Origin of the sequence: Pseudomonas sp. NPDC089752 (genome assembly GCF_044748725.1) — a bacterium.
GTDB lineage: Bacteria > Pseudomonadota > Gammaproteobacteria > Pseudomonadales > Pseudomonadaceae > Aquipseudomonas.
Window position 1 is genome coordinate 1 of record NZ_JBIVGP010000016.1, and the last position, 108,468, is coordinate 108,468.

Annotated in this window: 94 protein-coding genes and 2 pseudogenes; 44 read left to right on the forward strand and 52 right to left on the reverse strand. The window is 62.7% G+C overall.

The genetic code is table 11. The features are described from left to right. Nucleotides 1-205 precede the first annotated feature (205 nt). Nucleotides 206-1,123, reverse strand: coding sequence for a LysR family transcriptional regulator (locus tag ACIPZF_RS22300; protein WP_400803306.1), 918 nt, complete (start codon nucleotides 1,121-1,123; stop codon nucleotides 206-208). Nucleotides 1,124-1,242: 119 nt separating this feature from the next. On the opposite strand from ACIPZF_RS22300, the gene ACIPZF_RS22305 reads away from it, so the two are divergent. The 3 genes from ACIPZF_RS22305 (at nucleotide 1,243) to ACIPZF_RS22315 (ending at nucleotide 3,950) form a co-directional block, all read left to right on the forward strand. Beyond that, nucleotides 1,243-2,001: a 5-oxoprolinase subunit PxpA gene (locus ACIPZF_RS22305; protein WP_400803309.1), complete on the forward strand. Its 759-nt coding sequence runs from the start codon at nucleotides 1,243-1,245 to the stop codon at nucleotides 1,999-2,001. A 93-nt stretch (nucleotides 2,002-2,094) separates the two neighbouring features. Beyond that, nucleotides 2,095-2,982, forward strand: a complete 888-nt coding sequence (locus tag ACIPZF_RS22310; protein WP_400803311.1) for an allophanate hydrolase subunit 1 — start codon at nucleotides 2,095-2,097, stop codon at nucleotides 2,980-2,982. Continuing rightward, nucleotides 2,979-3,950, forward strand: a complete 972-nt coding sequence (locus tag ACIPZF_RS22315) for a biotin-dependent carboxyltransferase family protein (protein ID WP_400803312.1) — start codon at nucleotides 2,979-2,981, stop codon at nucleotides 3,948-3,950. Before ACIPZF_RS22310 ends, ACIPZF_RS22315 begins: the two co-directional genes overlap by 4 nt. A 113-nt stretch (nucleotides 3,951-4,063) precedes the next feature. On the opposite strand, the gene ACIPZF_RS22320 is transcribed toward ACIPZF_RS22315, so the two are convergent. From ACIPZF_RS22320 to ACIPZF_RS22345, 6 genes and pseudogenes are all read right to left on the reverse strand, one after another. Continuing rightward, a complete protein-coding gene (locus ACIPZF_RS22320) occupies nucleotides 4,064-4,726 on the reverse strand; it encodes a peptidylprolyl isomerase (protein WP_400803315.1) in 663 nt (220 codons plus the stop codon). A gap of 132 nt (nucleotides 4,727-4,858) precedes the next feature. After that, nucleotides 4,859-5,281: a respiratory nitrate reductase subunit gamma gene (locus ACIPZF_RS22325; RefSeq protein ID WP_400803511.1), complete on the reverse strand. Its 423-nt coding sequence runs from the start codon at nucleotides 5,279-5,281 to the stop codon at nucleotides 4,859-4,861. Beyond that, nucleotides 5,184-6,467 (reverse strand): annotated as a pseudogene (locus ACIPZF_RS22330) (nitrate/nitrite transporter); the annotation flags it as partial. The pseudogene ACIPZF_RS22330 and the gene ACIPZF_RS22325, both read right to left, overlap by 98 nt. A 323-nt stretch (nucleotides 6,468-6,790) precedes the next feature. Then, entirely contained in the window at nucleotides 6,791-8,959 is a 2,169-nt protein-coding gene (locus ACIPZF_RS22335; protein WP_400803318.1) for a TonB-dependent siderophore receptor, read from the reverse strand. A gap of 273 nt (nucleotides 8,960-9,232) precedes the next feature. Further along, entirely contained in the window at nucleotides 9,233-10,075 is an 843-nt protein-coding gene (locus ACIPZF_RS22340; RefSeq protein WP_400803319.1) for a TIGR03915 family putative DNA repair protein, read from the reverse strand. Beyond that, complete coding sequence (locus ACIPZF_RS22345; protein ID WP_400803321.1) at nucleotides 10,066-11,286, reverse strand: putative DNA modification/repair radical SAM protein; 1,221 nt, start codon at nucleotides 11,284-11,286, stop codon at nucleotides 10,066-10,068. The genes ACIPZF_RS22340 and ACIPZF_RS22345 overlap by 10 nt, the downstream gene beginning before the upstream one ends. Nucleotides 11,287-11,427: 141 nt before the next feature. Between ACIPZF_RS22345 and mqo the strand changes: the two genes are divergently transcribed. Both mqo and ACIPZF_RS22355 read left to right on the forward strand, forming a co-directional pair. After that, nucleotides 11,428-13,005, forward strand: coding sequence for a malate dehydrogenase (quinone) (gene mqo / locus ACIPZF_RS22350; protein WP_400803323.1), 1,578 nt, complete (start codon nucleotides 11,428-11,430; stop codon nucleotides 13,003-13,005). Nucleotides 13,006-13,452: 447 nt separating this feature from the next. After that, nucleotides 13,453-14,499, forward strand: a complete 1,047-nt coding sequence (locus ACIPZF_RS22355; RefSeq protein WP_400803326.1) for a class I SAM-dependent methyltransferase — start codon at nucleotides 13,453-13,455, stop codon at nucleotides 14,497-14,499. Nucleotides 14,500-14,661: 162 nt separating this feature from the next. On the opposite strand, the gene ACIPZF_RS22360 is transcribed toward ACIPZF_RS22355, so the two are convergent. The 9 genes from ACIPZF_RS22360 to ACIPZF_RS22400 form a co-directional block, all read right to left on the reverse strand. Next, on the reverse strand, nucleotides 14,662-15,906 hold the full coding sequence (locus ACIPZF_RS22360; protein ID WP_400803328.1) for a saccharopine dehydrogenase family protein: 1,245 nt from the start codon (nucleotides 15,904-15,906) through the stop codon (nucleotides 14,662-14,664). A gap of 33 nt (nucleotides 15,907-15,939) precedes the next feature. After that, the gene (locus ACIPZF_RS22365; protein ID WP_400803331.1) at nucleotides 15,940-17,037 is read right to left on the reverse strand and encodes a carboxynorspermidine decarboxylase; all 1,098 of its coding nucleotides are present in this window, start codon (nucleotides 17,035-17,037) and stop codon (nucleotides 15,940-15,942) included. A gap of 268 nt (nucleotides 17,038-17,305) precedes the next feature. Next, entirely contained in the window at nucleotides 17,306-18,223 is a 918-nt protein-coding gene (locus ACIPZF_RS22370; protein ID WP_400803334.1) for a pyridoxal-phosphate dependent enzyme, read from the reverse strand. A gap of 87 nt (nucleotides 18,224-18,310) precedes the next feature. Then, on the reverse strand, nucleotides 18,311-20,014 hold the full coding sequence (locus ACIPZF_RS22375) for an amidase (protein ID WP_400803337.1): 1,704 nt from the start codon (nucleotides 20,012-20,014) through the stop codon (nucleotides 18,311-18,313). 137 nt (nucleotides 20,015-20,151) lie between these two features. Continuing rightward, a complete protein-coding gene (yghU, locus tag ACIPZF_RS22380) occupies nucleotides 20,152-20,991 on the reverse strand; it encodes a glutathione-dependent disulfide-bond oxidoreductase (RefSeq protein WP_400803339.1) in 840 nt (279 codons plus the stop codon). Nucleotides 20,992-21,216: 225 nt separating this feature from the next. After that, complete coding sequence (locus ACIPZF_RS22385; RefSeq protein WP_400803342.1) at nucleotides 21,217-22,422, reverse strand: NAD(P)/FAD-dependent oxidoreductase; 1,206 nt, start codon at nucleotides 22,420-22,422, stop codon at nucleotides 21,217-21,219. Between the two features lie 83 nt (nucleotides 22,423-22,505). Continuing rightward, entirely contained in the window at nucleotides 22,506-23,561 is a 1,056-nt protein-coding gene (locus ACIPZF_RS22390; RefSeq protein ID WP_400803343.1) for a GlxA family transcriptional regulator, read from the reverse strand. A gap of 69 nt (nucleotides 23,562-23,630) precedes the next feature. Then, a complete protein-coding gene (locus ACIPZF_RS22395; RefSeq protein ID WP_400803345.1) occupies nucleotides 23,631-24,224 on the reverse strand; it encodes a sugar O-acetyltransferase in 594 nt (197 codons plus the stop codon). Between the two features lie 62 nt (nucleotides 24,225-24,286). After that, complete coding sequence (locus ACIPZF_RS22400; RefSeq protein WP_400803346.1) at nucleotides 24,287-25,684, reverse strand: purine-cytosine permease family protein; 1,398 nt, start codon at nucleotides 25,682-25,684, stop codon at nucleotides 24,287-24,289. 235 nt (nucleotides 25,685-25,919) lie between these two features. On the opposite strand from ACIPZF_RS22400, the gene ACIPZF_RS22405 reads away from it, so the two are divergent. From ACIPZF_RS22405 to ACIPZF_RS22420, 4 genes are all read left to right on the forward strand, one after another. Continuing rightward, on the forward strand, nucleotides 25,920-26,807 hold the full coding sequence (locus ACIPZF_RS22405) for an EamA family transporter (protein WP_400803347.1): 888 nt from the start codon (nucleotides 25,920-25,922) through the stop codon (nucleotides 26,805-26,807). A gap of 51 nt (nucleotides 26,808-26,858) precedes the next feature. Next, the gene (locus ACIPZF_RS22410; RefSeq protein ID WP_400803349.1) at nucleotides 26,859-27,179 is read left to right on the forward strand and encodes a YbjQ family protein; all 321 of its coding nucleotides are present in this window, start codon (nucleotides 26,859-26,861) and stop codon (nucleotides 27,177-27,179) included. 140 nt (nucleotides 27,180-27,319) lie between these two features. Next, nucleotides 27,320-27,508: a hypothetical protein gene (locus tag ACIPZF_RS22415; protein ID WP_400803352.1), complete on the forward strand. Its 189-nt coding sequence runs from the start codon at nucleotides 27,320-27,322 to the stop codon at nucleotides 27,506-27,508. A 142-nt stretch (nucleotides 27,509-27,650) separates the two neighbouring features. Further along, on the forward strand, nucleotides 27,651-27,950 hold the full coding sequence (locus tag ACIPZF_RS22420; RefSeq protein WP_400803354.1) for a hypothetical protein: 300 nt from the start codon (nucleotides 27,651-27,653) through the stop codon (nucleotides 27,948-27,950). Nucleotides 27,951-28,007: 57 nt separating this feature from the next. Here the strand turns inward: ACIPZF_RS22420 and ACIPZF_RS22425 are convergent, their stop codons facing one another. Continuing rightward, complete coding sequence (locus tag ACIPZF_RS22425; RefSeq protein ID WP_400803356.1) at nucleotides 28,008-28,340, reverse strand: hypothetical protein; 333 nt, start codon at nucleotides 28,338-28,340, stop codon at nucleotides 28,008-28,010. Between the two features lie 299 nt (nucleotides 28,341-28,639). Next, complete coding sequence (gene ampC / locus ACIPZF_RS22430; RefSeq protein ID WP_400803359.1) at nucleotides 28,640-29,788, reverse strand: class C beta-lactamase; 1,149 nt, start codon at nucleotides 29,786-29,788, stop codon at nucleotides 28,640-28,642. Between the two features lie 119 nt (nucleotides 29,789-29,907). Between ampC and ACIPZF_RS22435 the strand changes: the two genes are divergently transcribed. Next, the gene (locus ACIPZF_RS22435) at nucleotides 29,908-30,900 is read left to right on the forward strand and encodes a bile acid:sodium symporter family protein (RefSeq protein WP_400803361.1); all 993 of its coding nucleotides are present in this window, start codon (nucleotides 29,908-29,910) and stop codon (nucleotides 30,898-30,900) included. A 122-nt stretch (nucleotides 30,901-31,022) separates the two neighbouring features. Here the strand turns inward: ACIPZF_RS22435 and ACIPZF_RS22440 are convergent, their stop codons facing one another. Then, complete coding sequence (locus ACIPZF_RS22440; RefSeq protein WP_400803363.1) at nucleotides 31,023-31,616, reverse strand: DUF4157 domain-containing protein; 594 nt, start codon at nucleotides 31,614-31,616, stop codon at nucleotides 31,023-31,025. After that, the gene (locus tag ACIPZF_RS22445; RefSeq protein ID WP_400803364.1) at nucleotides 31,603-32,166 is read right to left on the reverse strand and encodes a TetR/AcrR family transcriptional regulator; all 564 of its coding nucleotides are present in this window, start codon (nucleotides 32,164-32,166) and stop codon (nucleotides 31,603-31,605) included. Before ACIPZF_RS22445 ends, ACIPZF_RS22440 begins: the two co-directional genes overlap by 14 nt. A gap of 88 nt (nucleotides 32,167-32,254) precedes the next feature. On the opposite strand from ACIPZF_RS22445, the gene ACIPZF_RS22450 reads away from it, so the two are divergent. Next, nucleotides 32,255-32,986 (forward strand): SDR family oxidoreductase, encoded by a 732-nt coding sequence (locus tag ACIPZF_RS22450; RefSeq protein ID WP_400803366.1) that lies wholly within the window; start codon nucleotides 32,255-32,257, stop codon nucleotides 32,984-32,986. A gap of 28 nt (nucleotides 32,987-33,014) precedes the next feature. After that, nucleotides 33,015-33,608 (forward strand): 2-hydroxychromene-2-carboxylate isomerase, encoded by a 594-nt coding sequence (locus ACIPZF_RS22455; RefSeq protein ID WP_400803369.1) that lies wholly within the window; start codon nucleotides 33,015-33,017, stop codon nucleotides 33,606-33,608. Between the two features lie 55 nt (nucleotides 33,609-33,663). Here the strand turns inward: ACIPZF_RS22455 and ACIPZF_RS22460 are convergent, their stop codons facing one another. From ACIPZF_RS22460 to ACIPZF_RS22475, 4 genes are all read right to left on the reverse strand, one after another. Then, nucleotides 33,664-34,209, reverse strand: coding sequence for a cupin domain-containing protein (locus ACIPZF_RS22460; protein ID WP_346613135.1), 546 nt, complete (start codon nucleotides 34,207-34,209; stop codon nucleotides 33,664-33,666). A gap of 79 nt (nucleotides 34,210-34,288) precedes the next feature. Then, nucleotides 34,289-35,494: an MFS transporter gene (locus tag ACIPZF_RS22465; protein ID WP_400803371.1), complete on the reverse strand. Its 1,206-nt coding sequence runs from the start codon at nucleotides 35,492-35,494 to the stop codon at nucleotides 34,289-34,291. An 81-nt stretch (nucleotides 35,495-35,575) separates the two neighbouring features. Continuing rightward, nucleotides 35,576-36,109 carry a cytochrome b gene (locus ACIPZF_RS22470; RefSeq protein ID WP_400803373.1) on the reverse strand — a complete coding sequence of 178 codons (534 nt, stop codon included), beginning with the start codon at nucleotides 36,107-36,109 and terminating at the stop codon, nucleotides 35,576-35,578. After that, nucleotides 36,106-37,152 carry a catalase family peroxidase gene (locus tag ACIPZF_RS22475; RefSeq protein WP_400803375.1) on the reverse strand — a complete coding sequence of 349 codons (1,047 nt, stop codon included), beginning with the start codon at nucleotides 37,150-37,152 and terminating at the stop codon, nucleotides 36,106-36,108. Before ACIPZF_RS22475 ends, ACIPZF_RS22470 begins: the two co-directional genes overlap by 4 nt. 132 nt (nucleotides 37,153-37,284) lie before the next feature. On the opposite strand from ACIPZF_RS22475, the gene ACIPZF_RS22480 reads away from it, so the two are divergent. Then, nucleotides 37,285-37,806: a sigma-70 family RNA polymerase sigma factor gene (locus ACIPZF_RS22480; protein ID WP_400803377.1), complete on the forward strand. Its 522-nt coding sequence runs from the start codon at nucleotides 37,285-37,287 to the stop codon at nucleotides 37,804-37,806. Further along, nucleotides 37,803-38,555: an anti-sigma factor family protein gene (locus ACIPZF_RS22485; protein ID WP_400803378.1), complete on the forward strand. Its 753-nt coding sequence runs from the start codon at nucleotides 37,803-37,805 to the stop codon at nucleotides 38,553-38,555. Before ACIPZF_RS22480 ends, ACIPZF_RS22485 begins: the two co-directional genes overlap by 4 nt. Nucleotides 38,556-38,897: 342 nt before the next feature. On the opposite strand, the gene xthA is transcribed toward ACIPZF_RS22485, so the two are convergent. Beyond that, nucleotides 38,898-39,710, reverse strand: a complete 813-nt coding sequence (xthA, locus tag ACIPZF_RS22490; protein ID WP_400803381.1) for an exodeoxyribonuclease III — start codon at nucleotides 39,708-39,710, stop codon at nucleotides 38,898-38,900. 162 nt (nucleotides 39,711-39,872) lie between these two features. Between xthA and ACIPZF_RS22495 the strand changes: the two genes are divergently transcribed. From ACIPZF_RS22495 to ACIPZF_RS22505, 3 genes are read left to right on the forward strand one after another with little or no spacing between them, the layout of a single operon-like run. Continuing rightward, entirely contained in the window at nucleotides 39,873-40,523 is a 651-nt protein-coding gene (locus tag ACIPZF_RS22495) for a GNAT family N-acetyltransferase (RefSeq protein ID WP_400803383.1), read from the forward strand. A 43-nt stretch (nucleotides 40,524-40,566) separates the two neighbouring features. Beyond that, the gene (locus tag ACIPZF_RS22500; RefSeq protein WP_400803385.1) at nucleotides 40,567-42,309 is read left to right on the forward strand and encodes an autotransporter assembly complex family protein; all 1,743 of its coding nucleotides are present in this window, start codon (nucleotides 40,567-40,569) and stop codon (nucleotides 42,307-42,309) included. Continuing rightward, the gene (locus tag ACIPZF_RS22505; protein WP_400803387.1) at nucleotides 42,306-45,980 is read left to right on the forward strand and encodes a translocation/assembly module TamB domain-containing protein; all 3,675 of its coding nucleotides are present in this window, start codon (nucleotides 42,306-42,308) and stop codon (nucleotides 45,978-45,980) included. The genes ACIPZF_RS22500 and ACIPZF_RS22505 overlap by 4 nt, the downstream gene beginning before the upstream one ends. Before the next feature lie 44 nt (nucleotides 45,981-46,024). Here the strand turns inward: ACIPZF_RS22505 and ACIPZF_RS22510 are convergent, their stop codons facing one another. Next, complete coding sequence (locus tag ACIPZF_RS22510; protein WP_400803390.1) at nucleotides 46,025-46,405, reverse strand: Mor transcription activator family protein; 381 nt, start codon at nucleotides 46,403-46,405, stop codon at nucleotides 46,025-46,027. A gap of 452 nt (nucleotides 46,406-46,857) precedes the next feature. On the opposite strand from ACIPZF_RS22510, the gene ACIPZF_RS22515 reads away from it, so the two are divergent. Further along, nucleotides 46,858-47,046 (forward strand): hypothetical protein, encoded by a 189-nt coding sequence (locus ACIPZF_RS22515; RefSeq protein WP_400803392.1) that lies wholly within the window; start codon nucleotides 46,858-46,860, stop codon nucleotides 47,044-47,046. A gap of 36 nt (nucleotides 47,047-47,082) precedes the next feature. On the opposite strand, the gene ACIPZF_RS22520 is transcribed toward ACIPZF_RS22515, so the two are convergent. Then, entirely contained in the window at nucleotides 47,083-47,457 is a 375-nt protein-coding gene (locus ACIPZF_RS22520) for a fe2+ zn2+ uptake regulation protein (protein ID WP_400803394.1), read from the reverse strand. A gap of 193 nt (nucleotides 47,458-47,650) precedes the next feature. Here ACIPZF_RS22520 and ACIPZF_RS22525 point away from each other — a divergent pair, with 193 nt between their 5' ends. Beyond that, nucleotides 47,651-49,969 (forward strand): acylase, encoded by a 2,319-nt coding sequence (locus ACIPZF_RS22525; RefSeq protein WP_400803397.1) that lies wholly within the window; start codon nucleotides 47,651-47,653, stop codon nucleotides 49,967-49,969. A gap of 130 nt (nucleotides 49,970-50,099) precedes the next feature. Here ACIPZF_RS22525 and ACIPZF_RS22530 read toward each other — a convergent pair whose 3' ends face one another. Both ACIPZF_RS22530 and ACIPZF_RS22535 read right to left on the reverse strand, forming a co-directional pair. After that, a complete protein-coding gene (locus ACIPZF_RS22530; protein WP_400803398.1) occupies nucleotides 50,100-50,822 on the reverse strand; it encodes a UDP-2,3-diacylglucosamine diphosphatase in 723 nt (240 codons plus the stop codon). After that, a complete protein-coding gene (locus ACIPZF_RS22535) occupies nucleotides 50,819-51,322 on the reverse strand; it encodes a peptidylprolyl isomerase (RefSeq protein ID WP_400803399.1) in 504 nt (167 codons plus the stop codon). The genes ACIPZF_RS22530 and ACIPZF_RS22535 overlap by 4 nt, the downstream gene beginning before the upstream one ends. A gap of 249 nt (nucleotides 51,323-51,571) precedes the next feature. Here ACIPZF_RS22535 and ACIPZF_RS22540 point away from each other — a divergent pair, with 249 nt between their 5' ends. Both ACIPZF_RS22540 and cysS read left to right on the forward strand, forming a co-directional pair. Beyond that, nucleotides 51,572-53,275 (forward strand): glutamine--tRNA ligase/YqeY domain fusion protein, encoded by a 1,704-nt coding sequence (locus tag ACIPZF_RS22540; protein WP_400803402.1) that lies wholly within the window; start codon nucleotides 51,572-51,574, stop codon nucleotides 53,273-53,275. 9 nt (nucleotides 53,276-53,284) lie between these two features. Further along, nucleotides 53,285-54,667, forward strand: a complete 1,383-nt coding sequence (gene cysS / locus ACIPZF_RS22545; RefSeq protein ID WP_400803404.1) for a cysteine--tRNA ligase — start codon at nucleotides 53,285-53,287, stop codon at nucleotides 54,665-54,667. A 132-nt stretch (nucleotides 54,668-54,799) separates the two neighbouring features. On the opposite strand, the gene ACIPZF_RS22550 is transcribed toward cysS, so the two are convergent. The 4 genes from ACIPZF_RS22550 to ACIPZF_RS22565 form a co-directional block, all read right to left on the reverse strand. After that, on the reverse strand, nucleotides 54,800-56,173 hold the full coding sequence (locus tag ACIPZF_RS22550) for a sensor histidine kinase (protein ID WP_400803405.1): 1,374 nt from the start codon (nucleotides 56,171-56,173) through the stop codon (nucleotides 54,800-54,802). Beyond that, a complete protein-coding gene (locus ACIPZF_RS22555) occupies nucleotides 56,151-56,831 on the reverse strand; it encodes a response regulator transcription factor (protein WP_400803408.1) in 681 nt (226 codons plus the stop codon). The genes ACIPZF_RS22550 and ACIPZF_RS22555 overlap by 23 nt, the downstream gene beginning before the upstream one ends. 146 nt (nucleotides 56,832-56,977) lie before the next feature. Next, nucleotides 56,978-57,997 carry a branched-chain amino acid aminotransferase gene (locus tag ACIPZF_RS22560; RefSeq protein WP_400803410.1) on the reverse strand — a complete coding sequence of 340 codons (1,020 nt, stop codon included), beginning with the start codon at nucleotides 57,995-57,997 and terminating at the stop codon, nucleotides 56,978-56,980. 215 nt (nucleotides 57,998-58,212) lie between these two features. Then, on the reverse strand, nucleotides 58,213-58,578 hold the full coding sequence (locus tag ACIPZF_RS22565) for a glyoxalase superfamily protein (RefSeq protein ID WP_400803412.1): 366 nt from the start codon (nucleotides 58,576-58,578) through the stop codon (nucleotides 58,213-58,215). Between the two features lie 269 nt (nucleotides 58,579-58,847). On the opposite strand from ACIPZF_RS22565, the gene ACIPZF_RS22570 reads away from it, so the two are divergent. The 8 genes from ACIPZF_RS22570 to ureG are packed head-to-tail and all read left to right on the forward strand — an operon-like array spanning nucleotide 58,848 to nucleotide 64,400. After that, nucleotides 58,848-59,681 (forward strand): urease accessory protein UreD, encoded by an 834-nt coding sequence (locus ACIPZF_RS22570; RefSeq protein ID WP_400803415.1) that lies wholly within the window; start codon nucleotides 58,848-58,850, stop codon nucleotides 59,679-59,681. A 9-nt stretch (nucleotides 59,682-59,690) separates the two neighbouring features. Continuing rightward, the gene (locus tag ACIPZF_RS22575) at nucleotides 59,691-59,993 is read left to right on the forward strand and encodes an urease subunit gamma (RefSeq protein ID WP_016394926.1); all 303 of its coding nucleotides are present in this window, start codon (nucleotides 59,691-59,693) and stop codon (nucleotides 59,991-59,993) included. 19 nt (nucleotides 59,994-60,012) lie between these two features. Further along, a complete protein-coding gene (locus tag ACIPZF_RS22580) occupies nucleotides 60,013-60,330 on the forward strand; it encodes an urease subunit beta (protein WP_400803513.1) in 318 nt (105 codons plus the stop codon). After that, nucleotides 60,327-62,030, forward strand: a complete 1,704-nt coding sequence (gene ureC / locus ACIPZF_RS22585; protein WP_400803418.1) for an urease subunit alpha — start codon at nucleotides 60,327-60,329, stop codon at nucleotides 62,028-62,030. The genes ACIPZF_RS22580 and ureC overlap by 4 nt, the downstream gene beginning before the upstream one ends. Before the next feature lie 10 nt (nucleotides 62,031-62,040). Next, the gene (gene ureE / locus ACIPZF_RS22590) at nucleotides 62,041-62,526 is read left to right on the forward strand and encodes an urease accessory protein UreE (RefSeq protein ID WP_400803420.1); all 486 of its coding nucleotides are present in this window, start codon (nucleotides 62,041-62,043) and stop codon (nucleotides 62,524-62,526) included. Nucleotides 62,527-62,545: 19 nt separating this feature from the next. Next, on the forward strand, nucleotides 62,546-63,091 hold the full coding sequence (locus ACIPZF_RS22595) for a HupE/UreJ family protein (RefSeq protein ID WP_400803423.1): 546 nt from the start codon (nucleotides 62,546-62,548) through the stop codon (nucleotides 63,089-63,091). Then, the gene (locus ACIPZF_RS22600) at nucleotides 63,091-63,765 is read left to right on the forward strand and encodes an urease accessory protein UreF (RefSeq protein WP_400803425.1); all 675 of its coding nucleotides are present in this window, start codon (nucleotides 63,091-63,093) and stop codon (nucleotides 63,763-63,765) included. The genes ACIPZF_RS22595 and ACIPZF_RS22600 overlap by 1 nt, the downstream gene beginning before the upstream one ends. A gap of 11 nt (nucleotides 63,766-63,776) precedes the next feature. Beyond that, nucleotides 63,777-64,400 carry an urease accessory protein UreG gene (ureG, locus tag ACIPZF_RS22605; RefSeq protein ID WP_400803428.1) on the forward strand — a complete coding sequence of 208 codons (624 nt, stop codon included), beginning with the start codon at nucleotides 63,777-63,779 and terminating at the stop codon, nucleotides 64,398-64,400. Nucleotides 64,401-64,405: 5 nt separating this feature from the next. On the opposite strand, the gene ACIPZF_RS22610 is transcribed toward ureG, so the two are convergent. The 4 genes from ACIPZF_RS22610 to ACIPZF_RS22625 all read right to left on the reverse strand — a co-directional run bounded on the left by ACIPZF_RS22610 (nucleotide 64,406) and on the right by ACIPZF_RS22625 (nucleotide 68,753). Further along, a complete protein-coding gene (locus ACIPZF_RS22610; protein ID WP_400803430.1) occupies nucleotides 64,406-65,128 on the reverse strand; it encodes a DUF899 domain-containing protein in 723 nt (240 codons plus the stop codon). A 313-nt stretch (nucleotides 65,129-65,441) separates the two neighbouring features. Then, entirely contained in the window at nucleotides 65,442-66,101 is a 660-nt protein-coding gene (locus ACIPZF_RS22615) for an HAD family hydrolase (RefSeq protein ID WP_400803432.1), read from the reverse strand. Nucleotides 66,102-66,257: 156 nt separating this feature from the next. Then, nucleotides 66,258-67,169: a magnesium transporter CorA family protein gene (locus ACIPZF_RS22620; RefSeq protein ID WP_400803435.1), complete on the reverse strand. Its 912-nt coding sequence runs from the start codon at nucleotides 67,167-67,169 to the stop codon at nucleotides 66,258-66,260. A 3-nt stretch (nucleotides 67,170-67,172) separates the two neighbouring features. Further along, nucleotides 67,173-68,753, reverse strand: coding sequence for a RimK family protein (locus ACIPZF_RS22625; protein WP_400803437.1), 1,581 nt, complete (start codon nucleotides 68,751-68,753; stop codon nucleotides 67,173-67,175). Between the two features lie 94 nt (nucleotides 68,754-68,847). Between ACIPZF_RS22625 and ACIPZF_RS22630 the strand changes: the two genes are divergently transcribed. The 5 genes from ACIPZF_RS22630 to ACIPZF_RS22650 all read left to right on the forward strand — a co-directional run bounded on the left by ACIPZF_RS22630 (nucleotide 68,848) and on the right by ACIPZF_RS22650 (nucleotide 75,791). Continuing rightward, nucleotides 68,848-69,942, forward strand: a complete 1,095-nt coding sequence (locus tag ACIPZF_RS22630; protein WP_400803440.1) for a peptidase C39 family protein — start codon at nucleotides 68,848-68,850, stop codon at nucleotides 69,940-69,942. 112 nt (nucleotides 69,943-70,054) lie between these two features. Further along, nucleotides 70,055-70,672 carry a transcriptional repressor LexA gene (gene lexA / locus ACIPZF_RS22635; RefSeq protein ID WP_400803443.1) on the forward strand — a complete coding sequence of 206 codons (618 nt, stop codon included), beginning with the start codon at nucleotides 70,055-70,057 and terminating at the stop codon, nucleotides 70,670-70,672. Beyond that, nucleotides 70,672-71,292, forward strand: a complete 621-nt coding sequence (gene imuA, locus ACIPZF_RS22640; protein ID WP_400803446.1) for a translesion DNA synthesis-associated protein ImuA — start codon at nucleotides 70,672-70,674, stop codon at nucleotides 71,290-71,292. The genes lexA and imuA overlap by 1 nt, the downstream gene beginning before the upstream one ends. A 3-nt stretch (nucleotides 71,293-71,295) precedes the next feature. After that, on the forward strand, nucleotides 71,296-72,714 hold the full coding sequence (locus tag ACIPZF_RS22645) for a Y-family DNA polymerase (protein ID WP_400803449.1): 1,419 nt from the start codon (nucleotides 71,296-71,298) through the stop codon (nucleotides 72,712-72,714). Then, the gene (locus ACIPZF_RS22650; protein ID WP_400803450.1) at nucleotides 72,711-75,791 is read left to right on the forward strand and encodes an error-prone DNA polymerase; all 3,081 of its coding nucleotides are present in this window, start codon (nucleotides 72,711-72,713) and stop codon (nucleotides 75,789-75,791) included. The genes ACIPZF_RS22645 and ACIPZF_RS22650 overlap by 4 nt, the downstream gene beginning before the upstream one ends. A 109-nt stretch (nucleotides 75,792-75,900) precedes the next feature. On the opposite strand, the gene ACIPZF_RS22655 is transcribed toward ACIPZF_RS22650, so the two are convergent. Both ACIPZF_RS22655 and ACIPZF_RS22660 read right to left on the reverse strand, forming a co-directional pair. Next, on the reverse strand, nucleotides 75,901-76,722 hold the full coding sequence (locus ACIPZF_RS22655) for an aldo/keto reductase (protein ID WP_400803453.1): 822 nt from the start codon (nucleotides 76,720-76,722) through the stop codon (nucleotides 75,901-75,903). Further along, a complete protein-coding gene (locus ACIPZF_RS22660; RefSeq protein WP_400803456.1) occupies nucleotides 76,710-77,615 on the reverse strand; it encodes a LysR family transcriptional regulator in 906 nt (301 codons plus the stop codon). The genes ACIPZF_RS22655 and ACIPZF_RS22660 overlap by 13 nt, the downstream gene beginning before the upstream one ends. Nucleotides 77,616-77,753: 138 nt before the next feature. Between ACIPZF_RS22660 and ACIPZF_RS22665 the strand changes: the two genes are divergently transcribed. From ACIPZF_RS22665 to ACIPZF_RS22680, 4 genes are all read left to right on the forward strand, one after another. Beyond that, the gene (locus ACIPZF_RS22665; RefSeq protein ID WP_400803458.1) at nucleotides 77,754-78,452 is read left to right on the forward strand and encodes a CoA transferase subunit A; all 699 of its coding nucleotides are present in this window, start codon (nucleotides 77,754-77,756) and stop codon (nucleotides 78,450-78,452) included. A gap of 35 nt (nucleotides 78,453-78,487) precedes the next feature. Then, nucleotides 78,488-79,144: a CoA transferase subunit B gene (locus ACIPZF_RS22670; protein ID WP_400803461.1), complete on the forward strand. Its 657-nt coding sequence runs from the start codon at nucleotides 78,488-78,490 to the stop codon at nucleotides 79,142-79,144. Nucleotides 79,145-79,286: 142 nt separating this feature from the next. Further along, nucleotides 79,287-80,705, forward strand: coding sequence for a short-chain fatty acid transporter (locus ACIPZF_RS22675; protein WP_400803464.1), 1,419 nt, complete (start codon nucleotides 79,287-79,289; stop codon nucleotides 80,703-80,705). 318 nt (nucleotides 80,706-81,023) lie between these two features. Continuing rightward, on the forward strand, nucleotides 81,024-83,231 hold the full coding sequence (locus tag ACIPZF_RS22680; protein ID WP_400803465.1) for a TonB-dependent siderophore receptor: 2,208 nt from the start codon (nucleotides 81,024-81,026) through the stop codon (nucleotides 83,229-83,231). Nucleotides 83,232-83,280: 49 nt separating this feature from the next. On the opposite strand, the gene ACIPZF_RS22685 is transcribed toward ACIPZF_RS22680, so the two are convergent. Both ACIPZF_RS22685 and ACIPZF_RS22690 read right to left on the reverse strand, forming a co-directional pair. Continuing rightward, nucleotides 83,281-84,174, reverse strand: a complete 894-nt coding sequence (locus ACIPZF_RS22685) for a dihydrodipicolinate synthase family protein (RefSeq protein ID WP_400803468.1) — start codon at nucleotides 84,172-84,174, stop codon at nucleotides 83,281-83,283. 33 nt (nucleotides 84,175-84,207) lie between these two features. Further along, entirely contained in the window at nucleotides 84,208-84,990 is a 783-nt protein-coding gene (locus ACIPZF_RS22690; protein ID WP_400803471.1) for an aldolase, read from the reverse strand. A 151-nt stretch (nucleotides 84,991-85,141) separates the two neighbouring features. Here ACIPZF_RS22690 and ACIPZF_RS22695 point away from each other — a divergent pair, with 151 nt between their 5' ends. Both ACIPZF_RS22695 and ACIPZF_RS22700 read left to right on the forward strand, forming a co-directional pair. Next, on the forward strand, nucleotides 85,142-85,684 hold the full coding sequence (locus ACIPZF_RS22695; protein WP_400803474.1) for a helix-turn-helix domain-containing protein: 543 nt from the start codon (nucleotides 85,142-85,144) through the stop codon (nucleotides 85,682-85,684). Nucleotides 85,685-85,694: 10 nt separating this feature from the next. Continuing rightward, nucleotides 85,695-86,492 carry an AraC family transcriptional regulator gene (locus ACIPZF_RS22700; RefSeq protein WP_400803476.1) on the forward strand — a complete coding sequence of 266 codons (798 nt, stop codon included), beginning with the start codon at nucleotides 85,695-85,697 and terminating at the stop codon, nucleotides 86,490-86,492. Here ACIPZF_RS22700 and ACIPZF_RS22705 read toward each other — a convergent pair. Beyond that, on the reverse strand, nucleotides 86,481-87,062 hold the full coding sequence (locus tag ACIPZF_RS22705) for a LysE family translocator (protein ID WP_400803479.1): 582 nt from the start codon (nucleotides 87,060-87,062) through the stop codon (nucleotides 86,481-86,483). The two genes, ACIPZF_RS22700 and ACIPZF_RS22705, sit on opposite strands and share 12 nt — an antisense overlap. Nucleotides 87,063-87,321: 259 nt before the next feature. On the opposite strand from ACIPZF_RS22705, the gene ACIPZF_RS22710 reads away from it, so the two are divergent. Beyond that, nucleotides 87,322-88,893, forward strand: a complete 1,572-nt coding sequence (locus ACIPZF_RS22710) for a TerC family protein (protein ID WP_400803481.1) — start codon at nucleotides 87,322-87,324, stop codon at nucleotides 88,891-88,893. On the opposite strand, the gene rarD is transcribed toward ACIPZF_RS22710, so the two are convergent. Together rarD and ACIPZF_RS22720 are read right to left on the reverse strand one after the other, a co-directional pair. After that, nucleotides 88,856-89,743 carry an EamA family transporter RarD gene (gene rarD, locus ACIPZF_RS22715; RefSeq protein WP_400803482.1) on the reverse strand — a complete coding sequence of 296 codons (888 nt, stop codon included), beginning with the start codon at nucleotides 89,741-89,743 and terminating at the stop codon, nucleotides 88,856-88,858. The two genes, ACIPZF_RS22710 and rarD, sit on opposite strands and share 38 nt — an antisense overlap. A gap of 35 nt (nucleotides 89,744-89,778) precedes the next feature. Beyond that, nucleotides 89,779-91,365: an EAL domain-containing protein gene (locus ACIPZF_RS22720; protein ID WP_400803483.1), complete on the reverse strand. Its 1,587-nt coding sequence runs from the start codon at nucleotides 91,363-91,365 to the stop codon at nucleotides 89,779-89,781. 300 nt (nucleotides 91,366-91,665) lie between these two features. Between ACIPZF_RS22720 and hppD the strand changes: the two genes are divergently transcribed. Further along, on the forward strand, nucleotides 91,666-92,742 hold the full coding sequence (gene hppD, locus ACIPZF_RS22725; protein WP_400803485.1) for a 4-hydroxyphenylpyruvate dioxygenase: 1,077 nt from the start codon (nucleotides 91,666-91,668) through the stop codon (nucleotides 92,740-92,742). 16 nt (nucleotides 92,743-92,758) lie between these two features. On the opposite strand, the gene ACIPZF_RS22730 is transcribed toward hppD, so the two are convergent. Both ACIPZF_RS22730 and ACIPZF_RS22735 read right to left on the reverse strand, forming a co-directional pair. Continuing rightward, nucleotides 92,759-93,565, reverse strand: a complete 807-nt coding sequence (locus ACIPZF_RS22730) for a CSS-motif domain-containing protein (protein ID WP_400803487.1) — start codon at nucleotides 93,563-93,565, stop codon at nucleotides 92,759-92,761. 113 nt (nucleotides 93,566-93,678) lie between these two features. After that, entirely contained in the window at nucleotides 93,679-94,380 is a 702-nt protein-coding gene (locus tag ACIPZF_RS22735; protein WP_400803490.1) for a type 1 glutamine amidotransferase domain-containing protein, read from the reverse strand. A 327-nt stretch (nucleotides 94,381-94,707) separates the two neighbouring features. On the opposite strand from ACIPZF_RS22735, the gene ACIPZF_RS22740 reads away from it, so the two are divergent. Continuing rightward, on the forward strand, nucleotides 94,708-96,696 hold the full coding sequence (locus ACIPZF_RS22740; RefSeq protein WP_400803493.1) for an ATP-binding protein: 1,989 nt from the start codon (nucleotides 94,708-94,710) through the stop codon (nucleotides 96,694-96,696). On the opposite strand, the gene ACIPZF_RS22745 is transcribed toward ACIPZF_RS22740, so the two are convergent. The 5 genes from ACIPZF_RS22745 to mexE all read right to left on the reverse strand — a co-directional run bounded on the left by ACIPZF_RS22745 (nucleotide 96,680) and on the right by mexE (nucleotide 105,453). Beyond that, nucleotides 96,680-98,311 (reverse strand): response regulator, encoded by a 1,632-nt coding sequence (locus tag ACIPZF_RS22745; RefSeq protein ID WP_400803496.1) that lies wholly within the window; start codon nucleotides 98,309-98,311, stop codon nucleotides 96,680-96,682. The two genes, ACIPZF_RS22740 and ACIPZF_RS22745, sit on opposite strands and share 17 nt — an antisense overlap. Before the next feature lie 95 nt (nucleotides 98,312-98,406). Continuing rightward, nucleotides 98,407-99,462, reverse strand: a complete 1,056-nt coding sequence (locus tag ACIPZF_RS22750) for a tetratricopeptide repeat protein (RefSeq protein ID WP_400803498.1) — start codon at nucleotides 99,460-99,462, stop codon at nucleotides 98,407-98,409. Nucleotides 99,463-99,607: 145 nt separating this feature from the next. Next, nucleotides 99,608-101,023, reverse strand: coding sequence for an efflux transporter outer membrane subunit (locus tag ACIPZF_RS22755; protein WP_400803500.1), 1,416 nt, complete (start codon nucleotides 101,021-101,023; stop codon nucleotides 99,608-99,610). Beyond that, nucleotides 101,020-104,199, reverse strand: coding sequence for an efflux RND transporter permease subunit (locus ACIPZF_RS22760; protein WP_400803503.1), 3,180 nt, complete (start codon nucleotides 104,197-104,199; stop codon nucleotides 101,020-101,022). Before ACIPZF_RS22760 ends, ACIPZF_RS22755 begins: the two co-directional genes overlap by 4 nt. Before the next feature lie 12 nt (nucleotides 104,200-104,211). After that, nucleotides 104,212-105,453 (reverse strand): multidrug efflux RND transporter periplasmic adaptor subunit MexE, encoded by a 1,242-nt coding sequence (mexE, locus tag ACIPZF_RS22765; protein WP_400803505.1) that lies wholly within the window; start codon nucleotides 105,451-105,453, stop codon nucleotides 104,212-104,214. 328 nt (nucleotides 105,454-105,781) lie between these two features. Here mexE and ACIPZF_RS22770 point away from each other — a divergent pair. Continuing rightward, nucleotides 105,782-106,266 (forward strand): annotated as a pseudogene (locus tag ACIPZF_RS22770) (MFS transporter); the annotation flags it as partial. 181 nt (nucleotides 106,267-106,447) lie between these two features. On the opposite strand, the gene ACIPZF_RS22775 reads toward ACIPZF_RS22770, so the two are convergent. Further along, nucleotides 106,448-108,468, reverse strand: a 2,021-nt coding sequence (locus ACIPZF_RS22775; RefSeq protein ID WP_400803508.1) for an RHS repeat-associated core domain-containing protein, incomplete at its 5' end; no start/stop codon positions are given.

A 108,468-nucleotide genomic window follows, 5' to 3' on the forward strand; every position in this document is an offset into this window, starting at 1 on the left:
TGCTCCCACTCGTGCTCGTGGCACCTGCGGCACTCAGCTTGTCATTCACCGCTCTCACTCCAGATTCTAATCCCCCTTCAAGACACAAGCGGCTTTAGCCGCGAAGCAGACGACGCGGTGGATGGCACCGGCTCCGCCGGTGTTCGCGGCTAAAGCCGCTCCCACAGGTTGTATACAAGGCTTTAGTTCATCGCCAGGCCAGGTATCAACGCCGCGCTGAAAGCTGCTGCGGCGCCAGGAAGGCATCGTGAAAGTAGTTGCGCAGCGCCTGCATCGCCGGGCTGAAGGCCCGTTCGCGGTGCCAGGCCAGGCCAACGCTCATGGGCGTCACCGGGTCGCTGATGGTAACGGTTTCGATGCGTTTGCCTTCCAGCGACCAGGGCCGATGCACCAGGTCTGACAGGATCGCCACGCCGCTGCCGTTGGCAACCATGCTGCGCACCGCTTCCACCGAGCTGGTGCGCACGCGCACGCTGGGCCGCTGGCCGGCCTGTTCCCAGTAACGCATGGCGCTTTGTTCGGCTTCGTCCACGGTCAGCAAAATGAACGGCTCGCGGGCGACGTCGGCCAGGCTCACGGCAGAGCGCTCGCACAGCGGATGGTGGCTGGGCAGCCACAACCGGCGCTCGGAATTGAACAGGGTTTCCGAGACGATATCCGGGTGGGTGAGGTTGGCGGTAAGTACCACGGCCATGTCGAAACGGCCCTCCAGCAGACCCTGCTCGATGGCGCTGCGCTCCTGCTCGTGCACCTCCAGCGTCACATCCGGGTGCCAGTGTTCAAGGCGCTGCAGGTGGTGCGGCAGAAAGTAACCGATCACGGTGTAGCTCGCGGCAAGGCGCAGCAGGCCGCTGGCGCGCACGTCCGGTAACGGGCTGTTCAGCGCATCGTCGACACTGCGCAGGATCACATAGGCGCGGTTGAGAAAGTGCCGGCCCGCGTCGGTCAAGCTCATGCCCTGGGGCGAGCGCTGGAACAACAGCGCCCCGAGCATCGCCTCCAGCTCCTTGATCGCAGTGGTCACCGCCGACTGGGAAATATTCAGGTGGATCGCCGCCTGGGAGATCTGGCCGATCTCGGCGGTGGCGACAAAATAGCGGACCTGGCGCAGGGTCAACGACACAAAGCACTCCTGGGGTATCTGATTTTCAGAAGACACCCTATCTGTTTATAAATCTTCCCAAGGGGTGGCGGAGAATCTAACGTGGCCTGCACGCAGTCACAAGCACCAGGAGCGCAGGCATGCAGGCAGTAGACTTCAACTCTGACATGGGCGAGGGCTTCGGCCCGTGGACCATCGGCGACGGTGTCGACAACGAATTGATGGCCTTCATCAGCTCGGCCAACATCGCCACCGGGTTCCACGCTGGCGATCCCGGCACCATGCGTCGCACGGTGGAGCGGGCCAAGGCGCTGGGCGTGGCGGTGGGCGCGCATCCGGGCTTTCGTGACCTGGTCGGTTTCGGCCGCCGGCACATCAACGCGCCGGCCCAGGAACTGGTCGACGACATGCTTTACCAGCTGGGTGCGTTGCGTGAGATTGCCCGTGCGCAGAGTGTTCGCCTGCAGCACATCAAACCGCATGGTGCGTTGTACATGCACCTGGCCCGCGACGAAGAGGCCGCGCGGCTGCTGGTGCAGAACCTGCGAGTGATCGAGCCCGAGTTGCTGTTGTATTGCATGCCTGGCTCGGTGATCTGCCGAGTCGCACAGGAACTCGGCCAGCCGGTGGTGCGCGAGTTCTATGCCGACCGCGAGTACGACCTGAGCGGCTCCATCGTCTTTACCCGCAATGTGCGCGGCTATGAGCCGCAAGCGGTCGCCAAGCGCGTGCTGCGCGCCTGCCAGGAGGGTGTGGTGCGCACCGTCGAAGGGCAGGACCTGACCATCGAATTCGACTCCATCTGCCTGCACAGCGACACCCCTGGCGCACTGTGCCTGGTCGAGGCCACGCGTGCGGCACTGGACGCCGCCGGCATCGAGGTGCGCACGCCGCGTTGAGTTCCCAGTGCACCCGGTGCACAGACACCGGTGCCGCTGTACAGCATTGTTTTTGCCTGCCTTACGATAAAGATTCCAAGAAAAGGAGCAGACATGGCCGAGCCGCTTGCCAGTACCCCGATCCGCTACAGCTTCGGTGCCGACGAGCACCTGTTTGCCGAGGTCAGCGACAGCATGTCGCTGGAAGCCTTCTTCAAGGGCATGGCCGTGACCCGCGCGGTGGAGCGCCTTGGGCTGGAGGGCGTGCTCGACATCTGCCTGGCCAACGCCTCGTTCCAGATTCGCTTCGACCCCGACCGCATCGCGCCTGACGCGCTGCTCGAAGCCGTGCGCGCCGCCGAAGCCGAGGCGGTGGCCGAGCGCTCGCTGCACACCCGCATCATCGAAATCCCGGTGCTGTACAACGACCCCTGGACCCACGAAACCCTGATGCGTTTTCGCGACCGCCACCAGGACCCACACAGCACCGACCTGGAATACGCGGCGCGGATCAACGGCCTGGCCGATGTCGAGGCGTTCATCGCTGCGCACAGCGGCGCGCCGTGGTTCGTGTCGATGGTCGGCTTCGTCGCCGGGTTGCCGTTCATGTTCCAGATGGTCGAGCGCGAGCGCCAGTTGCAGGTGCCCAAGTACCTGCGGCCACGCACCGACACGCCAAAACTGACCCTCGGCCACGGCGGCTGTTTCGGGTGTATCTACTCGGTGCGCGGGGCAGGGGGCTACCAGATGTTCGGCATCACCCCGGCACCGATCTACGACCCCCAGCAGACCCTGAACTACCTGAAGGAACACATGGTGTTCTTCCGCCCCGGCGACATCGTGCAGTTCAAACCCATTGACCGCCAGGCCTACGATCAGGCGGTGGCGGATGTCGATGACGGCCATTTCGACCTGCGCATTCGCCAGGTGGAATTTTCCCTGGATGCATTTCTCGCCGACCCGGTCGGCTATCCCAAGACGTTGCAGGAGGCGCTGGCATGATCAAGGTACGCAAACCTGGCCTGGCGACTTCGGTGCAGGACCTCGGTCGCGAAGGCTATTACCACCTGGGCATCCCGCCCTCCGGCGCGCTCGATCAGTATGCGTTGCGTGCGGCCAATCAGCTGGTCGGCAACCCGGCGAGCGCTGCCGGCCTCGAGTGCGCGCTGGTGGGGCCGGAGCTGGAGTTTCTGCAGGATGCCCTGGTGGCGGTGTGCGGCGCGCAGATGCCGGCGCTGCTCGATGAGCGTGAGCAGCGGCCCGATACTGCGTTTGCGGTCAGGGCCGGGCAGGTGCTGCGGTTCGGCTTCCCTACGGCGGGGGCGCGTGCCTACATTGCCGTAGCGGGAGGCATTGATGTGCCTGAAGTGCTGGGCAGTCGGTCCACGTATGCATTGGGGGCGCTGGGCGGATTCAATGGCCGCAAGCTGGTGGCCGGTGATGTGTTGCCGGTCGGCGTCCCCAGCGGCAAGAGCCACGCCGGCGCCAGTTTGCCCATGGCCCTGCGCCAGGCGCTGGGCGGCGAGGTGGTGTTGCGGGTGGTGCCGGGTTTGTACTTCCATCGCCTGACCGAGGCAGCGGCGAAAAGCTTCTTCACCGATGCCTGGACCGTCGGTTCCGAGGCAGACCGCATCGGTTACCGCTACCGGGGCGGCAGCGCGCTTAGTTTCCAGCCGCGTGAGCAGCCGTTTGGCGCCGGCTCTGATCCTTCCAATATCGTCGACAGCTGCTACCCGATCGGCTCGATCCAGGTACCGGCGGGGCTGGAGCCGATCATCCTGCACCGCGATGCGGTGTCGGGTGGGGGGTATGCGATGATCGGCACGGTGATCAGTGCGGACCTGGATCTGATCGGGCAGATGCAGCCGAATCAGCAGGCGCGGTTCTTGCCGGTGAGCATGGAGCAGGCGCTGGAGGCGCGGCGGTCGTACAAGAAGAAGCTGGGGTATTTGGGCAAGTTGTTGGGTTGACGGGGCCTTACCGGCCTCTTCGCGGGCAAGCCCGCTCCCACAGGATCACCAAAAATCTCCAGGCTGTGGTGCTCCTGTGGGAGCGGGCTTGCCCGCGAAGAGGCCGTTACAGGCTATGAAGAAGCGGGATCCTCAAGCCTGAATCCCTCAACCCCAAATTCCGCCTCCAGCGCCAACAGATACTCGCGCAACGCCCGTCGCGTCGCCTCTTCGCGCAAACACTGGCGCACCCGCTCCGCCACCTGCTCATAAGGCAGCGGCATCCGCTCCACCCGCTCATCCACACTCACTACATGCCAGCCATAACGCGACGCCAGCGGTCGATCATGCAAACCCACCGGCAAGCGCTGCAGCACCTGATCCAGCTCCGCCACGGTCTGCCCTGAACTTACCCAGCCCAGCTCGCCGCCCTGGTCCTTGGAAGGGCAGGCCGAATGGCGCTGCGCCAGTTCGGTAAACCGCTCGGGATGCTCAACCAGTTCCGCCCGTAACTGCTCCCCCAACCGGTAATGCGCATCCCGCGCCCGAGCATCCTCGGGCGCGGCGGGCAGCAAGATATGCCGCACCTTGATCCGCGCCGGTTGGCAAAAGCGCTCACGGTGGCTGTCGAAATACCGCTGGCTGTCGGCCTCGGTCGCCTCCGGCACGTTCAGCTCACTGTCCAGCAACTGCGCCACGGTTTCATCACCCGGCTGCAACCCCAACACCGCGGCCCGCTGGTTCAGCAGCTCGCGCACCACCAGCGCACGGGCGGCACTGCGCTGCGCGTCGAGCAATGACGCCGCCGGATGAAACGGAGTCTCCTTGGCGATATCCGCTTCGCTGAGCAACGTGTCGCCCACCCGGATCACCATGGCCGGGCTGTCCGGCAGCGTCTCGACTGCAATCATCTCCATGCTCGTCTCTCCTCAACGCCGGCGAACGATCTGGTAATTGCGCCCCAGGTATCCCAGCGGGATGCTCCACACATGCACCAGGCGGGTGAAGGGGAACAGCAGGATGATGGTCAGGCCCAGGAAGATATGCAGCCTGAAGATCAGCGGCGTGTCGTTCAGGTAGGTGGCCGCGTCGCCGTTGAACAGCACGATGGCCTGCGCCCAGTTGGCCAGGGTCAGCAAAGCCCAGCAGCAGGTTGGGGATCGAGATCCACAGGTTGCGGGTGGCGATGCGTTTGCCGGTCGCCTCCCAGAAGGCGGGGTCTTCCGGGTGCCACTCACGCAGGACAAAACTGCTGGGCGTGGACAGCTCCGGCAAATCGCGGGATTCGCTGCGCGCGGCCCATTCCACGCGCTCGGCCATGCGAATGGCGTAATGCATCCAGGCCAGCGCACCGGCAGCGATCAGGAACAGCAGCATGAAGCAGCTTTGCCAGATGCCGACCACGTCGTTGAGCATGCCGAAGGTCAGCGGCAGCAGGAAGCCGCCGAGGCCGCCCATCATGCCGACCAACCCGCCGACCACGCCGACGTGTTGCGGGTAGTAACTGGGAATGTGCTTGAACACCGCCGCCTTGCCCAGCGACATGAAGAAGCCCAGCACCATGATGATCAGGGTGAAACCGACCAGGCCCAAATGCATGGCGAAGTCGATCTCGCCGCGCACGCCGGTGATGCTGTAGCGGGTCGGCGGGTAGCTGAGCAGGAAGGTGCACAGCACCGACATGCCGAGGGTCCAGTACATCACCATGCGTGCGCCATGGCGGTCCGACAGCCAGCCGCCGAGGATGCGGAACAGCGACGCCGGCACGGTGTACAGCGCCGCCACCACACCGGCGGCGGCCAGGCCCAGGCCGTAGACCTGCATCAGGTAGTGCGGCAACCACAAGGCCAGGGCGACGAAGGCGCCGAAGACGAAGAAGTAGTACAGCGAAAAACGCCACACGCGCAGTTCGGCCAGCGGTGCCAGTTGCTCGCTCAGCGGTACCGGGTGGGCCTGGCGTGAGTCGCTTTGCGGGTCGTTTTTGGCCAGCAGGATGAACAGCACGCCCATGATCGCCAGCACGCTGGCATACACCAGCGCCGCTCCACGCCAACCCAAGGCCAGCATCAGCAGCGGCGCGGCGAGGTTGGTCAAGCCGGCGCCGACGTTACCGGCACCGAAGATGCCGAGCGCCGTGCCCTGGCGGCCGGGCTCGAACCAGGTGGCGGTGTAGGCGGTGCCGACGATGAACCCGCCGCCGGCCAGGCCGACGCCGAGCGCGGCCACCAGCAACAGGGCGAAACTGTCGGCGAATGTCAGCAGGTAGACGCACAGCGCCGACGCCAGCATCAGCAGGCCGAAGACCCAGCGGCCGCCATAACGGTCAGTCCACAGGCCGAGGAATATTCGTGAGATGGAACCGGTGAGCACCGGCGTGGCCATCAGCAGGCCCAGTTGGGTTTCGGAGAGGGCGAACTCGTCCTTGATCTGCAGGCCGAGGATGGAAAACAGCGTCCACACGGCGAAGCACAAGGTGAAGGCCAGGGTGGAAAGGCCTAGGGCGCGGTACTGGTCTCGGGCTGGAACATTCGTGGCCATGCAAGCACTTCCCTATGGGGTGCAAGAGCGACGGATGTGCATCAGCCGAGAGCGTACCCGGGACAGATCAAGCCGGTTCCTGGAAAACGCCACTCGCCAGCTGAATCACGGTTGGTACTGCACTTTCTATTTTTGTGGGTGCTGCTATCTGCGGATACAGGCTAGATGGCAATGTTGCGGATCGCCAATTTACCGTGCCATTGCAGTGCGCCGTGGAGGGATGTTGCGGGAATAGCGGCGGGTTTGATACTGGCAAATCTACCAGGTTGGCAGGCATCGAGAATGCCCGGAAGAGATAGCGCGTCCCTGCGCCAGGTGAACGATCAGAAGCTGTATTTGGCCGTCAGCATCATGTTGCGAGGGGTGCCCCAGGTGTCGCCGGCATAGTCAACGGAACCGGCAACGGCGGAGTAGAACTTGCGGTCGAACACGTTGTTTGCATTGAGTTGCAGGTCGAGGTTCTTGTTGACCTGGTAGCCAGCCATCAGGTCGGTGACGGCGTAGGAGCCTTGGATCAGGCGGTATTCGCTGCCATCGGCCACCGTGAAATCGTTGTAGATCCGGCTCTGCCAGGCGATGTTGCCACCGACGCGCAGTTTCTCCAGCGGGCCTTCGAAGCGGTAGGTAGTGGTCAGCTTGAACATGTGCTCCGGCGTATCGGTGTCGAAGCGCTGGTTCACGTTGGCCGGGTTGGCGGCATCCTTGATGGTGTGGGCGCGGGCGTAGGTGTAGCCGGCACCGACCTGCCAGTTGCGGGTCAGCGCACCTTGCAGCTCCATGTCGATACCTTGGCTGCGCACTTCGCCGGAGGCGACGTAGCAGTTGGTCGGGTCGTTACAGCCGGTCAGGTCGGTCTGCGCGACGGCACGGTTTTCCTGGTCGATGCGGAACAGCGCAATGCTGGCGTTCAACGCGCCGTCGAAGTATTCGCCCTTCACGCCGATCTCGTAGTTCTTGCCCTCGATCGGCTTGACCGGGCTGCCCGAGGCGTCCTTGGAGCTTTGCGGGTTGAAGATGTCGCTGTAGCTGACATACACCGAGTGATAATCGTCCAGATCGTAGATCAGGCCGGCAAAGCGGGTAACGTTGCGGGTGACCTTGTAGTCGGCGGTGCTGCTTTCCTTGTTGTCGTAGTCGTACCAGTCCAGGCGGCCACCGAGAATCAGCTTCAGCGGGTCGGCCAGGCTCAGGCGGGTGGTCATGTACACGCCTTCCTGGGTGGTGACTTCGCGGGTATTGCCAGTGTGCACGAAGTCGGGCTTGCCGCCATTGAGCGGGTAGTTCAACTCGTAGGGGCTGTAGTTGCGCGTGTCCATGTCGTAGATACGCTTGCTGGCACCGACCACCAGTTCATGGCTGCGGCCGAAGGCTTCGAACGGGCCGCTGACGAAGCCGTCGACGCCGGCCTGGTTTTCCTGGTGCTTGGACTGGTAGACCGTGCGCGACAACGGTTGATCCAACCCAGCCCAGCGCGACTGGTAGGAACCGGTGAAGGTGGCGTCCTGCTGGGAATAGTTGGTGTTGACCTGCAGCTTCCAGTCATTGGCCAGGCGGTGGCGGACTTCGGCGAAGACGGTATTGATCTCCTGGTCCTTGTTCTCCCAGTCGGTACCGGGGTTGTAGGAGCGCGAGAAGCCCATGTGGTGGCCGTCCAGCGCCGTGGGCATGGCGCCCCAGAAGTAATTGGTCTTGTCCTTCTGGTGTGAGAAACCGAGGGTCAGCGTGGTGTCTTCGGACAGGTCGGCTTCGGTGATGCCATAGAACAGGCCGTGGTCTTCTTCCACATCATCGATGAAGCTGTTGGCATCACGGTACGACGCCACCACGCGGCCGCGCAGCGTGCCGCTGTCGTTGAGCGGGCTGGAGGCATCGATTTCGCCGCGGTAGTTGTCCCAGCTGCCGGCGGCGCCGGTCAGGGTGACCTTCTGTTTGGCCAGTGGGCGTTTGCGTACCAGGTTGATCGCCGCCGACGGGTTGCCCGAGCCGGTGACCAGGCCGGTTGCACCGCGTACGACTTCCACCCGGTCGAACATGGCCAGGTTGGGTTGTGCGCCAACGGTCCAGCCTTGATAGCCGCTGGGGATGCCGTCGTACATCAGGTTGTCGATATCGAAGCCGCGCGCCGAGTAGGTCTGCCGACCCGGGCCGCTGGAATAATCCAGGTACAGCCCCGGCGTGGCCTTGACCACGTCGTTGATGCTGGTCATCGCCTGGTCGTCCATGCGCTGGCGAGTGATCACGGTGACTGCTTGCGGCGTTTCACGCAGGCTCAACGGCAGCTTGGTGGCGGTGGACATGCTGCCGGTTGTGTAGGAATTCGAACCTTCGGTGGTGCTGCCCAGTTGGTTGGAGCTGATCTCGGTGGCGCCCAGTTCCAGCGTTGCCGGCTGGTCATCTTCAGCCAAGGCCGAAGAGGCGATGGCCATGCACACGGCCATGGCGAGGAGATTACGGGCTGGAAAAGGGCGCGTGGGCGCGAAGGACGACTGCATGGGGGACAAATTCCTATAGCGTGTTAAGCGTTATTGATAGTGCGTATGAGAACGATTAACAATAAGTGTGTCAGGATTTGTCGCAGCGTGAAAGTCTGGTATGCCAGATTTTTTACATTTTTTTCACATTTGCGGTGGGGGCTAGAGCAGGTTGTGCCTTTGCCGGCCTCTTCGCGGGGCAAGCCCGCTCCCACAGGCACTCCACTGCTTTTGGATTCGGTAAGTTACCTGTGGGAGCGGGCTTGCCCCGCGAAGAGGCCCGGAAAGGCACCCTCAATCGTTGGGCTGGTTAATCTGCTTGCCGCGCTGGCTGGCCACTTCAATCGCCTGCCCATCCCGCTGCTTGCCCTGACGCGCTAATCCCTCAAGCTGAGGAATCAGCATCCCTTCGGGCAAATGCCGCCAGAACCGCCCAGGCATGTGCAGACGCAAAGCATCCGGGTTGAGACGCGCGGGGTTGAAAATGTGCCGGTAATAGGTAAGCCACAACTCAGCGCCGGGATCATCGGCGTGGCGTGCCCACTGCCGCCAATCATCTGGGCAACTGCGTCGATAATCGAATTGCTCGCCGTCAAAGCGAATGCCATCCTGTGGCGTTGCGATCAACCAGCGTTGGCGCCCCAAACGATCGGCGAAATGCGCGCTGGCACTGTGCAAAATGTCATGAGCCGGTTCGTGATAAGCCACCAGATCCAGTTGCAGCTGATCGGCAAGCGCCTGTGGTAATGGCACGAAACGCACGAACGCATGCAGATGATGCGCTTCGCGGCTGACCTGCTTGATGCGTCGGTGCAGTTCGCTGCCCAACCGGTCCCCCGCGAGCATCGCCGTACGGTCGCCATGGGCCACTCGCCAGAGTACTTCGTACAGCAGATTCCAACGTTGCTCGCCCCGGTAGCGCGCGGCTTGCTCCAGCAGGCTCAATAGCGCTGCCGGTACCTTGGCACGAAAAGGCCCGGGGCCGTCGGGCAGCGGTTGCGGCACCGCCAGCAGGTCATCGATCGGCCCCTGCGCCCAGCTCACCTCACTCGGGTCGACGCCATGGCCGAGCAACGTGCGCGCCTGGTCGCGCCAAGTGGCAAACAGGTCATCGCAATCGAGCGCGATCACCCCCACAGCCCCATCTGCACGGGTGCCTGCGGCTCACGCAGGCGCGCTCGCAACAGTTCGCTGCGCAGCTCGCCCTGGGCCGGGCGGTAGTCACTGGTGATGATAAAGGGCCGCGCCTTGTCGAGCACGCAGCGCAGCTGGATCAGATCGTCGTAGCGCACCCGCCGTTCGCGACGTAACGCCACCAGCCGTTGCACGCTGCGCAGGCCGATACCGGGGATGCGGGCCAACAGCGCAGGTTCTGCGCGGTTCACATCCAGTGGGAACACCTCGCGGTTGGCCAGCGCCCAGGCAAGCTTCGGGTCGATGTCCAAGGCCAGGTTGCCTTCCTGGCCAAGCAGCTCTCCGGCCTTGTAGCCATAACCGCGCAGCAGGAAGTCCGCCTGGTACAGCCGGTGCTCGCGCAACAGCGGTGGCGCTGCCAGCGGCACGCTGTTGGGGCTGTCGGGGATCGGGCTGAACGCCGAGTAATACACGCGCTTGAGGCCGTAGCCCTGATACAGCGACTCGGCATTACGCAGGAGGGTGCTGTCGTCGGTGGCATCGGCGCCGACAATCACCTGGGTGCTCTGCCCAGCCGGGGTGAAGCGCGGTGCTTTCGGCTCGTTCGCCACGGCTTGCTGGCCTTGGTGAATGATGCCCATGGCCTGGCGAATGGTGTGCGCGTGCTTTTCCGGAGCCAGGCGCTTGAGGCTGGCATCGGTGGGCAGTTCGATATTGACGCTCAGACGATCGGCCAGGCGCCCGGCTTCCTCGATCAGCAGCGGGTCGGCGTCGGGGATGGTCTTCAGGTGAATATAGCCACGGAAGTTGTGCTCCTCACGCAGCAGGCGGGCGACGCGGATCAGTTGCTCCATGGTGTAGTCGGCCGAGCGAATGATGCCGGAGCTGAGGAACAAGCCACTGATGCAGTTGCGCCGGTAGAAATCCAGGGTCAGGCGCACCACCTCTTCAGGGGTGAAGCGCGCCCGTGGCACGTTGCTGGAGCGGCGGTTGACGCAGTACTGGCAGTCGTACAGGCAGAAGTTGGTCAGCAACACCTTGAGCAGCGATACGCAGCGACCGTCCGGGGTGTAGCTGTGGCAGATGCCCATGCCATCGGTCGCGCCCAGGCCTTCGCTACCGCGCGAGGTGCGCTTGGGCGCGCCGCTGCTGGCGCAGGAAGCGTCGTATTTGGCGGCGTCGGCGAGGATGCCGAGCTTGGCGATGAGCTGCATGGGCCTGTCTCATGGTACTGAATATTCATACAGTATTTTGAGAATGGCTTTATTGCAAGAGGCGGTGATCGACGGCGCTCGATATCCGACCAAATCCGTCAGCTAAGCTTGTGCTGGACTTTACGGATAGCGGGAGACGTCATGAACATCACGCACAAGTCGAAGCTTGCCCTGGCCGGGCTTACGCTGGCCTTCGGCATGCTCAATGCCCAGGCCGCCGAGAGCAAGAAGGTCGATGTGCTGCTGGTGGGCGGGGGCATCATGAGTTCGACCTTGGCGGTCTGGCTCAACGAGCTGGAACCCGGCTGGTCGATGCAGATGGTCGAGCGCCTGGACAAGGTCGCCGAGGAAAGCTCCAACGGCTGGAACAATGCCGGTACCGGTCACTCGGCCTTGGCGGAGCTCAACTACACCCCGGAAAAGAACGGCAAGATCGATATCAGCAAGGCGGTGGAGATCAACGAATCGTTCCAGATCACCCGCCAGTTCCTCGCCTGGCAAGTGAAGCAGGGCGTGTTGAAGAACCCGCATTCCTTCATCAATACCACCCCGCACATGAGTTTTGTCTGGGGCGACGACAACATCAAGTTCCTGAAGAAGCGCTATGAGGCGCTGCAAGCCAGCCCACTGTTCAAGCCCATGCAGTACTCCGAAGACCATGAGCAGATCCGCAAGTGGGTGCCGCTGATGATGGAAGGCCGTGACCCCAACCAGAAGCTGGCCGTGACCTGGACGCCGATCGGCACCGACGTCAACTTCGGTGAGATCACTCGCCAATACGTGGGTTACCTGAAAACCCGGCCGAACTTCGATTTGAAGCTATCCAGCGAGGTCGAACACATCACCCGCAACGATGATGGCTCCTGGCACGTCGAGTACAAGAACCTCAAGGACGGCAACACCGCCAGCACCGATGCCAAGTTCCTGTTCATCGGCGCCGGCGGCGCGGCGCTGCCACTGCTGCAGAAGTCGGGTATCGACGAGGCCAAGGACTACGCCGGCTTCCCGGTCGGTGGCTCGTTCCTGGTCACCGACAACCCGACCCTCGCCCAGCGCCACATGGCCAAAGCCTACGGCATCGCCGCAACCGGCGCGCCGCCGATGTCGGTCCCGCACCTGGATACCCGCGTGCTCGACGGCAAGCGGATGATCCTGTTCGGGCCGTTCGCGACCTTCTCGACCAAGTTCCTCAAGCAGGGCTCGTTGCTCGACCTGTTCGCCAGCGTCAGCGTGCACAACACCTGGCCGATGGTGCGCGTGGGTGTGCGCGAGTTCGACCTGGTGCAGTACCTGATCGGCCAGGTGCTGCAGTCGGATGATGATCGTTTCGAAGCTCTGCGCACCTACTTCCCAGAGGCGAGGAAAGAAGACTGGCGCCTGTGGCAGGCCGGCCAGCGGGTGCAGATCATCAAGAAGGACGACAACCAGGGCGGAGTACTCAAGCTGGGCACTGAGGTGGTGACGTCCAAGGACGGCAGCATCGCCGGCCTGCTCGGTGCTTCGCCGGGCGCTTCGACGGCGCCGCCGATCATGCTGGACCTGATGGGCAAGGTGTTCAAGGACAAGCTGGCTTCGCCGCAGTGGCAGGCCAAGATCAAGCAGATCATCCCTTCCTATGGCATGCGCCTGAACGATCATCCGGATGAGGTGCAGAAGGAGTGGGCGTATACCAATGAGGTGTTGCAGTTGAATCCACCTGGGGCGGGTGGGGCGCAGTGATTTGGGCCGTTAGATGCTTGTCGGCACATTTTTGGCGGCCATGAGATCGAGCGCCGCCCGCGCGGCGCATCGCGGATGAAGCGGATCGCCGCACCGCCGCTCCTACATTTGTTGCAACGTGCCACAGCCTGTCAGGCCATGGTTGTCAGCCTTTGGCGCCCGTCGAAAAATCGCGTCATGCCATCAAGGCGGGCAACCATGTCATATCAGGCAAACAAACTGTAGGAGCGGATTCATCCGCGATGCGCCGCGCGGGCGGCGCTCGATCCAAAAGGCGATGAAAAAACCTCGCCATGCGATCTCACCCCGATCGAACAGGACATCTAAACTTACAACCAGCCCGCCGCTGCTCCCCCAGCGGCGAGCCCACACCATCCATCCGACCATCGCCTCACCGGACAGGACATCCCTTGCTGACGGTGGCCTTCTTGCAGAGGAGGGCAGGTCATGGAGGAGGCAAGGCTTCACGATTTCATGGGCAAGCTGGTCGGCGACATGGGCGCTGCGGCGACCCTGGCCAATGTGATTCTCGGCGACGAGCTGGGGTTGTATCGGGCCATGGCCGACAGCCAGCCGCTGACCCCTGAGGCGCTGGCAGCGAAGACCGGCTGCCATCCACGTTTAGTGCGCGAATGGCTCAACGCCCAAGCTGCATCGGGCTATATGCTTCATGAAAAAGGCAGCTTCGTGCTGCCCGAAGAACAGGCGATGGTGCTGGCGTCGGAAGACTCACCGGCCTATATGGCCGGCGGCGCGGCAGTGGTGGCCGCGCTGTTCCACGACAAGGACAAGCTGGTGGCGGCCATGCGTGGTGACGGCGGGCTGGCCTGGGGCGACCATCATCCGTGCATGTTCAGCGGCACCGAGCGGTTCTTCCGGCCTGGTTACCGCACTTTCCTGGTGGCGGACTGGTTGCCAGCGCTCGATGGCGTGGTCGACAAGCTGCAGGCGGGGGCGAAGGTGGCGGATGTCGGCTGTGGGCATGGCGCTTCGACGCTGGTGATGGCCCAGGCGTTTCCAGCCTCCACGTTCACAGGATACGACTACCACGCACCGTCGATCACCACGGCCCGAGCGCGCGCTCGCGAGGCTGGCGTATCGGAACGGGTAAGCTTCCAGCAGGCCTCGGCCAAGGACTATCCAGGTCATGACCACGACCTGGTGTGCTTCTTCGACTGCCTGCACGACATGGGCGACCCGGTTGGCGCGGCGCGGCATGCCTACAAGGCGTTGAAGGCCGACGGTACGGTGATGTTGGTCGAGCCTTATGCCGAGGATTCGCTGGATGGCAACCTGACACCGGTGGGGCGCTTGTTCTATGCGGCTTCGACGTTCATCTGCACCCCGAATTCGCTGTCTCAGGAAGTGGGACTGGGGTTGGGCGCGCAGGCGGGAGAAGCGCGCTTGCGGGCGGTGTTCGAGGAGGCGGGGTTCAGCCAGTTTCGGCGGGCGACGCAGACGCCATTCAATCTGATCCTGGAAGCCAGGAAATAACAGAGCGCCTGTGCCGGCCCTTTCGCGGGGCAAGCCCGCTCCCACACAGTCAAGGTCTGTGGGGGACTTGTGGGAGCGGGCTTGCCGAGACGTCGGACCGCCCGCGAAAGGGCCAATGCAGACAAACAGAAGGGGCGCCGTGTTGGCGCCCCTTCGTGTTGCTTAGGCTTCAGCGTCCCAAGGACGATCGCCTTTTTCATCTTTCACGCGGGTCGGCAGGCCCATGACGTCCAGCGCCTTGAGGAACGGCTCGGCCGGCAGTTCCTCGACGTTGACCATGCGCTTGGCATCCCACTCGCCACGGGCGACCAGCAGGGCCGCAGCCACTGGCGGTACACCGGCGGTGTAGGAAATGCCCTGGCTGTCGGTCTCGGCAAAGGCTTCTTCGTGGTCGGCCACGTTGTAGATGAACACTTCACGCGGCTGGCCATTCTTGGTGCCCTTGACCAGGTCACCGATGCAGGTCTTGCCGGTGTAGCCGGGGGCCAGCGAAGCGGGGTCAGGCAGCACGGCCTTGACCACTTTCAGCGGCACCACTTCCAGGCCTTCAGCAGTCTTGACCGGCTGCTCGGAGAGCAGGCCGAGGTTCTTCAGCACGGTGAACACATTGATGTAGTGCTCGCCAAAGCTCATCCAGAAGCGCACGTTCGGCACGTTCAGGTTCTTCGAGATCGAGTGGACCTCGTCGTGACCGGTCAGGTACAGGTTCTGCGAACCCACCACCGGCAGGTCGTCGGTACGCTTGACTTCGAACATGGTGTTGCTGGTCCACTGGCTGTTCTGCCAGCTCCAGACTTGCCCGGTGAACTCGCGGAAGTTGATTTCCGGGTCGAAGTTGGTGGCGAAGTACTTGCCATGGGACCCAGCATTGACGTCGAGAATATCGATCGAATCAATGCTGTCGAAATACTGTTGCTGCGCCAGTTTTGCGTAGCTGTTCACCACACCCGGGTCGAAACCGACACCAAGAATGGCGGTGATGTTCTTCTCTTGGCATTCTTCGAGGTGTTTCCACTCGTAGTTGCCATACCAGGGCGGCGTCTCGCAGATCTTGCCCGGTTCTTCGTGAATCGCGGTGTCCAGGTAGGCGACACCGGTATCGATGCAGGCACGCAGCACCGACATGTTGAGGAAGGCGGAGCCGACGTTGATCACGATCTGCGATTCGGTCTCGCGGATCAGTGCCTTGGTCGCCTCGACATCGAGGGCATTGAGCGAGAAGGCCTGGATGTCGGCGGGTACCTTGAGGCTACCCTTGGCCTTGACGCTGTCGATGATGGCCTGGCATTTGGAGATGTTCCGTGACGCGATAGCGATACGACCGAGTTCGTCGTTGTGCTGCGCGCACTTGTGGGCCACCACCTTGGCGACACCTCCTGCACCAATGATAAGAACGTTCTTCTTCAATTTACCTTTAGCTCCTTACTTTAAAGGCCTGTCTTACGACAGGCTGGAAACGTAGTCATCGAACCCGAACTCGCGCACCACTTCGACGCTGCCGTCGAGTTGCTTGACCGCGATGGACGGCATCTTCAAACCGTTGAACCAGTTTTTCTTGACCATGGTGTAGCCCGCCGTGTCGATGAACGACAGGCGATCGCCGATGGCCAGCGGACGATCGAATTGGTACTCGCCGAAGATGTCACCGGCCAGGCACGATTTGCCGCAGACCATGTAGGTGTGCTCGCCATCGTTGGGGGCCATCTTGGCGTTGAGGCGGTAGATCAGCAGGTCGAGCAGGTGAGCTTCGATGGAGCTGTCGACCACGGCCAGGTGTTTGCCGTTGTACAGGGTGTCGAGCACGGTCACTTCCAGCGAGGCGCTGTTGGTGATGGCCGCTTCGCCCGGCTCCAGATACACCTGTACGCCGTACGTTTGCGAGAAGGCTTTCAGGCGTGCGCAGAAGGCATCGACTGCGTAGTCTTCGCCGGTGAAGTGGATGCCGCCACCCAGGCTGACCCACTCGACCTTGTGCAGCAGGTGACCGAAGCGTTCTTCGATGTGCGTGAGCATCTTGTCGAACAGGCCGAAGTCACCGTTCTCGCAATTGTTGTGGAACATGAAGCCGGAGATCTGCCCAATGACCTTCTCGATCTTCTCCGGGTCCCACTCACCGAGGCGGCTGAACGGGCGGGCCGGGTCGGCCAGCAGGTAATCGGAGCTGCTCACCTGCGGGTTGACACGCAGGCCGCGGACCTTGCCTTCGGACTGTTCGGCAAAGCGCTGCAACTGGCCGATCGAGTTGAAGATGATCTTGTCGCAGTTTTCGAGCATTTCCTCGACCTCGTCGTCGGCCCAGGCCACGCTGTAGGCGTGCGTCTCGCCGGCGAACTTCTGGCGGCCAAGCTTGAGCTCATACAGCGACGAAGAAGTGGTGCCGTCCATGTACTGCTGCATCAGGTCGAATACCGACCAGGTGGCGAAGCACTTGAGGGCGAGCAGCGCCTTGGCACCGGAGTGTTCACGCACGTAGGCGATCTTCTCCATGTTGCTCAGCAGCTTGGTTTTATCGATGAGGTAGTACGGCGTCTTGATCATTTAAAGGCCCCCGGCCAGGCCGGCCAAAAAAAGGACACGCATTGTGCCTTCACTTGCTGCAGATCGAAAGGGCGAGATAGGCATTTCGTCGTAGTCGTTACCGTTGGGCGGGATTTTTTCCCAGTGCAGCGGGTTCATTGGAACAGGCCTGTGTGACGATCCTGCTGTCCCGGCCCTTTCGCGGGGCAAGCCCGCTCCCACAGGGCGGGTTGCGCCTCAATTTTTGTGGGAGCGGGCTTGCCCCGCGAAGAGGCCGGAGCAGGCAGCCTCAGTCGAGCTTTTTCAACCACTCCTGAATCTGCCCCAGCGTCGCCGTAGCGCCCCCGCAAACCACGATCAGCACATTCTTGTAGCCGGGCAACTTGCCTGCCTCATAAGCCAACGCCAACGCCGCACCACAGGCCGGTTCCACCAACACCCGATGATCTGCCAGAAACCGTTCGCACGCCTCCAGCGCCGCGCGATCACTGACCAGCACGCTGTGCACCGGATGTTCACGCACGCAAGCCAACGCCTGGTCGGCAACGCGTTTGGCGCCCAGCGAGGTCGCTACCGATGCGAGACGCTCCAGCTCCACCGGGTGACCGGCCTGGACTGCAGCATGCAGCGAGGCGGCCCCTTCGGTTTCCACCGCCAGCACCGGCACATCGTTCCAGCCATTGCGCTTGAGCCCTTCGACCACGCCACTGAGCAAGCCGCCGCCACCCACCGACAGCACCACCGCATCAGGCCTGTACCCACTGGCCGCGACCTCATCGATCAGGCTGGCATGCCCCGTCCACAGCAGCGGATCATCGAACGGGTGAATGAAGGCATCGTCAGGCCCCACCAACGTTTGTGCCAGGGCGTTGGCCTCCTGCCAGGAACTGCCGTGCACGATCACCTTGGCGTCTTCTTGCTGCAACAGTTCCTTGGCGCGTGCGGTGGTCGTCTCCGGCACCACCACGGTCACCGGCACGCCCAGCTTGCGACCGGCATAGGCCACGGCCAGGCCGGCGTTGCCACCCGACGAGGAGACGAAGTGGCGGGCGCCACGGGCATGATGGACTTCGCAGGCATGGCCCACCCCGCGCAGCTTGAACGAGCCGCAGGGCTGCAGGGCGTCGAGCTTGAGCCAGACCGTTCGGCCGGCAGCCAGCGACAGCGGGCGGGATTCGATCAGGGGAGTGTGAATATGCAGGGTCATGGCAGCCTTCCATTTGCGTGATGCGAAAAGAAGGATGTCATACCAGTTGACCCCATCGCCGGCAAGCCGGCGATGGGGCCACAGCGGTCACGCCAGCGCAGGGGTACGCGGCGGGACGATGCGGCGCGAGCCGGTCGACTCGAAGGCTGCTGCGAAGCTCAGCAGTTGATTGTCGCTATACGCCTTGCCGGCAAAGGTCAGGCCTACCGGCATGCCGATGTCGGCCATCACGCCCATCGGCACGGTGACGGTCGGTACGCCCAAGTGGCGGATGGCGAGGTTGCCGTTGGCGACCCAGATACCGTTGCTCCAGGCAATATCTGCCGAGGCTGGGTTGACGTCGGCATCGGCCGGGCCCACGTCGGCCACGGTGGGGAACAGCACCGCGTCCAGGCCTTGGGCGTCCATCCAGTCTTCCAGGTCCAGCGTGCGGGTGGCTTCCAGGCCGCGCAGGCCGTCGGGCAGGGTTTCGATCTGGTCCCAGGTCTTCAGGCCGCGCTTGGCCATGTTGACGTATTCGTCCATGCCCGCTGCCAGGTCGTCCTCACGGTTGGGCAGGGTACCCGGATCGTGAGGGAAGATCTGCGGGCCATCGACGTCGGCCAGGCGATTGAGCTTGGGATCGTTATTGGCGCGCAGGAAATCATCGAAGCCCCAGCCGGACAACTCCCACAGTTCGTCGTGGAGGAATTCCTTGCTGACGATGCCGCGGTTGTACACGGTCGGCGCGCCAGGGCGGTCGCCTTCGCAATTGGAGACCAGCGGGAAGTCTACTTCCAGCACCTCGGCACCGGCCGCTTCCAGAGCCTGGCGGGCCTGCTTCCACAGGTCAATGACGCTGGCGCGGGTGTTGATACGCTGGCCGGTCGGGCCACCGATGCCAGGCTTTTCGCAAGTGCCTGCCTGATCATCGGCATTGATGTACATGCGCGGCACGCCGAAACGCTTGCCCTTGAGCGAGCTGGCCTCAGCTGCCAAGTCCAGGTAGGAAACCGGACGCACGGCGGAGGCGGCCGGGATCGGCACCCAAGGCTGCAGGCGCCACAGGTCGCCACGCTTGTCAGCATCGTCGGCGACGACCACGTCGAGGACTTCCAACAGGTCGGCCATGGTTCGAGCGTACGGCACCACCACGTCCATGGTCGGCGTCAGCGGCCAGTTGCCGCGCACCGAAATCACCCCGCGCGATGGCGTGTAGGCGCACAGGCCATTGTTCGAAGCAGGGCCACGGCCGCTCGACCAGGTTTCTTCGGCCAGGCCGAAGGCGCTGAAGCTGGCCGCGGTGGCGGTGCCGGCGCCGTTGGACGAGCCAGAGGCGAACGGTGCGGTCAGGTAGTCGGCGTTGTACGGGCTTTCGGCGCGGCCATAGACGCCACGCTGCATGCCGCCATTGGCCATGGGCGGCATGTTGGTCTTGCCCAGGCAGATGGCGCCGCCGGCACGCAGGCGCTCGACGGTGAAGGCGTCGCGCTGGGCGACCAGGTCCTTGAACGCCGGGCTGCCGGAGGCGGCGGTCAGGCCTTTGACCAGATAGCTGTCCTTGGCGGTGTAGGGAATGCCGTCGAGCGGGCCGAGCAGTTCGCCACGGGCACGGCGGGCGTCGGAGGCTTCGGCCTCCTGGAGTGCTTCAGGATTGCGCACTACCACGGCGTTCAAGGCAGTAGCGGTATCGGCTCCATCGTAGGCGTCGATGCGCGCCAGGTAGGCTTTGACCAGCTCGACCGCCGTCGTGCGGCCTGCTGCGAGCGCGTCGCGCAGCTCGGCAATGGAAACCTCGGTTACCTCGATCATGCGTTCACCAAAAATTGTGCAGGTGGGGGCTTTTGCGAGGAGTGTACAAGAAGGGCACGGGGGACGCAGGTTTGCGCGGGGGCAAATGGTTTTTTGCAACCGGGCATTGTTGGGGCCGCACCGCGGCCCCGTTCGCATCAGTCCAGATCTGCCGCCGAATGCCGTTCAGGAACCTGAGTACCTTCATCACCCCAGGTGCGGTTGACCCGCGTGCCCCGCTGCACGGCTGGCCGCTGGGCAATTTCTTCAGCCCAGCGCTGCACGTGCGGGTACTCCTCGACCGAGAGGAATTGCGCAGCGCCATACAGGTTGCCGCGCACCAGTTGGCCGTACCAGGGCCATACGGCGATGTCGGCAATGCTGTATTCGTCGCCACCCAGGTAGCGACTTTGCGCCAGGCGGCGCTCAAGTACGTCGAGCTGACGCTTGGCTTCCATGGTGAAGCGGTTGATGGCGTACTCGATCTTCTCCGGCGCGTACACATAAAAATGGCCGAAACCACCGCCCAGATAAGGCGCCGAACCCATTTGCCAGAACAGCCAGTTCAGGCTTTCCGTGCGTGCGGCGGGATCCTTTGGCAGGAAGGCGCCGAATTTCTCGGCCAGATACAGCAGGATCGAACCCGATTCGAATACCCGTACCGGAGGCTCGACGCTGCGGTCGAGCAGCGCGGGGATCTTCGAATTGGGGTTGACCGCCACGAAGCCGCTGGAAAATTGATCGCCGTCACCGATGCGGATCAGCCAGGCATCGTACTCGGCGCCTTTGTGGCCAAGGGCGAGCAGTTCTTCAAGGAGAATGGTGACCTTGACGCCGTTGGGGGTAGCCAGGGAGTACAGCTGCAGCGGCTGTTTGCCGACGGGCAACTCTTTGTCATGGGTAGGGCCGGCGATCGGGCGGTTGATGCTGGCGAACTGGCCGCCGGAGGCTGCGTCGTTGCGCCATACCTCGGGCGGGACGTAGGGGGGCTTGCTCATGCCTGGAACTCCTTGAGTGGCGAAATGCGGGTCATGTACAGACTGGACCTGCATCTATGCCATGGGTTCTGGGCGATGTGCAAATGCATTGGGCGCGGGCATTAGATGCATTGAGCCGCACGCGTGTTTAGCCTCTTCGCGGGCAAGCCCGCTCCCACAGGTATTTCACCGTTCTCGAAAGCGGCGGTGTACCTGTGGGAGCGGGCTTGCCCGCGAAAGCGCTAGTCAGGCCACCGGAATGGTCGGGTCCGCCGCTGCCAGTGCCGCAGCGCGATCATTCGCCGCCGGCGGATAGATCCAGACCGAGTTGATTTGCGACTTCAGCACCTTGGCCTCGGCCTTGTCGGTCGGCGGCGACACCGTGCGCTCCCAGCCCTCGGTGTACACCGCGCCCCAGGCGCCGAGGTCGAGGCAGGTCACGTATTTGGGCTGGCTGTAGGTCATCGGCGCCACGCCGATCAGTTCGGCTGCGGCGTTGTTGCCAGCGTAGCGCCCCAAGGGAATGGCATGCTGGCAGGACATCACGGCGTAGTTGCCCACGTCGTCGCACGCCGCGTAAGCCACGTCACCTGCCGCATACACCGCATCGTTGCCCTTGACCTTGAGGTTGCCGTCCACATGCAGCCGGCCCTGGCGGTCGCGTTCGCCGCTGATCTGCTCGGTCAACGGGTTGGCCTTGAAGCCCACGGTCCACACCACGGTTTTTGCATCGATGCGCTGGCCGTTGTCCAGCAGCACACCGTCGCGGTCGACCGAGGCCACGGTGGCACCGCAGATCCATTCGATACCGAGTTCCCTGGATGCCTGTTCGATGGCCGGGCGGATGCCGTCGCCCAGGGCTGCACCAATTTTCGCGCCACGGTCGATGACCACCACGCGCAGCGATGCCTCATCTCCCAGAATCTTGCGCAAGCGCGATGGCAGTTCGGTGGCGGTTTCAATACCGGTGAAGCCGCCACCTGCGATGACCACGGTGTTGCGCGCGGGCGTGTCGGGCAGATCGACCAGCGACTTGAGGTGTTTTTCGAGGCGGGCGGCGCTGTCGATCTTGTCGACATCGAAGACATGTTCGATGCCGACCATGGCTGGCCGGTTGAGCACGCTGCCGCAGGCCATGATCAGGCGGTCATAGCCCAGTTCGCACTCGGTGCCACTCTGGGTACGGTACTTCACCTGCTTGCGGTCTTCATCGACCTTGAATGCCGTGCCTTGCACGAAGCGCACGTTCACCGCTTCGAACAGCTCCTGCAGCGGGGCGGCCATGGTATGCACTTCGGGCTCGTAGAAGCGTGGGCGCACATGCAGCTCGGCCTGCGGCGCAAGCAACGTCACCGTTACATCCTTGCGGTCATGCAAGTCCAGTTGGCGGATCGCGCTGAGTGCGCTCCACAAGCCTGCGAAGCCTGCGCCAATGATCAGGATGTTTTTCATCGTTGTGCTCCTGGTAGGTCCGGATAGATCAAGGTAGCCCTTGTTTGCGGACAACGATGCTACGGGCGACGAAGCACCACACCCTAGGCCAAAGAACCCTGAATTTCGGCCAGCGGCACGCTACGGGCGAAGCGGGCGCGGTAGTCGCGAGGGGTCACTGCCAGGTGACGCTGGAAGGCCAGGCGCATGCGTTCCTCGCCACCGAAACCGCATTGGCAGGCGACCTGCTCGATGTGTTTGTCGGTGTTTTCCAGCAGGCGCCGTGCAGCTTCCAGCCGGAACAGCTCGATGGCCTTGGCCGGGGTGCGGCCAGTCTTGAGTTTGTACACCCGGGTGAAGTTGCGCAGGCTCATGTGCGCCTGTTCGGCCAGGCGCTCGACGGTCAGCTGCGGGTCGCCAAGGTGGTCGTTGAGCCACAGGTGCAGGGCCTCGAACTCGGCGCAGTCCTGGCCCTGTACCTTGAGCAGTTCACTGAATTGCGCCTGGCCGCCGGGGCGCTTGAGGAACACCACCAGCTCACGTGCCACCTGCATCGCCACGTCGCGCCCGCAGTCCAGTTCGACCAGCGCCAGAGCCATGTCGATGCCGGCGCTCACGCCCGCCGAGGTCCACAGCGTGCCTTGCCGAACGAAGATCGATTCGTGGTCCACCTGCACCGCCGGGAAGTCGCGCCGCAGCACCTCGCACATGGCCCAGTGGGTGGCGGCGCGGCGGCCGTCGAGCAGGCCGGCGCTGGCCAGCAGAAAGGTGCCGCTGCACACCGATGCGGTGCGCTTGGCGTGCAGGCTGGCGCGGCGCAGCCAGGCGACCAGCGGACCGTGGCCGGGCAGGGCGCGGATGATGTCCGGAGCACCAGGCACGATCAGCGTGTCGACGGCCTGAGCCATCACGTCATCCAGGCGTTCGGTGGCCACGCTGAGGCCTTCGGCGGTTGGCTGCAAGCCACCTTCGAGGCTGGCGGTATGCAGGCGGTAACCCGGCAAACCGCGCTCGGCCATGGCCTTGGTGGCGGCCCAGAACACGGTTTGCGCGCCACTGAGGTCAAGCAGCCCCATGGCCTCGTAGGCGACGAAAACCACTACCCGTGGATGGTCGACGGGCTTCAGGGGCGGGTCTAGCTGGCCTGCGATATCGGTCATGGTCGTGCCTGTGCACCGCCAAAAACTCAGTATGTGCGGCCTCGCAGCGCCCAGGCAACCGTCAGCTTTTCAAGGCAGGTAGCCGGTCTTGTCTGCTTCGGTAATGGGGCGCAACACGCGGCAGGGAACACCGGCTGCGATGACGTTGGCGGGAATATCCGACGTCACGACACTCCCTGAGCCGATGATGGCCCCGTCGCCAATGGTCACCCCTGGGTTCACGTGCACGCCTGCGCCAATCCAGACCCGGTTGCCAATGTTCACCGGCCTGGCGAAGCAAGCGCCCGCTGCGCGTTCGGCCGGGTCTAGCGCATGGTTGGATGTGTAGATGCCGACACGCGGGCCCAGTAGCACGTTGTCACCGATGGTGATGCCGCCGCCATCGAGCATGACGCAGTCGAAGTTCGCGTAGAAATTGCTGCCGATATGAATGTGGCGGCCAAATTCACAGCGAAACGTCGGCTCGAAATGTACGGCGGTGCCCATGCTGCCCAGCAATTGCCGGAGGATTTCCTCCCGCTCACCAGCAGGCCTGGAGAATGCATTGTTGTACTGGTTCGTCAGCAATACCGCCTGCTCCCGAGCTGCAACCAGTTCGGGAGTGAGGTCATTGTAGATCTGGCCTTGGCGGATCTGGCTCAGTTGCGATTCAAGGTCTGGCATCTGTTCCTCTTCAAGGTGGGGCAACGGCCCACCATACGCACCAGGCCTCCATCGCAGCAACTTCAGTGTGCCTGCGGCACGATCAGGCTGGGCGGTGCATCAGCGGCGCGGCGCCGTGCCACCCAGTAGTACAACACGCTCGGCACCACCAGGCCGATCAGCCAGGACACGTCCACGCCGCCCAGATGGGCGACCATCGGCCCGGTGTACAGTTTGGTGTCGATGAACGGCATCTGGATCAGCACACCAACGGTGTACACGCAGATCCCCGGCCAGTTCCACCGGCCATAGCGGCCTTCGGGGTCGGCCAGGGCAGGGATGTCGTAGCGTTCCTTGGTGATGAAGTAGTAGTCCACCAGGTTCACCGCGCTCCAGGGCACGAAGAAGGTCAGCAGGAACAGGATGAACGACTTGAACGCAGTGAGGAACGAGTGCTGGCCCAGCAAGGCCACGAGGGTGGCGGCACCGACGATGGCCAGCACGAACACCAGGCGCTGGGTGCGGCTGATCGTCAGGTGGCCACGGAAGCCGCTGATGATGGTGGCGATGCACATGAAGCTGCCATAGGAGTTCAGCGTCGAGATGGTCACCTTGCCGAAGGCGATGCAGAAATACAGCAGCGCCGCAGTGCTGCCTGCGCCGCCCAGGCCGACGATATACGCCACCTCGCGCCCGGTGAACTGGCCGCCCGCGATGGCAGCGGCGAACACACCCAGGACCATCGAAGCCTGGGCACCGATCACCGAACCCAGGCCGGCGGCGAGGAAGGTCTTGACCGGCGAGGTGTCGCGCGGCAGGTAGCGGGAATAGTCGGCTACATAAGGGCCGAAGGCGATCTGCCAGGACGCCGCCAGCGACACGGCCAGCAGGAACGATGCCCAGCTGAAGTGGCGGTTATCGAGCAACTGGCCAATGTCGGCGAGCATCAGGATGCGGCTGAACAGGTAGACGAAGGCGATGATGCCGAGCACGCTGGCGACCCGGCCGATCCAGTGGATGACGCGGTATCCGGCCAGGGTGGCGAGGACGATCACGGCGGCGAAGATGAGGATACCGGTGCTGTCGCTGACGCTGAGCAACTGGCCGATGGCCTGCCCGGACAACACCGTGCCCGTGGCGGTGAAACCCAGGTACATCAGGCACACCAGCACCATCGGGATCGCCGCGCCGTACACACCAAATTGCACCCGGCTGGAAATCATTTGCGGCAAGCCCAGGCGTGGACCCTGTGCGGCATGCAGGGCCATCACCGCGCCGCCGATCAGTTGCCCGAGCAGCAGGCCGATCAACGACCAGAACACATCACCGCCGAGCACCACAGCCAGGGCGCCGGTAACGATGGCGGTAATCTGCAGGTTGGCTCCGAGCCAAAGGGTGAATTGGCTGTACACCCGTCCATGGCGTTCAGCTTCGGGAATGTAGTCGATCGAACGCCGTTCGAGCACGGATTTGCTGGACATTGAGGGCTCCGCTTCATTGTTTTTGTGTCAGGGAGTCAGCCGTTGGCGGCACGTCGCACAAGTGGCTGCCACTCGATATGAACATGTCTATACAAGTCCGGTCAAGCGGGAGTATTTCCGCTGATACAGCGTTACTGTTGCGCAAGGGTTGGTCGGAACTGTGCTGGTCCCGTGGTCGAAAATGGCCTTATGCTGTTACGAAATATGTCTAGAACGCCTGAAGAAGGAAGGTGCAATGCCGCTCAAGGACCTGCTGATCGCCCTGGTGGTGATCGTCGCCTGGGGAGTCAATTTCGTGGTCATCAAGGTTGGCCTCGATGGCCTGCCGCCGATGCTGCTGGGGGCATTGCGCTTTCTGCTGGTCGCGTTTCCTGCCGTTCTGCTGGTCAAACGGCCGAAATTGCCGTGGCGCTGGTTGATCGCCTACGGTGCGACCATCTCCCTGGGCCAATTCGCCTTTCTGTTCCAGGCCATGTACAGCGGCATGCCGCCGGGGTTGGCGTCGTTGGTGCTGCAGTCCCAGGCCTTCTTCACCCTCGGTTTCGCTGCAATGTTCCTGGGCGAGCGCCTGCGCCCGGCGAGTGTGCTGGGGCTGTTGGTGGCGGCCAGTGGGCTGGCGCTGATCGGCAGCGAAGACAGTGGCCATGTTCCGCTGGTGGCGTTGTTGCTGACCCTGTGCGCAGGCGCCATGTGGGGTATGGGCAACATCATCACCCGGCGTTTCGGTTCGGTTGACCTGGTGGCATTGGTGATCTGGGGCGGCTTGATTCCGCCGCTGCCGTTTCTGGCCTTGTCGTGGTGGCTGGAAGGGCCGCAGCGGATTGGCCATGCGCTGGCCAATATCGGCTGGAGTTCGGTGCTGGCGCTGATCTACCTGGCGTTTGTCGCCACCATGCTTGGCTACAGCCTGTGGAGCAAACTGCTGTCGCGCCACCCGGCGGGCAAGGTGGCGCCGTTCTCCTTGCTGGTGCCGGTGATCGGGTTGAGTTCGTCAGCCTGGTTGCTGGGCGAACGGCTGACGGCGGTGCAGGGGTGGGGGGCGCTGCTGGTCATGCTTGGGCTGCTGGTCAATGTGTTCGGGCCGAAGCTTACGCAGCGGTTGCGGGCGGCGAGCGCAAGCTGATCGAAGGCTTTGTTAGACTTGGCTCCTTTGCCAAGCCAATGGAGCTTCCCGATGATCATCTCTACCACCAGCCAGCTCGAAGGCCGCCCGATCGCCGAATACCTTGGCGTGGTCAGCTCTGAATCAGTGCAGGGTATCAACTTCGTGCGCGATTTCTTCGCACGTTTTCGCGACTTCTTCGGCGGCCGCTCACAAACGCTGGAGAGCGCGCTGCGTGAGGCCCGCGAGCAGGCCACCGAAGAGTTGAAAGTGCGGGCACGGCAGTTGCAAGCTGATGCGGTGGTGGGCGTCGACTTTGAAATCAGCATGCCCTCGGTACAGGGCGGCATGGTGGTTGTGTTCGCCACAGGCACCGCGGTGCGCCTGAAATAAAGGCGAAGTGCCACTGGTCGGCTCTGGTCAATTTGGCCAGGCAGTCTGCATGTGACCGGCTAGTCTCACTTTCACGGATCGCGTTTTTCCAGGCATAGCTGTACAGGCCGGCGCGGTCGCCACTGAAGGGAGAACTGGGCATGAGTGAGTCCTTTTTCGAAGACATGAATGATGCGTTCCCGATCAACAGCCAGGTACGTTGCGGTCAGGCGGCATTTCGCCTGGGGTTCGGCCACATGACCCTGGACGATTCGGAACAGCTGCAACCGGCACATTTGCAGCGCAGCAAAAAGGGCCGCTTCACGCCGAGAATTCCGTTGAAAAAGTGAAACCGTTCACACAACCCCGCCCTTTGGCGGGGTTTTTGTTGGCTTGAGTTGATCCTGCTCATGGCATCGATGGGTTGCGCTCGCCGAATCGATGCCGGTGTGCTTTTCTGACGTTGTCTCAGGAAAGGAGGTGAGTTTTTCCATGCGAGTCAGGGAAGAAACCTATTGGCAATGGGCCGATGCGCAATTGCACAGCCGCAGCCACGATGAAGCATTGAGTGACGGCACTACCCTGGATGTGCAGGTACGCCTTTCGAGGCTCGGTGCCACCCAGTTGTTCCTCGGGTTGTATGGCCAGGACGGCAAGGCGATGGTGGAAGAGTTTTACCCGGCACGGCCGGGCGAGACCATGACTCGCGCTCTGGTGTGGGGCGTCGACCGGGCCAGGGCGCTGGCGACTGGCGCGCTGGCGCTGCCGCAGCGTCAGCGCCGACAAGCATGAAAAAGCCCGGCCTATGTGGGCCGGGCTCAGGAAGTGGTGTGGCTGCTCAAAGATGCTTCAGTTGAGCGGCTCGATCACCTTGACTGCCTGCCGCTCACGGGCGGCGGGCCATTCTTGTTGCAGGGTCTGCAGCACGCGGCCGACGAACTCGGTGTCGGCGGCGGCCTTCTTGCCGACGTAGCCTTGGCCACGGCGGTAGACCTTGAAGCGGGCGCGCATGCTGGGCAGGTGCGCTTCGAATTCATCTTCGACCGTGTTCGGCGGCAGGCGGTCGAGGCGCACCTCGCCGGTCTGGTTGACCCACAGCAGGTGGTCGTCGAGGCTGTCTTTGCGCGCGGCGAACAGTTGGGCCAGTTGGTCGATGGTCGGATTGTTGTTCAAGTTCATCATAAAGCCCCCATTACCCATTTTTTGTTGGTGATTTTCACAGTTGGCGCCACAGCATGTAGCGCACTACCAAGGCTGCTACAGCAGCATCGCAACAGGGGCTTTCTTACACCTGCCTTTTGGACAGTTCCCTCTCCACGGGCGGCCTGCGTTACCGCGCAAGCCGCCTGGAACACCCTTGCCACCGCTCCCGATCAGGGAGACGGCCTCATCATGCCCAAGGGCGATTGGCGGCGTCAATGGTTTTGTAGTGAATATTTTTGGTCACTACATATTGTCCGACAATCCAGATCGACGGCCTGTCAGCGGTCTATGCTGGACAGGATTTGGTAGGCTGCGCGCACGCGTTCTTCGTTGGGGTAATTGCGATTGGCGAGTAGAACAATGGCCTTGCCTGCGGATGGGATGAACACCGCATAGGCCCCAAAACCATTGGTGGAGCCGGTCTTGTTGTACCAGGCTGCGCGAAGTGCTGGCAGGGCGGGGTCGAGACGCTGCGTGGCCTGTGGCTCGCGGATAAGCAGGGGGCTGTTGCCATCGACCAGTGTGTCGAGTGCGGCAGGGTAGGGATAGCGTTCCCAGCCCAAGCCTTGGGTCATCGCGCCGACCTGGAAATAACCAGCCTGGGTGAGGGCAGCCGCTTTTCTCATGGCGGGTGGCAGTTCGCCTGGCTGCATGTGCAGGCGCACGTAGCGCAGCAGGTCACTGGAGCTGGTCTTGATGCCGTAGGCCTCGTCGGCGTAGGGGCCCGGGCTGACCCGAACCGGGCGATCCTGGGCATCGTAACCTTGTGCGTAGAGCCCTTGCGCGTTGGCAGGGACCTCCAGATAGGTATGCTTCAGTCCCATCTGCGGCAATAGGCCCTGGGTCATCAACTCGGCGAATGGCTTTTGCTGTGCGCGTGCGGCCAAGTCACCGAACAGCCCCAAGCTCGGGTTCGAGTAGCAACGCTGAGTGCCGTGTTCGCTCTTGGGCTGCCAGTTGCGGAAAAAGTCCAACGCCTGCTCGTCGGTTTTCACTGCATCGGGGAATTGCAAAGGCAGGCAGTCGGCGCTGTAAGCACCCAGCTCGAGTACCCTGGCTTTGCCTAACGGCGTGCCGGCCAGAGCGGGTTGGTAGCGCTGGGCTGGGGCGTCGAGGTCAAGCTTGCCCTCGGCGCTGGCCAAAGCGGCAAGGGTGGCGGTATAGGTCTTGCTCAGCGAACCGATCTCGAACAGCGTATCTGCGCTGACAGGTTGATCATCGGCCTTGCTGGCCACGCCATAGTTGAAGTAGTGCGCCTGGCCATTGGCATACAGCGCTACGGCCATGCCAGCGATTCCCTGATCCTGCATCAGTGGGCGGATGACTTCGTCGACTCGCCGCTGCAGTGGGTCAGCCGCGTGTACAAAGGTCGTACTCAACGCCAAAGCCGTGGCGGCGGTGAGCGACGCGAGGCGAACGAGGGGCATGCAAGGTTCCTTTTCGGGTATGTGTCCGTTGAGCGACACCGGTGGGGGTTCCGGCGTTAGCAGGAAAAAACCTCAGACCTTATCGTCTGCCCCTGCACAACGACAAGATGGAAATGTTCATGAAGTATTTGCGCATGTTGTTCGACAACTTCACCTTGGCCTTGCTCGGGGTCGTGCTCATCGCCACCGTGCTGCCCTGCTCAGGCGACGGCGCGGTGTATTTCGGCTGGCTGACCAACTTGGCCATCGGCCTGTTGTTCTTCCTGCACGGTGCCAAGCTGTCGCGTGAGGCGATTATCGCCGGGGCAGGGCACTGGCGCCTGCACCTGCTGGTGTTCTCCTGCACCTTCGTGCTGTTCCCGCTGCTGGGCCTGGCGTTCAAGCCGTTGTTCGTGCCGCTGGTAGGTAACGACTTGTACTTGGGCGTGCTGTACCTGTGTGCCTTGCCGGCCACTGTGCAGTCCGCCATTGCCTTCACTTCGTTGGCACGTGGCAACGTGCCGGCGGCCATCTGCAGCGCTGCGGCCTCCAGCCTGATTGGTATCTTCCTGACCCCGCTGCTGGTGATGATGTTGCTGGGCGCCAGTGGCGATACTGGCTCGGGTGTGGATGCGGTGCTGAAGATCACCCTGCAATTGTTGGTGCCCTTTGTCGCCGGGCAGATCGCGCGGCGCTGGATCGGTGCCTGGGTCAAGCGCAATGCGCGCTGGCTCAAAGTCGTGGACCAGGGTTCGATCCTGCTGGTGGTCTACACCGCGTTCAGCGAGGCGGTGGTCACGGGCTTGTGGCACACGGTATCGCCACAGCATCTGGCGGGATTGTTCGCCGTCTGCGGCATTCTGCTGGCGGTGGTGCTGTTCGGTACGCGGCTGTTGGGCAAGGTGTTCGGCTTCAATCTTGAAGACCGCATCACCATTTTGTTTGCCGGCTCCAAGAAGAGCCTGGCGACCGGCGTGCCGATGGCGCAGGTACTGTTCGTGGGGAGTGGGATCGGGGCGATGATCTTGCCGCTGATGCTGTTCCATCAGATTCAGTTGATGGTGTGTGCGGTGTTGGCGCAGCGGTATGCCAGCCGGGTGGAGGAGGGCAAAGTTTCTCCAGTAGCTCCCTGATAATCGTGTGTCGTTAGTACCGGCCTCTTCGCGGGCAAGCCCGCTCCCACAGATATTTCACTGCTCTTGAAATCAGTGGGGTGCCTGTGGGAGCGGGCTTGCCCGCGAAGGGGCCGGTCAGGCTAGCGAGCCTGGCCTGAACTACGCTGGCGCAATGCCTTGCTCACCTCGGCCTCGATCTTGTACGCCGGCCCCTCCAGTTCCTCGTAATTGCGCGTATAGCGCCGGGCGAACTCTTCCACCCCCAACTCCTGATACTGCTGCACATGCTTGAGCTCGTGCGCCCAGAGCGCCACATTGTCCTCAGCATCGCCGGCATGCCGGAAGATGATCGTGTCGATCAAGGTCACCGCATTCACATCCGGGTTTTGCAGCAGGGCGTTGGCGGCGCTGATCTGCTGTTCGTCACCCACCCGGTACCGCGCAGCATCGAGCACGGCGAAGTCATACCAGGGTTCGAGTTGGGCGCGGATATGCAGCGGGATCGGTTGGCTGCCGCTGGCCGTTGCCTCGTCACGGGCCTGGCGCAGGGCGAAGGCCAGGCTGCTGGAGGCCATGACTTCGACGTCCTTGAGCACCTGGCCTGCCTGGCCGGGGTCGATGGGCGCACAGAAACAGCCCATCAGGCAGACCTGGTATTGCCCAGGCGGGCAAGCTTGCTCGGCGTGGGCGGCGGTGCTCAGCAGCAGGGCACACAGCAAGCTAGCGGCTCTCATTCAGCGCCCTGTCGACGAAGCTGCAGCTGGCGTCCAGCACCTGTGTCTGAACCGCCTCAGTGGCCAACATGCGGCCGACCACCAGCGCCCCGACGCATTGGCTGATCAATACCCAGGCCAGCGCCTCGTCTTCCAATGTCTGGCTCCAAGCAGCATGCAGACTTACCAACCAGTGCTCGGCTTCTTCACGCACTGGCCGTTCGGCCCGGGCGATCTCCACCCCCAGAGGCGGCAGCGGGCAGCCCCCTTCGGCATTGTGCAGATGGGCCAAGCTCAGGTACTGCTGCAGGCAGCGCGCCAGGCGCTCGCGGCTGGCGCCCTGGTTGGCCAGGCGGGCCAGCGGGCTGTTGCAGAGCTCCTGACGGACCACTTCGGTAAACAGGTCGTCCTTGGACGGGAAGTGGTTGTAGAACGCACCGCCGGTCAGGCCGATGGCCTTCATCAGCCCGGCGACGCCGGTGCTGGCAAAACCCCCGCGCTTGGCCAGTGCGCCGCTGCTGGCCAACAGCTTGTCGCGAGTCTGTTGCTTGTGGTCATTGGAATAGCGCACCTGAAACCTCTACGCGCGGGCTTGACGATGGCAGCGATCATAACATAGCGTTCGTTTACTAAACGATCATTCATCCATGGAGGCGCGCATGACAGAACAACAAAAAGTGGTGCTGGTGATTGGTGCGGGTGATGCCACCGGCGGCGAAATCGCCAAGCGCTTCGCCCGTGAGGGGTATATCGCCTGCGTGACCCGTCGTCAGTCCGAGAAACTGCAGCCGCTGGTGGATGAGATCCGCGCTGCAGGCGGTCAAGCCCATGGCTTCGGTTCGGATGCGCGCAGAGAAGATGAAGTTGCGGCGTTAGTCGAAACCATCGAGCGTGATATCGGCCCCATCGACGCTTTTGTCTTCAATATCGGTGCGAATGTACCGTGCAGCATCCTCGAAGAAACCCCGCGCAAGTACTTCAAGATATGGGAAATGGCATGCTTTGCCGGCTTTCTCACTGCCCAGGCGGTAGCGCGGCGCATGGTGGCCCGTGAGCGCGGCACTATTTTGTTCACCGGCGCCACCGCCGGTACACGAGGGGCGGCTGGCTTCGCCGCCTTCGCCGGGGCCAAGCACGGCCTGCGCGCGTTGGCGCAGAGCATGGCGCGGGAGTTGGGGCCGCGCAATATCCACGTTGCCCACGTGGTGGTCGATGGCGCCATCGACACCGCCTTCATCCGCGACAGTTTCCCTGAACGCTATGCGCTCAAGGATCAGGACGGCATTCTCGACCCTGTGCACATCGCCGACAGCTACTGGTTCCTGCACGCACAGCCCCGCGATGCCTGGACCTTCGAACTGGACCTGCGCCCGTGGATGGAGCGTTGGTAAGCCCCGACTCATCAAAGGAGTGTGCTGCATGAGCAAGACCGTGGAGTTCTTTTTCGATCTGGGCAGCCCGGCCAGTTACCTGGCCTGGACCCAACTGCCTGCCCTGTGCGCCCGCCATGGCGCAACACTGCAGTTTCGGCCGATGTTGCTCGGCGGCGTCTTTCAGGCCACGGGCAATGCGTCGCCCGCGATGATCCCGGCCAAAGGGCGCTACATGTTCACCGATCTTGGTCGTTTTGCTGCGCGCTATGGCGTGCCGTTCGGGTTACCGCCAGGCTTCCCGCTCAATACCCTGGCCTTGATGCGCGGCGTGATCGGCATTCAGCTGCGCTCGCCGGATCGTTTCGAGGCCTTGCTGTCGGCGTTACTCAATGGCATGTGGGCGCAGCGCCGTAACTTCGCGGATATCGAGGTTTTGGAGCAGGTGTTGAGGGAGGCGGGCTTCGATCCGGCCGAGTTTCATGCCTTGTCGACTGACGCCGAAGTGAAGGCGAGGCTCAAGCAGGTGACCGAGGAAGCTGTGGAGCGTGGGGTGTTTGGTGCGCCTACCTGCTTTGTCGACGGGCAGATGTACTTCGGTCAGGATCGCCTGGATTTCGTCGAAGAGGCGTTGCAGCGATAAACATGACGGCCTCTTCGCGGGCTACCACGAAGAGGCCGCCAGGCTCACAACGGAATCAGAAATTGGCCGGGGTGTTGGCGCTGATGATTTCCGCCTCGTCCTGGCCGATGTTCTTGAAGCTGTGCGGCAGGGTCGTGGGGATGTAGTAGCCATCGCCAGAGTTGAGGATGCTGACCTGGCCATCGACCCACAGCTCTACGGTCCCGCGTGTGACCAGCCCGCATTCCTCGCCTTCGGCATGCACGATCGGCTCGCCCGAGTCGGCGCCCGGTGCGTACAGTTCGCGCAGCATGCGCATCTGCCGGGCCTCGACGCTGGCGCCGACCAGCAGCATGCGCAGGCCATTGCGACCCAGGTCCGGCTGTTCGCTGGCACGAAACACGAAGCGCTCTTCCCGTACCGGCTCGTCGAAGCTGAAGAACTCCGCCAGGGTCATCGGGATCCCTTCGAGCAGTTTTTTCAGGGAGCTGACCGAAGGGCTGACGCGGTTCTGTTCGATCTGCGAGATCGTCGAATTGGTCAGCCCGCTGCGACGGGCCAGTTCCCGCTGGGAAAGGCTGTTGCGTTCACGCACCAGTTTGAGTCGTGTCCCTGTGTCCATAGCCGCCTTGTAATCAGAGGTGTTAAAAATAATGAGCGACGCATTAAAACACACTCTGCAGGCTTGCGCGCAGTGCTTGTCAGGCGCGTTGTTCGCGCGGCATCGGCCACAGCCCGACCAGCAGCAACAGCAGTGCCACCGCCAGGAACGGTAGCCGTGGGTCAAGGGCGTAGACCAGCGTACCGGCCAGCGGGCCGATCACCGCGCCCATGCCCTGCGCGGCGCCGATGGAGCCAGCGGTAGCGCCTTGTTCGGACGCTTGCATGGCGTTGGCCGCCAGTGCCGAAAACGATGGGAACACGAAGCCCATGCCCGCAGCGGCGACAAAATAGCAACCCCACAGCCAGGGCGCACTGGTCGCCAGCGTGCCCGCAGCGAAGCCCAGCGCCGAGACGCTCGCCCCCACGCGGATCATCTTCAGCGGTGGCCACTCCAGTTGGCGCAGGATCACCTGCGACAGGATCAGCGCCACGCCCACCGTGGTCAGGGCGATACCTGCGGCCTGGGCGGCCTCGGCCGGCGCCAGGTGCAGGCGGTCGAGGGCGAAGAAACCGACGACGATCTGCGACACCGTCACACTGAGCATCGCGCTGAAGGCCACCAGCAGCGGCCGGCGCAGGCGCGGGTCGCTCAAGCGTACCGGGCTGGGTGCATGGCTGACGGCCAGCGGTTGCGGCTTGAGTTTGAACAGCAAGACCAGGAACGCGCAGGCGGGCAGCAGCGACATCACATGGAACGGCAGGCTCAGGCTGTGCCGTGCCAGCAGCGCCGCCAGTGCAGGCCCCAACACCAGGCCGACGGCGTTGGCCGCACCCAGCGAGGCCATGGCCCGCGCCCGCTGTTGCGGTGCGACATGGTCGGCGATCAGCGCGTTGCAGCCCACCGGAATGGCGGCATAGAAGGCCCCGATGCAGCCGCGCGCGATCATCAGCCCGACGAACGCCAGCGTCGCCCCTGGCAGCCAGCGCAGGGCGCCTTCCACGAACAGGCACAGCAGCCAGTACGCCAGGGTGAAGCCAGCGCTTCCCAGCAACAGAATACGCCGCCTGCCCAAGCGGTCAGCGGCGCGGCCCCAGGGGCGGGCGAGCAGCACCCAGACCACACCGGCTACGGTCACCGCCGCGCCGGCTTGCCAGGTGGCCATGCCGAGCAGCCGGGCGATGGGCCCGATCAGGGCGACGAAGGCCATCATCGACATGGTGCAGGCCATGTTGGCCAGCAGTAGCGGGCGTAAGTCCAAGGTGCTGGCAGGCGTCAGGGTGGCAGGGTCCTTTGCGGCATTCATTGGGCAGTCCAGGGCAGGTGAGCGGAAGCGGCTCAGCTTAATGAGAATACTTATCGTTTGTCGAGCCTGCCTTGCCTGTCTTCACTCACTGCGACGCAAGGGGCCTGGCCACATGCTACGCAACACTCCATCTCGACGCACCAGTGCATGCATGAGCGCGGCGCCCAGGTGCACCAGCACCGTGGCGAACAACAAGTAGCCGGCCCAGCCATGAGCCTGGCGCAGCACCGCGTACAGTTGCAGGTCATGCGGGGCGATCGCCGGCAGTTGCAGCGGGCGTGGATAACCGCCAGCCGACAGCATCGCCCAGCCCAGCAGTGGCATGGCCAGCATCAAGCCGTAGAGCAGCAGGTGCGAGGCGCCAGCAGCGAAACGCTGCAGGGCGGGCAGATCCTGTGGCAGGGACGGGTGGGGCAGCGTCAGGCGCAGGCCGATACGCACGATCACCAGGATCAGCAATGCCAGGCCGGTTGCCTTGTGCAACTCCACCAGCAGAGGGTGGCGCAGCGAAAGGTCGCCGACCATGCTCACGCCAATGAACAGCATGGTCAGGATCAGTATCGCCATCAGCCAGTGCAGCAGGCGAGCCAGCGGGTGGAAAGCTTCAGGCTTCATGGGTGAGCTCCTGCGCCGAGGGATTCGCGGCTGCGGCGGTTGAAGGATTCCGAATAGGCGGCCGAGCGGGCGGCAAGGATCGGGTCATTGGACGGTTGGATGCCGGTCGGCAGAATCAGCGGGTCGAAGTTCAGGTCACGGCAGGCGCCTTGTTCAGGGGCATCGACCTGTTCGATGACCAGGGTGCCGGCATCGACGCTGCGCCGGTCGGCGGGCCAGGGGCTGGCCGGGTCGTCCTGGGCATCGCCGGGGTTGGCCAGGACCAGGCGCAGGGTCCAGCGCAGCGGGCCTTGGGCCAGGCGCTGCTGCAGGTCATGTTGCAGAAACTGTTTGTCATCGACCTGGGCGGGCAACGCCGCGAAAGGCGTCTGCGGCTCAAGCTGCCAGCGCACCGGCTGAACGGCGCCGCTGCCATCGACCAAACGGAAGGCGTTGATGCTGTGATATTGCGTGCTGGCGAAGCTGTCGCTGGCTTTGTAGTTCGCGGCCCATTGGCGGAACGCCGCGCTTTCCGGGTGGGCAGCGAAGAATGCCTGCTGCTTGGCCGGGTCCGGTTTGCCGGTGGACGGGTCCGGCGCGCCGGCCAGCACCAGGTCGTAGAAGCCTTGCGGGGTGCTTACCGCCAGCACCGGCGGGTTGTTCATGCCGGTGCGCCAGACCTGGCCGTCGTCGGTGCTCAGCTGGATCGCCAGGCTGCGCACCGGTATGCCGGTGTCGGGTGCGAACGGGTTGGCGCCGCCGATGGCGAAACGGCCGATCACCGGCACGTGGTCCTGGCTGAACGCACGCGCCGTCGACAGCGCGGCGGCCTGGCCGGTGGGCTGGAAATAGCCGCGGACGCACAAGCCCTTGGCGTGGTTCTTACGGTAGCCTGGGTAGTGGCCGGCCTGGGCCTCGAAGGTGTCGATGATGCGTTGCGGGGTCAGTTGCGGCTTGCCGATCCAGCCGGCCGCATAGGCAAAGCCTGCGCCCAGGGCCAGCATCACGGCGCCGATACCGGCCAGGCGCAGGGCCTTGGCCGGCCCGTGCAAGGGTGAGTTCATTGTGTTTCATCCGGTTCAGTGAAGATGCCGGTACGACGGCGCAAGGGAAAACTTATTCCATCGACGGGAATAGATTTTCCTGCCAGGCGTCTGCCCCATACACTGAGTAACCCCGAAGGCCGGTATCTTGCCATGCACGACCTGGACGAAAAGCAGTGGCGCGAGTTGCTGCAGCGGCTGACCCGCTTTGCCTTGTGGCTGACCCGCGAGCCGGGCAGTGCCGACGATCTGGTACAGGGCACCGTTGAGCGCGCCCTGAGCCGCAGCAACCAGCAGCGCGACGCCGATGCGTTGCGCGCCTGGCTGTTCACCATCCTTTACCGGCTGTTTCTCGATGGCAAGCGCCGCGAACGCCTGCATGCGCGCTGGTTGTCGTGGTTTGGCCGTGACCAGCGTGAAGATGAAGCGATCGGCGGCAACATCGAGAGCATCGTGCTGGCCCAGGCGGACCTTGAAGCCTTCGCCCGCTTACCGATCGAACAGCGCGCCCTGCTGCTGCTGGTCAGTGTCGAAGGTTTGAGCTACAAGGAAGCGGCTCAGGCGCTGCAAATCCCTATCGGCACGGTGATGTCGCGCTTGTCCCGCGCCCGTGCCGCACTGCGTGAACTGACCGAGAGCAACCCCCGGCCCCCGGCCTTGCGGAGACTGAAATGACACGCCTGATTCCCAGCGAAGACGAGCTGCACGCCTACGTCGACGACCGGCTTGAACCCACGCGCCGCGCCGAGGTGCAGGTGTGGCTGGCGGCCAACCCGCACGAGGCAGCGCGTATTGAAGCCTGGCGCGACGATGCCCGGCGGCTGAGGGCAGCGCTGGCAGGCTTTGGCGAACAACCGGGTGCTGTGCAGCTGGACCTGGGGCAGGTGCAGCGGCGCCTGCGCCAACGCCGCCAGCGGCGTTTGGCATCCGCTGCGATGCTGTTGCTTGCCTTGGGCGTTGGCGGGCTGGGAGGCTGGCAAGTGCGGCAGGTGACGTTGGCGGGCAATGTGTTGCCCATGGCCGATGCCGTTCAGGCGCACCGGTTGTTTGCCGGCAGTGAGGCGCTGGATATCCAGGCCAGTGACCCGACGCAGTTGCGCAACTGGCTTGGCCGGCACTTCAACCGCGTGGGCCAGTTGCCTGATCTGACCGGTTACGGCTTCCAGCCGGTGGGCGCGCGATTGCTGAGCAACGAACAGGGGCCGGCGGCTTTGTTGGTGTTCCAGGACCGTAATGGCCAGCGCATCAGCCTGTTCCTGCGTTCACCGGGCGAACGTTACGAGCGCATGCCCCAAGGGCATCGGGTCGAGGGCCAGTTGGAGGCGCGGTACTGGTCGCACGGGGCGTACAATTTCGCCCTGGTGAGTGCAGCGAACGATGAGCGTGGGGCAGGGGTGGGGGAGGCGTTGCGCTTGGGGCTTTAGCGAGCGGCCCTGTGGGAGCAACTGTCTTCCACAAAACTTAAAAAGCTGCGCGGATTGAGCTGTGGGAGCGGCTTCAGCCGCGAACACGGGCGTAGCCCGTGCCATACACCGCGGTGCCTGCTTCGCGGATGAATCCGCTCCTACCGGCGAAATGCCTCAGGCGGCATGCGATCCCTGTGGGAGCGGGCTTGTCCCGCGAACACGGGCGAAGCCCTGCCATCCAGCGCGGTGCCTGCTTCGCGGGGCAAGTCGGATCGCCGCACCGCCGCTCCCACAACTATTGCGCAACTTCTTTAATTTTGAGCGAGACAGTTGCTCCCACAGGGTGAAGAGGCCGCAGGGTCAGCTCAACTCCAGCCAGATCGGCGCATGGTCCGAAGGCTTCTCCATCCCGCGCAGGTCATAGTCCACCCCCGCCGCCTTGATCCGCGGCACCAGATGCTGCGAGGCCATGATCAGGTCGATGCGCAGGCCACGCTTGGGCTCATCTTCAAACCCGCGGCTGCGGTAGTCGAACCAGCTGAAGCGGTCGGCGACTTCCGGATGCAGGTGGCGGAAGCTGTCCACCAGGCCCCATCCCTTCAGGCGCTCCATCCACTCGCGTTCCTCCGGCAGGAAGCTGCACTTGCCGGTTTTCAGCCAGCGCTTGGCGTTGTCCGGGCCGATGCCGATGTCGCAGTCCTGGGGCGAGATGTTCATGTCGCCCATTACCAGCAGCGGCTGGTCATTCTTGAACTGGCCCTCGAGCAGCGCCTGCAGGTCGCTGTAGAAGCGCTGCTTGGCCGGGAACTTGGTGGGGTGGTCGCGGCTCTCGCCCTGGGGGAAGTAGCCATTCATGATCGTGATCGGCGTGCCGTCGGCATCGGCGAACGTACCCCATATGAACCGGCGCTGGGCCTCTTCCTCATCGGTGGTAAAACCTTTGAACAGGCTCAGCGGCGCCTGGCGCGAGAGCAGGGCCACGCCGTAGTGGCCTTTCTGACCGTGGTAATGCACGTGGTAACCCAGGGCTTGCACATCGGCCAATGGGAACTGATCGTCGCTGACCTTGGTTTCCTGCAGGCCGATCACGTCCGGCTGGTGCTTCTCGATCAGCGCCGCCAGCTGGTGCGGGCGGGCCCGCAGGCCGTTGATGTTGAAACAGACGATCTTCATGGAAAGACAATCCTGATAAAAGGCCGGATGCTAGCCGACATCGGCCGTCATCACCAGCGTGGCAGCTTCTTGCGGGCACTGCTAACGTGCACGAAGAGGTGAACGAAGCGCTGTGGGGCACCTCCAAGGCACTGTATGCCCATTCCAGGAGGACTGCCCGCAATGCTCGAAGCCACTGTCGCCCAGGCCCGCATCTGCACGCTCGATGACGGCTACAGCCGTGAGGCGCGTTCGCTGCTGTACAACGCCTACCGCCACGAGCCGACCTTTGCCTATATCTTCGAGGCCCAGCGCCCTGGTTATGAACGGCGCTTGCGGGTCATGGTGCGCGAGTGGGTTCGTCAACACTTCTATCTGCAGTTGCCGGCCATCGGCCTGCTGCTGGATGACCGCCTGATTGCGCTGGCACTGATCGTGCCGCCACAGCGCAGGTTGGGCGTGGCAGACAGCTGGGCCTGGCGCCTGCGTATGCTGCTCGGCACTGGCCAGCGCTGTACCCGTCGCTACATGGATTATCAGGCGGCGCTCACCAGTTGCCTGCCGACGGAGCAGGTCCACATGCTGCCGTTGCTGGGCGTGCACCCACAATTTCGCGGCCAGCACTACAGTGAACAATTGTTACAGGCTGTGCACGACTGGTGCGCCGAGGATCCTAACACTCAAGGCGTGGTGCTCGATTCGGGCAATGAGCACTACCTGGCCTTCTACGAGCGCCAGGGCTATGAGGAGATAGGCGAAGTAGCGGTAGGGCCAATCCGAGAAAGGGTGTTCTTTCATCCCAACCCAGTATCATCCTTGTCTTCAATTGCCTGACAGGCCGCTCCCTTGAGCGCCCGGCTCTGGTAGCATGCGCCGCATGACGTATTCAGGAAGACTAACCTGGGGCCTGGTTATCTGGGCCGCCAGTTTCGCAGCATGGGGGCAGAGCGAGTTGCTGGTGCAGGTAAAACCGGCCAACAAGGCGCTCAAGGCCAATGTCGAAGGCTATATCGGTACCCTTGGCGACCGCGACGAAGAGGCGCTGCTGCGCTTCAGCCGCGGGGCGCAGGAGCAGGCGCGCAAAGCCGCGCAGGCACTTGGCTACTATCAGGCGCAGATCGACACCGAGGTCAAGCCACCTGCCAAGGCCGACCAACACGCCAAGCTGATCATCCACATCGACCCCGGTGAGCCCGTGCACCTGCGTAACGTGACCGTGCGCATAGAAGGGCCGGCCAGCGAGATGAAGGCATTTCGCATACCCGACAGCAAGGCATTGCGCGCCGGCGAGCAACTCAACCACGGGCTGTATGAGGACGCCAAACGTCTGATCCAGAACCAGGCTTCGCGTTACGGCTTCTTCAGTGGCCGCTTCAGTCGTCAGCGCCTGGCGGTGGATCCGCAGGCGGGAGTGGCCGATATCGAACTGGTTTACCAGAGTGGCCCGCGCTATCGCCTGGGGGCGGTGAGCTTCAGTGGTGACACGCCGCTGGATGAAGACCTGCTGCAGCGCATGGTGTCGTTCAAGCCGGGCACCCCCTATGATTCAGAGCTGATCGCCGAGCTGAACAACGACCTGCAATCGAGTGGCTATTTCGAGGGCGTGCGGGTAGATGCCGCACCTACCGCCGCGGTGGCGGAGCAAATTCCCGTGGACGTTCGTCTTGATACCCGCAAACCTCGGACAATGGGCCTGGGCCTGGGCTTCTCTACCGATGTCGGCCCACGCGGCAAGGCCAATTGGACACGCCATTGGGTCAATCCCCAAGGCCACAGCTATGGTTGGGAAACCGAACTGTCGGCGCCCCGGCAGAACGTTGGCCTGTGGTACGACGTGCCCCTCGACCCGCCGTTGACCGACAAGCTGCGCTTCGCTGGCGGCTATCAGAACGAAGAGATTGCCGGCACCGATACCCTCAGCAAGTTGCTGACCGTGGGCCCCGAATGGCACAGCAAATTGCCCAGCGGCTGGCAGCGGGTGATTTCGCTCAAGTACCAACGCGAGGAATATCGCCTGGGTGATGACTCGGGTCTGAGCAACCTGCTGATGCCCGGTGTGAGCTTCTCCTATCTGCGCAGCGACAATCGCATCGACCCGCACAATGGCTATCGCCTGCAATTCGATACCCAGGTGGCCAAGGAGGGCTTGGTTTCCGACACCAACCTCTTGCATGGCAATGTCCTGCTCAAGGGCCTGACCACACTCGGCCACAACCACCGCTTGCTGGGCCGTGTGCAGTTCGGTGGCAGTGCCACCAATGGCTACCAGAACAACATTCCGCCATCGCTGCGCTTCTTTGCCGGTGGCGACCAGAGCGTGCGCGGTTACGACTACCAGACGCTGTCGCCGAAGAACAGCGACGGCGACCGCATCGGTGGCCGCTACCTGGTGGCCGGCAGTGTCGAGTACCAATATTCGTTGACCGAAAAATGGCGCGTGGCGACCTTCGTCGACCAGGGCAACTCATTCAATAACTTGGAACTGCCCAGCCTCAAGACCGGGGTGGGCTTCGGTGTGCGTTGGGTTTCTCCGGTTGGGCCGTTGCGCCTGGACCTGGCCAAGGCCCTCGATGACGACGGTGGGATCCGCCTGCACTTTTCCATGGGGCCTGAGCTGTGATGCGTGTGTTCAAATTCATCCTGCTGGGCGTGCTCGGCAGTGTGCTGGTGGTGGTGCTGGCCCTGGGCATGTTGCTTGGCACTGAAGGCGGGAGCCGCTGGGTGCTGGGGCGCGTGCCGGGCCTGGAAGTCGACGATTTCCGGGGGCGTCTGGCAGGCAGCTGGCAGGCCAGTCGCCTGAGCTGGATGGACGGTGGCAACCGGGTCGACGTGCAGTCAGCGTTGCTGAACTGGTCGCCCGCATGCTTGCTGCGTGCCAGGCTGTGCATCAATCAACTGCATGCACAACGTATCGACATGGCCTTTGCGCCGAGCGACCAACCTGCCGACGACGGTCCGTTGCAGCTCCCGGCTTTGCGTCTGCCAGTGGCCATCGAGCTGGGTGAAGTCAAGGTTGGCCAATTGCGCCTGGATGGCAGCGACCTGCTTGGCGACCTGCACCTGGCAGCGCACTGGACGGCCACCGGGTTGCGCATCGACAGCCTGAAATTGCAACGCGATGACTTGCATCTGGATGTACAAGGCGACGTGCAGCCCGAGGGTGACTGGCCGGTGCAGCTCCAGGGGCAGGTGCAATTGCCTGCCGTGGAAGGGCAGGCCTGGCAATTGGCGCTGTCCGCCAAGGGTGAATTGCAGAAAACCCTGGCGCTCGATGCGACCAGCAGCGGCTACCTCAATGCGCGTCTGACCGGCGAATTACAGGCCTTGGCCGAGGATCTACCGGCCAAGCTGCAGATTCGCTCCGATGCCTTCAAAGCGGCCGGATCGCTGCCCGACACACTGCAACTCAATCAGCTCAAGCTCGATGCCCAGGGCGATCTGCTCAAGGGCTATCAGCTGTCCGGCAGCGCCAACCTGCCAGCCGAACACGCACCGATTGCCCTGGCTCTGACGGGTAAGGTCGATGCCAAGGGAGCGAAACTGGATGCCCTGGACCTGACAGCCAGCGATACCCAGCGGGTCAAGCTGCAAGCCAGCGCTGACTGGCAAAAGGGGCTGGTAGCGGATGCAAAGCTCGACTGGCAGGATTTCCCTTGGCTGCGCCTGTACCCTCTGGAGACGCCCCCAGAGGTTACGCTCAAACGCTTCAATGCTCAGGTGCAATACCGCGATGGCAGCTACCAAGGTACGTTCAATGGTGACCTTGATGGCCCCGCCGGGGCGTTCACCCTGGCCAGCCCGTTCGAGGGCGACTTGGGCCAGGTACGCTTGCCCCAATTGGCCCTCACTGCAGGTCAAGGCAAGGCTGCCGGCAGCGTCGCCGTGCGCTTCGCCGATACCCTGGCCTGGGATGTCGACCTGGAGTTGTCGGCACTCGACCCAGCCTATTGGCTCGCCGAATTACCCGGTACCTTGGCCGGCCCGTTGCGCAGCAAAGGGGAACTGAAGGGCGAACAGCTGACCCTTGATGCCCAGCTTGACCTCAAGGGCCGCCTGCGGGGCCAGCCGGCGGTACTCAAGGTCGAGGCCGAGGGGGCAGGGCAGAACTGGACGCTTGGCGCGCTTGCCGTGCAGCTGGGTGACAACCGGATCAATGGCAGTGGCAGCTTGCAGCAGCGACTGGCGGGGCGTATCGACCTCGACCTGCCACGGCTCGGGCAATTGTGGCCAGGGCTGCAAGGCCAGGCCAAAGGACGGCTGGATGTTGGCGGTACGCTGAACGCTCCCCAAGGCACCCTGAGCTTGCAGGGCCAGCGACTGGCTCAGGAAGAAAACCGTATCCAACGCCTTGACCTGGATGCGCGCCTGGACAGTGCCCAGCGCGGCGTGATCGACCTCAAAGCCAACGGTATTCGAGTGGGCGAAACGGTATTGGGCACCTTGCAGGCCAATGGCAAGGGCGATATCCGTCAGCAGGCCCTGACCCTAGGTCTCGATGGCCCGCAATTGAAGCTCGACCTGGGCCTCGATGGCCAGTTGAACAAAGGCGACTGGCGCGGCCGCCTGGCCAGCGGCAGAATCCAGGCGGGCGGCCAGGACTGGCAATTGCAAGCGCCGGCGCGCCTGCAGCGCCTGGCCAGCGGCCAGTTGGACTTTGCTGCGCATTGTTGGCGCTCTGGCCAGGCCAGCCTGTGCGGCGAGGACCAGCGCCTGGCTCCGGAGCCGCGTTTGCGCTACCACCTCGAGCAGTTCCCGTTGGACAGCCTGGCGCAATGGCTGCCGAAGGATTTTGCCTGGCGCGGCCTGCTCAATGCCGACGTCAATCTGGATATTCCGGCGAGCGGCCCCAAGGGTACCTTCAGCGTCGATGCCAGTGGCGGCACGCTGCGGGTTCGCGACAACGGGCGTTGGGTCGACTTTCCGTATCAAGCGCTGCGCCTGGACAGCACCCTCGCACCGCGCCGTATCGATACCCGTCTGAACTTCCGCGGCGAACGCCTGGGTGAGCTGAGCGTCGATGCCCGCATCGACCCATTGGGCAAGGACAAACCGCTGTCAGGGGACTTCCGATTGACTGGCCTTGATCTGTCGGTTGCGCGACCGTTCGTGCCAATGGTCGAGCGGCTGACCGGGCAATTGAATGGCAGTTGTCGGTTGTCCGGGACCTTGCTGGCTCCGCAGGTCAACGGCAACCTGATGCTCAGCGGTGGTGAAGTCAGTGGCGCCGAGTTGCCGGTGAGTGTGCAGGACCTCTCGCTGCAAGCGCTGATAGCCGGCGAACAGGTGCAGCTCAATGGCAACTGGCGCAGCGGTGAGGCGGGCCGTGGTCAATTGGCCGGGCACTTGACCTGGGGCCAGGCCCTGGGCATGGACCTGCGCCTGCAGGGCCAGCAGTTGCCGGTCACCGTTGAGCCTTATGCAACCCTCGACGTGGCACCCGACCTGACCTTGCGCCTGGTTGACGACAAAATGGCGGTTACCGGCAAGGTGCAAGTGCCCAAGGGCAAGATCACCGTGCGCGAGCTGCCGCCATCGACTGTCAAGGTGTCGGACGATACCGTCATCGTTGGCCATCAAACCGAAGAGGGCAAGCCACCTTTGGCGATGGCCATGGACATCGATGTAGAGGTGGGGCAGGACAAGCTGTCGTTCAGCGGCTTTGGCCTGACGGCCAACCTGCTCGGCCATGTGCACATCGGCGACAACATGGATACCCGTGGCGAGCTGAGCCTGGCCGATGGTCGCTACCGTGCCTATGGCCAGCGCCTCACCATCCGCCGCGCACGCTTGCTGTTTGCCGGGCCCATCGACCAGCCATACCTGGATATCGAAGCCATCCGCCAGGTCGATGACGTGATTGCAGGTATTCGCCTGAGCGGCAGCGCCGAGCAACCCACCACCAAGGTGTTCTCGGAGCCGGCCATGAGCCAGGAGCAGGCATTGTCCTATCTGGTGTTGGGGCGCCCATTGGGTACTTCCGGTGAAGACAACAATATGCTGGCCGAAGCGGCTCTGGGCCTGGGGCTGGCGGGCAGCGCCGGAATTACCGGCAGCCTGGCGTCGGGACTGGGTATCGAAGACTTCCAGCTGGACACCGAAGGCTCCGGCAACACCACCAGCGTGGTAGCCAGTGGCAACCTGACCGAGAAGCTCAGCTTGCGTTATGGGGTCGGGGTATTCGAGCCGGCCAACACCATTGCACTGCGCTACAAATTGAGCAAGAAGGTGTATTTGGAGGCGGCCAGCGGGCTGGCGAGTTCACTGGATATCTTTTACAAGCGCGATTTCTAAGGGCCGTCAGCAGTGCAAGACGGCCCTGATGAGCTCGCTGGTGATCAGCGAACGTAGGGTTCCTGACGGCGAATGTTGCCAATCTGACGCAGGCTCAGGCCGTACTTGTCAGCCAGCAGGCTGCGCGACAAGCCATCGGCGCTCTCCTTCTGGATTTGCAGATTGCGCAGTTGCCGCAGGAAATGGTCCGCCTTGGGAATTTCCAGGGCCACTCCGGCAAAACGCCTGATCAGCGCATCCAATGCATCGCTGGGGAGGATGTCGGCAAGCTTGGTTCGCTCGCGATGTTTAGGGATGTACTTGGGCCTGCCACCGTAAGCGCAGGTCAGCCGGTAGGCGTTTTCAATACCTATGCATTCGATCAATGCCTGCAACGAGTGCGGCAATTGGCTGATGTCGATGGCTGTAAGATCGGGCAATTCCATATGAGGCTCCCTCGTGCAAAATGCAGCACGATGTCATGAAGATCCGTGAAAGCGGGTCGGCGATGGCCAGCGGCGGGCTGTCGTTGGCATGGCTGAATTGTCAGTGAGCGGCGAAGGCTGTCGCTAGGTGACAATTGGGCTGATGCTTGTAGTCTCGGTGGGCAGGATTTGCAGGCATAAATTTCCAGCGATGTAGGACACCGCCTCAGTCATGGTCTGCAGGCCCTGATATACCGCAACAACTCTTTCTTGGAGCATCATTGGGTGCCTATACCCTCGGTGTGCAGGGAGAGTCACCCAGGGACGCGCGTGGCGGCAGTCCACGGCGAGAGCGGTAAGCAAACGCCCCAGCGTTCACAGTGCAAGTAAATACAGCGTCGAAGACCAAGGGCGTTGTATCATTGCAGCGGCTCTTTGCGAGCCGATTGCCCCGATGTTGCAAGGAAATTTACATGACACACGTGCAGCGCCTCAAATACTCGCTTCTGATCATCCTGGTGGTGCTCGGCCTCATGCTGGGCCTGTCGCATCTGCAAAAGCAGGGCACGATCACTGAGCAGACCTTCCAGATCCTGGCGATCGCCATTGCCGTGGTCGTGGTGGTGATCAACGGGATTCTGCGTCGCAAGGTCAAACCCTGACCTGTGCCGGCCGGCCAGGGCTGGCCGGCCATACGCTCAGCGGACCAAGGGTTGGTCAAGCACAGCCCGCGCTTGCGGATTGAGGCTGTAGCATTTGTCACTCCCCAGGTTGATCACGCCCTCTGCGCACAGCCGCTTGAGCACTTCGCGTACGCTGAGGAACGACAGCGGAATGTCCAGTTGTTCGAGTTGCGCATGCACGCCGCGCACGCCGATGCTGCGGCCAGCCCGGTTGGCGTTATGCAGGGCATCGATCACCTTCAGGCGGATCAGGCTGGTACGCAGGCCGTAGGTACGCAGCAGCTCGCGAATCTGTTCGTTGCCGACACGCTCTTCCCCGCAGGCGTCCTGTCCATTGGCCGCCTTGGTCGGGGCGTGCCCGGCCTGCAATGAGGGTTGCGGGTTGTACATGTGAATGCTCCTTTTCGTGGACTATCCCGAAATATGGGTGCCTCACTTAGTAGGACGAATGAGAACGGAAAATCTGCAGCTTTTGTGCGAAAAAGATTTTGCGCCCCTCCATGAAGACGATTCTGTTGCTCATCTTGCGTAAAATTTTCATCCAGCCATTCGTCTGACCGGGAATACCCCTTGGATCCGAGGAATGCCCGTGCTCTCAATATCGCGTCCCCTGACCTGTGCAAGCCTGGCGGCTGTACTGGTCGCCTCCAGCATTGCCGCACAGGCGCGGGAAACCAGCACTGATGCCAGTGCCCAGATTCGCCGCACCAGCTTCGGTGTGCCGCATATCGTCGCCAAGGATGAGCGTGGCCTGGGCTACGGCATTGGCTATGCCTACGGCCAGGACAATTTGTGCCTATTGGCCAATGAAGTGCTGACTGTCAACGGCGAACGCTCGCGCTACTTCGGCGCGCAAGGCAAAACCCTGGAGCAGCGCGATAACCTCGCCAGCGACCTGTTCTTCACCTGGTTCAACGCGCCGACGGCAGTGAGCGGTTTCCTTCAGGCCCAGCCCACTCAGGTCCGGGATTTGCTTGAGGGCTACGCCAGTGGCTTCAACCGCGCGCTGGCCGAGCGGCGTAGTCAAGGGCTGCCTGCCGAATGTGGGGGCGGTGAATGGCTGCGGCCGATCACCAGCCTGGATTTGATCAAGCTGACCCGTCGCCTTTTGGCAGAGGGCGGTCTGGGCCAGTTTGCCGAGGCGGTGGCGGCGGCTCAGCCACCGCAGTTGGCCAGTCAGCACGGGGCGCCCGCATTTGGGGCGGCGCTGGCCCAGCAGCAACGTTTTGCCTCGGAGCGCGGCAGCAATGCCGTTGCGGTCGGCGCCGAACGTTCGGCCAATGGCCGCGGCCTACTGCTGGCCAATCCGCATTTCCCGTGGATGGGCGGAATGCGTTTCTACCAGATGCAACTGACCATCCCCGGTCAGTTGGATGTGATGGGCGCCGCATTGCCCGGCCTGCCGATGGTGAATATCGGTTTCAATCGTCACCTGGCCTGGACCCATACCGTCGATACCTCCAAGCACTTCACGCTCTACCGTTTGCAACTCGACCCCAAGGACTCGACCCGTTACCTGCTCGATGGCGAGTCATTGCCGCTGGCCCGTGAGGCTGTGAGCGTCACGGTCAAGGCTGCCGATGGCACCTTGAGCAAGGTGGAACGCCAGATATACAGTTCGAAATTCGGGCCGGTGGTGCAATGGCCGGGGCGCCTGGACTGGGATAACAAGGCGGCCTACAGCCTGCGCGACGCCAACCTGGAAAATACCCGCGTGCTGCAGCAGTGGTATCGCATCAATCGGGCCGATAGCTTGAATGCGCTGAAGGGGTCGGTCGAGCAGCTGCAAGGTATTCCCTGGGTGAATACACTGGCCGTGGACGCCGCCGGCCAGGCGCTGTACCTGAACCAGTCGGTGGTGCCTTATGTGGACCAGCAGCTGTTGAGCCAATGCAGCAACCCAGCGATGCAGGGGCCGCTGGTGGTGCTGGATGGCTCACGCAGCGCTTGCCAGTGGAAGGTCGATGCGCAGGCGGCGCAGCCCGGTATCTTCCCGGCGCATTTGTTGCCAAGCCTTGAGCGCAACGACTTCGTGCAAAGCTCCAACGACCCGGCCTGGATGACCAACCCGGCCCAGCCGTTGACAGGTTTTTCGCCCCTGGTCAGCCGTAGCGACCAGCCGCTGGGCATGCGCGGTCGCTTTGCCTTGGAGCGCTTGCAGGGCAGTGCCAAGATTGGCGTGCAGGATCTGCAGAATATGGTGCTGGATGATGAAGTCTACGTGGCCAGCCTGGTGCTGCCAGACCTGCGGCAATGGTGCGAAGGCGCTGAGGCCGACTTGCAGTCGCTGTGCGCAAGCCTGGTCAATTGGAATGGCAAGGCCGACCTGAACAGTGGCATCGGCCTGGTGCATTTCCAGAATATCGTCGAGGCGCTGGCCAAACACCCGGAAAGCTGGCGAGTGGCGTTCGACCCGGCGGATCCGCAACACACACCGCGAGGCCTGGCGGTCGAACAGGCTGCAGTGCGCAAATTGCTGCGTGAAGCGGCGCTGGCCTCGCTGCAGCAGGTGGCCAAGGCGGGTGTTGACGAGGGTAGCCGATGGGGGCAGATCCAGCAGTCGGCCGATGGCACACCAGTGCCGGGTGGTCCGCAGGGGCTGGGGGTGTATAACGCGATCTTCAGCGTGCCGCACGGGCCAGGCAAGCGCCTGGTGGTCAGCGGTACCAGTTACCTGCAGCTGGTCAGCTTCACCGAACAGGGGCCACAAGCACGCGGGTTGCTGGCGTTCTCGCAGTCCAGCGAAGCCGCTTCAGCGCACGCCAGCGATCAGACCAAGGCGTTCTCGGCCAAGCAGTTGGCGCCGATCCCGTTCACCGAGGCGCAGATAAAGGCTGATCCGGAGTATCGGCAGTATGTGATCAGTGAGCGGGACAAGGGATCGGTGGCGAGCCAGAAATAAACTTAAGCCTGTGCCGGCCTCTTCGCGGGCAAGCCCGCTCCCACAACTACCCCACAATGCCTGAGAACTGTGGAAAACCTGTGGGAGCGGGCTTGCCCGCGAAGAGGCCGGTATAGCTACCGCCTAAGTTTCAGGAAAACTCGAACGGCTCTAGCGCAAAGCCCTGGCCATCCACCTGCAGGGTCCAGCCACGACGGTCCCAATCCCCCAGCACGATGCGCCGGGCAGGCTCGCCGTTCACCACCAGCTTGTGGATCGCCGGGCGGTGCGTGTGGCCATGCACCAGCGTTTTCACGCCGTGTGCCGCCATCACCTTCGGTACTTCCTCCGGTGTGACGTCGACGATGTCGGTCGCTTTCATGCGTGTCTGCGAGCGGCTTTCACTGCGCAGCTTGCGCGCAAGCTTGTGCCGTGTGGACAGCGGCAGGTGCCGCAGAATCCACAGCGTCAGCGGGTTGCGCAGGTAGCGGCGCATCTTCATGTAGCCCACATCGCGGGTGCACAGGGTGTCTCCGTGCATCAGCAAGACCTGCTCGCCGCCCAGGCTGATTACGCTCGGGTCGGCCAGCAGCGTGCAGCCCGCGGCCTTGCAGAAATCCTGGCCAAGCAGAAAATCACGGTTGCCATGCATCAGGTAGACCGCCGTGCCGCTGTCGCTCAGCTGGCGCAAGGCCTGGCAGATCGACTGCTGGAACGGCGTCATGGCGTCGTCGCCGATCCACGCTTCGAAGAAGTCGCCAAGGATGTACAACGCCTTGGCGTGGCGCGCGCGACCGTCAAGCAGATCAAGAAACGCCCGGGTAATGTCCGGGCGTTCTTCTTGCAGGTGCAGATCAGAGATCAGCAGTATCACCCAATGATCTCGGCTTTCTCGATGATCACGTCGTCTTTCGGCACGTCCTGGTGGCCAGCCTTGGAACCGGTGGCGACCTTCTCGATGGCGTCGACGATTTCAGTGCCTTCGGTCACTTTGCCGAATACCGCGTAGCCCCAGCCCTGGACATTCTTGCCGCTGTGGTTGAGGAAGTCGTTGTCGGAAGCGTTGATGAAGAACTGCGCCGAGGCAGAGTGCGGCTCCATGGTACGGGCCATGGCGATGGTGTATTTGTCGTTCTTCAGGCCGTTGTCGGCTTCGTTCTGGATGCTGGCACGCTTGTCACGCTTCTCGTTCATGCCTGGCTCGAAACCGCCGCCCTGGATCATGAAACCTTTGATTACGCGGTGGAATACGGTGTTGCTGTAGTGGCCTGCCTTAACGTATTCGATGAAGTTGGCCACGGTGATCGGGGCCTTTTCAGCGTTCAGTTCGATGACGATGTCGCCGTGGTTGGTGGTCAGTTTGACTTGGGTCATGCTCAAATTCGCTCTTTCAAGGCATTTGGGAATTAGGGTGCGCAGTGCGCCGGTAGTTCACCTGACGCAGGATCGGGCGATCGCGACACATGGCGCGCACGGGCCATTTTGCCAGCTTGCGGCAAAAAGCTGCGATAAATCACGGCAGTTTGTCCGGGCGCGGCTGTCAGCAGCTTGACTGCTTCGGCTATGATAGGCCCTTTGATTCAATCGGCCTACCCAGGCCGGACACGTGCATTCAAGGATCCTATGAGCAAGCCCACTGCCGACAACGCGCCCAACGCCGCTGCCAAAGGCGCCCCCGCCGTCCCTGCGAACTTCCTGCGGCCGATCATCCAGGCCGACCTGGACTCGGGCAAGCACACCAGCATCGTCACTCGTTTTCCGCCGGAGCCCAACGGCTACCTGCACATCGGCCACGCCAAGTCGATCTGCGTCAACTTCGGCCTGGCCAAGGAATTCGGCGGCGTCTGCCACCTGCGCTTCGACGACACCAACCCGGCCAAGGAAGACCAGGAATACATCGACGCCATCCAGAGCGACGTCAAATGGCTGGGCTTCGACTGGGCCGGCGACGTGCGTTATGCGTCCAACTACTTCGACCAGCTGCACGACTGGGCCGTTGAGCTGATCAAGCGTGGCAAGGCCTATGTCTGCGACCTGACCCCTGATCAGGCCAAGGAATACCGTGGCAGCCTGACCGAGCCTGGCAAGAACAGCCCGTTCCGCGAGCGCAGCGTCGAAGACAACCTTGACCTGTTCGCGCGCATGAAGGCCGGCGAATTCAAGGACGGTGAGCGGGTGCTGCGCGCCAAGATCGACATGGCGTCGCCGAACATGAACCTGCGCGACCCGATCCTGTACCGCATTCGCCACGCTCACCACCACCAGACCGGTGACAAGTGGTGCATCTACCCGAACTACGACTTCACCCACGGTCAGTCCGATGCCATCGAAGGCATCACCCACTCGATCTGCACCCTCGAGTTCGAAGGCCATCGCCCGCTGTACGATTGGTTCCTCGACAACCTGCCGGTGCCGGCGCATCCGCGCCAGTACGAGTTCAGCCGCCTGAACCTGAACTACACGATCACCTCCAAGCGCAAACTCAAGCAGCTGGTGGACGAAAAGCACGTGACTGCCTGGGACGACCCGCGCATGTCGACCCTGTCGGGCTTCCGCCGCCGCGGCTACACCCCGGCCTCGATCCGCAACTTCTGCGAAATGGTCGGCACCAACCGCTCCGACGGCGTGGTCGACATGTCGATGCTCGAATTCAGCATCCGTGACGACCTCGATCGCACCGCACCGCGCGCCATGTGCGTGCTGCGCCCGCTGAAAGTGGTCATCACCAACTACCCGGAAGGCCAGGTCGAGCAGCTCGAGCTGCCGCGCCACCCGAAGGAAGACATGGGCGTGCGCGTGCTGCCGTTCGCCCGCGAGCTGTACATCGACCGCGACGACTTCATGGAAGAGCCGCCGAAGGGCTACAAGCGCCTGGAGCCGGCCGGTGAAGTGCGCCTGCGCGGCAGCTACGTGATCCGCGCCGATGAAGCGATCAAGGATGCCGACGGCAACATCGTCGAACTGCGCTGCTCGTACGACCCGGACACCCTGGGCAAAAACCCTGAAGGCCGCAAGGTCAAAGGCGTGATCCACTGGGTGCCGGCAGACGCCAGCGTCGAGTGCGAAGTGCGCCTGTACGACCGCCTGTTCCGCTCGCCGAACCCGGAAAAGGCCGAGGAGGGCGCCAGCTTCCTCGACAACATCAACCCGGACTCGCTGCAAGTGCTCACCGGCTGCCGCGCCGAGCCGTCGCTGGGCCAGGCTCAGCCTGAGGACCGCTTCCAGTTCGAGCGCGAAGGCTACTTCTGCGCTGACCTCAAGGACAGCCAGCCGGGCCGCCCGGTGTTCAACCGCACCGTCACCCTGCGTGACTCCTGGGGCAGCTAAGGAACCGCCGTGCTTACCATCTACAACACGCTGAGCAAAACCAAGGAAGTCTTCACGCCGCTCGATGGCAACAACGTGCGCATGTACGTCTGCGGCATGACCGTGTACGACTACTGCCACCTGGGCCACGGCCGCAGCATGGTGGCCTTCGACCTGGTCACCCGCTGGCTGCGCAAGAGCGGCTACGAGCTGACCTATGTGCGCAACATCACCGACATCGACGACAAGATCATCAACCGGGCCAATCAGAACGGCGAAACCTTCGACGCGCTGACCGCCCGCATGATCGACGCGATGCACGAAGACGAGCGCCGCCTGAACATCCTCAAGCCGGACCTGGAGCCGCGTGCCACCGACCATATCGTCGGCATGCACGCGATGATCCAGACCCTGATCGACAAGGGCTACGCCTACGCGCCGGGCAACGGCGACGTGTACTACCGGGTGGGCAAGTTCGCCGGCTACGGCAAGCTGTCGCGCAAGAAGATCGAAGACCTGCGTATCGGTGCTCGCATCGAAGTCGACGAAGCCAAGCAAGACCCGCTGGACTTCGTCCTCTGGAAAGGCGTCAAGCCGGGCGAGCCGTACTGGGATTCGCCGTGGGGTCCGGGCCGGCCGGGCTGGCACATCGAGTGCTCGGTGATGTCTACCTGCTGCCTGGGCGAGAGCTTCGACATCCACGGTGGCGGCAGCGACCTGGAGTTCCCGCACCACGAGAACGAGATCGCGCAGAGCGAAGCGGCCACCGGCAAGCAATACGCCAACGCCTGGATGCACTGCGGCATGATCCGTATCAATGGCGAGAAGATGTCCAAGTCGTTGAACAACTTCTTCACCATCCGTGACGTGCTCGACGTATATCACCCTGAGGTGGTGCGCTACCTGCTGGTGGCCAGCCACTACCGCAGCGCGATCAACTACTCCGAAGACAGCCTGCGCGATGCCAAGGGCGCCCTCGAGCGCTTCTATCACGCATTGCGCGGCCTGCCGCGCGTGGCGGCCAAGGGTGGCGAGGAGTTCGTCGAGCGCTTCAGCGTGGCGATGAACGACGACTTCGGTACCCCGGAAGCCTGCGCCGTGCTGTTCGACCTGGTGCGTGAAATCAACCGCTTGCGCGACAGCGACCTGGAGGCGGCTGCTGGCCTTGCCGGTCGTCTGCGTGAACTGGGTGATGTGCTGGGTGTGTTGCAGTTGGAGGCCGATGACTTCCTGCGAGCGGGGGCTGAGGGCAAGGTCGATGCGGCTGAAGTCGAAGCCTTGATCCAGGCGCGCCTGCAGGCGCGGGCTGACAAGAACTGGGCAGAGTCCGACCGTATCCGTGACCAGATCACCGCCATGGGTGTGGTGCTGGAGGACGGCAAGGGCGGGACTACCTGGCGTCTGGCTGACTGATCAGCAATTGGGGCTGCTTTGCAGCCCTTCGCGGGCAAGCCCGCTCCCACAGGTCCTGTGCAGCTTTCAAGGCTTGCGCGGTACCTGTGGGAGCGGGCTTGCCCGCGAAGGGCCGCATAGCGGCCCCAGCATTTATTTGCAGTGCAGCACCAACTTCGCCCCACCCAATTCGCTTTCGCCAATCTCCAGCCCAAAGCCATGCAGGTCGACGATCGCCGCGACGATCGACAACCCCAGCCCGAAGCCTGAGTGGCGGTGGCCTTCCTCGCTGCGATAGAACCGCTTCAACACCGCAGTCCTTTCTTCCTCGGGAATTCCCGGCCCACTGTCTTCGATGGCGATATGCACGCCAGCATCGTCCTGTGTCGCGCTTACCACCACCTGGCCTCCTTCAGGCGTGAACTTGATGGCATTGCCCATCAGGTTGGCCAGCGCCTCGAACAGCAACTCACGGTCCCCATGCAGCGCTGGCAACTGGGCGGGTTGCTGCAGGCTCAGGCGTATGCCGCCGTCCTCGGCCAGTGGCAGGTAGAAATCGTGCAGTTCCACCAGCAAACCCTGTGGGTCCAGCTGAACGAAGCCGGCCCGGCGCTGGCGATCTTCCAGTTCGCTGATGCGCAGCAGGCCGCGAAAACGCGCCATCAGGGTATCGGTTTCGCCGATGGCCTGGTCCAGCGCTTCGGCCTGCGCCGAATCCACCGGGCTCTGCTGGCGAATGCGGTACAGCTGCGCGCGCAGGCGGGTCAGTGGCGTGCGCAGGTCATGGGCAATGTTGTCGCACACGCCCTTGACCTCGTGCATCAGCCGTTCGATACGGTCGAGCATGGCGTTGACGATGGCGGCCAGCATGTCCAGTTCATCGCGCCGGGCCGACAGCGGCAGGCGGTGGGTCAGGTCACCGGCGACGATCAACTCGGCCTGGGCCTGAATCGCGCGGATGCGCTTCAGGGGCCTGCGCCGCAGCAGGTACCAGCCGGCAAAACCGGGAATCAGGGTCAGGGAGATGCCCCAGAGCAGGGCGTCGAGGATGATGCGGGTGACTACGAACAACGAGCCGTTGTCGCGGAACAACACCAGCCAGCGGCCGTCCTGCACCTTGATTGCCACCGCATCGCAGCTGTCACGTGGCATGTGCGGGTCATCGGCGTCCAGGCAGCGCTTGAGTTCATGCACCTTGCCGTCCATGCCCAACTCCGGCGGAATGGTACGGATACGCCCGCCGATCGGGTTGAGCTGGGCGTCGAACAGGCCGTAGGCATCGAAGGCGCGCTCCTCGAACGCCTGGCTGGCGATCAGGGCGTCGTCCAGCTGCTTGCCACTCATGTGCGCGAACAGGTGCTGGCGTTGCAGCATGGAATGGCGGGTCAGCTTGTTGAGGTAGCTGGACACCTCGAAGTACAGCACCCCCATGAGGATGCTGCTCCAGGCCACGAACAGGAAGCTGTACAGCGCCAGCAAGCGGCTGGTCGAGGAGCTCCAGCCCTTAGACGGGTTCAGCAATGGCATAGCCCGAGCCCCGTACAGTACGGATCAGCGGCGACTGCCCGGGGGAATCGATTTTCTTGCGCAGGCGGCCGATGTGCACATCGATCAGGTTGGTGCCGGGGTCGAAGTGGTAGCCCCAGACTTCCTCGAAAATCATCATCCGCGTGATCACCTGGCCGCTGTGGCGCATCAGGTATTCCAGCAGCTTGTATTCGGTGGGCAGCAGGTTGAGCGTCTGCTCGCCGCGGCGAGCCTCGTGGCTGATCAGGTCAAGCTGCAGATCGGCGACCTGCAGGCGGGTCTGGGTCATCGGCACGCTGTTGCGGCGCAGCAGCACTTCGACACGCGCGGCCATTTCATCCGAGGCGAACGGCTTGGTCAGGTAGTCGTCACCCCCGGCGCGCAGGCCACGCACGCGCTCGTCGACATCGGACAGGGCGCTGATCATCAAAATGGGCGTAGCGATCTTCAGGTTGCGCAGGGTGGTGACGATGGTCAGGCCATCGACCTCGGGCAGCATGCGGTCCAAGGTGATCAGGTCGTAACCGCCGGCGATGGCCTTGGCCAAGCCCTCGCGGCCGTTGTCGGCCCAATCCACATCCAGGCCGTGGCTGGAGAGTTCGGCGACGATTTCCTGGCCGGTGACGGCGTCGTCTTCGATGGTCAGTACGCGTGGCATGCTGGTTCCTGGGCGTCTATGGGAGACTTGATTGTGCCAAAGAATAGCCAAACGGCGATTTAAGAAAAATTCATCTACTCAGCAGCAAAACAAAACGGGGCATGCCAGCGACTGGCATGCCCCGTGGTTCACCGTGATGCAGCGGCTCAGGCCACCTTGACGATCCAGCCGGCCGGCGCTTCAACATCGCCGCTCTGGATGCCGGTCAGCTCGTTGTAGAGCTTCTGCGTAACCGGGCCGACTTTTTCCAGGTCATGGAACACGTGCAGTTTGCCGTTGTACTCGATGCCACCGATCGGGGTGATCACCGCAGCGGTACCGCAGGCGCCGGCTTCGAGGAAGCGGTCGAGGTTGTTGATTTCGACATCGCCCTCGATCACTTTCAGGCCCAGGCGCGAGGACGCCAGTTCCATCAGCGACAGGCGGGTGATGCCAGGCAGAACCGAAGCCGATTTCGGGGTGACGAATTCGTTGTTGGCGGTAATGCCGAAGAAGTTGGCCGAGCCGACCTCCTCGATTTTGGTGTGGGTCAGCGGATCGAGGTAGATGGCGTCGGCGAAGTTGGCCTTCTTGGCTTCAGCGCCCGGCTGCAGGCTGGCCGCGTAGTTGCCGCCGACCTTGGCCGCGCCGGTGCCCTGCGGGGCAGCACGGTCGAAGCTGGAAATCTGGAAGTTGTGCGGCTTCATGCCACCTTTGAAGTACGAGCCAACCGGGATGGCGAAGACCGAGAAGATGAACTCCGGGGCGGTGCGCACGCCGATGTTGTCGCCGGTGCCGATCACGAACGGACGCAGGTACAGGGCGCCTTTACCGTGTGGCGGAACGAACTTCTCGTTGGCCTTGACCACTTGCTTGCAGGCTTCGATGAACACATCGGTCGGCACGTGCGGCATCAGCAGGCGCGCGCAGCTGCGCTGCATGCGAGCGGCGTTCTGGTCAGGGCGGAACAGGTTGATCGAGCCGTCTTTGCAACGGTAGGCCTTGAGGCCTTCGAAGCACTGCTGGCCATAGTGCAGGGCCGTGGAGCCTTCACTGATGTGCAGCACGTTGTCTTCAGTCAGGGTGCCTTTGTCCCACTCACCATTGCGCCATACGGACAGGTAACGCTTGTCGGTCTTGATGTAGTCGAAACCCAGCTTGTCCCAATTAATGCTTTCGTTACTCATGACACCCTCGATTGTCTTGCAAGTGCCCGATCGCTCGGGCTGCTGTTATATGCGCACCTCGCCACGATAATACATCCGTCGCGGATCGGGAACGGCCAGTCACGAATTGGGTGGAGGCACCGGGTGCATGTCGGCAGGTTTTCAGTGCCTGAGAGATCGAGCGCCGCGCGGGCGGCGCTCGATCTCAAGTGCGCTGCACTTCTCTCGACTAGCCCTCAGTCGTCGATCTGCTGACAGAAGCGCAACAGGTTGCCAAACGGATCGCGAACCAGCATCTCCAGGCCCCAGTCAACGCGGGCTGACTGCGGACGGGCATAGCCGTACTGTTTATCCTGCAGCTCGCGCTCCAGCGCCAGCAGTTCTTCAGTGCGGGCAAACACGGTCGAGCCTGGGCAGGCGTCGCCGTGGTGCTCGCTCAAGTGCAAGATCAGCCCGTCGCGGTGAATCTGCATATAGAGCGGCAGATCCGAGCTGAAGCGGTGCTCCCAGTCCAGCTGAAAGCCCATGAAATCCAGATAAAACTCCTTGGCCTTGTCGACGCAGAAGATGCGCAAGACCGGGATGGCGGGGGCGAGAGGCATGGCAATTCCTTGGCCGAGTGTGGAGAGCAGACTTTAGCGCAGCACCGAATCAGGGCCAAGTAGCGCCCTCGCATTGTGCGTTTCACGCCTGTATGCCCTATGCCAGAGCTGTCGAAGCAAAGATTTCATCTGCCTTCACCTGCGTAGTTGGCCCGCAACCTGCTATATCCCAGCCAATCGAATTTGATCGAGTGGTCAGGCCTGCCGCACAACGGCGCGCAGGCTGACCCACCTAACGGCTGCGGGCCACGGATATCAGGGGCTATAGGATGTTGCTGGCGGAGCGCCTCGAACAATCTGAAGAAGATACAGGCTGGAGCGCCCACCTGCAGTTGCGCTTCGTCGAGCGCAATGGCGTGACCCGCCTTGGTGCGCGCCGCCATTTCGGCCCGCTTTTGGTGCAGCGGCCGTTCTATCCGGAGGGCGCGCCATGCCACGTTTATGTGCTGCACCCGCCTGGGGGAATTGTCGCCGGTGACCGCCTGGAGCTGGATATCCATCTGGAGCCGGGAAGCCATGCGCTGCTCACCATGCCGGGCGCCAGCAAGTTCTACCGCAGCATCGGCCCCACCGCATGGCTGACCCAGCGTTTTCACCTGCAAGCGGGCAGCACGCTGGAGTGGTTACCGCAAGACAGCATTTTCTTCTCTGGCGCCCGTGCCAGCCTCGACAGTCGCTTCACCCTCGAACCCGGCGCCCGGTTGCTGGCGTGGGAAACGCTGTGCCTGGGCAGGCCGGTGATGGGGGAGCGCTTCGATCAGGGCGCCCTGGACAGCCGCCTGTGCATCGAGCTGCCCGATGACCCTGGCCTGCACGAACGCTTGCGCATCACCGGTGGCCAACTCGACAAGCTAGGCGGGCATCCGTTGCTCGCGACCTTTTGCGCGTCTCCAGCAGACCCGTCCGTACTGGAACAGGTACGCAGCTTGCTCGATGAACTCGACACCCCCGCAGGCGCAACCTTGCTCGGTTCACTGCTGGTGATCCGCCTGCTCGACCACGACAACCAACACCTGCAACACACCCTGCAGCGCCTCTGGCACCTGCTGCGGCCGGCTGTCCTCGGCCTGCCAGCATGCCCGCCGCGCATCTGGGCCACCTGAGAGAGCGCCATGGAGCTGACCCCAAGAGAAAAAGACAAACTGCTGCTGTTCACCGCCGCGCTGCTGGCAGAACGGCGCTTGGCCCGTGGTTTGAAACTCAACTACCCGGAGGCGGTGGCGCTGATCAGCGCCGCAGTGCTCGAAGGTGCCCGCGATGGCCGAACGGTGGCCGAGTTGATGAGCCTGGGCCGCGAAGTGATTGGCCGCGAGCAGGTCATGGACGGTGTCGCCGAGATGCTCCATGACGTGCAGGTCGAGGCCACGTTCCCCGACGGCACCAAGCTGGTGACCGTGCATGACCCCATCGTCTGACCTGGCCGAGGAGCCCAGCATGATCCCAGGTGAAATCCAGACCGCCGCCGGCGACATCGAACTCAACGTCGGCCGCGAGACGGTCAGCGTCAGCGTGGCCAACCATGGCGACCGCCCGGTGCAGGTCGGCTCGCATTATCACTTTTACGAGGTCAATGACGCGCTGGTGTTCGACCGCGAACCGAGCCGCGGCTTTCGCCTCGACATCCCGGCCGGCACAGCGGTGCGCTTCGAGCCGGGCCAGTCACGCACCGTGCATCTGGTGGCCTATGCCGGCAAGCGCGAGGTCTACGGCTTCCAGGGCAAGGTGATGGGCGCGCTGGAGGGCAGGGCATGAGCCGTATTTCGCGCCGCGCCTACGCCGATATGTTCGGCCCCACCGTCGGCGACCGGGTGCGCCTGGCCGACACCGCGCTGTGGGTGGAGGTAGAAAAGGACTTCACCGTTTATGGCGAAGAGGTCAAGTTCGGCGGTGGCAAGGTCATCCGCGACGGCATGGGGCAAGGCCAGATGCTCGCGGCCGAGGCCATGGACCTGGTCCTGACCAACGCCCTGATCATCGACCACTGGGGCATCGTCAAGGCCGACATCGGCGTCAAGCACGGGCGCATCGCTGCGATTGGCAAGGCCGGCAACCCCGACGTGCAGCCGGGTGTCACCGTACCGGTCGGTCCGGGCACCGAAGTGATCGCGGCCGAAGGCAAGATCGTCACGGCTGGCGGCATCGACTCGCACATCCATTTCATCTGCCCGCAGCAGGTGGAAGAGGCGCTGACCAGTGGCGTCACCACCTTCATCGGCGGCGGCACCGGGCCGGCCACCGGCACCAACGCCACCACCTGCACACCCGGCCCATGGTATCTGGCGCGCATGCTCCAGGCCGCCGATTGCCTGCCGATCAACATCGGCCTGCTGGGCAAGGGCAATGCATCGCAACCCGAGGCGCTGCGCGAGCAGATCGCCGCAGGTGCCGTGGGCCTGAAGCTGCACGAGGACTGGGGCTCGACGCCGGCCGCCATCGATTGTTGCCTGGGCGTGGCCGAGGAGATGGACATCCAGGTGGCAATCCACACCGATACCCTCAACGAGTCCGGCTGCATCGAAGACACCCTGGCCGCCATCGGTGACCGCACCATCCACACCTTCCACACCGAAGGTGCCGGCGGCGGCCATGCCCCGGACATCATCCGAGCGGCGGGTCAGGCCAACGTGCTGCCATCCTCGACCAACCCGACCCTGCCGTACACGGTCAACACCGTCGACGAACACCTCGACATGCTCATGGTCTGCCACCACCTGGACCCGAGCATCGCCGAGGACGTGGCCTTCGCCGAGTCGCGCATCCGCCGCGAAACCATCGCCGCCGAGGACATCCTCCACGACATGGGCGCGTTCGCCATGACCTCGTCCGACTCGCAGGCCATGGGCCGGGTCGGCGAGGTGGTGCTGCGCACCTGGCAGGTGGCGCATCAGATGAAAGTGCGCCGTGGCCCGCTGGCGCCGGACACGAGCTACAGCGACAACTTCCGTGTCAAGCGCTACATCGCCAAATACACCCTCAACCCGGCGCTGACCCATGGCATCGCCCATGAAGTCGGCTCGGTGGAAGTCGGCAAGCTGGCCGACCTGGTGCTCTGGTCGCCGGCATTCTTCGCGGTCAAGCCGGCGCTGGTGATCAAGGGCGGAATGATCGTCACCGCGCCCATGGGCGACATCAATGGCTCGATCCCGACCCCGCAGCCGGTGCACTACCGGCCCATGTTCGGCGCCCTCGGCGCGGCCCGCCACGCCACACGCATGACCTTTTTGCCCCAGGCCGCCATGGACCGTGGCCTGGCCCAGCAGCTCGGCCTGCAGAGCCTGATCGGCGTGGCCCACGGCTGCCGTCGGGTACGCAAGGCCGACATGGTCCACAACACCCTGCAACCGGTGATCGAAGTCGACTCGCAGACCTACCAGGTGCGCGCCGACGGTGAATTGCTGGTGTGCGAACCGGCCCGCGAACTGCCGCTGGCCCAGCGTTATTTCCTGTTTTGAAGGAGCGAACATGATTGTCCTGACCCGCCGCATCGCTGACGCCGACACCATTACCGGCACCATTACCCTGGACGTCGACAGCCGTATCAAGAGTCGCCTGCGGGTGACACTCGACGATGGCCGCGAGGCTGGCCTGATGCTCGAACGCGGGCATTTGCTGCGTGGTGGCGAGCTGCTCGCCGATGCCGCTGGCAGCCAAGTGGTGCGCGTGCTCGCAGCCCCCGAAGCGGTGTCGACCGTGCGTTGCAGCGATCCGCACTTGTTGGCCCGCGCCGCCTACCACCTGGGCAACCGGCACGTACCCTTGCAGATCGAGCAGGGCCTGCTGCGTTACCAGCACGACTACGTGCTAGACGACATGCTGCGCGGCCTCGGCCTGACAGTGGAGGCCGAGCAGGCACCGTTCGAGCCGGAAGCCGGGGCCTATCAAAGCGCTCCGCACAGCCATAGCCACGGTCACGATCATCCCTTCGTGCGCCTGCCAGCCCATTCCTGAACTGCCCTTGGAGCCCACAATGAAAAAAACACTTGCCCTTGTTCTGCTGATGGTCGCGCTACCGGCCTTCGCCCACCCGGGCCACGACAGCAACCCGCTGCACGATGGCCTGCTGCACCCGCTGACCGGCCTTGACCACCTGCTGATGCTGCTGGGCACCGGCGTGTTGGCGGCGCTGACCCGGCGCAAGCTGAGCCTGCCCCTGGCGACATTGGCAGCCATGTTCGCCGGTGCCGTGTGCGGGCATCTGTTCGGCGGCATGCTGGGCATGGAAACCGTGATTGCCGTCTCCGTGCTGGTGGCCGCCGTGGCCGTACTGCTGCCCAGCCGCCAGATGCTGCTGGCACTGGCCATGCCCGTATTTGCCCTGTTCCATGGCTGGGCCCATGGCGTGGAAGCCACACCCAGCGCGTTCTGGCTGTTCAGCGCTGGTTTCGTCACCGTCAGCGGCCTGCTGTTGGTGGTTGGCTTTGGCCTCGGCTGCCTGCTGCGCCGTCACAGCGGCCTGCAGAAAGCCTTTGGTGGCGGCATGCTGGCCGGTGCCGCGCTGGTACTGGCCGGTTGATGAACAGCGACCTGGCACTGTTGCGCCTGCTGCAACTGAGCAGCCCCGGCCTGCCGGTGGGTGGCTTCACCTACTCGCAGGGTCTGGAGTGGGCCGTGGAGGCCGGCTGGGTGCGTGACCTCGCCGGCTTCAGCGCCTGGCAGCGCGAGCAGATGCACGACACCCTCGCTTATCTGGACTGGCCAATCCTGGCGCGCCTGTATCACGCCTGCCAGGCCGAGGATGCCGAGGCGTTCGCGCACTGGAGCCGTTTTCTGCTGGCCAACCGCGAAACCGCCGAGCTGCGCCTGGAAGAGCAGCAGCGTGGCGCAGCCTTGGCGCGCCTGCTCGATGGCTGGCAACTGGGCCAGGACCCGGCCTGGCGCGCCAGCCTCGAACTCAGCCAGCTGAGCGGCATGGCCTGGCTCGCCGTGCACTGGTCGATCCCGCTACGCCAGCTCGCCCTCGGGCATGCCTTCGCCTGGCTGGAGGGCGCGGTCATGGCCGGCGTCAAGCTGGTGCCGTTCGGCCAGCAGGCGGCCCAGACCCTCCTGCGCGACCTGAGCGCAGCGTTGCCCGAGGTCATCGATCAGGCTTTGGCCCTTGGCGACGACCAGCTTGGTGGCGGCCTGCCGCTGCTGGCCATTGCCTCATCGCGTCACGAAACCCAATACACCCGTTTATTCCGTTCCTGAGGACTGCCACCATGCAAAGCTATCAGCAACCCCTGCGCGTCGGTGTCGGCGGCCCGGTCGGCTCCGGCAAGACCGCGCTGCTCGAATGCCTGTGCAAAGCCATGCGTGATCATTACCAGATCGCCGTGGTCACCAACGACATCTACACCAAGGAGGACCAGCGCATCCTCACCGAGGCCGGCGCCCTGGAGCCGGAGCGCATCGTCGGCGTCGAAACCGGCGGCTGTCCGCACACCGCCATTCGTGAAGATGCCTCGATGAACCTGGCCGCCGTGGAAGGCCTGGCCCGCAAGTTCGGCAACCTCGAAGTGATTTTCGTGGAAAGCGGTGGCGACAACCTCAGCGCTACCTTCAGCCCGGAACTGGCCGACCTGACCATCTACGTCATCGACGTTGCCGAAGGTGAGAAGATCCCGCGCAAGGGCGGCCCTGGGATCACCAAGTCGGATTTCCTGGTGATCAACAAGACCGACCTGGCACCCTATGTCGGCGCCTCCCTGGAGGTGATGGAACGCGACACCCAGCGCATGCGCCCGCAGCGCCCGTGGACCTTCAGCAATCTGAAGAAAGGCGAAGGCCTGCAGGCGGTGATCGACTTCATCATCGAGCGCGGCATGCTGGGCGTCAGGGGCTGACTTCATCACTCATGGCAGCAGTGCGGCTTCCCGATTTGCCCTTCGTAGCGATCGTGATGCCGCACCCAGTCCATGGTGCCTTCCTCGTTGCGCCCAAGCGGTGCAATGTCGAGGAAGTTGTAGGTGTTGACCAGTATGTCCAGCCCGCGGGCATAGGTGGAGTAGGTGTGGTAGACCGTACCGTCCTGGTCGCGGTAGAAGGCGCTGAGGCCGGGTAATTCACTTTCGTCGCCGGTGTAGGGTTCGTAGTTGTACTGTCGTTCACCTTGGCTGCCGACGCTCACGCCGAAGTCCTCATTGAAACCGCTGCCGCTTGAAGAGAACCAGGGGAAGCGCCAGCCCATGCGTTGGCGAAACGCCTGGAACTCGGCATAGGGCGCACGCGACACGGCGACCAGCGAGACGTCGTGATGGGCCAGGTGCAGATTGGCGCCGTCGAAGTGGTCGGCGAGGAATGAGCAACCGGGGCAGCCTTCGCTCCAGCCCTCGACGAACATGAAGTGGTAGAGCAGCAGTTGGCTGCGCCCGGCAAACAGGTCGGCCAGGGTCAGATCGCCGTCGGGGCCTTGGAAGCGGTAAGGTTTTTCGATTTTGACCCAGGGCAGGGCGCGACGGGCGGCGGCCAGTTCGTCGCGCTGGTGGGTGAAGGCCTTTTCGTGCAGCCAGAGCTGATGCCGGGCGGCTAGCCATTGGTCGCGGGAAACGGTTTCGTGGTTTTTGGGGTTCATGGGGCTGACTCCGCGCTGGGGGGATTCAGGTAGTGGTCGAGTGGGGAGGGGGCGGATCGACAGTTGGCTTTTTACGGGCGACGAATGGTGAGAGCCCAGGCGCATGGCATGAGATTTTCAGTGATGCACAAATCGAGCGCCGCCCGCGCGGCGCATCGCGGCTGAAGCCGCTCCCACAGTGGCAGACGCGCGCCTTGGTCACAGGCATAATTGGCCCGAAACAAACGTAGGAGCGGATTTTATCCGCGATGCGCCGCGCGGGCGGCGCTCGATTTGTGCCGCGCCAGAAGGCCCAAGACAAGCACCCCAGGCTTCACCCCCGCATCGCGTCAATCACCCCCCACAACCGCGGATCCTCAAAATCTTCCACCACCAGCTTCGCCCCCGCAGCCATCAGCCGCTCCGGCGTCTGAGTCGTCGCAATCCCCACCGTAAAGATCCCAGCCCCGCTGGCAGCCCTAACCCCTGGCAACGAATCCTCGAACGCCAACGCCTGACCGGCATCCGCGCCCAGGCACTCAAGCCCGGTCAAATACGGCAGCGGATCCGGCTTGGGCCGCGCCAGTTCCTCAGCCACCAGCACATGCCCGAAGCGCGCGCCAAGCCCCATGGCCGACAGCATATGCTCGGCATTGAGCCGGGGTGCATTGGTCACCACGCACATGCCGATCCCGTTCGCCTCGGCATGCTCCAGCAAGCGCAGCAAACCCGGCATGGGTTCGAGCGCCGGGGCAAGCTCGCGGAACAGGGCCTCCTTGCGATCGGCCAGCGCCAGGCAGTCCACCTTGCTGGCCTGTGGAAACAAGTCGGCAAACAACGGCCCATTGGCGCGCCCACTGATCTGGGCATCGAACTGCGCCTGGGTCAGCTCACGGCCGTCATGCTCGCGCAGCAGTTGCCGGAAAGCCTGCAAGTGCAGGGTGTCGGTGTCGGTCAGGGTTCCGTCGAGGTCGAACAGCAGGGCAGTCAGCATCAGGTATCCATCGGGTTGAAAACACAAGCCACCGGATGATAGCCATCTTGGCTAGACCTTCCAATTACTGGCGGGTCGGACGATCTCGTAAAGACTCTGTAAAAGGCGAGCGCTGGGGCCGAGAGCAGTTCGCTCAAGGGATACCAGTGCAGTGGGTCATGCCATGCGCCGCAACGCCACGGCCATACCTCCACCCAGCATCGCCATGCCCATCAGCAGTGCCGGAAATGACAGCCACCAGGGCATGCCTGCTGTCATCATGCTGAACTCCGACATGCCGCCGATGCTGGCCAGCAGGTTCAATGGCAGGAACACCACATTGATCAACGTTAAATTGCGCAGTGCGTGGTTCATACCGTTGTTGGCCAGGTTGCCGCGAGCCTCGATGAGGTTGGTGAAGACCTGGGCGTGGATCTTCGCCTGCTGGTAACTCTGGTCGTTCTCGATGATCAGATCGTTCAGCACCTCCAGTTGCTCGGGCCTGAAGCCGTGCTTCTGGCCGTGGCTGCGCAGCAGGCCGAGCACGGCGCCGTTGCTCTGGATCGCATTGACGTAATAGACAAGGCTCTCGCTCAGGCTGTACATCTGCACCAGATGCTGGCTGTCCATGGGCCGGTCGAACTGCAACTGGATCTCGCGGGTCACCTGCTTGACCACCCGCAAATGCCCCAGATAGTGATGCACGCTTTCGGCCAGCATCGCCATCAAGACATCCAGCGGAGTGCTGATGCCGGCCTGGTGATCCATGCCGTCCAGCAGCGAATTGCTGGAGCAGATGACTACCAGGCGTTTCTCGCTGAGCACCACGCCGAACGACGTCACGTTGAACACCCGGCCATCGAAGCTTTCCGGGCGTTTCCAGATCAGGAACAGGTGATCGGGCTTGATTTCGATGCGCGCGACTTCGTCCGGGTCCAGTGAGCACTCCAGCGCCTGGGTGCTTACGCCCAGGCGCTCGCACAGCCGGACCTGCTCGGCGTCGTTCGGCGCCACGCACAACCAGATACTGGCCTGGTCCTCGGTGGCTTCACGCAGAGCACCGCTTTCAGTGCGGTAGCATTCGATCATCGTTCACCATGCCTGGCCGAGGTGTTTACGTTCGAGCCGCTGCACGAAGGCCTGCAACACGCGGCGGTAAAGGCCATCGCCCAGCATAGCGTCTTCGATGCCGGCGTCGAGGTTGGGGTTGTCATTGACTTCGATCACCAACACGCGGTTGCCGGTCTGCTTGAGGTCCACCCCATACAGACCCTGGCCGATGAGCCGCGCGGTGTCGACGGCCAGCTTCACCACCTCGGGCGGAGCCTGCTCCACCGGCACCGCACGGCACTGGCCGTTGACTTCGCCGGCCTGGGCCTTGTGGTTGTAGATCTGCCAGTGCCCCTTGGACATGAAGTACTGGCAGGCGTACAGCGCCTCGCCATTGAGTACGCCAATGCGCCAGTCGTATTCGGTGTAGCAGTACTCCTGGGCCAGCAACAGCACCGAGTGTTCGAACAGCTCCTGCGCTGCCGCAGCCAGTGCCTGGGCATCGGCGACCTTGATCACACCCTTGGAGAAGCAGCCGTCGGGAATCTTCAATACCAGCGGGAAGCCAAGCCTGCGGCCAACCGCCTCCAGTTCCAGGGGACGGTCCTTGTACAGGATTTCGGTGGCCGGTGCGCCCAGGTTGTGGCGCTTGAGCAGGTCGGCCAGGTACACCTTGTTGGTGCAGCGCAAGATCGAGGAGGGGTCGTCGATCACCACCATGCCTTCGCTTTCGGCCTTTTTTGCGAAGCGATAGGTGTGGTCGTCAACCCGGGTGGTTTCGCGAATGAACAGCGCGTCGAATTCGGCCAGGCGTGCGTAATCCTTTTTCTCGATCAACTCCACATCGATACCGAGCTGCTTGCCGTTCTCGATGAAGTGCTCCAAGGCCTGTGCATTGGACGGTGGAAGCTCTTCCGCTGGATCGTGCAGGATCGCCAGGTCAAAGCGCGCCAGGCGCTTGGACGCAGGCTGGCGCCACGTGCGGCGGTTGAAGGCATCCAGCGCGTCGGCGAAGTAGTGTTGCTGCTCGTCGCGCAACTTGTGCAGGGCACCTGCCTTGATGCCAGCGATCTGCCAGGCATCGCCTCGACGAAACTCCACCAGCAGGATGGGGCAGGGGAATGACTCGAACAACTGGCGGCCAATCTCCTGCAGCGGCTCGATGGCGGTACGGCCGAAGTACAGGGTCAGGGTGAAGGCTTCGGTACTGCCATACGGATGGTTGGCCAAGGCCCGTTCAAGGGTGCGCTCCAGATCGTCCAGTCCCACGCCATACAGCGCCTTGCGGCTCAGCTCGCTGACCGTGCGTACCGAGGGAAATACCTTGTGCCCGCGTGCCTCGGCCAGCAGTGAGCAATAGTAACCCTGGCCCAGGTACTTGTAGTTGCGGCACAGATTGAGTACCTGGGTGCGACCGGGCACATCGTCGCTGTGTTCGAGGTAATCCTGGGCGAGCATCAGGCTCTCGCTTGGCAGGTAGCTGGCCCAGTCCTCCTTGCGCTCGACCAGGATCAGCAAGCGGCTGCCGCTGCGCCGGGTACTGGGTGGCTCCTCGTTGAGGGTGATTGTGGAACCTTCGCTTTTGGCCAATACTTCGGCCACGTTGGCTTGCACCGCTGACATGAGTTTTCGATCCCTGTTGAAGAACACGCCCCTTCAATAAAACACGGGTTTTGCGACCTGTCCCGGTTCGTTACTCAAACATTACGGTGGTGCCATGGCTTTTGATTTTCGCTTTGCGTCGGTGGCTGATGTCGAGGCGCTGACTGCGCTGGAGCAGGACTGCTTCACCCTGGACCGCCTGAGCCCGCGCAACTTCAGCTGGATGGTGCGACGCGCCAATGCCAGCTTGATCGTTGCCGAACAAGAGGGGCAATTGGAAGGTTATGCATTGCTGCTGTTTCACCGTGGCACATCAATGGCGCGGCTGTATTCGATTGCGGTAAGCCCTTCCTGGCGTGGCCACGGTCTGGGGCAAAGCCTGCTGGAACAGGCCGAGGCCGGCGCGCTGCAGCACAATTGCGTCTGGCTGCGCCTGGAAGTCCGTAGCGACAACCCGGCGGCCATCAGCCTGTATGAAGGCAATGGCTATCAACGCTTCGCGGTGGTTGACGATTACTACGAAGACCACGGTCAGGCGCTGCGCTACGAAAAGCGCATTCTGCACAATGCGCCGGCGCCTGCCCGGCAGGTCCCTTATTACGCGCAAACCACCGAGTTCACCTGCGGCGCGGCCTGTCTGCTGATGGCCATGGCCGCCATCGAGCGGGGGCGGCCGCTGCTGCGTACCGAGGAGATTCAACTCTGGCGTGAGGCGACGACCATCTTCATGACCGCAGGTCATGGTGGTTGCAGCCCGCAGGGTTTGGCGCTGGCCGCGTGGCGCCGGGGGTTCGACGTGCGCATGGTGCTCAGCCAGACCGGTTCGTTGTTCATCGACGGCGTGCGCAGCGCGCAGAAAAAGGAGGTGATGAAGCAGGTTGAGGACGGCTTCGTCGAGGCGCTGAGCGAGACCGATGTGCAACAGATTTTGGCTTCTGGCCTGGATGTGCGTTCGGCGCTGCAGGCTGGTTTCAAGCCACTGGTACTGATCAGCAGTTACCGCTTTACACGCCACAAGGCGCCGCACTGGGTCCTGGTGACCGGCTGCGACGACGAGTTCGTGTACCTGCATGACCCCGATGTCGACCACAGCCGCCACAAGCGCAGCCTGGATTGCCAGCACCTGCCGGTGAGTCATGCCGAGTTCGCGCGCATGAGCTGTTTTGGCGGGCAGCGGGTCAGGGCGGCCGTGCTGCTGCGTGGCCGGTAAGCGTGAAGCCTGTTTTTTTACACTTTCTTCATGCTTTGGGCAGGCTCTGAGCCGCGATGCCCTTAACCTGACGACGAAGGGGGCTGTTCAGCGCAACGCGAAAAGAGTACAAATGTGCTCCATGGACAATCTGACTCCCAAACGCCGCGCAATCCTCGACTTCATCCGAGAACGTATCAGCGATCACGGCCAGCCACCGAGCCTGGCCGACATCGCCAGCTGCTTCGGTTTCGCTTCGCGCAGCGTCGCTCGCAAGCACATCACCGCCCTGTGCCAGGCCGGCTACATCGACGTCACGCCCAACCAGGCCCGCGGTATCCGCCTGGCCGAGCCGTTGCGCCGCCCGGAAATCCTCGAAGTGCCCGTGCTGGGCCAGGTGGCGGCAGGTGCGCCGATCGGCCCCGACCTGGGCATTCACGAGCAGTTGCTGCTCGACCCCAGCCTGTTCCGGCGCACCCCCGACTACCTGCTTAAGGTGCGCGGCGACTCGATGGTTGAAGACGGCATCTTCGACGGCGACCTGGTGGGTATCCTCCAGCAGAGTGACGCCAGAGATGGGCAGATCGTGGTCGCGCGCCTGGACGGGGAGGTCACCATCAAACGCCTGCAACGCCTGGCTGGCGGCTACCGGCTGCTGCCGCGCAACCCGGCCTACGCGCCGATCGACGTCGGCCCCGAGCGCGAATTCTTCATTGAAGGGGTGTTCTGCGGCTTGTTGAGGCGTGACTGATGGGCGCGGTAGTCGATCTCGATCGGCTGCTGGATCAGCGCCAGGTCTGGCGTGGCCGGCAGGCCCAGGCGCGACCGAGCGGGTTGCAGCCCACGGGCCATGCCTTGCTTGACCAGCGCCTGCCCGAGGGCGGTTGGCCTGCGGCGGCGCTCAGCGAGTTACTGCTGGCAAGCCCGGGCTGCGGCGAGCTGCACCTGCTGTGGCCTACCTTGGCACGGCTGACAGCCGAAGGTGGGAGGGTGGTGCTGGTCGCGCCGCCTTTCATTCCTTACCCGCCAGCCTGGCAGGCGGCTGGCGTGGATCTGCGCTGGCTGGTCCAGGTCGATGCCGAACAGGCCGACGCGCTCTGGGCGGCTGAGCAATGCTTGCGCTCTGGCAGTTGCGCCGCCGTGCTGTGCTGGCCAGAGCGCGCTGATGATCGTGCTCTGCGCCGCTTGCAGGTGGCGGCCGAAACCGGCCAGGCGCTGGCGTTTGCCTGCCGGCCACAGCAGGCTGCGCACAACCCTTCGCCGGCCTCGCTGCGCATTGCCATCGATACCCGGCCCATGCAGTGGCGCGTGCTCAAGTGCCGGGGCGGTATGCCGCCTGCGTCTGCTATCGCCAGCCCAGGGCGGGGGTGATGCATGCTCTGGGCTTGCATCCTCTTGCCACAGTTGGCGCTGGACTCGATCCTGCGCGAACGCGATGACGCTGATACGCCGCTGGTGCTGATCGGCGGGCCGGTGCAGCGTCGTGTGCTGCAGGCTGTCAACCCGGAGGCGGCCGCACTTGGCCTGCGTGCCGGGCAAACACTCACCGCCGCCCGTGCCTTGGCCGATGGTTTCACCTGCGTCGAAGCCGATCCCTTGCGTATCGAACAGCTGCAGCAATTGCTCGCCGCCTGGGCCTATCGCTACAGCGCACAGGTCAGCCTGCACTATCCGCGCGCCCTATTACTGGAAGTGGGTTCCAGCCTGCAGCTGTTTGGCCCCTGGCCGCTGTTCGAGGCCCGCCTGCGTGAAGAGTTGAACGCGTTGGGCTTGCGCCAGCGCATCGTCCTGGCCACCAACCCGGTCGCGGCGCGCATGCTAGCCAATGGTCATGACGGCCTGGCGTTGACATGCGCCGACGATACCCGCGCCGCCTTGGCGCGCATGCCCATCGCGCGAATAGGGCTGCCCATCGATGCCGCCGAAGCCTTTGCCCGCATGGGCCTGCATCAGCTCGGCCAGGTGCTGGCCCTGCCGCGTGATGCTTTGGCCAGGCGCTTTAGTGCTCAGGTGCAGCTGCACCTGGACCAGTTGCTCGGCGTGCGTACCTTGGGGCTGGGCTTTTATCAACCGCCGGACCGGTTCGAAACACGTCTGGAGCTCAATTTCGACGTCGAATCACACCAGGCGCTGCTGTTCCCGCTGCGTCGCATGCTCAACGACCTTGCCGCATTCCTCGCAGGGCGGGACTGTGGCGTACAGCGTTTCTCCTTGCACCTGGAGCATGCCGAAGGGCCGGACACACAGCTGCAGGTCGGCCTGTTGGCCGCCGAGCGTGATCCGGCGATGCTGTTCGAACTGGCGCGCGGGCGCCTGGAACCGCTGCGTATCCCTGCACCAGTGCGTAATCTGCGCCTGGTCGCCGATGACCTGCCGCCGTTCGTGCCCCAGCACCAGGCGTTATTCGACCCCCGTGCCCAACAGGCCCAGCCCTGGGAGCAACTGCGCGAACGCTTGCGCGCGCGCCTGGGTGACGAAGCGGTCAAGGGCTTGCGCGCCGAAGCCGACCACCGCCCCGAATGTGCCTGGCAGCTCGCCGAGCAGGGTGCTCAGGGCAGCCTGGCAGCGCTGCCGGGTAGCCGCCCTGGCTGGCTGTTGCCCCAGCCACAGGCACTGGATGCCAGCGGCCATACCTTGCTCGGGCAGGCCGAGCGCATCGAGTCGGGCTGGTGGGACGGTGGCGACGTGCGCCGCGACTATTACCGCATCGAAACCCGTGAAGGACTGCGAGGCTGGGCCTATCGCGACCTGGCACAACCCGGCCCGCTGTGGCTGCAGGGCTGGTTCGCATGAGCCTGCCTGCGTATGCCGAACTGCATTGTTTGTCCAATTTCAGCTTTCAGCGCGGCGCTTCCAGCGCTGAAGAGTTGTTTCGTCGTGCCCAGGAGCAGGGTTATCAAGCCCTGGCGATCACCGATGAGTGCACTTTGGCCGGCATCGTACGTGCCTGGCAGGCCGCCAAGGCGCAGCAGTTACGCTTGATCGTCGGCAGTGAAGTACGCCTGCAGGACGGCCCGAAGTTGGTGCTGCTGGTAGAAAACCTCACCGGTTACCAGAACCTGTGCGCGCTCATCACCCGTGCGCGACGGCGAGCGGAGAAGGGCGATTACCAGCTGTTCAGCGATGACCTGCGGCAGCACCACCAAGGGCTGCTGGCGTTGTGGATCGTCGACGACCCCAGCGACCCGGCACCAGGCCAATGGCTGCACGGCGTGTTCGGCGAGCGGCTGTGGTTGGGCGTGCACCTGCACCGTGGCAGTGATGACGAAAAACGCCTGGTCCACTTGCGCGGCTTGGCGCAGCAACTGGGCATCCGCGCCGTCGCCTGTGGCGATGTGCACATGCACGTACGCGGTCGACGGGCCTTGCAGGATTGCATGACCGCCATCCGCCAGCACTGCAACGTCACCGAAGCCGGGCGCTTCCTGTTTGCCAATGGCGAACGCCACCTGCGTACGCGAGAGCAATTGGCCGAGCTCTATCCGTCCGAGCTGTTGTCCGAAAGCCTCGAAATTGCCGAGCGCTGCCAGTTCGACCTCAGCGAATTACGCTATCAATATCCACGTGAGCTGGTGCCGGAGGGGCAAACGCCTGCCAGCTGGCTGCGCGAACTGTGCGAGCGTGGCCTGCCGCAGCGCTGGCCATCGGGGCCGAGCGACAAGGTGCGGGAAGTGCTGGCCAAAGAGCTCGCCCTGATCGAAGAGCTGGGCTACGAAAGCTACTTCCTGACTGTGCACGACATCGTCGCCTTTGCCCGTGGCCAGCATATCCTTTGCCAAGGCCGTGGCTCTGCGGCCAACTCGGTGGTGTGTTTCGTGCTCGGCATCACCGAGCTCGACCCGATGGAGCATCGGCTGTTGTTCGAGCGCTTTCTGTCCCGCGAGCGCAACGAACCGCCGGACATCGACGTGGACTTCGAGCACGATCGCCGCGAAGAAGTCATCCAGTATGTATTCCGACGCTATGGCCGGCATCGCGCGGCGCTCACAGCAGTGGTCAACACCTACCACGCTGCCGGCGCGGTGCGTGATGTGGCGAGGGTGTTGGGCTTGCCTGCCGATCAGGTGGATGCCCTGGCAAAGTGCTGCGGGCGCTGGAGTGATCGCATCCCCGACCAGCAGCGTCTGGCCGAGGCCGGTTTCGACCCGGGCAGCCCTTCGTTGCGGCGCATCCTGGTGCTGGCTGGCGAGCTGATCGGCTTTCCGCGTCACCTGTCACAGCACCCGGGGGGCTTTGTCATTTCCGAACAGCCACTGGATCACCTGGTGCCGGTGGAAAACGCCGCCATGGCCGAACGCACGGTCATCCAATGGGACAAGGACGACCTGGACATGGTGGGCCTGCTCAAGGTCGATGTGCTCGCCCTGGGCATGCTCAGCGCCCTGCGCCGCTGTTTCGACTTGCTGCAACGCCACCGTGGCCGGCACCTGACTTTGGCGACCATCCCCAGTGAAGACCCGGCCACCTACGCGATGATCAGCCGCGCCGAAACCATGGGCGTGTTCCAGATCGAATCACGGGCGCAGATGGCCATGCTGCCACGGCTCAAGCCCACCACCTTCTACGACCTGGTGATCGAGGTGGCCATCGTGCGCCCGGGGCCGATCCAGGGCGACATGGTCCATCCTTACCTGCGCAGGCGCTTGAAACAGGAGCCAGTGACCTACCCCTCGGAGAAACTCAAGGAGGTCTTCGCGCGTACCTTGGGCGTGCCGTTATTCCAGGAGCAGGTAATGGAACTGGCCATGGTCGCCGCCGACTACAGCCCTGGCGAGGCCGACCAGCTGCGCCGCAGCATGGCCGCCTGGAAGCGCCACGGCGGCCTGGAACCGCACCGCGAGCGTTTGGTGCAGGGCATGTTGCGCAATGGTTACGACCTGACCTTTGCCGAGCGCATCTTCGAGCAGATCAAAGGCTTTGGCAGCTACGGCTTCCCCGAGTCACACGCGGCCAGTTTCGCCTTGTTGTGCTATGCCAGCAGCTGGCTGAAATGCCATGAACCGGCGATCTTCACCTGTGCCTTGGTCAACAGCTGGCCGATGGGCTTCTACAGCCCCGATCAGCTGCTGCAAGAGGCGCGGCGGCAGGGGATTGAAGTGCGGCCGGTGGATGTGTTCCAGAGTCAGTGGGATTGCACACTGGAACCTGTCGCTGAAGAGGGCCTGGCCATCCGCCTGGGGTTGCGCCAGATTCGCGGTTTCGCCGAAGCCGATGCCCGGCGGCTGGAAGCGGCGAGGGCGGACAGGCCGTGGCGCGATGTCGAAGACCTGTGCCTGCGCGCCGGGCTCGACAGCAGGGCCCGGGCTCGGCTTGCCGATGCTGGTGCTCTACGTGCACTTGCCAGTGACCGCCACCAGGCACGCTGGCAGGTGGCAGCCGTGCAGCCGCAGTTGCCGTTGTTCGCTGAAGTCCAGGCAGCCTCTGAGGTTGCAGTGGCATTGCCGGCGCCAACCGTCGGCGAGGACCTAGTGGCCGATTACCAGACCCTGGGCACGACGCTCGGCCCACATCCGCTGACACTATTGCGCCCGCGGCTGCGTGCCTTGGGCTGTCGCAGCTCGAGTGAGCTGGCGGGCGCCGAGCATGGCGATGCGGTCGCCGTGGCCGGCCTGGTGGTGGGGCGTCAGCGGCCGCAGACTGCCAGCGGGGTGACTTTCGTGACCCTTGAAGATGAGTTCGGCATGGTCAATGTGGTGGTGTGGCGAGACCTGGCCGAGCGGCAAAGGCGGGCGCTGGTGGGGTCGCAACTGCTCAAGGTGAGCGGGCGGCTGGAACAGGAGAATGGGGTAAGGCACCTGATCGCCCGGCGGCTGGAGGACATCAGCCCCTTGTTACAGGGACTGGATGTCCGAAGCCGGGATTTTCACTGAATTCACCGGCCTCTTCGCGCGGCAAGCCCGGTCCCACAGAGATTGCATCTACCTTCAGGACTGCGGTGTTTGTGGGAGCGGGCTTGCCCCGCGAAGAGGCCGGTAAGTCTTACACCATCGCCAAATGTTGCTTGCGTGTCGGCGCCGGAAACGCCCGGTCGATTGCCCGCAGCTCCTCGCTGCTCAAGGTCAATGCCCCCGCCGCTGCATTCAACCGCACATGTTCAGGCGCCACTGCCTTGGGAATGGCGATCACGCCGTCATCGCGGGTTACCCAAGCCAGGCTGACCTGCGCCGGCGTAGCGCCATGCCGCTCGGCAATTTCGCCCAAAACCGGATGCTGCAACAACCGCCCAGCCTGGGCCAACGGGCAGTAGGCCATGATCGGCAAAGCGCGTTGCCGGCTCCACGGCAGCAGGTCGAACTCGATGCCGCGCTGCAGCGGGTTGTACAGCACCTGGTTGGTGGCGCAGTCGGGGTTGTGCAGTTCGCGCAGATCATCGGTATCGAAATTGGAAACGCCCCAACGGCGGATCTTGCCCTGTTCGCGCAAACGCTCGAACGCCTCGACGGTTTCTTCCAAGGGGTATTGGCCACGCCAGTGCAGCAGGTACAGGTCGATGACGTCGGTGCCCAGACGTTTCAGGCTGCGCTCACAGGCTGCAGGCACACCACGCTGGCTGGCGTTGTGCGGGTATACCTTGCTGACCAGGAACACCTGCTCGCGCCGCCCGGCGATGGCCTGGCCGACAACCTCCTCGGCGCCACCCTCGGCATACATTTCCGCGGTGTCGATCAGGCTCATGCCCAGCTCGATGCCTTGCTGCAGGGCGGCGACCTCGGCGCCCCTGCGAGCAGGGTCCTCGCCCATGTACCAGGTGCCCTGGCCAATGGCCGGCACGTCGCTACCTGCCAGTTTCACGTATCGCATGTCACCTCCGGAGTCTGGGTATGGGAAAGCAGTACCTCCAGCAGCGCCTGGGCTGCCGTAGACAGTTTGTGGTCGCCAAGGGCGATCACGCCGATGCGCCGTTCGACGGCGGGCTCGACCAGTGTGATGCAACGCGCGCCAAGCTCCTGCATCTGCTGGATGCACAGCGCTGGCACCGCGCTGACGCCCAGGCCGTTGGCGACCATGCGGCCGACGGTCGATAACTGATGGCTTTCGAACGCCACCGCCAGTTTGCCGTGCTGAGCCGCGACATTCTGCTCCAGCAGCAAGCGCACGGCTGAAGGGCGTTGCAGTGCGATGAAATCTTCGGCCAGCAATTGCGACCAGCTGACTTGGCCATGCAAGGCCAGCGGCGAATCGGCCGGCACCACGGCAACGAAACGGTCCATGTACAGCGGGTGGAAGCGCAGGCCTTCGGTGTTTTCCGGCTCGAAGCCGATGCCCAATTCGACGCGGCGGTGGCGCACCAGTTCCAGCACCTGTTCGTTGATCACGTCATGCACCGTAACGTTGACCTTCGGGTAGCGCTGGCGAAACACCTTGAGCGTATGCGGCAGCAAATTGCCGGCAAAGGCCGGCATGGCCGCGACCGAAACCCGCCCCAGCTGCAGGGTGAAACGCTGGCGTAGCATCTCTTCGGTATCGTCCCAGTCGGCCAGCAGGCGCCTGGCCAGCGGCAACAGTACTTCGCCTTCGGCCGTCAGGCTGACGCTGCGGGTGGTGCGGGTGAGCAGGGCGCCGCCGAGGTTGTCTTCCAGCGCCTTGATGGTCAGGCTCAGGGCCGGCTGGGACACATGCAGATGCTCGCCCGCCTGGGCGAAGCTCTGATACTTGGCCACGGCGACGAAGGCGCGCAGTTGCTTGACGTTCATGGCGGGCTCACGGTTGTTTTGGAAAAGTTATCAATCGATGACGAAATCAAAATTAACAAATCAGTCGCCAGCGGTGAAGATGCATCTACACGCTCACCGACAGCCTCGTCGGTCAACAACTACAAAAGGCGGATCAGCATGGCCGGACTGGACAAGCGCGTAGCAACCTATGAACAGGCCCTCGATGGCCTGACCGACAACATGACGGTACTGGCCGGCGGCTTTGGCCTGTGCGGCATCCCGGAAAATCTCATCGCCGAAATCAAGCGCCGTGGCGTCAAGGGCCTGACCGTGGTCTCGAACAACTGCGGCGTCGACGGCTTTGGCCTGGGCGTGCTGCTGGAAGACCGGCAGATCCGCAAAATGATCGCTTCCTACGTGGGTGAGAACGCCGAATTCGAACGCCAATTGCTCAGTGGCGAGCTGGACGTGGAACTTACCCCTCAAGGCACCCTGGCCGAGAAAATGCGTGCCGGTGGCGCCGGTATCCCGGCCTTCTTCACCGCCACCGGCTACGGCACTCCGGTGGCCGAAGGCAAGGAAGTGCGCGAATTCAAGGGCCGCAAGTACATCCTCGAAGAATCCATCACCGGTGATTTCGCCATCGTCAAAGGCTGGAAGGCCGACCACTACGGCAACGTGGTGTACCGCAACACTGCACAAAACTTCAACCCACTGGCCGCCACCGCCGGCAAGATCACCGTGGTCGAAGTGGAAGAGATCGTCGAGCCAGGCGTGCTGCTGCCCAGTGAAATCCACACCCCGGGCATCTACGTCGACCGGGTGATTGTCGGCACCTTCGAAAAACGCATCGAAAAGCGCACCGTCAAGGCCTGAGCGCCGTCCTTCAGAACAACAAAGAGATCCTGACCATGGCATTGACCCGCGAACAGATGGCACAACGCGTTGCCCGTGAACTGAAGGACGGCTACTACGTCAACCTCGGCATCGGCATTCCGACCCTGGTGGCCAACTACGTACCGGCCGATATGGACGTCATGTTGCAGTCGGAAAACGGCCTGCTCGGCATGGGCGAATTCCCCACCGAAAATACGATCGACCCTGACATGATCAACGCCGGCAAGCAGACCGTCACCGCCCGTTGCGGCGCGTCGATCTTCGACTCGGCGCAATCCTTCGCCATGATCCGTGGCGGTCACGTCGACCTCACCGTGCTCGGTGCCTTCGAAGTGGACGTTGAGGGCAATATCGCCTCGTGGATGATCCCGGGCAAGCTGGTCAAGGGCATGGGCGGTGCCATGGACCTGGTGGCCGGTGCCGAGAACATCATCGTCACCATGACCCATGCTTCCAAGGACGGCGAGTCCAAGCTGCTGCCGCGCTGCAGCCTGCCGCTGACCGGTGCTGGCTGCATTCGCAAGGTGCTGACCGACCTGGCCTATCTGGAGATCGAAGATGGGGCCTTCATCCTGCGCGAGACCGCGCCGGGGGTTAGCGTTGAAGAAATCATCGCGAAGACCGCTGGCAAGCTGATCGTGCCGGATGATGTGAAGGAAATGACCTTTTAAAATCTTCGCCGACCCTGTGGGAGCGGGCTTGCCCGCGAATGCACTGGTGGTTTCGCCATCGCATTCGCGGGCAAGCCCGCTCCCACAGGGTTTTTCTGTTGTTGCAGCAAAATCCTACAAAACCAATAAAAGGAAGTCCCAAGTGGCCGCTGATATCCAAGACAGCCGCTCCGCCCGTTTTGCCCTGCGCTGCTCCAACTGGGCCGAGCGCTGGTTCCCCGATTCCTGGGTGTTCGCCGCCCTGGCGGTAATGCTGGTGTCGCTCGGCGCGCTGGCCATGGGCGCGAAACCCACCGATACCGCCAAGGCCTTTGGCGATGGTTTCTGGAGCTTGATCCCGTTCACCATGCAGATGGCCTTCGTGGTGATCGGCGGCTACGTGGTGGCCAGCTCGCCACCGGCAGCACGGCTGATCGACCGCCTGGCGCGGGTGCCGAAGAACGGCCGTTCGGCGGTGTGCTGGGTGGCGCTGATTTCGATGTTGGCCTCCTTGCTCAACTGGGGCCTGTCACTGGTGTTCGGCGGCCTGCTGGTGCGCGCGCTGGCGCGGCGCAGCGACTTGAAGATGGATTACCGCGCCGCTGGCGCCGCCGCCTACCTGGGCCTCGGTGCAGTGTGGGCGCTGGGCTTGTCGTCGTCGGCGGCGCAGTTGCAGGCCAACCCGGCCAGCCTGCCGCCGTCGATCCTGTCGATCACCGGGGTGATTCCATTCACTGAAACCATCTTCCTCTGGCAGTCCGGGGTCATGTTGGCCGCGCTGGTCATCGTCTCGCTGGTGATCGCCTATGCCACCGCACCCGGCCCGAACAGCGCGCGCAGCGCCGAAGACTGCGGTGTCGACCCCAGCTTCACGGCGCCACCGGCACCCCAGCGCACCCGCCCGGGCGAGTGGCTGGAATACAGCCCGATCCTGATCCTGCTGATGGTTGCCCTGGCCGGCGGCTGGCTGTACCAGGAATTCGCCACCAAACCGGCGATTACCGCGATCTCCGGGCTGAACACCTACAACCTGCTGTTCATCATGCTCGGTGCCTTGCTGCACTGGCGCCCGCGCAGCTTCCTCGACGCCGTGGCGCGGGCGGTGCCTACCACCACGGGTGTGCTGATCCAGTTCCCGCTGTATGGCTCGATCGCCGCCATCCTCACCCAGGTAAAGGGTGTCGATGAACAGACCCTGGCCCACCACATTTCGCTGTTTTTCACCCAGATCGCCACCCACGATACCTACGCCGTGCTGATGGGCGTGTACTCGGCGGTGCTGGGCTTCTTCATCCCGTCGGGCGGTGGCAAGTGGATCATCGAGGCGCCCTACGTGATGCTGGTGGCCAACGACCTGCAGTACCACCTGGGCTGGGCGGTGCAGATCTACAATGCCGCCGAAGCGTTGCCCAACCTGATCAACCCGTTCTACATGCTGCCGCTGCTGGGCGTGCTGGGGCTGAAGGCCCGGGATCTGATCGGCTTCTCGTTCGTGCAGTTGCTGGTGCATGTGCCGCTGGTGCTGGTGTTGCTGTGGGCCTTGGGTACAACGTTGCAATACGTACCCCCAGTGATGCCTTGATGTTGTCTGTACCGGGCTCTTCGCCGGTAGGAGCGGATTCATCCGCGAAGCTTTTTAAGTTTTGTGGAAGACAGTTGCTCCCACAGGGATCGCGCAGCTTTTTGAGTTTTGGGGGGCAGTCCAGGCACTCCGCTAGATTCAAGGGCAGCGCGGGACTTGTGGGAGCGGGCTTGCCCGCGAAGAGGGCGGCTCAGGCGACACAATCTTTACGTTTTGTTGACAAATCGATAACGATTCTCATACGAGATTCGTTTTCATGTGAATGCCGCGCAATGGCAGTCACGGATTTTCAGCTAACGTACAAGGAGTAAGGCAGCGATGTTCGCGCCCATCAACCGTTCCACGACCCTGACCCTGGGTCTATGTGCCACCCTGTTCGGCTCGGCCGAAGCGCATGCAGAGGAGGGGGTACTGGAACTTGGTTCCACCGAAGTTCTCGCCCAAAGCCTGGGCAGTACCACCGAGAATAGCGGCTCCTACACCACCGGCAGCATGAGCGCGGCCACGCGCCTGAACCTGTCGATCAAGGAAACCCCGCAATCGGTCTCGGTCATTACCCGCCAACAGCTCGACGACTTTCAACTCGATACCCTGTCCGAGGCGATGGCCCACGTTACTGGCGTGACCGTACAGCGCAACGACTCGGAGCGGCCGACCTATTATTCGCGCGGCTATGCGATCAACAACTTCCAGATCGATGGGATGCTCAACACTTTCTCTGGATTGAAGTCGGACTCGGACACCATCATCTACGACCGCATCGAAGTGGTACGCGGCGCCACCGGCCTGACCACCGGCGCGGGTGACCCTTCCGGCACCATCGCCATGGTGCGCAAGCGCCCGACCCATGAACTGGCGGTCAAGAGCGGTGTCAGCGCCGGCAGTTACGACAATTATTACAGCTACCTGGACGTCGGCGGCCCGCTGGGCTGGGACGGGCGCCTGCGTGGGCGTACGGTGCTGGCCTACCGCGACAGCAAGTCGTACATGGACAAATATGCCAGCCAGCGCGAAGTGGCCTACGGCATCCTCGAAGCGGACCTGACCGACAGCACGGTCCTGGCAGTGGGCTACGACTACCAGAACAAGGATGTGCAGGGTGCTTCGTGGGGTACGGTGCCGTATTGGAACGCCGAGGGCGGCAAGGCTGACCTGCCGCGTTCCACCAATATGTCGGCGCCCTGGTCGTCCTGGCCGCTGAAAGACAAGACAGCGTTCATCACCCTCGACCAACGCCTGGCCGATGATTGGCTGCTCAAAGCCGCCTACACGCACCGCGAGAGCGATACCGATGGCAAGGTCTACTACGGCGGCAGCGGTTTCCCCGCCGCCGACCGCAGCGGCATGGGCGCCTATATCAGCCACTTTGCTGGCGAGGAGAAGATGGATGCTATCGACTTCAACCTGGCCGGCCCCTATCAACTGTTCGGGCGTAGCCACGATTTCATGGTCGGCTACGGTGTCTCCGAACGTCGCAACAGCTCGCCGTTCTTCGCCGGGCGTAGCGACCCAGCTGGCTATAACGTGATTCCCGACTGGAAATACATGGGCAATATCGTCAAGTTCAGTGATTACGACACCGGCCTGGATTCATCCCGTTCGTACACCAAGCAAAAGGCCGGCTACATCGCGACACGCCTCAACCCGACCGACCGCCTGCACTTCGTGCTCGGCAGCCGCTATGGCAGCTGGGAAACCGAAAGCAAGAACTGGTCTTATGACAACAACCTCGCGGTCACCCGCAGCACCCGCAGCGAGCAGACCCAGAATGACCAGTGGACGCCTTACGCCGGTGTGCTCTACGACCTCACCGAGCAGTACACCGTATATGCCAGCTACGCCGATATTTTCAACCCGCAGACGGTGCGCGATGTCGACGAGAAATACCTGGAGCCCATCGTTGGCAAGGTCTACGAGATCGGCCTGAAAGGCGGCCTGCTGGATGACCGGTTGAACCTCAGCACCGCGGTGTTCCGTAGCAAGCAGGACAACGTCGCCGAGCAGGACGATTCGGTACCGCCGGGGCCCAATGGTGAGATCTACTACAAGTCGGGCGGCAAAGGCGTGGTGGTGGAGGGCTTCGAAGCCGAAATCGCCGGCGAACTGACCCCCGATTGGCAGATGAGCCTGGGCTACAGCTATACCCACGCCGCAACCGGCGACAAGCAGCGCAAGAACACCGAGCAGCCGCTTAACCTGGTGCGCTTCTCCACCACCTACAAGCTGACCCCGGCATTGACCGTAGGTGGCACCGTGGACTGGCAGAGCGACAATTACAAAGCTGGCAGCCGGCCGGTAGGGCGTAATGCCGATGGCCGGATCATCACCGTTGCCGACACCATCAGCCAGAAGGCGTTCTCGGTCGTCGGGCTGATGGCCCGCTACCGGTTCGACGAGCATCTGTCGGCCTCGCTGAACGTGAAGAACCTGTTCGACGAGCATTACTACAATAACGTGGGGTTCTATAACGGCGTGTACCACGGCGAGCCACGGACGATGATGGTGAGTCTGGACTGGAAGTTGTAAGGGTATGAGTCCCGTGGCAGTGGGATCGTCCACTGCCACAGAAGTCACATCACGCCTTGATATCGAGGCTATTCAGCAGCACCGTCAGCTGCGAACACCCTTGCTCATCCAGCCCGAACACCGGCCGCCGCGGTTCACCCACCGGTAACCCGGTCATCCCTAGCCCAGCCTTGATCGTCGCCGGTAGCCCGCCCTTGAGAATGAAGTCGAGCAATGGCAGCTGCCGGTAGAACAGCGCTTTGGCGTTCTCGAGGTCGCCGGCCAGCACAGCCTGATAGAGCTGCTGGTTGAGTGCCGGGATCAGGTTCGGCGCTGCCGTGCACCAGCCCTTTGCCCCCGCCACGAATGCATCCAGCGCCAGAGGATTACAGCCGTTGTAGAACGGCACCTGGCCTTCGCCGAGCAGTTGCAGCTTGTGCATGCGCTGGATGTCGCCGGTACTTTCCTTGACCATGGTCACGTTGGCCACCTCACGCACGATGCGCAGGATCAGCTCCACCGGCATGTCGGTGCCGCTGGTGGCGGGGTTGTTATAGAGCATGATCGGGATATCGATGGCGTTGCCGATGGTGCGGTAGTGCTGGAGGATCTCGGCCTCGCTGAGCTTCCAGTAGGCCGCAGGCAGCACCATCACTGCATCGGCGCCGTGTGCTTGGGCGAAGCGGGCGCGGCGCACGGCGCTGGCGGTGGTCAGGTCGGAGACGCTGACGATGGTTGGCACGCGCTTGCCGACCTGGGCGAGGCTGTATTGCGCTACCTGCTGCCACTCACTGTCGCTCAGGTAGGCGCCCTCGCCAGTGCTGCCCAGTGGGGCGATGGCCTGCACGCCGCCGTCGATCAGGCGCTCGATGGATTGGCCGAGGGCCGGCAAGTCAAGTTGCTCGCCGTCGGCGCTGAAAGGGGTGATGGTGTAGCCGATGATGCCGTGGAAATCAGTGGTCATGGTTATAGGCTCCGCAAGCAAGGCATTCTGTAATCAGTTCAGGCAGTCGGCGTGGGCGTGCAGGCTCTGCCGGGCAAAGTAATTGAAAGCGGCGGCATGGCGCTTGGGCCGGTCGATCCAGTCATGCGCTTCGCGGCCCAATTCGGGTGCGATAGGTTTGACAGTACCGGCGGCCATGGCCAGCAACTGCAGACGGGCGGCGCGCTCGATCAATTGGGCGTACACGCAGGCCTGCTCGATGCTGGTACCGGTGGACAATTGCCCGTGGTGCGAGAGCAGGATGGCGCGTTTGTCACCGAGCGCTTCGCTGATGATCTCGCCTTCTTCATTGCCCACCGGCACGCCTGGCCAGGCTTCGAGGAAGGCGCAGTCGTCGTACAGCGGACACAGGTCCATGTGCGATACCACCAGCGGCACTTCGAGCATGGACAAGGCCGCGACGTGGGTCGGGTGAGTGTGGATGATGCAGTTCACATCCGGGCGTGCACGGTACACCCAGCTGTGGAAGCGATTGGCCGGGTTGGGCATGCCCTGGCCTTCGAGCACGTCGAGGTCTTCGTTGACCAACAGCAAGTTGCTGGCACTGATCTCATCGAAGCCCAGGCCCAGTTGCTGGGTATAGAAGGTGCCTGGCTGTGGGCCGCGGGCGCTGATCTGCCCGGCAAGGCCGGAGTCGTGGCCGTGGTCGAAGAGAATTCGGCAGGTCAGGGCCAGCTTTTCCTTTACAGTCCACGTATTATCCGCAAGCGAGCCTTGCATCTGCGCCAATGCGTTTTGCACCAGCTGGTCTTTGCTGTGGGTCAGGGTCTTGGCCATGGGAGAGTCCTCTGTGGCGTGATGAGCGATGTCAGCTTCGAACAGTCCGATGCTTTGGTCGGTGGAGGACAGTTCGCTGGCGTGACACAAATTATCCTATATGACACAAAGTGTCATAAGCAAGCCTGTAGGTCCGGGAAAAACACGCGGCATGTCTAACCGACTGAAATTGTTGAGAAAGAAACTTGGCATCACCCTTGAGTCGCTGGCTGAAAAATCCGCCATGACCAAGAGCTATCTGTCGAAAGTCGAACGTGGCCTCAATACGCCGTCGATCGCTGCCGCGCTGAAACTGGCGCGGGCGCTGAACGTCAACGTGGAGGAATTGTTCGCCGAAGAGCACGCTGGGCAATGCCGTTACAGCCTGGTGCGCCAGGGCGAGCGGCAGGCGCTGGTGGGTGATGGGCACGGGCCGGGATATGCGGCGTTGACCACTCAGGTCGGGCAGCGCAGCCTCTTGCCGTTCCTGATCCAGCCACCAAGCGAGTTCAGCGACCCGACCTTCAAGGAGCATCAGGGCGAAGAGTTTCTGTTCGTTCATGCGGGGCAGGTGGAGGTTGATTTCATGAATGAGCGGGTATTGCTGGAGGAGGGCGATGCACTGCATTTCAACGCCCAGACCCCGCACCGCCTGCGTTCGGTCGGCGAACGCCCGGCGCAGTTGCTGGTAGTGGTGCACGACGGCAACGAATGAGGACCTGGCAATGATCGAGGTGTCGCGGTTCTGGCGGGATCCGGCATTGCCGTTCGTTGAGGCGCGCTGTGTGGGGGACGGGCGCAAGGTGTGCTATGCCGCGCACTCCCACGAGAGTTTCTCGATTGGCGTGATCACTGGGGGGCGGAGCACTTACCTGAGTGGCGGCAAGCAGATCGAGGTGGCTGCCGGCGCCACGGTGCTGATGAACCCTGGTGTCGTCCACACCTGCAATCCGATCACGGGGCTGGGGTGGTCATATCTGATGTTGTTTGTCGATTGGCCTTGGCTGCAGGCGCTTGGGTTTGCCTTGCCAGCGCAAACCTGGAGCGCCTCGCCCGTACTCTACAACCGCTTGCTGCAACTGTTTGCCGACCTTTTCAATGGCGAACTGGATGATCGGGAAGGGCGCTTGGCGAATCTTTTCAATGAACTGCCAAGCTATCTGAAGGGTGTTGCGGGACCGAGGCAGTCCGAGCATCCTGGCCTGCAGGCGGCCGCGGCGTTCATTCGCGCGCACCGGCTTGACCCGCTGACCCTGGCGGACATCTGTGCAGCCAGCGGTTTGTCCCGGTCTTACTTGATCCGGGCTTTTGGCCAGCAGTTCGGTTTAACGCCGCATGGGTACCTGCTCGATCAGCGGGTACAGTACGCCAGGGCACAACTTCGCAAGGGGCGGGCGATTGCCGAGGTGGCGCTGGAAGCGGGGTTTGCCGACCAGGCGCATTTGCAGCGGGCGTTCAAAAGGCACCTGGCAGCGACGCCTGGGCATTATCGCAATGCAGTGCAGACAATTTCAGATAGCTAGATACATCGCGCTAGCTATCAACAACACTGCCAGCCCCCAATTAAGCCGCCGGATGTAGCGCGAATCCAGCAGATACTGGCGAATTACGCTCCCGGCCCAAGCCCAGCACGCTACTGAAATGAAACAGATCGGCCCGTAGATCCAGGTGAACAACCACAGCAATGATTGCTCACCGCCGGTGTAGGTGCCCACGCCGGCCACTGCCGCGAGCCAGGCTTTGGGGTTCAGCCACTGCATCGCTGCTCCGTGCCAAGCAGAGGGTGCGCGGTGCGGGTGGGTGTCATCCAGCTGACCGGCATCCCTGGCCAGCTTCCAAGCCATGTAAAGCAGAAATGCCACGCCCCCCCAATGCAGCGCTACGGCCAGCAGCGGCCAGCTCAACAGCAACTCGTGCACCCCCAGGCCAACCAGTACCAATAGCAGGCAGAAGCCCAACGTTGCTCCCGCCACATGCCACAGGCTTGCCCGCAGGCCATGCCGCGCGCCGCTGGCGAGGGCAACGACATTCACCGGACCGGGTGAAATTGATGCGGCAAGCGCGAAAGCGGCCATGGAAAGGGACAGGTTCATTGGCGATACTCCGAGGGTTGGAATGATGCTTCCAACTTACCGATTGGGCGCGGCAGGGTATTGAAGAAAAGTCCCCGGTGATCTGTTACAGGTTTTGTAATAGTTTCGCGCTATCTGAAAAACCTGCTGTGCTTGTAGGATCTCATTCCCAATTTTCTATTCAGGTCCTTATGAGCACCTTCGCGGAGCCCCCCAGTCCTCGGCCTTTCCGGCCATCCTCCCGCCGTCTTCGTGACGCTTCCTTCGAGAGTACCCGCTAATGGAATGGCTAGCCGACCCCACGGCCTGGCTGGGCCTGTTGACGCTTATCGTCCTCGAGCTGGTGCTGGGTATCGACAACCTGGTGTTCATCGCCATCCTTGCCGACAAGCTGCCACCGCACCAACGCGACCGCGCACGGGTGATCGGCCTGAGCCTGGCGCTTATCATGCGTCTTGGTTTGCTGGCCAGTATCTCGTGGATGGTCACGCTGACCGCGCCGCTGTTCGAGGTATTTGGCAAGAGCTTCTCCGGCCGTGACCTGATCATGCTGTTCGGTGGTGTGTTCCTGTTGTTCAAGGCCACCATGGAATTGCACGAACGCCTCGAAGGCCATGTCACCCAGGCCAGCGGTACGCTGCGCCATGCTGCGTTCTGGCCGATCGTGGCGCAGATCGTCGTGCTCGACGCGGTGTTCTCGCTGGATGCGGTGATTACTGCCGTGGGCATGGTCGAAGAACTGTCGATCATGATGATCGCGGTAATTTTCTCGATCGGCATCATGATCGTTGCCAGCAAGCCGCTGACCCGCTTCGTCAACGCTCACCCGACAGTGATCATGCTGTGTCTGGGCTTCCTGATGATGATCGGTTTCAGCCTGACGGCTGAAGGCCTGGGCTTCCACATTCCGAAAGGTTATCTGTACGCAGCCATTGGTTTCTCGATCCTCATCGAGCTGTTCAACCAGTTGGCCCGCGCTCGCCGCAAGCGCAGCCTGCAGCAGCACCGGCCGCTGCGCGAGCGCACCGCGCACGCCGTATTGCGTTTGCTGGGCGGGCGTAGGGTCGAAGCAGACGAGGTAGGTGAGGAAATCGCCGATCTGGTCGAAGGTGGCGAGGAGCATGTGCTGTTCGACCGCCGCGAGCGGGTGATGATCAGTGGTGTGCTGAACCTGGCCGAGCGGCCTATCCGCACGGTGATGACCGCCCGTGCCGAAGTCGATGTCCTCGACTTGGCGCAGCCTGCGGCGGCCATCACCGAGGCGCTGGCCAACTCGCCTTACTCGCGCCTGCCGCTGATTCGCGACGGCCGCATCGATGAACCCGTGGGCTTCGTGCACAAGAAGGAACTGCTCAAGGAGCTGCTATCGGGCAGCCAGCCGGACCTCGAACGCATGGCCCGTGCGCCGTTGAACCTGCTGGAGAGCTTCAGCATTCTCAACGCGCTGGAGCAGATGCGTAGCCAGTCGACTCACATCGCCTTCGTGGTCAACGAGTTCGGTGATTTCACCGGCCTGCTGACCATGACCGATATCCTTGAGTCGATTGCCGGCGAACTGCCTGATGCCAGTGAAGTGGAGGGGCCCGGTATCGTCGAAGAAGCGGGCGGGTTTGTCGTCAGCGGTGCGCTGAACCTTAGCCAGGTACAGGCGCGGACCGGTTTCAGCGCCCGCGCCACCGAGGACTACCAGACCCTCGCGGGCCTGGTGATGAGCCTGCTGGACCGCCTGCCGGTGGTCGGCGACCAGCTGGCCTGGAACGGCTGGGACATGACCGTGGTGGCGGTCGAGGAGCGGCGGGTACGCCAGGTACGCCTTAAACCGAACGCCGACGTTGACGCATCAGGTGTTTGAAACCCTCGAGCACCAACACCAGCACCGCGGCCCAGATCGGCAGGTACGTCAGCCACTGATCAGGGCCGATGGTCTCGCCCAGCAACAGCGCCACCCCCACCAGCAGCACGGGTTCGACGTAGCTGAGCAAGCCAAACAGGCTGAAAGGTAACATTCGGCTGGCCAGCACGTAGGCGATCAGGGCCGAGGCACTGATTGCCCCAAGCACTGGGATCAAGGCGTACAGGCCAGGGTGTTCGAGCAGGTCGGCGCTGGACAGCGGCCCCTGGACCACAAAGTAAAGAGCCCAGGGCAGCAGCAGGCACATGTCGCACCACAGCCCGCCCAGATGGTCGGTGCGGCAGCGTCGCCGCAGCACGAAATAGATCGGATAACCGACCATCACCAACAAGGTTTCCCAGGCAAAGCTGCCGTTCTGGTACAGCTCGTGGCCTACCCCCAGCACAGCGCAGCTCACCGCCACTTTTTGCAGGCGGGACAGGCGTTCGCCATAGACCAGACGACCGGTCAATACCATCGCCAGTGGCAGCAGGAAGTAGCCCATCGACACTTCAAGGCTGCGCCCGTGCAGCGGTGCCCAGAGGAACAACCACAACTGCACCCCCATCAACCACGAGGTACCTACCATGCCCAGCAGCAGCACAGGGGTCTTGCGTACACGCCCGAGCAGCTCGCCGACGCGCTTCCAGTCCTTGCTCACCAGCATGAACAAGGTAAGGCAGGGCAGGGTCAGCAGGGTGCGCCAGCCAAAGATCTCTTCGCCATCGAGCGGCGCGAGCAGGGAGGTATAGAAGTACATCACGGCGAACAGGCAGGACGCCGTGACCGAACAGATAATGCCTTTTGACACGAATGCCTCGGAACAGGGAGGAGTGAGCGGGTGGGTCAGCCGCGCATGATCTCAGGGGGCGTGTCCTGCGGCAACCGCACAGTGCCCGGACGGCTGGCCAAAGCCTGGAGAAATTCGGTCGCGGGCATCGGGCGGGCAAACAGGAAGCCTTGCTGAAAGTCCACCCCGTACCGCGCCAGGTAGTCACGCTGTACCTCGGTTTCCACACCTTCGGCGACGATGCCCAGGCCCAGTTTGCCAGACAGCTCGATAATGCTGTCGAGGATTTGCAGCGACAGCGCATCACCACCGATCATCGCCACGAAGCTCTGGTCGATCTTGAGGTAGTCGACCTTGAACTGACGCAGGTAGTTCAGGCTTGACTGGCCGGTGCCAAAATCGTCCAAGGCGATCATTACGCCCATTTCATGCAGCTTGTCGAAGAGCTCCAGGGTAACCGGTGTCGCCTCGATCAGCTTGCGCTCGGTCAGCTCCAACGTCAGGAGCACCCGCCCGGGCGGAAAGTGCTGAAGGAAAGTGCGGCAGTCGTCCAGGAGCGCCAGGTCACGGCAGTGATCGGCGGTGATGTTGATACCGATATGAAAGCCATCTTCCAGCAGTGCCGCATACGGAGCCAGGGTTTGCGCCGTATGCAGCATCAATGCCCGGGTCATTGCGACGATCTGCCCAGTGTGTTCGGCGTAGGGGATGAACAGATCGGGGCGTACCAGACCTTCATGCGGATGGTTCCAGCGCATCAGCACTTCGGCGCCGGCCCAGCGGTAATCGCCCTTGCGCACCACAGGCTGGAAATACGGAAGAAACTCGTCGGCCTCCAGGGCACGGCGCAGCTCGGCGCGGGGGGAGTTGGCGCGGCGAATCTGCCAGCGGCACACTGTACCGGCGGCGACACCGAGCACCAGCAGCAGGCTGAGCAGCGCCGGGTAGTGGCTGAGCAGCAATTCTTCGCGCTTGCCGGCGGCGTAACCGCCGTGCACGCTGAACGGGAAGCGGGTCGAGCCCAGGGTGATTTCAGCGAGCGGGGCAGCAGGTGGCTGGCCCTGCTGCACAGCGCCATCCTTGCCTATCCAGGCATTGCCGACACGCAGGTGCAGCGCCTCGTCGGGGCCGATGAGGCGCAGCGCGGTCAGCAGGTGGTCGCCATCCACAGTGACGATGGCGCCGCGGTTGCCAGCGCTGGCCCGGTAGACAAGCAAGGCATGGCCTGGTGTCACCGAGTTGCCATCCATCAGCCACAGCTTGCCATCGACGTAGTCGCCGGCATCGACGGGCTCGTCGAACTCGCCGAACAACGAGGTGCAATACAGGGTGTCGTCTCGAAACAGGTTGGTGGAGCGCACGAAGGCGTTGCGCGTGACCTGGCTGCGCAAGGCCAGTTGAGCCTGCTCGCATGGGCTGCCCGCCAGCGGCAGCAGGGTTTGCGCAGTGCTGGCCAGGCTGTCGAGAATACGCTCGACCTGCTCGACCACCTGGCGCGTCGTGGCGTAGCTGCTGGCGCGCAGCTCGCGCTCGATTTGCCACTGCATGAGCGCCAGGCCGAATGCCAAGGGCAATACGCCAATACCCCATGGCAGCAGGGTACGCCAGCTCCAGCGGGCGGGACGGTTAACGCGCAGGGGCATGCTGACCTAATCTTCGTAGAGAGGAACGTGCTGAGAATAGCCGTTTGTCGGCGCGAGCGACGAACAAACGCGCGACAAAGGAATTTACGCCCTGTAGAATCGATTTACGAATACAACAATAAGGTTCTTCGCTGAAGGATCAACTCCCACCGAGATTGGGTTCATATGAAAAACCAAGGGTTCAAGCTGATCATTGGTGACTTCCTCGCCCGCAGCGTGCGCGGTATCCCATGCGCACCGCCAACGTTTCCTCACCTTCCCGGCATTCACTAATATTTCGCTGCAGATGAGGATACGAAAATGGCTGACATCTTTGAAAACCCTATGGGTCTGATGGGCTTCGAATTCATTGAGCTGGCTTCGCCGACTCCTGGCGTACTGGAACCGGTTTTCCAGATGATGGGCTTCACCAAGGTGGCCACCCACCGTTCCAAGGATGTGCACCTGTATCGCCAGGGCGGCATCAACCTGATCCTCAACAACGAGCCCAAAAGCATCGCCTCTTACTTCGCCGCCGAGCATGGCGCGTCGGTGTGTGGCATGGCCTTCCGCGTGCGCAACGCGCACGAAGCCTATGCCCGCGCCCTGGAGCTGGGTGCCCAGCCAGTCGAGATCGAAACAGGCCCAATGGAACTGCGTCTGCCGGCGATCAAGGGTATTGGCGGTGCGCCGCTGTACCTGATCGACCGTTTCGAGGAGGGCAGCTCGATCTATGACATCGACTTCAACTTCATCGAAGGTGTCGACCGCAACCCAGTGGGCGCAGGCCTGAAGATCATCGACCATCTCACCCACAACGTTTATCGCGGGCGCATGGCCTATTGGGCCGCTTTTTACGAAAAACTATTCAACTTCCGTGAAATTCGCTACTTCGACATCAAAGGCGAATACACGGGCTTGACCTCCAAGGCAATGACTGCGCCTGACGGCATGATCCGTATCCCGCTCAACGAGGAATCTTCCAAAGGGGCAGGGCAGATTGAAGAATTTCTGATGCAGTTCAACGGGGAGGGCATCCAGCATGTTGCCTTCCTCACCGACGATCTGGTCAAGACATGGGATGCGCTCAAGGCGTACGGCATGCGCTTCATGACCGCTCCGCCACAGACCTATTACGAAATGCTCGAGGAGCGGTTGCCGGGTCACGGTGAGCCGGTCGACCAGTTGCAGGCCCGTGGCATTCTGCTCGATGGTGCATCCGAGGCGGGTGACAAGCGGTTGCTCTTGCAGATTTTTTCGGAAACCCTGCTCGGGCCGGTGTTCTTCGAGTTCATCCAGCGCAAGGGTGATGATGGCTTTGGTGAAGGCAACTTCAAGGCGCTGTTCGAGTCCATCGAACGCGACCAGGTTCGCCGTGGTGTGCTCAACGTAGAGTGAGTGCCAGGGAGCGCCGTCACGCCTTGTTGGCGGCGTTGACCTGTCGAATGCCGCGTAGCCCGAACACGGCCCAGTAGAAAATCGATCCGGTTACAATTCCGACCAGCACCAGAGAAGGCAGGGTTTGCATGATGGCTTGGCGCGCTTCGTGAGCACCGTGCCCACGCAGATAGCCTGCCTTGACGGTGTAGCCGTACCGTTCCGAAACCCCAATTTCAACGTGCTCGACGAGCGAAGGGCGGCCAGGGTCACGGCTGTCTCCGAGCGCCCACACGTATGAATCACCGAATTCAAGCATGACGGTCAGGCCGTTTTGGAATCCGTGCAGTTCATTGCGCAACTGCGTGGCAAAGGTGGTCGCGATCGCGCTAAAGGTATCTCGTCGGACTTGGTAGCTAAGAATCACCCTACCGGGGCTTGCAGGCGTGTCGAACATTAACTGCAGGGGTGCTTGTGCCTCTGCAAAAAACTTGTCGTGATGAGTCGAAGTGCCCAGCGTGTTGCAATAAGTCTTATTATTTTCCATCAATGCAAGTGAGCGCAGGTCTGGGGTTATGTCGACTTGGTCGTGTAGTTTTTGCCGCACTTCCTCGCAGGGTTTTCCCCCTAGCATCAAGGCGCTATTGGCGGCAGCTTGCAGTCTTTCCAGTGATCGATCGACGGAGATGATCGCATCCTGTACTGAGTAGAATGAATTTTCTGCAAGTATTTTTTCCTGATGGTGGAGTATAGCCATCAAGCCTACTCCCACAGGTATGAAGCCAATTGCCATCGCCAGAAGCAATTCCATCATAAATCGACCGGCATAGATAATTTTTGACATAGGCCTTTCCTGTTCGAGAAGCTGTCGCGTACGGACAGATCAGGAAAAGCCTATTCAACTAGCGCTGCTCATTCTGTAGTCCGGGGCCAAGCGGCCCGGAGCGATTCGGTGTATCACTCTGTCAGATCCTTGCCTCTTTTGATCGCTTGAACGACCGCTGCCGCCAGTGCCTCCGTGGAGGCTGGATTTTGCCCCGTGATTAGACGTTCGTCGCCGACAACAAAGGATTGCCAAGGGTCATCAGCCTTGATGTACTTACCTCCTCTAGCGCCTAGTTCGGTTTCTGTTAGAAAAGGCACTGCATGATCAAGCTCCGCAAGCTTTTCTTCGGTATTGGAAAACCCGGTAACCAGCTGATCCTTTAGCAGTAGCCGGTTATCACTGAGTTTGATATTCAATAGGCCGACCACGCCGTGACAGACAGCAGCTACCACACCGCCTTTTTCGTAGATACTGCGCGCCAGGTCCTGCAGCGCTGGGTTATCGGGAAAATCCCACATCACCCCATGGCCACCGCTGTAATAAATCGCGCAGTAATCTCTGGGATCGACCTGGCCAGGGCTATGCGTGGTGCCCAGACGGTTCATGAACGTCTTGTCGTCGTAGTATTGCCAGTCCAGATCTGGAGCCATCTGCAAGCTATGGGGGTCGATCGGCACATAACCACCCGCAGGGCTGACATAGTCAACTGTAAACCCTGCCTGCTGAACTATGTCGACAAAGTGAACAGCCTCACCCAACCATAAGCCAGTGGCCCGCTTAACTTCCGGATATTTGGCAGTATTGGTCAGCACTACCAGAATCTTCTTGCTCATCACTACACTCCTGTCTGAGGGCAAATGGTGAAGTCAGTCCATGGCGCAGGGAAGCCTAATCAGCATAGCTGTGCTTTGCAGGGGCGCCGCATGCATGATGGCGCTATGCTACTGTTGTGAGGCCCACTTCACCTCCGGGCCGTCTACCGCAACTGCGAAATTGTTCTCACGGCTGCTGTTGCCTAGGTGCTTCTGGCAGACGATGATGCGGGAATTCTCAACATCTTCGAGCAAAGGCAGGAATAGCACTTGGTCGTTATCGGCAATTCGCACTCAGCTACGCCCTGCAGCGTCCAGTTGTCCGCCGGCGTAGAGTCGTCAGGCGACATGGGCGAGAAAATCGCGCAGTTCGACTGGCGACCAACTGGCCCTGGTCCGTTGCCTCATTGGCAGGCGCATTTGCGTATCGCAGTCGACATGATGCTCCAATCGCCTTTTCCGAGCGCCGTGGTTTGGGGGCCGAACATGACGGTCATCCATAATGACGCCTACAGGAGGCTGCTCGATGGCTTGGACCATGGTTTGGGGAAAAGCTTCCAAGGGCTGTGGGAGAAGGACTGGGGGGATATCGGCCCCTGGGTGTTCAAGGCGCTGGAGGGCAGTTCCAGCTTCGTCGAAGATCATCCACTCTGGATCGAGCGCCCGCAAACCGGGGTCAAGGCGTGGTACGCCTTCAGTTACTCGCCTATCCGCGACGAGCAACACGTGGTAGTGGGCTTTCTGCATACGGTGATCGAAACCACCGCCACGGTCGACGCTCACAGCAAATGGCGCGAGCAGGCGCAGACATTCGAGCGCCAGATCAAGCGTTACTTGAACGACCGCGAGTCCATGTGGCAACTGTCGAGCGATGCCATGATCATCGTCACTCGCGATCTCAAGCTGCAAGCTGCGAATCCCGCCTGGCACCGCGCGCTCGGCTGGAGCCAACAGCAGGTGAAAGATGTGCCGATTCTGCAGCTTGTTCATCCGGCTGACCGTGCCGAGGTGATGGTCTCGGTGATCGATTTCGTCCGCGAGCAGGGCGCTGACCACTTCGAGACCCGCATGCGTCACGCGGAGGGGTATTATCGCTGGTTCCGCTGGACCGCCAGTTTTGACGGTACGGTACTGACCGCAGTGGGTCGGGATATTTCTGCAGACCGCGAGGAGGCCATGCGACAGTCCGAGGCCTTGCTGCAAAACACTCAGCGGCTGGAGGCCGTCGGGCACCTTGCAGGTGGCATGGCCCATGAAATGAACAATCTGTTGTCGGGTATCGGCGGTAGCCTGGAGCTGCTGCAACGGCGCCTGGGTCAGGGGCGCATGGAGCGGATCGACAATTATGTGGAGCTGGCCCGCGATTCGGTGCAGCGTGCAATGAGCCTGACTCACCGATTGCTGGCGTTTTCCCGCCATCAGCCGCTTGCACCCAAGCCCCTTGACTTGAACGCTCAGCTGCTGGATATGGAACCCTTGTTACGCCAGGTACTGGGGGCGGAAATACGGTTGGCGTGGGAGATGGACGTTGAGCCGTGGGTGGTCTGCCTCGACATCGGTCAGCTGGCCAATTGCTTGATCAACCTATGTGTCAATGCCCGAGAGGCATGCCTGGAACGGGGCACGGTGACGATACATACCATCAACACCCGGCTGGGTGGTGGGTTTTCTGAGCCAGAAGGCCTGCCCGCAGGGGATTATGTTGCCCTCCAGGTGCTGGACGATGGCCATGGGATGCCAGCCGAAGATGTGGCCCGGGCATTCGAACCTTTTTTCACCACTAAACCGACCGGGCGTGGCTCTGGACTGGGGCTGGCGATGGTCCACGGTTTCGTCGGCCAGTCCGGCGGGTACATCTGGCTTGAATCGGTTCAGGACCAAGGGACAAAAGTCTGCATGCTCTTTCCGCGCTGTTTGCAGGCGATACCCCAACTTCCTGCTCCACCCATGCCACTTGTCTCGCGGGCCAGCGGGCAACGCTTGCTGTTGGTCGATGATGAGCACACCCTGCGCTCACTCATGCGCGAGGCGCTTCGCGACCGTGGGCTCGAGGTATGTGATGCGCCAGACGCCAACTCTGCGCTGGAGCAGTTCCGTAACGCCGGCCCCTTCGACCTGGTGATCACCGACATTGGCTTGCCAGGCGGATTCAGCGGACGTCAATTGGCCCGGGCGATGCGCATGATCAACCCAGGCCAGAAGATTCTCTTCATCACCGGTTACACCGACCATCCCCTGGAACCACAGCTGATGGAGGTGCCAGGTACCGCACTCATGCTCAAACCCTTCGAGCTGGCAGCGCTTGGCAACCAGGCAATACTCATGGTGGTGGAGTAGGGTGGTTTGGCCTTGCGCCGAGCATCAGCGCTACTTGCTCTCGTAATTGATTGAGCTCGAAAGGTTTGCAGATCAATTGCATGCCTGGGCCTAGAAATCCCTCGCGGGCCATTGCCGTCTCGGCGTAACCGGTGATGAACAGCACCGGCAGCTGCGGACGCAAGGTGCGCGCGATCTCCGCCAACTGCCGACCGTTCATGCCCGGCAAGCCGACATCACTGATCAGCAAATCGATGGCCTGGGAAGAGCGCAGCACCTGCAACGCCTCGCTGGCATTGCAGGCACTGCGGCAGGGGTAACCCTGCTCCTGCAGGGCATGGCACAACAGTTGCCGCACATGTGGATCGTCTTCGACCAGCAGCACCTCGCGGCCTTTGCCAATCGGCTGCGGTGGTACCGGCATCGGCACTTGCTGTTGATCGACGTGACGCGGCAGGTAGAGATCCACACGCGTGCCCTGGCCAATCTGGCTGTGCAGTTCCACATGGCCCTGCGACTGTTTGCTGAACCCATACACCATCGACAGGCCGAGGCCGATCCCTTGACCCACCGGCTTGGTACTGAAGAACGGCTCGAAAGCGTGCTCCAGGGTGCTCTGTGACATGCCCTGGCCTTCGTCGATGATACTAAGGCAAGCGTAATCACCATGTGCCAGGCCGCCATCGGCGAACTGCTTGGCCGCTATCTTGCGATTGCTCGCCTCGATGCGCAGCAGCCCACCACTGGGCATGGCCTCACGGGCATTGACCAACAGGTTGTCGAGCGCTTCTTGCAGCTGGGTGTTGTCGGCTTGCACCGGCCAAAGGTCCGATGGAACCTGCAACGCGATTGCCACATGCTGTTCAAGCACCGCTTCGAGCCTCTGGGGTTGCAACAATGCATGCAGGTCGATGCGTTGGCTGTGCAGCGATTGCCGGGAAGAAAACGCCAACAGGCGATGGGTCAGCCGCGCGGCGCGCGATACAGCGTCCCGGCCCATGGTGAGAAAATGTTCAACGCCCTGGGTGCTGCCTTGCTTCATGCGTCGGTCGATCAACTCGAAACTGCCGCCAATGCTGGTCAGCAGATTATTGAAGTCGTGTGCCACGCCGCCGGCCAATTGACCGATTGCCTCCATCTTGCGGGTTTGCTGCAACGCCAGTTCAGCGGCCTGCTGCTCCGGCGTCCGGGCATCCAGGCGTTGTTGCAGGTCGCGCACCTGGTCGCGCGCTCGGTATTGTCGCCGGCGGTGGCGCAATGCGAGTGTGATCAAGTCAAGCAGATGTTCTTGTTCGAACGGGATGGCCAGCAGGGTCAGGTTTCCCAACGGATGGTCGTCAGGTGTGAGGGTGGGTGAGGCTTGCTTGGTCTTGGTGAGCAGCACGATTGGCAGATCGGACCAGGGTGGTTGCTGGTCGATGAACCCTTGCAACAACTCGCTTTGGCCGCTGTTGAGCGTGAACTCATCGATGATCGCCAGGCCGGCGCCTTCCCCAAGGCCATCTCGCAGATCGCTGATATCGGGTGAACACAGGCAGTCGATACCCATGCTCGCCAAAAACGTCGAGGTCTCTGTGGCGAGTTGCGTAGGTGCCAGAATCAGGGCACGTTCGTCCAGCGACAGCGAGCTGGCCAATGCGATTCTCCTTGAAGGCACGGCAGTAGGTGGCCAATGCCGTGAATGGTCCGATACCCTCTGGACCACAGGCGCTCCTCCAGGGTTCAACGCATCTACAGCCCTTGCTGCAAGAACGGATCGTCCGGGTTCTGCCGCTCGAGCTCGGCCAGCAGCACCTGGACGTTTTGCAACTGCCCGGTCTCTTTCCAGTACTGGATCAGCAGCACCCGTGCCCGGCGGTTGGCCGGTTGCCGGCTGAGCAAGGTTTCCAGCTGTTTCTGTGCGGCATCGGATTGTTCGAGATCGTGCAAGGTAACGGCCAGGGTATAGCGATAATCGGCATTGTCCGGTTCAAGTTCGACGGCCCGCGACAAGGCGAGCAGGGCGTACTCGCGCTGGTCATGGCGGATCAGCCATAGTCCGAGTTCGTGTTGCAGGAACGCTGAATCGGGCCGCAATGCCAGTGCCTTGGCCAAAACTTGCCTGGACTGGTCGTGATGGCCCTGACGCTCCAGCAGCCGTACCTGCGTCGCCAGGGCGTCCGTGTTTTCCGCAGCCAGCGCAAGGCTGCGCTGCAGGGCCGTGGCCGCTTGGGTGTAGTCGTTTTCATGCAGGTACAGACGTGCCAGGTGCACCTGCGCCTCGGCATCGTCAGGCTGCTGCTCCAGCGCCTGCTGATACTGCTCCAGTGCGGCCTGTAGCGGCCCGAAGTAGAGCCCGATGGCATCCGGATCCAGGCCAAGCAAGGCATCGACCGCAGCGAAGCGCACGCTTTGCTCGTCGTCGTCCAGCAACGGCCCCAGCACCAGGCTGCGTTGCGCGGGCGGCAACAGGCGGCGGATGCTGGCGATGGCTGCGCGGCGCACCAGCGGCTCGTCGTTTTCCAGGTCCACGCGGGCCAATTTCAGCGCCTGTGGGGAGGGGTAGTTGGGCAGCTCGGCATACAGGGCAGCGCGGCGGATCGGCGCCAGGTCCTCCCGTTGCAGCTGCTGATACAGCACCCGCGCGGCGCCCGGCTGGCCTTCGTGGGCCTGGCGCAAGGCTTTGGCATAGCTATGAGCCGGCAGGACCGGCGCTGTTGGCGGGGTGTCTTTGCGCAGGTACAGGATACCGACCGATACCAGGATCAGCAGCAACACAGCGATCAGGTAGCGGTGACGTCTGGGCATCGGGCGGTCCATGGCGGGGAGAAGGCAGAGCTTGGGGCAGATTGGCTTGGGGTGCAAGCCGCATAAAAAAGCCCCGCGGACCAAGGCCAGCGGGGCAAAGGGTTGGGGGAGGATCCAACCAAAGGAGTCGTTGCAATCGCCTTGATCAGCGTGTGCTGGCTACCGTTTCCGGCTGCCAGCCGCCGCCCAGGGCCTTGTAGATCGAGACGATGCCGCGATACAGGTCGACTTCGCCCTGCGCCTGGGCGTCTTCGGCGCTCAGCCGTTCACGCTCGGCGTCCAGCAGCACCAGGTAATCCACCGTGCCTTCGCGGTAGCGCACCGAGGCCAGCTCTGCCGCCTTGCGGCTGGCATCGCTTTGGCGCATCAGCGACAACAGCCGCTGTTGGGTCTTGTCGTAGTCACTGAAGGCATTGGCCGATTCTTCCAGGGCCAGCAACACCTGCTGCTCATAGCTGGCCAAGGCACCTTCGGCATCGGCCTTGGCACCACGCAGGCGGGCCCGCACGCTGCCCAGGTCGAACGCCGCCCAGGTGATGCTCGGGCCCAGCGCCCAGGCATTGGCCGCCGAGGAGCCGATCTGCGAGCCGCGCGCGGCGGTAAAGCCAAGGAAGCCGCTGAGGCTCACCCGTGGGAACAGGTCTGCAGTGGCCACGCCGACATTGGCGGTGGCCGCAGCCAGTTGGCGCTCGGCGCTGCGAATGTCCGGGCGGCGGCGCAGCAGCTCACCCGGGTCGCCCACCGGCAGCGCTTTGGCGATGGCCGGCAAGGCCTTGGGCGAGAGGTCCACGCTCAGTGCGTCCGGGCGCTGGCCGAGCAGGGTGGCGATGCGGTGACGCGCCCGTGCTTGGACCGCTTGCAGCTGCGGCACGGTGGCCTCGACCCCGGCCAGGCGGGCATCGGCCCGCACCACGTCGAGCTCGTTGCCGACCCCGGCATCGCGCAGGGTCACGGTAATGGTGCGCGATTCCTGCTGGGTCTTGAGGTTGGCCACGGCGATGTTCTCGCGCAGTTGCGCGCCACGCAGCTGGCCGTAGGCGTCGACCAGTTCGGCGATCAGGCTGACCTGCAGTTGTTGCAGATCGGCCTGGGCGGCATCGGCCTCGGCATCGCTGGCTTCGATCTGGCGCTGAATGCGGCCGAACAGGTCGAGCTCCCAGGCCATGTCCAGGCCGAGGTCGTAGCGCTCGCTGTTGACCCGCTGGTCAGTCTGGCCAGGGATCTGGCCCTTGCCGATTTCGCTGCTGGCGCGGCTGGTGACCACCGGCAACTGGTCGTTGGCGGCATCATCGCGGATCGCCCGCGCCGATTTGAGCCGGGCAAAGGCCACGCGCAGGTCGCGGTTGCCGTCCAGCGACGCCTGAACCAGCTGGTTCAGCACCGGGTCGTCGAACTGCTTCCACCACACGCTCTCGAAGCGGCTGCGATCGAAGGCCTTGGCCTGTACAGCGCTGTCGAATTGCGCAGGTTCGGTGGCCGGCGCCTTATAGTCAGGACCTACGGCGCAGGCCGCCAGGGCCAGTGCCAGCAGGCTTGGGGTCAGGGGCTTGAGCAGGTTCATGCGTGGCTCTCCAGCGATTGAACGCGTGCGGCCTTGCGGGCCTGGCGACGTTCGACGAAACGGCGGATCAGGAAGAAGAACACCGGGGTCAGGAACAGGCCGAACACGGTCACACCGATCATCCCCGAGAACACCGCGACACCCATGGCATGGCGCATTTCCGAACCGGCACCGGACGAGAACACCAGCGGTACCACACCCATGATGAAGGCGATCGAGGTCATCAGGATCGGCCGCAGACGCAGGCGGCAGGCTTCCAGCACCGCAGCCAGCGGGTCGAGGCCCTTGGCCTGTTCATCCTTGGCGAACTCGACGATCAGGATCGCGTTCTTGCACGCCAGGCCCACCAGTACGATCAAGCCGATCTGGGTGAAGATGTTGTTGTCGCCACCCGAGACGATCACCCCGGTAATGGCCGAAAGCAGGGTCATCGGCACGATCAGGATCACCGCCAGCGGCAGGCTCCAGCTTTCGTACTGGGCAGCCAGCACCAGGAACGCCAGCAGCACACACAGCGGGAATACCAACAGTGCGGTGTTGCCGGAGAGGATCTGCTGGTAGGTCAGGTCGGTCCACTCGAAGGTCATGCCGTTGGGCAGTTCCTCTTTCAGCAGCTTCTCGATGGCCGCTTCTGCCTGGCCGGAGCTGTAGCCTGGGGCAGCAGCACCGTTGATTTCTGCGGTGATGAAGCCGTTGTAGTGCATCACGCGGTCAGGCCCGGAGGTGTCGCTGACCTTGAGGAAGGTCGCCAGCGGGATCATCTCGCCCAGGTTGTTGCGCACCTTCAGCTGGCCGATCTGCTCGGCGTCGAGGCGGAACTGCTGCTCGGCCTGGACGTTGACCTGGTAGGTGCGGCCGAAACGGTTGAAGTCGTTGGTGTACAGCGAACCCAGGTAAACCTGCAGGGTGTCGAAAATGTCGGTGATCGCCACGCCGTGGGTCTTGGCCTTTTCCCGGTCGATGGCGGCATCGACCTGCGGCACGTTGACCTGGTAGCTGGTGAACAGGCCCGCCAGCTCCGGCACGTTGTGGCTCTTGGCGATGATGTTCTGGGTTTCCTTGTACAGCGCTTCGTAGCCCAGGTTGCCACGGTCCTCGATCTGCAGGCGGAAACCGCCGATGGTGCCCAGGCCCTGTACCGGCGGCGGTGGGAAGATCGCGATGTAGGCGTCCTGGATGTCGGCGAACTGGGCGTTCAGCGCAGCGGCGATGGCGGCTGCCGACTGGCTCGGGTCCTTGCGCTCATCGAACGGCTTGAGCGGGGTGAACACGATGCCGCTGTTCGGGCTGTTGGTGAAACCGTTGATCGACAGGCCCGGGAAGGCCACCGAGTCGGCAACGCCCGGTTGCTTCAGGGCGATTTCGCTCATGCGCTTGATCACCGCCTCGGTACGGTCGAGGCTGGCGGCGTCCGGCAGTTGGGCGAAGGCCACCAGGTACTGCTTGTCCTGGGCCGGGACGAAACCGGTTGGGGTGGACGAGAAGCCCAGGTAGGTCAGGCCCATCAGGCCGGCATAGACGAACAGGGCGATGCCGCTGGAACGGATGACCCGGCGCACGCCGCCGACATAGCTGTGGCTAGCACGGTCGAAGAAGCGGTTGAACGGCGAGAACAACCAGCTGCCCAGCAGTTTGTCGAGGAACCGCGAGAAACGGTCCTTGGGCGCGTGATGGTCCTTGAGCAGCACCGCAGCCAACGCCGGCGACAGGGTCAGCGAGTTGAACGCCGAAATCACGGTGGAAATGGCGATGGTCAGGGCGAACTGTTTGTAGAACTGCCCGGTAAGGCCGGAAATGAACGCAGCAGGTACGAACACCGCGCACAGCACCAGGGCGGTGGCGATGATCGGCCCGGTCACTTCGCTCATGGCTTTTTGCGTGGCTTCCAGCGGCTTCAAGCCCAGCCCGATATTACGCTCGACGTTCTCCACCACGACGATCGCGTCGTCCACCACGATCCCGATGGCCAACACCAGCCCGAACAGCGACAAGGCATTGAGCGAGAAGCCGAACAGGTGCATCACCGCAAAGGTACCGATCAGCGATACCGGCACAGCCAGCAGCGGGATGATCGAGGCGCGCCAGGTCTGCAGGAACAGGATCACCACCAGTACCACCAGCACCAGTGCTTCGAACAGGGTGTGGACCACCGCTTCGATGGAACCACGCACGAAGATGGTCGGGTCATAGACGATGCTGTAGTCCATCCCTTCCGGGAAGTCCTTCTTCAGCTCGGCCATTTTCGCCCGCACTTCGTCGGAGATCTCGATGGCGTTGGAGCCTGGGCGCTGGAAGATCGGGATGGCCACGGCTGGCTGGTTGTTCAGCAGCGAGCGCAGGGCGTACTGGCTGGAGCCGAGTTCGACCCGGGCGATGTCCTTCAGGCGGGTGATTTCGCCATCGGCACCGGCACGGATGATGATGTTCTCGAACTCTTCCTCGTTGACCAGGCGGCCCTGGGTGTTGATCGACAGCTGGAAGCTGGTCGAGCCGGGGGCGGGCGGGGCACCCAGCTGGCCGGCAGCGACCTGGCGGTTCTGCTCGCGGATGGCCGCGACCACGTCACTGGCGGTCAGATTGCGCGAAGCGGTCTTGTTCGGGTCGAGCCACACGCGCAGCGAGTAGTCGCCCATGCCGAACAGCTGCACGTCGCCCACGCCACCCAGGCGCGCCAGCTCATCCTTGATGTTGAGGATGGCGTAGTTGGACAGGTAGAGCATGTCGTAGCGGTTGTCCGGCGAGGTCAGGTGCACGACCATGGTCAGGTCGGGCGACGCCTTGTCGACGGTGATACCGATACGCGTCACTTCCTCCGGCAGCTTGGGCTGGGTGCGGGTCACGCGGTTCTGCACCTGCACCTGGGCGTTGTCCAGGTCGGTGCCCAGGGCGAAGGTGATGGTCAGGGTCAGCTTGCCGTCGGCGGTGGACTGCGAGGACATGTACAGCATGTTCTCGACACCGGTGATGGCCTGCTCCAGCGGCGCGGCCACGGTTTCGCCGATCACCTTGGGGTTGGCGCCGGGGAAGTTGGCGCGCACCACCACGGTCGGTGGAACCACTTCCGGGTATTCGCTGATCGGCAGCTGGAACAGCGAGATCGAGCCTGCGATCAGCAGCACCAGCGACAGCACCGCGGCGAAGATTGGCCGGGTAATGAAGAATTTCGAAAAGTTCATCGGTGTGATCCCTTAACCGCGTGGCGCCTGGGCGCTGGCGACTTTCTCAGTGGAGCCCGCTACTTTCTGCGCCGGGTTGCTGGCTTCGAGGGCCTGGCGCTGCTGGGCGAGGGCGGCGAGGGTCTGTTCGCTGGCCATTGCCGTTTCTTCCGGGGTGACTTGCGAGCCTGGGCGCACGCGCTGCAGGCCCTTGACCACGATGCGGTCGTCCTTGGCCAGGCCGCTACGCACGATGCGCAGGCCTTCAAGCTTTGGCCCCAGTTCCACAGCGCGGTAGGCGGCCTTGTTGTCCTTGTCCATCACCAGCACGAACTTCTTGCCAAGGTCGGTGCCCACGGCTTCGTCGTTGATCAGCACGGCGTCGTACTGGGCGCTGCCGACCAGCTTCAGGCGTGCGTACAGGCCAGGGGTGAACTGGCCGTCACGGTTGTCGAAAACGGCGCGGCCACGGATGGTGCCGGTGCGCGGGTTGACCTGGTTGTCGACGAAGTTCATCTGCCCCAGGTGCGGGTTGCCGGTTTCGTTGGTCAGTCCCAGGTACACCGGGGTGGCCTGGCCGCGCTGGCCTTCACGCGCCAGCTGGGTGTACTTGAGGTACACGCGCTCGTCGGCGTCGAAGTAGGCGTAGACCTTGTCGGTGGAGACCACGCTGGTCAGCGGGGTGACATCGGCGCTGACGATGTTGCCGGCGGTGTATTGGGCGCGGCTGACGCGGCCGCTGATCGGCGCGGTGACGCGGGTGAAGCTGAGGTTCAGGCGGGCCAGGTCGAGTTGGGCCTGGATCGCGTCGACACCAGCGCGAGCTTCGGCGGCGGCGCTGCTGCGCGATTCGGCCAGCTCGGCGGAGATGGCATTGCTGTCACGCAGGCGCTCGCCACGGCGGGCTTCGTTGGCGCTGCGGATGGCGGTGGCCTTGGCCTGTTGCAGTTGCGCTTCGAGGCGGCGCACTTCGGCCTGGAAGGGGCGTGGGTCGATCTGGAACAGCAGGTCGCCTTTCTTGACCTGGGCGCCTTCGGTGAAGCCGACCTGATCGATCTGGCCGGATACCCGTGGGCGCACTTCCACGGTTTCCGGCGCTTCCAGGCGGCCGGTGAACTCGTCCCATTCGTTGATCGGTTGTTCGATCACCTTGGCCACGGTGACTTTGGGCGCGGCGGGAGCCTGCACGGCGTCTGGGGTTCGACCGCAAGCGCTGAGCACCACCACTGCCAGGGCAGCGAGGGGAAAGCGCAAGGGTTTGAGTGAGTGGTCCATGGAGAACTCCGCCAAGATATTAGTAGTGGGCGGAGTGTGAGTGCCTTGCGCGTGACGCACGAATCGAACGCAGCGAAGGTTATTATCACGGGCAATGATATCTCTGGATATTTCATCGATAGCGGGCATGGTAGGGTGCCTGCGCCGGCCCTTTCGCGGGGCAAGCCCGCTCCCACAGGAAGCGCACATACCTGAGATCAGCAGGGAACCTGTGGGAGCGGGCTTGCCCCGCGAAGATGCCGGCCTTGCCACCCCGCACTCGACACAAGGCCCCGCAGTGAACAGCACCCCGCAATTCCCCAGGCCCTTCGGCATCGTCTGCCTGGGCATCCTGCAAATCCTGGTCTGGGGTGGTTCGTTCTTCCTCATGGCGGTGATGGCCGACCCGATCAGCCGTGACACCGGCTGGCCCAGCCAGTGGGTGTACGGCGCGCTATCACTGAGCCTGATGGTTTCCGCCCTGTTCGCTCCGCTATCCAGCCGCCTGGTCGCCCGCTATGGCGGCCGCCCGCAAATGGCGGCCAGCGGTGCGGTGGTAGCGTTGGGTTTGTTGATCATGGCCGCCAGCCACAGCCTCGCGTTGTTCATGCTGGCCTGGGCGGTGATCGGCGTAGGCATGGCCATGGGGCTGTACGAAGCCCTGTTCGCCACCCTGGGTGGGCTATATGGCGAAGGAGCAGGCAAAGCCATTACCGGCATCACCCTGATTGCCGGCTTTGCCTCGACCCTGTCCTGGCCGACGGTGGCATTGGCGATCGAACACTTGGGCTGCGCATGACGTGTGTGTGCTATGCGGTCGTCCTGCTGCTGGCCTCGGTGAATGTGGCATTGGTTGGGAGGGTGATGTGCAAGGTCTCCAAGGGTACTTAAGCATTCAAATGTTGCGGCTCAGGAGCCTTGTTTGAATGGACCTGGGGGAATGTACATGAACCCAACTCTGCGACTTTGTACCGCTAAACCCCACCTTGCTGGGTGCGCAATCACGAGAGTGGGACTATTGAGAGTTATGTTGCGGGCGGCGAGCGGCGATGAGGGTGGCTGCATAGGCCAGGCTGTCTGCATTGTTGGCTGCCACCCGAGCGCGGAGTGTGCTGTTTTCATTGAATTCCTCAATAGCGTCTATTCGGTGCATCTCTTCTGGGTCCTCCGAGCTTCCGTGCGTCAGAGTATCCGTGTTCACGTCAATAATATTCAAATGCTGCAGTTTGGCAATTGCGTTAAATAATTCTGTGCCTAAGGTCAGGTCTTCGTCAGTCAGATTCCCATCATACACGATATTTCTTGAGTCTTCTCTTGGGTGCTCATCAATCAAATAGAAATAATCTTCGCTTCCCATGCCGATCGTACGGATCTTTGGGGCTCGGCGTACGTGGGTTATTTCATGTATCAAAACTGAAGATCGCTGTTGGTCCGTAGTTTTGTCGCTAAAAAATTCATCAAAAATCAACACGGGCTGTTGAAAGTCGGCCCTAAAAACTACGGCCATTGCAGCAGGGTTGGTCGAGGTTGCGCTGCTGAATTTCCCATGCCCGCGGGGAGGGTCAGCATAGTCAGTCAAAACATTTTTGGTTGTTGTCCACGCGCGAACAACATCCGCTGTGACCGTTAAGTGATCCGGACCGAAGAAACTTTCCATTAAATCAACTGGTAGCTCCTGAGGATTTAAGGATGTCACGTAGTTCAGCGTATCCAGCGCCTGATCTAATGCATTGATTATCATCGCTCTTTTAGCAGGATCCGTGAATGTATGTAGTCCCGTCGACTGTATGGTATATTGAGGTCTGTTAGGTTCTGGCGGCTGCTGCATGAAGCCTTCGGCATCAATGTAACTGCTGGGATTATTCCTCACCATGCTGAAGATGTTCAGTCCATCTACCGTGCCGGCGGGGTCCGGGCTCAGCCATCGTCCTGCCCATGTCTGATAGTAACGATGCCCGAAGTAATACAGGCCCGTAGCATCCCGCTCTTTTCCAGAAAATCGTAAGGTTTTGAAATGGACGTTGGTTGACTGGGATGTCGACCATATGGCTGTGCTTCCATAGGGGTAGTACTCCTCAAGGCTGATGAGGCTTCCGGTATCGTCCAGCTCGAGGCTATGGTTGTTCGTAAGGTCCTGGTAGTTGAAACGGTAATGGGTGCGCTCAGCGTCATCGGTCAAGCCAGTGGTTCGATGGTATACGCAAAGGTTACCGTTGTTTGTTGTGTTAATGACATGTGTGCTTTCTTCGATAGCTGGCTTCACAGTGGTTGTTCGCAATTCCAGTCCGGGCAAATAAATGACTTGCTGCCTGCTATGACCTTGTTCGCTGGTTTTTTGTGTGCGTTGTTTGTGCGCGTCATAGAGATAGAATTCCTGATCGCTTGGCGCCCCATCGCGCACTACGGGTGTCACGCGTTGCAGCTCTCCACTGGGTGTCCAATAGAGCTTTTGACCTGGCTGCAATAGTTGCTGATATCCTCCCGCCGAGAACAGCCTATCGACTTCTGCTGGGCAATCCGTGAGCAGGTCGACCACCCCACGGTTACTGCGGTCACTGACTGTAATGTTCGTGGTATGGCAGTTACTCGTAGCGAGCGCGCTGTGGCGGATTTGGGTGAGATTGCCTGCGGTATCGTAGTCGTAGGTGCGGGTGTAGTTGGTATATTCGTCATTGCTGGGTAGCGGCAGGCTCGCGGGGGCAGATCTGCTTTGCTGGCGCCCGGCATTTGCCATCTCCCGTCCGGTGGCACTGATAAGCTGATACTGGCTGTCGTAACCATACTCACTTTTTGGTTCCACACGCTGGTTACGCCAAGTACGAATTTGCCCAGCCATGTCACTGACACGCAGCACATTGCCGACGGGATCGTATTGGTAATGCAGGCTCTGAAGCAACCCATTCGCTCCTTGTATGCTGATGCCGCTCAGCCGCAGCGTTAACGGATCATAGACATAGCTGCATGTCACGCCGTTGCTGTGCGTCTCGCTGAGCTTCTGTTCCGTTGCCGAATAGAGACGCGCGACTACGACTGGCC

Excerpts from the sequence above, each read along its gene's own strand:
- ACIPZF_RS22305 (WP_400803309.1), top strand. The coding sequence starts at position 1,243 with ATGCAGGCAGTAGACTTCAACTCTGACATGGGCGAGGGCTTCGGCCCG.
- ACIPZF_RS22310 (WP_400803311.1), top strand. The coding sequence starts at position 2,095 with ATGGCCGAGCCGCTTGCCAGTACCCCGATCCGCTACAGCTTCGGTGCC.
- ACIPZF_RS22315 (WP_400803312.1), top strand. The coding sequence starts at position 2,979 with ATGATCAAGGTACGCAAACCTGGCCTGGCGACTTCGGTGCAGGACCTC.
- ACIPZF_RS22335 (WP_400803318.1), bottom strand. The coding sequence starts at position 8,959 with ATGCAGTCGTCCTTCGCGCCCACGCGCCCTTTTCCAGCCCGTAATCTC.
- ACIPZF_RS22345 (WP_400803321.1), bottom strand. The coding sequence starts at position 11,286 with ATGCAGCTCATCGCCAAGCTCGGCATCCTCGCCGACGCCGCCAAATAC.
- mqo (WP_400803323.1), top strand. The coding sequence starts at position 11,428 with ATGAACATCACGCACAAGTCGAAGCTTGCCCTGGCCGGGCTTACGCTG.
- ACIPZF_RS22355 (WP_400803326.1), top strand. The coding sequence starts at position 13,453 with ATGGAGGAGGCAAGGCTTCACGATTTCATGGGCAAGCTGGTCGGCGAC.
- ACIPZF_RS22365 (WP_400803331.1), bottom strand. The coding sequence starts at position 17,037 with ATGATCAAGACGCCGTACTACCTCATCGATAAAACCAAGCTGCTGAGC.
- ACIPZF_RS22370 (WP_400803334.1), bottom strand. The coding sequence starts at position 18,223 with ATGACCCTGCATATTCACACTCCCCTGATCGAATCCCGCCCGCTGTCG.
- ACIPZF_RS22375 (WP_400803337.1), bottom strand. The coding sequence starts at position 20,014 with ATGATCGAGGTAACCGAGGTTTCCATTGCCGAGCTGCGCGACGCGCTC.
- yghU (WP_400803339.1), bottom strand. The coding sequence starts at position 20,991 with ATGAGCAAGCCCCCCTACGTCCCGCCCGAGGTATGGCGCAACGACGCA.
- ACIPZF_RS22385 (WP_400803342.1), bottom strand. The coding sequence starts at position 22,422 with ATGAAAAACATCCTGATCATTGGCGCAGGCTTCGCAGGCTTGTGGAGC.
- ACIPZF_RS22390 (WP_400803343.1), bottom strand. The coding sequence starts at position 23,561 with ATGACCGATATCGCAGGCCAGCTAGACCCGCCCCTGAAGCCCGTCGAC.
- ACIPZF_RS22395 (WP_400803345.1), bottom strand. The coding sequence starts at position 24,224 with ATGCCAGACCTTGAATCGCAACTGAGCCAGATCCGCCAAGGCCAGATC.
- ACIPZF_RS22400 (WP_400803346.1), bottom strand. The coding sequence starts at position 25,684 with ATGTCCAGCAAATCCGTGCTCGAACGGCGTTCGATCGACTACATTCCC.
- ACIPZF_RS22405 (WP_400803347.1), top strand. The coding sequence starts at position 25,920 with ATGCCGCTCAAGGACCTGCTGATCGCCCTGGTGGTGATCGTCGCCTGG.
- ACIPZF_RS22410 (WP_400803349.1), top strand. The coding sequence starts at position 26,859 with ATGATCATCTCTACCACCAGCCAGCTCGAAGGCCGCCCGATCGCCGAA.
- ACIPZF_RS22415 (WP_400803352.1), top strand. The coding sequence starts at position 27,320 with ATGAGTGAGTCCTTTTTCGAAGACATGAATGATGCGTTCCCGATCAAC.
- ACIPZF_RS22420 (WP_400803354.1), top strand. The coding sequence starts at position 27,651 with ATGCGAGTCAGGGAAGAAACCTATTGGCAATGGGCCGATGCGCAATTG.
- ACIPZF_RS22425 (WP_400803356.1), bottom strand. The coding sequence starts at position 28,340 with ATGATGAACTTGAACAACAATCCGACCATCGACCAACTGGCCCAACTG.
- ampC (WP_400803359.1), bottom strand. The coding sequence starts at position 29,788 with ATGCCCCTCGTTCGCCTCGCGTCGCTCACCGCCGCCACGGCTTTGGCG.
- ACIPZF_RS22435 (WP_400803361.1), top strand. The coding sequence starts at position 29,908 with ATGAAGTATTTGCGCATGTTGTTCGACAACTTCACCTTGGCCTTGCTC.
- ACIPZF_RS22440 (WP_400803363.1), bottom strand. The coding sequence starts at position 31,616 with ATGAGAGCCGCTAGCTTGCTGTGTGCCCTGCTGCTGAGCACCGCCGCC.
- ACIPZF_RS22450 (WP_400803366.1), top strand. The coding sequence starts at position 32,255 with ATGACAGAACAACAAAAAGTGGTGCTGGTGATTGGTGCGGGTGATGCC.
- ACIPZF_RS22455 (WP_400803369.1), top strand. The coding sequence starts at position 33,015 with ATGAGCAAGACCGTGGAGTTCTTTTTCGATCTGGGCAGCCCGGCCAGT.
- ACIPZF_RS22460 (WP_346613135.1), bottom strand. The coding sequence starts at position 34,209 with ATGGACACAGGGACACGACTCAAACTGGTGCGTGAACGCAACAGCCTT.
- ACIPZF_RS22465 (WP_400803371.1), bottom strand. The coding sequence starts at position 35,494 with ATGAATGCCGCAAAGGACCCTGCCACCCTGACGCCTGCCAGCACCTTG.
- ACIPZF_RS22470 (WP_400803373.1), bottom strand. The coding sequence starts at position 36,109 with ATGAAGCCTGAAGCTTTCCACCCGCTGGCTCGCCTGCTGCACTGGCTG.
- ACIPZF_RS22475 (WP_400803375.1), bottom strand. The coding sequence starts at position 37,152 with ATGAACTCACCCTTGCACGGGCCGGCCAAGGCCCTGCGCCTGGCCGGT.
- ACIPZF_RS22480 (WP_400803377.1), top strand. The coding sequence starts at position 37,285 with ATGCACGACCTGGACGAAAAGCAGTGGCGCGAGTTGCTGCAGCGGCTG.
- ACIPZF_RS22485 (WP_400803378.1), top strand. The coding sequence starts at position 37,803 with ATGACACGCCTGATTCCCAGCGAAGACGAGCTGCACGCCTACGTCGAC.
- xthA (WP_400803381.1), bottom strand. The coding sequence starts at position 39,710 with ATGAAGATCGTCTGTTTCAACATCAACGGCCTGCGGGCCCGCCCGCAC.
- ACIPZF_RS22495 (WP_400803383.1), top strand. The coding sequence starts at position 39,873 with ATGCTCGAAGCCACTGTCGCCCAGGCCCGCATCTGCACGCTCGATGAC.
- ACIPZF_RS22500 (WP_400803385.1), top strand. The coding sequence starts at position 40,567 with ATGACGTATTCAGGAAGACTAACCTGGGGCCTGGTTATCTGGGCCGCC.
- ACIPZF_RS22510 (WP_400803390.1), bottom strand. The coding sequence starts at position 46,405 with ATGGAATTGCCCGATCTTACAGCCATCGACATCAGCCAATTGCCGCAC.
- ACIPZF_RS22515 (WP_400803392.1), top strand. The coding sequence starts at position 46,858 with ATGACACACGTGCAGCGCCTCAAATACTCGCTTCTGATCATCCTGGTG.
- ACIPZF_RS22520 (WP_400803394.1), bottom strand. The coding sequence starts at position 47,457 with ATGTACAACCCGCAACCCTCATTGCAGGCCGGGCACGCCCCGACCAAG.
- ACIPZF_RS22525 (WP_400803397.1), top strand. The coding sequence starts at position 47,651 with ATGCCCGTGCTCTCAATATCGCGTCCCCTGACCTGTGCAAGCCTGGCG.
- ACIPZF_RS22535 (WP_400803399.1), bottom strand. The coding sequence starts at position 51,322 with ATGACCCAAGTCAAACTGACCACCAACCACGGCGACATCGTCATCGAA.
- ACIPZF_RS22540 (WP_400803402.1), top strand. The coding sequence starts at position 51,572 with ATGAGCAAGCCCACTGCCGACAACGCGCCCAACGCCGCTGCCAAAGGC.
- ACIPZF_RS22550 (WP_400803405.1), bottom strand. The coding sequence starts at position 56,173 with ATGCCATTGCTGAACCCGTCTAAGGGCTGGAGCTCCTCGACCAGCCGC.
- ACIPZF_RS22555 (WP_400803408.1), bottom strand. The coding sequence starts at position 56,831 with ATGCCACGCGTACTGACCATCGAAGACGACGCCGTCACCGGCCAGGAA.
- ACIPZF_RS22560 (WP_400803410.1), bottom strand. The coding sequence starts at position 57,997 with ATGAGTAACGAAAGCATTAATTGGGACAAGCTGGGTTTCGACTACATC.
- ACIPZF_RS22565 (WP_400803412.1), bottom strand. The coding sequence starts at position 58,578 with ATGCCTCTCGCCCCCGCCATCCCGGTCTTGCGCATCTTCTGCGTCGAC.
- ACIPZF_RS22570 (WP_400803415.1), top strand. The coding sequence starts at position 58,848 with ATGTTGCTGGCGGAGCGCCTCGAACAATCTGAAGAAGATACAGGCTGG.
- ACIPZF_RS22575 (WP_016394926.1), top strand. The coding sequence starts at position 59,691 with ATGGAGCTGACCCCAAGAGAAAAAGACAAACTGCTGCTGTTCACCGCC.
- ACIPZF_RS22580 (WP_400803513.1), top strand. The coding sequence starts at position 60,013 with ATGATCCCAGGTGAAATCCAGACCGCCGCCGGCGACATCGAACTCAAC.
- ureC (WP_400803418.1), top strand. The coding sequence starts at position 60,327 with ATGAGCCGTATTTCGCGCCGCGCCTACGCCGATATGTTCGGCCCCACC.
- ureE (WP_400803420.1), top strand. The coding sequence starts at position 62,041 with ATGATTGTCCTGACCCGCCGCATCGCTGACGCCGACACCATTACCGGC.
- ACIPZF_RS22595 (WP_400803423.1), top strand. The coding sequence starts at position 62,546 with ATGAAAAAAACACTTGCCCTTGTTCTGCTGATGGTCGCGCTACCGGCC.
- ACIPZF_RS22600 (WP_400803425.1), top strand. The coding sequence starts at position 63,091 with ATGAACAGCGACCTGGCACTGTTGCGCCTGCTGCAACTGAGCAGCCCC.
- ureG (WP_400803428.1), top strand. The coding sequence starts at position 63,777 with ATGCAAAGCTATCAGCAACCCCTGCGCGTCGGTGTCGGCGGCCCGGTC.
- ACIPZF_RS22610 (WP_400803430.1), bottom strand. The coding sequence starts at position 65,128 with ATGAACCCCAAAAACCACGAAACCGTTTCCCGCGACCAATGGCTAGCC.
- ACIPZF_RS22615 (WP_400803432.1), bottom strand. The coding sequence starts at position 66,101 with ATGCTGACTGCCCTGCTGTTCGACCTCGACGGAACCCTGACCGACACC.
- ACIPZF_RS22620 (WP_400803435.1), bottom strand. The coding sequence starts at position 67,169 with ATGATCGAATGCTACCGCACTGAAAGCGGTGCTCTGCGTGAAGCCACC.
- ACIPZF_RS22625 (WP_400803437.1), bottom strand. The coding sequence starts at position 68,753 with ATGTCAGCGGTGCAAGCCAACGTGGCCGAAGTATTGGCCAAAAGCGAA.
- ACIPZF_RS22630 (WP_400803440.1), top strand. The coding sequence starts at position 68,848 with ATGGCTTTTGATTTTCGCTTTGCGTCGGTGGCTGATGTCGAGGCGCTG.
- lexA (WP_400803443.1), top strand. The coding sequence starts at position 70,055 with ATGTGCTCCATGGACAATCTGACTCCCAAACGCCGCGCAATCCTCGAC.
- imuA (WP_400803446.1), top strand. The coding sequence starts at position 70,672 with ATGGGCGCGGTAGTCGATCTCGATCGGCTGCTGGATCAGCGCCAGGTC.
- ACIPZF_RS22645 (WP_400803449.1), top strand. The coding sequence starts at position 71,296 with ATGCTCTGGGCTTGCATCCTCTTGCCACAGTTGGCGCTGGACTCGATC.
- ACIPZF_RS22650 (WP_400803450.1), top strand. The coding sequence starts at position 72,711 with ATGAGCCTGCCTGCGTATGCCGAACTGCATTGTTTGTCCAATTTCAGC.
- ACIPZF_RS22655 (WP_400803453.1), bottom strand. The coding sequence starts at position 76,722 with ATGCGATACGTGAAACTGGCAGGTAGCGACGTGCCGGCCATTGGCCAG.
- ACIPZF_RS22660 (WP_400803456.1), bottom strand. The coding sequence starts at position 77,615 with ATGAACGTCAAGCAACTGCGCGCCTTCGTCGCCGTGGCCAAGTATCAG.
- ACIPZF_RS22665 (WP_400803458.1), top strand. The coding sequence starts at position 77,754 with ATGGCCGGACTGGACAAGCGCGTAGCAACCTATGAACAGGCCCTCGAT.
- ACIPZF_RS22670 (WP_400803461.1), top strand. The coding sequence starts at position 78,488 with ATGGCATTGACCCGCGAACAGATGGCACAACGCGTTGCCCGTGAACTG.
- ACIPZF_RS22680 (WP_400803465.1), top strand. The coding sequence starts at position 81,024 with ATGTTCGCGCCCATCAACCGTTCCACGACCCTGACCCTGGGTCTATGT.
- ACIPZF_RS22685 (WP_400803468.1), bottom strand. The coding sequence starts at position 84,174 with ATGACCACTGATTTCCACGGCATCATCGGCTACACCATCACCCCTTTC.
- ACIPZF_RS22690 (WP_400803471.1), bottom strand. The coding sequence starts at position 84,990 with ATGGCCAAGACCCTGACCCACAGCAAAGACCAGCTGGTGCAAAACGCA.
- ACIPZF_RS22695 (WP_400803474.1), top strand. The coding sequence starts at position 85,142 with ATGTCTAACCGACTGAAATTGTTGAGAAAGAAACTTGGCATCACCCTT.
- ACIPZF_RS22700 (WP_400803476.1), top strand. The coding sequence starts at position 85,695 with ATGATCGAGGTGTCGCGGTTCTGGCGGGATCCGGCATTGCCGTTCGTT.
- ACIPZF_RS22705 (WP_400803479.1), bottom strand. The coding sequence starts at position 87,062 with ATGAACCTGTCCCTTTCCATGGCCGCTTTCGCGCTTGCCGCATCAATT.
- ACIPZF_RS22710 (WP_400803481.1), top strand. The coding sequence starts at position 87,322 with ATGGAATGGCTAGCCGACCCCACGGCCTGGCTGGGCCTGTTGACGCTT.
- ACIPZF_RS22720 (WP_400803483.1), bottom strand. The coding sequence starts at position 91,365 with ATGCCCCTGCGCGTTAACCGTCCCGCCCGCTGGAGCTGGCGTACCCTG.
- hppD (WP_400803485.1), top strand. The coding sequence starts at position 91,666 with ATGGCTGACATCTTTGAAAACCCTATGGGTCTGATGGGCTTCGAATTC.
- ACIPZF_RS22730 (WP_400803487.1), bottom strand. The coding sequence starts at position 93,565 with ATGTCAAAAATTATCTATGCCGGTCGATTTATGATGGAATTGCTTCTG.
- ACIPZF_RS22735 (WP_400803490.1), bottom strand. The coding sequence starts at position 94,380 with ATGAGCAAGAAGATTCTGGTAGTGCTGACCAATACTGCCAAATATCCG.
- ACIPZF_RS22740 (WP_400803493.1), top strand. The coding sequence starts at position 94,708 with ATGGGCGAGAAAATCGCGCAGTTCGACTGGCGACCAACTGGCCCTGGT.
- ACIPZF_RS22750 (WP_400803498.1), bottom strand. The coding sequence starts at position 99,462 with ATGCCCAGACGTCACCGCTACCTGATCGCTGTGTTGCTGCTGATCCTG.
- ACIPZF_RS22755 (WP_400803500.1), bottom strand. The coding sequence starts at position 101,023 with ATGAACCTGCTCAAGCCCCTGACCCCAAGCCTGCTGGCACTGGCCCTG.
- ACIPZF_RS22760 (WP_400803503.1), bottom strand. The coding sequence starts at position 104,199 with ATGAACTTTTCGAAATTCTTCATTACCCGGCCAATCTTCGCCGCGGTG.
- mexE (WP_400803505.1), bottom strand. The coding sequence starts at position 105,453 with ATGGACCACTCACTCAAACCCTTGCGCTTTCCCCTCGCTGCCCTGGCA.